A 110,513-nucleotide genomic window follows, 5' to 3' on the forward strand; every position below is an offset into this window, starting at 1 on the left:
GGCGAGCAGGGCGTGGTAGTCGCTCTCGTCCAGCGCCTCGGCCGCCCGGCCCGGTTCCCGTACCGACATCCCCACCAGCCGGGCGCCGGTGGGCACGCCCTCGTCGCGCATCATGGCGCCGGTGAAGGGCTCCGGGCGCAGCAGCAGGGCCGGGTCGGCGGTGACGGTGACCTCGCGTTCCAGACCCACCTCCTCCAGCACCAGCCGGGACTCCTCGTCCCGCACCACCACGTCGTCCATGTCGGCCAGCACGGTCCGTACCGCCTCCCGGTCCTCGGCCTCCCGCAGCGGTCCGGCGCCGACGGCGTAGGCGAAGGTGGGCACGTCCCGGTCCTGGGCGGCGCGCACCAGCCGCAGGTAGCGCCGGGCCTCGCCGTCGAAGAGGAGCCCGCCGCCGCCCAGCACCAGCAGGTCCAGGCGGGGCAGCACGTCCAGGACGTGGTTGCGGCTGACGCCCTCCCAGTCGACGACCTCGTCGGCCTCGCGGTGGTGCGCGCGGGTGTGCTCCGCGTTCCGGCCGAGGACGACGAGGTGGGCGTCCGGCCGGTGGGCGCGCAGACAGCCCAGGACACAGGTGAGGATCGCCTCGTCACCGGTGTTGAAACCGCCGTAGGAGCCGAGCACGCCGATGCGCGGACCGGACCGGGCGGAGAGCGCGAGCGAGGGTGCGGTGGTCATCCGGATGCTCCCGTCGGGTCGGGCCGGGCGGGCCGCCGGCCGGGGTCGTGCTCAGGCGGGCGGGGCCTGCGCAGGGACCCGGGTTGCCTGCGTCGTCCTCCCGGAAACCCCTGTCCCGTCCGCAAACGCCCCTGCGTCCGGCGCCGGTCCGCGGGGCACGGGCCGGTCCGCCGGCGACTGGGCGCCCAGGACGGTGACCAGCGCCGGCCGCTCGGCGTCCGGGGTGTCCGGCTCGGCGGAGTGCACCATGACGCGCAGGTCGCCGCCGGCCACGCCGAGCACGTCGCACTCCAGGTCCAGCGGCCCCACCGCGGGGTGGTCGACCGTCTTGCGGGCCGTCTCGTGCCGGCCCGCGATCCCCGGCTCCCGCAGCCCGGCGAACCGCTCGCCGCGCGCGCACAGGTCCTCCACCAGCCGCCGCAGCCGCGGGTCGGCGGGGTACCGGCCCACCGTGTGGCGCAGATCGGCGACGAGCGCTTCCTTGAAGGCCCGCCGCTGTGCCGGGCTCCGCCGCGCCCGGCCGCGCGGTCCGGCGAAGGCACGCCACACGCTGTTGCGCTCGTTCCCGCGCCGGCCGGACGGATCGCCCATCAGCGCGGCGCACGGCCGGCCGGCCAGCAGCGTCCACGCGGCGTCGAACACGGCGACGGGGGTGCCGGCCGGCCGGTCCAGCAGCCGGTGGACGCTCGGCGGGATGTACGAGGGCACCGTGTCCGGACCGGGTGGCACCAGTCCGGCCCGCCGGTACGGATGGGCCCGCTCCTCCAGCGGCAGGCGCAGCGCCCGGGCGAGCGCCTCGACGACCCGCGGCGAGGGGCCCGCCGCCCGGCCCTGCTCCAGCCGGGTCAGGTAGTCGACCGAGATGCCGGCCGGCAGGGCCGGTTCCTCCCGGCGCGGCCCGGCCGCGCGCCGCGGGCCGGCAGCCCCGCCGACTTCGGGGAGACGCGGTCACGCCACCGGCGTACGGTCCGTCCGAACTCGGTTCTCGTCATGACGTCCGGTGAACACCGCCCGGCCGCCCGCTCCTGGTACCGCCGGTGCCAGGAGCGGGCGCGGCGGGGACGCGGCGGGAGACCCCGGCCCCTTGCCGTGCTGTGCCGCGCGCTCAGGCGGCGGTGATCTCCCCGGCGTGGCCGTGCAGACGCGCGACGACCTCGGTCAGCTGGGCGGCGACCTCGGAGTCGTCCACCGGGTGGGTCTCGGCGAACCGGGTCACCGAACCGGGGATGGACAGCTTCAGCTCCTCGATGACCTTGCCGCCCGCGATGCCCACGGCCTTGCGGGCCTCGTCCTGCGCCCACACCCCGCCGTACTGGCCGAAGGCGGTGCCGATCACGGCGACGGGCTTGCCGCCGAAGGCGCCGGCGCCGAACGGGCGGGACAGCCAGTCGATGGCGTTCTTCAGCACGGCCGGCATGGTGCCGTTGTACTCCGGCGACAGGACCAGGAAGGCGTCGGCGGCCCGGGCGGCCTCGCGCAGCCGGGTCGCGGCGGCCGGAACGCTGCCCTCGACGTCGATGTCCTCGTTGTAGAAGGGGATCTCGGCCAGTCCCTCGAAGAGCTCCACCTCGGCACCGGCCGGGGCGAGCTTGCGGGCCGCCTCGGCGAGCTGGCGGTTGTGCGAACCGGCGCGAAGGCTGCCGACGAGGGCGAGGATGCGAACAGACATGGTGATGACTCCAGGCGCTGGGAACACTGCGGAACCGCGGAACACCGCGGACACGAATCCGGACCGAGGTCCGTTTAGAGTTGTACCATCCTAAGCGGACCGCGGTCCAGTTGTCTTCGGATGCTTTACGCTGACGACATGTCCGCCGCCCTCCCGCCCCGCCCGAAGCCCCCGGAGACCACCGACGCGCTCGAACTGCTGCAGCTCGGCGCCGGGCCGCTGGAGGAGGAGCAGTGCCTGCGGGCGGACGCCGCGCGCAACCGCGCCCGGCTGCTGGAGGCCGCCGCGCGCCTGGTCGCCGAGCACGGCGCGGCCGGCGTCACCATGGAGGCGGTGGCCGCGGCCGCCCAGGTGGGCAAGGGCACGGTGTTCCGCCGCTTCGGCGACCGCACCGGCCTGCTGATGGCCCTGATGGACCACTCGGAGAAGAAGTTCCAGGCCGCGCTGCTCAGCGGTCCGCCGCCCCTGGGTCCCGGGGCGCCGCCCGTGGAACGGCTGCGCGCCTTCGGGTGCACGCTGCTGCGCCGCGCGAGCGAGGAACTGGACCTGCAGCTGGCCGCCGAACCCGGCCCCGAGCGTCGCTACACCGTCCCGGCCCGCCGCTTCCACTGCGCCCACGTGGCCCTGCTGCTGCGCCAGGTGGTCCCGGACGCCGACAGCGAACTGCTCGCGCACACCCTGATGTCCTCGCTCGACCCGGTGCTGGTCCACCACCTGACCGTGCAGTGCGGGATGCCCCTGGCCCGGCTGGAGCGGGCCTGGACGGACCTGGTGGCCCGGACCACCGGGACGCCGCCGCCCCGGTGACCGCGGCGGTGTCCGCCCGCCGCCCACGGGCCGTCGGCCGCCGCGAGCCGCCGGCCGGCCGGATCCGGACCGCCTTCCCCCGGCCGGCACCCCGCCGCGCGGCTCTGCCAGGATGCCGTACGTCATGGTGCAGATACCGAACCCGCCCGTGCCCACGAGCGCCGATGTGGCCCGTCTGGCCGGCGTCTCCCGCGCGACCGTCTCCTACGTCCTGAACGGCACCCGTGCCGTCCGCATCAGCGAACCCACCCGCCGCCGGGTCCGCGAGGCCGCCGAACAGCTCGGCTACGTCCCGCACGCGGCGGCCCGCACCCTGCGCGCCGGCCACAGCCGCACGGTCGTGATGCCCGCGCCCGCCTTCCCCGCGGGCCCGCTCTACACCCGGTTCGTCGGTGAGGTCCAGACAGCCCTCGTCCAGCTCGACTACACCGTCGTGCAGTACGGCGCCGGCGGCCCGTACGGCGACGACAGCGCCCGCGCCTGGGCCGAGCTGCGGCCGACCGCCGTCCTGGTGCCCGGCCCCGGACTCGGCCCGCGCGGGGTAGGGGTGCTGAAGCGCTCGGGCGCCCGCGCGGTGGTGACCCTCGGACCCGAGGCCGTCGACGGCGCCCACGCCCTGATCATGGACCACCGGACCGTCGGCCACGCCGCGGGCCGGCACCTGTACGAGCGCGGGCGCCGCCGCGTCGGTGTGGTGATGCCGGCCGAACCCGGCCTGCGGCTCTTCTCCTTACCCCGCCTGGCGGGCGTCCGCCGCGCCCTGCACGGCACCGGCGCGACCCTGACCGAACTGCCCCTCCCCTACGAGGAGGAAGCCGCCGCCCGCCTCGCCGCCCGCTGGGACGCCCTGCGCCTGGACGCCGTGTTCGCCTACAACGACGAGTACGCCATGCTGCTCGCCCGCGCCCTCCAGGACGCCGGTGTCCCCATCCCCGGGCACACGGCCGTGCTGGGCGCCGACGACCTCGTGCTGGGCCGCCTGCTGAGGCCGCGGCTGAGCACCGTACGCCTCGAACTGCCCGCCGGCCACGAGGTCGCCGCGCTTCTCGACCGCGCCGTGCGCGAACCCGGCGCCGCCCCCGAGCACCGCGCGGTCCTCGGCGCGTCTGTGGTGCACCGCGACTCCAGCTGAGCCGGGCCCTCGCGCGAGGACCGCGCCGGCGGCAGGACTACCGTCCGTTCTGCTCGTCCCGCGCCTGCTGCTCGGCGACCGCCTTGCGGACCTCGTCCATGTCCAGCTTCCGGGCCTGCCCGATGACGTCCGTCAGCGCCGCCTCGGGCAGCGCGCCCGGCTGCGCGAACACGGCCACCTGGTCCCGGACGATCATCAGCGTCGGCACGGACTGGATGCCGAAGGCCGCGGCCAGCTCCGGCTGCTCCTCGGTGTCCACCTTGCCGAAGACCAGGTCGGGGTTGTCCTGCGCCGCCTTCTCGTAGACCGGGGCGAACTGACGGCACGGTCCGCACCAGGACGCCCAGAAATCGATCAGGACGAACTCGTTGTCCGTGACCGTCCGGTCGAAGTTCTCCTTGGTGAGCTCCACGGTGCTGCTCATGGCTGATCCCTCTTCCTGGTCCGGGGGCGGGTGCCGTCGGCGCGAACAGTGAAGGCCGACCGGGTATTCCGCGCGCGTACCCATGTGGCCCCGGCGCACACCACCCGCCAGACTGCCCCCATGACGGAAACGGAATCCAGCGTGTACGACGTCGTGGTGATCGGCGCCGGCCCGGTCGGCGAGAACGTCGCCGACCGCACCCGGGCGGCCGGACTGACCACCGCGGCAGTGGAGAGCGAACTGGTCGGCGGCGAGTGCTCCTACTGGGCGTGCATGCCCAGCAAGGCCCTGCTGCGCCCGGTCATCGCCCGGGCCGACGCCCGCCGCACCCCCGGCCTGGACCAGGCGGTACGAGGTCCCCTCGACACCTCCGCGGTCCTCTCCCACCGCGACTCCTACACGTCGAACTGGAAGGACGACGGCCAGGTCCGGTGGATCGAGGGCATCGGCGCCGACCTGTACCGCGGCCAGGGACGCCTCGCCGGGCCGCGCACCGTGGAGGTGACCGGGCCGGACGGGGAGCGGCGCGTCCTCACCGCCCGGCACGCCGTCGCCGTCTGCACCGGCAGCCGCGCCGCCCTGCCCCCGCTGCCGGGCCTGGCCGACGTCCGCCCCTGGACCAGCCGCGAGGCGACCAGCGCCCAGCGGGTGCCGGGCCGCCTGATCGTGATCGGCGGCGGAGTCGTGGCCGTCGAGATGGCCACCGCCTGGCAGGCCCTCGGCGCGCGCGTCACCGTGCTGGTGCGGGGCGGGGGACTGCTGGAGCGCATGGAACCGTTCGCCGGGGAACTGGTCGCCGAGGCGCTCACCGCGGCCGGCGCCGACCTGCGCACCGGCACGTTTGTGAAGTCCGTCAGCCGGGAGAACGGCACCGTCGTCGCCGTCACCGACGGCGGCGACCGGATCGAGGCGGACGAGATCCTCTTCGCCACCGGGCGCGCGCCGCGCACCGACGACCTGGGACTGGAGACCGTCGGGCTGGAGCCGGGTTCCTGGCTGGAGACCGACGACAGCCTGCGCGTCACCGGCCACGACTGGCTGTACGCCGTCGGGGACGTCAACCACCGGGCCCTCCTCACCCACCAGGGCAAGTACCAGGCGCGGATCGCGGGCGCCGCCATCGCCGCCCGCGCCCGCGGCGGGGACGCCCCGGACACCGGGCCGTGGGGCGCGCACGCCGCGACCGCCGACCACGCCGCCGTCCCCCAGGTGGTCTTCACCGACCCCGAGGCGGCCTCCGTCGGCCTGACCCTGGCCGAGGCCGAGCGGGCGGGCCACCGCGTCCGCGCCGTCGACGTGGACCTCTCCACGGTGGCCGGCGCCGGTCTCTACGCCGACGGCTACCGAGGCCGCGCCCGGATGGTCGTCGACCTGGAGGACGAGATCGTGCGGGGCGTGACCTTCGTCGGCCCCGGGGTCGGCGAGATGATCCACTCGGCGACCGTCGCCGTCGCCGGCCAGGTCCCGGTCAGCCGCCTCTGGCACGCGGTGCCGTCGTACCCGACGATCAGCGAGGTGTGGCTGCGGCTGCTGGAGTCCTACCGCGACAGCTGACCGCCGCACCGCGTCGCCGCCGTCCGTCCGGTCCCGCCCGCCCCACGCTCACTCCGGCGCGGTCCCGCCCGGCGAGGTCCGGCACGGTCCGGCCCGGACCGCGGGCGCCGTCGTCGTACGGGCGCCGCCCCGTCCCGGCGCTCAGTCCAGGTCGAAACCGAGCGCGGCCGCCGCCTCGTGCGGGGTGGGCTGTGACCAGCGTTCCGCCATCGACCGGGCCGACGCCAGCGAGCGCGGGCGCGCGCGGTCCAGATAGAGCGTGCCGTCGAGGTGGTCCGTCTCGTGCTGCACGATCCGGGCGGGCCACCCGGTGACCACCTCGTCCAGCGCCCGGCCGTGCTCGTCCGCCCCGGTCAGCCGTACCGCCGCGGGCCGGGCCACCACCGCCTGCCAGCCCGGCACGCTCAGACAGCCCTCGTAGAACGCGGCCCGGCCGTCACCGACCGGTTCGTACGCCGGATTGACCAGGACCCGGAACGGCTGCGGCACCCGCCCCCGCGCCCGGCGCACCTGAGGAGGCACCGGCGCCGGGTCCTCGATCACCGCGATCCGCAGCGCCACTCCCACCTGCACGGCCGCCAGGCCGACCCCCGGCGCCGCCCGCATGGTCACCCGCAGCGCCTCGACGAACCGGGCCAGCAACGCGGGCTCCAACTGCCCGTCGAACGGCTCAGCCGGGCGCCGCAGCACCGGATCACCGGCCTCGACGATCGGCAACGGGCCACCGCCGGCCAGGAGTTCCTCGACGTGCTCGGCGAATGGTGTACGCCCGGACCGTGTTCCCATCACGCCAGGATGCCACGGCCCACTGACACCACCCCGCGCGCGAGTGACGCACATCACACCGGCCGTCGGGAACCCGGCGCCCCCCGGAGCCGACCCCTGACCCGTCACCCCTGACGACACCGACGCCCCGGAGAGACGCCCATGACCACCGCTTCCTCGACCAGCGCGGACGAGGCCCCGCAGCCGGCCGCCCCGCGGCCGGCCGCCCCGCAGCCGGCGCCCGGCAGATGGTCCCCGCTGCGCCCCCTCGTGCTGCGCCTGCACTTCTACGCCGGGCTGTTCGTCGCCCCCTTCCTCCTGGTCGCGGCCGTCACCGGCCTGCTGTACGCCGCCTCCTTCCAGGCCGAGAAGCTCGTCTACGCCCATGAACTCACCGTGCCGGAGGCGGGCGGGGCCAAGCTGCCGGTCTCCGAGCAGGTCGCCGCCGCCCGCGAGGCCCACCCCGAGGGCACCGTCTCCGCCGTGCGCCCCTCGCCGGAGGACGACGCCACCACCAGGGTGATGCTCTCCGGTGTCGAGGGCGTCGACCCCGCCCACACGCTCGCCGTCTTCGTCGACCCCTACACCGCCGAGGTGCGCGGCGCCCTCGAACAGTACGGCTCCACCGGCGCGCTCCCGCTGCGCACCTGGATCGACGAGTTCCACCGGGACCTGCACCTCGGTCAGACCGGCCGCCTCTACAGCGAGTTCGCGGCGAGCTGGCTGTGGGTGATCGCGGGCGGGGGACTGGTGCTGTGGTTCTCCCGGCGGCGGGCCCGGCGCAAGCTGCGCGGCACCAGCGGACGCCGCCGCACCCTCGGCCTGCACGGCGCGACCGGCGCCTGGATCGCGGCCGGGCTCGTCTTCCTGTCGGCGACCGGCCTGACCTGGTCCACGTACGCCGGGGCCAATGTCGAGCAGCTGCGCGTCTCGCTCGGCCAGACCACCCCCACCGTGTCCTCGGCCGCGGCGGGCGGCGAGCACGCGGGCCACGGCGCGGCGGCGGGCGCCGGCGGGGACGCGGCGCACGGCGTCGGCCTCGACAGGGTGCTGGCCGCCGCCCGCGCCGAGGGCCTCGGCGACCCGGTCGAGATCGTCCCGCCCGCCGACGCGTCCACCGCGTACGTCGTACGGCAGGTGCAGCGCAGCTGGCCGGAGAAGCAGGACGCGGTCGCCGTCGACCCGGCGACCGGCGAGGTCACCGACGTACTGCGGTTCGCGGACCACCCGGTGCTGGCCAAGCTCACCCGCTGGGGCATCGACCTGCACACCGGCGTCCTGTTCGGCCTCGTCAACCAGCTCGCCCTGATGGCGCTGGCGCTCGCGCTCGTCCTGCTCATCGTGTGGGGGTACCGCATGTGGTGGCAGCGCGGACGCGGCTCCTCCTTCGGCCGCCCGGTCCCGCGCGGCGCCTGGCAGCAGGTGCCGCCGTACCTCCTGGTACCGCTGCTGGCCTGCGTCGCGGTCCTCGGCTACTTTCTGCCGCTGCTGGGTGTCCCGCTCGCGGCGTTCCTCGCGGCCGACATCGTCCTCGGCGAGATCGCCTACCGCCGGGGCCGCCGGACGTACGCGAGCGGCCCGGCGGCGAGGCGCTGAGCCCCGCGGCCGGGCCGCCCGGACGGGACGGCGGCCCCGGACCTTCGCGAAGCCGCCCCCGGGGAAGCGGTGATCCGCGGCTGGGAGCCGGCCCCGCCCTGCCGGCCCCGCCGCTCCAGCGTCCGGCCGGGCGTCAGCCGGGCGCAGCGCTCCACCGGGGCACACCCGACGACGACCCGCGGCTCCCCGCCTCCGCGCGGTCCCCGGCGTCGAGGGACTTCCGGGCGCGCTCCCCGCGCCCGGCGGGCGTTCTGTGGCCCTGGTGCGCCGGACGGAGTGGGCGGAGCGGGCGGAGCGGGCGGGCCGTGTCAGGGGCGGCCTCCTTGGGGCCGGCCGGCCACGCGAGGTGGTCGCGCCTCCCACGACCCGGAAGGAGTGACCGCCAGGACCCCGGGAGACCGGCCCCGGTGGACAGCCCGGCAGGGCGTCGGTCAGTGCCCGAGCCACGACCACCGGAACCCGAGTACCGGCGTCGATGTCAGTGCCTTGTCGCAGAATGCGGGTCAGCGAGATCAACTCCGGCCGGACCGGGTAGGCGGTCTCGGGTCCCGCCCCGCAGAAAGGTCCTCGTCGATGCCGTCCATCACCGCCGGCCAGTCCAGCCCGGACGCCGCCCAGGTCCTGCGTGTCATCTCCGACCCGCGCACCCCTGTCTTCGTCACCGAACACCCGGGCGGGCGGCGCAGGTACGGCTACTGGCGGCCCATGGAGCCCGGTACGCCGACGGGCGGCTGTTACGTCGCCCTGCCCACCGCCGTCTGCGAGGAACTGCGCTCCGGCGGCCGGATAGCCCTCGACGACCCCATCGTCGACCCCGCCAAGACGACCTGCCGCGTCCGGCCCGTCCCCGCCCACACCGCGTCCGCCCGCGCACGCCGGGCGTGGGCCCGCGCGGCCTGACGGACGCAAGTCCAACCAAGGCGGACAACGGGGCAGTTGGCACCGCCTGAGGCAAGTGTTCCTAAGCCCCTCACAGCTTCCTGCTACCGCATCCCTAATCGTTGACGAAATCGTTGCGCCCATGGTCAACGGAACGCACGGGCACAAGCCCCGTACGCAGGCGGCGCACCGATCCCGCCGATGGTTCATGAACAAGGCCCTGCTCGCGGGCGGCGTCTCCGCCGTCGCGGTCATGGGCGGGTACGCGGCCACCCAGGCGGGTGCCGAGACGACGGCGACGGCCGACGCCACGGCCAGCGCCAGCCCCTCCGGCCCGCCGGCCGGCGGCGGCTTCGGCCAGACGATCGCCTACGACGACTTCGTCGGCGTCACCACTGACGGCACGGTCGTCGAGGACCTCTACGCGATCCACTCCACCGGCGTCTCCACCACCCCCGTGGTGCGCGCCGCCGCGGCCTTCGTCGACTCGCTCACCGACGACCAGAAGTCGGCCACCCTCTTCGACATCGACGCCGACCAGTGGCTCGACTGGACCAACGTCGACTCCAACGACCGCGAGGGCGTCGCCCTGCGCGACCTGACGGAGAAGCAGTACGCGCTCGGCATGAAGCTGCTGAAGTCGGCGCTGTCGGCCCGCGGCCTCAAGCTGGCCGACAGCATCCGCAAGCTCAACCACTTCCTCGGCGAGTACTCGGGTGACACCTCCAAGGCGCTCAACGAGGACGCCTACTGGTTCACCGTCATGGGCACCCCGTCGGCCACCGACCCCTGGGGCTTCCAGTTCGAGGGCCACCACCTCGTCATCAACTACTTCGTCCTCGGCGACCAGGTCGTGATGACCCCGACCTTCATGGGCTCCGAGCCGACGAAGATCACCTACGACGGCGTGGACTACGACCTCTTCCGTCAGGAGACCGTCGCCGGCCTGAAGCTCTTCCGCTCCCTGAACGCCACCCAGCGCGCCGCCGCCCTCTCCGCCGACGAGAAGTCCGGCACCGACCTGATCGCCGGCGCCGGCCAGGACAACGCCCAGATCCCCTACGCCGGCGTCAAGGGCTCCGCCCTGAACAACCGCCAGCAGCAGCTCCTGCTCGACCTGGCCGAGGTGTACGTCGGCTACCAGGACGAGGGCCACGCGCGGGTGAAGCTGCGGGAGATCGAGAAGCACCTCGACGACACGTACTTCTACTGGATCGGCGAGTACGAGGACGACTCCGCGTTCTACTACCGGATCCACAGCCCCGTCGTGCTGATCGAGTACGACGCCCAGTCCCCGCTCGCCTACCACGAGGACGAGGACGGCAGCTCGGCCTCCCCCTCGGCGTCGGCCTCCGCGTCCGCCTCGGCCTCCGCCTCCACGGGCCCCGGCGCGGGCGGCCCCGGCCAGATGGGCGACCCCACCCAGCAGCACATCCACACCATCATCCGCACGCCCAATGGCAACGACTACGGCGTGGACCTGCTCAAGCTCCACCTGGCGACCGACCACTGACCGCGCCGCCACCCCTCGGGCCCCGGCCTCGGCCGGGGCCTTCGCGCCGTCCGGGGCCCGCCGGATCCGGCCCGCCGCCCTGGGCGCCGGCGGCCCGCCCAGGCGGTCCCGGACGCGGCACACGCCGGGCCGGCGCGTGCCCCCGGGCGCCGCACCAGGAAGAAGGCGTCCAAGCACCATCGGCGAAGACCGGCGCCATCGGCGGAGACCGGCGTCCCCGCCGGCGGACGGACGGCCGCCGGGACCCGGTGCGAGGCCGTCCGCTTTGCCGAACCGGCAAAGCCGTTCGCCACCGGCGCGGTGTCCGGTGCAGGGTCGTCGGTGAGGCGCCGCACCCCCGTGGCGCCCGGCCGAAGCGCACGCCCTGGAGGCACCCCATGACCAGCGTCCCCCCGTCGGACCGGCCCGCCGAGTTCTGGGAGTCCCGCTACCGGGACTCCGGCCGCGTCTGGAGCGGGCGCCCGAACGAACTGCTCGTACGGGAGGCGTCCGGCCTGACCCCGGGCACCGCCCTGGACCTCGGCTGCGGCGAGGGCGGTGACGCCGTGTGGCTGGCCTCGCGGGGATGGCGGGTCACCGGCGTGGACATCGCGGCCACGGCCCTGGAGCGGGCCGCCGCACACGCCGCCGAAGCAGGCGTCGGGGACCGTGTCGCCTGGGAGCGGCACGAGTTGGGCGCGTCCTTCCCCGAGGGTTCCTTCGACCTGGTGAGCGCGCACTACCTGCAGTCCCCGGTCGCCCTCGACCAGCGGGGCGTCCTGCGCCGGGCGGCGGCGGCCGTCGCACCCGGCGGCACCCTCCTGCTCGTCCTGCACGCGGGCTGGCCGTCCTGGCAGACCGAGCCCCCGTTCGACGCGGAGTTCCCCACCCTGGACGGCCTGCTGGCCGACCTCGGCCTGCCCGCCCCCGGGTGGACCGTGCGGACCCGGGAGACGGTCCGCCGCGCGAGCACCTCCCCCGACGGCGTCGACGGGTACCGCGAGGACCACGTGTGGCGGCTGCGGCGCGACCGGTGAGCCGGAGATGCCTGATTTGTTGAAAAAACTACCTCATGGGTTTTTTGTGAGGTAGGCATGTTTTGTGACTAGAGGGACACTTGTGGTGTGAAGGTCATTGGCCGACCAGAGGGAGATGGTGACATGCCTTCCAAGGACAAGGTGATCGAAGAGGTCATCCGCGCCCAGGACATCGACGTCGACGCGGCGCTCGACCCGGCCGAGGCGGAAGGCGTCTTCCGGGACAGCCGCGAGTGCGCGGCGCTGGCCCTGTCGGGCGGCAAGTACGGCCTGCTGCTGTCGCCCCCGACCCCGCGCCCGAAGAAGGGCTGACCCGACCGACAGGAGCAGTGAATGCACCAGCCTGGCACCTCGTCCCTCCTGAAGGGCGCGGTGCGGGAGTTGGCCGCCGGCGTGGCCTCCGCTCTCAGCGGCGGGGGTCACCCTCCGGTGTCCGGGGACCCGCCCGCGGCCGCCGGGGCCGACGGCTTCGCACCGGCCGCCGTCCGGGTCCTGGGAGCCGACTTCCTGCTGCCGCACCTCCTCTTCGGCACCCGTCCGGGCGAGACGGAACTCGCCCTGTTCCGCCAGGCCGTCGAGGCCTACCCGCCGCGCGCCGGCGCCGCGCCCACCGTGGTGTGGAGCCACTGGGCGATGACCCGGACGCTGCACCGGCTGGCGGGCCCCGCCCCGGCCGGCCCCGGTGCCGGACCCGGCGCGGGCTGGCTCGACGTCGCCGACTGGCGGACCCTGACCCACCAGTTGGCGGTCCTGGCCCCGCTCGCGCTGCCCGGCGAGGACTGCGCCGTGGCCCGCACCGCCCGGCGGCGCCCCCTCGACCTCGCCCGCGGCTTCGTGCGCGCGGTCCGCCGCCGGGACTGGCTCCAGGCGGCCGGCGCGGGACGCTGGCTGACCCTGCTGGACGGCGTCCCCGACACCCTTGGCCTGGAGTCCGGGCTGGACTTCGTGGCACTGATGGCCGACGGCGACCCGCAGGTGGAGCTCCAGGTACGGGCGGCCCGGCGGCTGCGGGCCGGAGCGCCCGTGTGAGCGCCGTGACCGTCCGGGAGGCGGCCCGGAGCGTACGGGAGGTGGCGGAGTCGGCGCTGGCCTGGACGGCCGCGCACCGCGACGCCTTCACCCTCGGTGACGACGCCCTCGCCGCGGCCGGCGAGGTCGACCGCACCTGGAAACCGCTCGGCGAACTCGCCCAGGTGTGCGCCACCGTGACCCGGCGCACCGCCCCCGCCGACCCGCTGCACACACGAGCCCGCGACCTGCTGGCCCACGCCTGGCGGCAGACCGGGCAGGGCGACCTCTTCACCGCCCTGCAACTGCGGGAGCCCTTCGCGACGTACCCGCTGGAGGTCTACGCCGCCTTCGCCGCGGCCGGGCTGCGCCACCGGGGCTACGAGACGGCCGCCGCGACGGTGGCCCGCACCCGAAGCTGGCGGCTCACCGAGCAGGACCCGACCCGCCGGCTCGGCGTCCTGGCGGCCGAACGGCACACCGGCATCACCCGGCCCGGCCCGGCCGACGCCGTACGGGACGGCACCTGGCTGGGCGGCCTGCCCGAACCGTGGACCTTCGAGGCCCCCCGCGGATACGCGCTCACCCACGTCGTCTTCCACCTCACCGACTGGGGCCGGGCCGGAGCGGACGGCGTCCCCGCCCGCCTCGCGAAGTACCTGGCGCAGTGGCTGCCGCCCTGGCTGGACACCTGCCTGGACGCCGGCCTGTGGGACCTCGGCTGCGAACTCCTCGCCGTCGCGGCCACCGTGCCCGGCGCGGCGGACCCGGCCGGGCTCCGGGAGGCGTGGCGGCGCCTCGCGGACGCGCGCCACCCCTGCGGCGCGCTGCCCGAGACGGCCACGGCCCCCGACGACGACTTCGCCCACTGCTACCACTCCACGCTGATGGCCGCGTTCGCCGCGGTCCTCACCCACGCGCACCTCGGCGCACAAGGAGCGCTCGGATGACCGACACGCGCCTGACGCACACCGTCGGGGCCCGCGCCCTGGAATGGCTGTGGGCCCACCGGGACGGCTTCCGGCTGGAACCCGACGTCGACCCGGAGGTGGGCTTCCTCCAGCGGTTCCAGCCCATCGGCGAACTGGCCCTGATCTGCAAGGTGCTCTTCCGCGAGGGAGTGGCCGGCTCCCGGCAGGAGCGGCTGGCCCACCGGCTCCTCGACCACGCCTGGCGCGAGACGCTGGACGGGGGCCGGATGCTGGTGCGCGGCCAGCGCACGGAACCGGTCTCCTCCATCCCCTTCGAGGTGTACCTGCCCTTCAAGGAACTCGGCTACCGCCAGCCCGAGCTGGAGCGGGCCGTCGCCCTCAACCACCGTCTGGACGGCTGGCGGTCCTTCGAGCGGACCCCCACCCGCAGGCTGGGCCTGGCCGCGTTCCAGCGCCGCTTCGGCCTGACCCCCCACCCGTCCGAGGCGGAGGCCCTCACCGGCACCTGGCTGGCCCGCACCCCCGAACCCTGGACGGTCGAGGGACACATCGCCTACGACATCACCCACGCGGTGTTCCACCTCACCGACTGGGGCGAGAACCCCGACCGCCTGCCGCCCCGCGTCGCCGGCTACCTCACCGCCTGGCTGCCGGTCTGGATCGACGACTGGCTGGACCTGGAGCGCTGGGACCTGCTGGGCGAACTCCTCGTCGTCGACGCCTGCCTGCCCGAGCCCACCCTCGACCAGCGGGCCTGGGCGGCGTTCGCCGCCGCCCAGCAGCCCGACGGCGCCATGCCCGCGATCCGCGGGATGCCCGAGGGCGACCCGGACGAGGTGTTCGACATCGTCTACCACCCGACGCTGGTCGCCGCCTTCGCCTCCGCCCTGGCGACCTCACGCTCCCTCACCGCGCTCGCGCGCAGCGCCTCATGACCGCCCCCGCCGCGCTCTGGCCGGACGCCCCCCTCGACGACCCCGCCCCGGCCGCCGCCCCGGCCCCTGTCCCGACCGACGACCGCGACCTCGCCGAACGGCTGGACGCCGCCGTCGAGGCGTGCGACGCGCCCGACGCCGTCTTCGCGCTCTCCCGGCACGGCCGCCGCACCGTCCGCACCGGCGGCACCGCGCCGCCCCCCGACGTCCCGCGCGAGGACCTGCGCTACGAGACCGGGTCGGCCACCAAGACGTTCACCGGACTGCTGCTGGCCCATCTGATCCGCTCCGGCCGGCTCACCGGCGGCGAACCGGCCGCCGCCTGCCTGGACCCCGGCCGGCCAGTCGGCCCCGACCCGGTGACCCTCGCCCACCTGATCACGCACACCGCGGGGCTGCCCGTCCTGCCGCCCGGCTTCCGCGCCCGGGCGCTGCCGGCCTGGCGCACCAACCCCTACGGCCGCTACCCCGCCGGCCGGGTCGTCGACGCCTTCCTGCGCCACCGCCCCCGCCACCGGCCCGGAACGCGCTGGCGCTACTCCAACTTCGGCGTCGCCGTACTGGGCCACGCCCTCGCCGCGGCCACCGGACGGAGCTGGGACGACCTGCTCACCGGAGACGTCCTGCGCCCGCTCGGCCTGACCGGCACCGGCCTCGCCCCCGAGGGCCCCGCGACCGACGCCGTCGGGCACACCGGGGACGGCCGCACCCCCCTGCCCCCCTTCGACGCCGGCGGCTTCCGGGCGGCGGGCGCCGTCCGGGCCACCCCGCACGACCTGCTCACCTTCCTGGAGGCCCATCTCGACCCAGACGGTTCCCCGGCCGCCGGGGCGCTGCGGGCGGTCCGGGTGCCCGTCCTGCGCCGCGGCTGGGGACACCGCCATGTGCACACGGTGGCGTGGTTCCGGCACCCCGTCGACGGCGGACCCCTGTACTTCCACAGCGGCGCCACCCTCGGCCAGCAGGCGTTCCTGGGCTTCCGGCCGGACACCGGCACCGCCCTGGCCGCCGTCTGCACCCGCCGCTTCCGCGCCCGCGACCCGTTCGTCGCCACCGCCTACGCCCTGCTCGCGGAGAGCTGACGGCGTCCGGCCGGGGGGCGCCCTCCCCGCGCCGGACGCCGCCGGCGCCGCCGGAGGCCGCCGTCCGTCAGGTCCGCTGCCACAGCGCCGGGGTGCCCTCGGGCGACCAGGCGACCTGAGCCTGGTGGTCCTGCAGGCACGTGTACCGCGCCCGCCCGTAGGCGACCGTGGCCCCGGCCTCGTAGACCCGGCCGGACCGCCATCCGTCGGCCGCCCCCTCGTCCGTCGGCGCCGGCAGGGTGGAGGGCGTGTCCACCGTCTTCAGGGTGAGGCCGAACTCCTTGAGGACCGGGTTGACCGGCTGGAAGAAGGTCGTCCCGCCGTCGGCGCAGTCGCCCGAGCCGCCCGAGGTGATGCCCTGCGCCTGGACGCCCGCGACGAACGGGCCGCCGGAGTCGCCGGGTTCGGCGCACACCGTGGTCCGGGTGAGACCGTCGACGGTGCCCTGCGGGTAGGTGACGCCGGCGTCGTGCTGCTCGATGGTGCCGCAGTGCCAGCCGGTGGTCGAGCCCGACCGGCACACCGCCGCCCCGACGAGCGCCTGGACCGAGCCGGCCACCCCCACCCGCTGCCCGTCGCCGGCCCTCACGTCGGGGGTCGGGGTCCAGTTGTCGTTGACGCCCACCCAGGACATGTCCTTGCCGGGGAACGTGGACGCCTTGAACTCGCCCTGCGCGCTCCCGTCGGCGCCGGTGGTCCTCGCGCCCGGCTCGCCGCAGTGACCGGCCGACGTGAAGCCCCGCTCCTGGCCCTTGGTGACGGAGAAGGCGATGGAGCAGCGAGCCTTGTCCTCGATGAGGTACGCCTCGCCGCCGACCAGGTCCGCCAGCACCCGCGGCCGGCTCGCCGAGATCCGCACGCCCACGTCCGCGGCCCTCACCCCGGCGGCCGCCACGAAGGCGGCGGCGGCCCGCTCGCCGGTGGCCTGGACGACGACCCGGTTGGCCGGCACGTCGACGTACCAGACCGGCGTGTCCGGGGTGCTGACCCGCCGGGCGGCGTCGTCCAGCCGCTCCTTGACGCTCCGCAGGTCGGCCAGCGACCGTTTGACGACCATGGCCTGCGCGCCCTGCGCCCGGATGGCGGCCACCTGGGAGGCGTCGGTGGTGGCGACGGTGAGCAGGGCCGAGGTCGTGCCGCTCACCCAGGCACCGGCGAAGCGGTCGCCCAGGGCGGTGCGGAGCCGGCCGGCGCGGGCGCCCGCCTCCGCCTCGTTGACCAGCCGGGCCGTCGCCTGGCCCGTCGTCAGTCCCAGGTCGCGTTCGAGGGCGCGCAGCACCTGGGCCGACGGCCGGTCGGCGCCGAGCGTCTGGGCGGCGGTGGGCGGCGGGCCCGGCGCGGGCGGCGGACCGGCCGACGCGGCCGAGGGGACGGCGGTCAGGACGAGAGCGCCGAGCGCGGTGAGCGCGGCGCGGCGGCGGCCCGGGACGTGTCTGCCGACCATGCGATGTGCCTCCTGAGGCGTTCCGGAGAGAGGGGGAGGAAGTGAAGGGGTGGGGGAGTGCTAGCCCTAGCCCGACGCGCCCCCGGTGATGCCCCGCGGACACGCGGTTCGCGCTTTGGGGGCGCCGGCGGGTGCCAAGTGCAGTAGCCGGGCCCGGTCGGCGGCTCAGGCCGGTTCCAGCCCCGGCGCCCCCGCCTCGGTCACGAAGGACGCGGCGGTGGTCAGCGCGGCGCCCGGCCGGGTGACGGCGGAGACGGTCCTGAAGTCGACCCGGGCGGCCTGCCGGCCCAGCTCCACCCGGGCGAAGCCCCGCTTGCCGTTGTAGAACCGCAGGTGCGGGTTGGCCCTCATGTACGTGTCCCAGTTGTCGGGCTTCTCCGCGCCGTCCTTGCCGCTGGCGACGGAAGTGCAGGTCAGCTCGGTGCCCAGGGTCCGGGAGTCCGGGTCGTCGAAGTCCTCCTTGATGTCGAAGGCGTAGGCGACGTGCACGTCACCGGTGAGCACCAGCCAGTTGTCGACCCCGGCCGCCTCGGCGCCGGCGACGACCCGGTTGCGGGAGGCGCGGTAGCCGTCCCAGGCGTCCATGGACATCCGGGCCTCGGCGGTCAGGTCGAACTTGCGCTGGCAGAAGGTGACCTGCTGGGGCATCACGTTCCACAGCGCGCCGGAGGACTTCCAGCCGTCCAGCAGCCACCGCTCCTGCGCTGCGCCGGTGAGGGTGCGCGCCGGGTCGTCGGACTCGGCGCCGGGCGCGTGCGGCCGGTCGTCGTAGGCCTGGTCGGAGCGGTACTGGCGGGTGTCGAGGATGTCGAACTGGGCGAGCGTGCCCCAGTGCAGCCGCCGGTACAGCCGGGCGTCGGGGCCCTGGGGGAGCTGGGCGGAGCGCAGCGGCTGGTTCTCCCAGTAGGCGCGGTAGGCGGCGGCCCGGCGCACCAGGAACTCCGACTGCGGGACGTCGTTCTCGGGGACGGCCCCCGCGTAGTTGTTCTCCGTCTCGTGGTCGTCCCAGGTGACGACGAACGGGTGGGCGGCGTGCGCCGCCTGGAGGTCCTCGTCGCTCTTGTACAGCGCGTACCGCATCCGGTAGTCCGCGAGGGTCATCGTCTCCCGGTCGAACACGTCGGGCAGGGTGACGTCGGTGTACCGCCGCTCGCCGCCCGCCGCGTTCACCGCGTACTCGTAGAGGTAGTCGCCGAGGTGGAACACCACGTCGACGTCCTCTGCGGCGAGGTGCCGGTGGACCGTGTAGTAGCCGTCCTGGTAGGCCTGGCAGGCGACGGCGGCCAGGCGGAGGGAGGCCGCGTCGAAGCCCGCGGCGGGCGCGGTGCGGGTGCGGCCGACGGGGCTGACGAACCCGCCGGCCCGGAACCGGTAGTAGTACACGGTGGCGGGGTCCAGGCCCTGGACTTCGACGTGCAGGCTGTGGCCGTACTCCGGGTGGGCCGTCGCCGTGCCCGTCCGTACGCGGACGGCGAAGGACTCCTCCAGGGCCACCTCCCACTCCACCGTCACGCGCTGTTCCCCCAGTCCGCCGTCGGCCGCGAACGGCTCCGGCGCCAGCCGCGTCCACAGCAGCACCGAGCCGGGCAGCGGATCACCGGAGGCGACTCCGAGGGTGAAGGGGTCGCCGGTGAGGCGGGCGGCGTCCAGTTCGGGCGAGGCGGCGGCGCCGCGGGCCGGCAGGTTGGTGGAGAAGGCGAGCGCCGCGGCGGCCGCGGTGACGGTGAGGAAGCGCCGGCGGCCGAGGTACCGGGCGGCGGCGCCGAGCACGGCGTCGTGCGGGGAGAAGGCATGCTCGGTCAGGGCTCGGGGACGGCCCGGGAACGCCATCTGGGGTCCTCTCGTAAGGAGTGGCGGACCCCGCATGCTAAGCGGACAAAAAATAATGAAAGGGACATACAGGCAGGGTGTGGGAGCCGATCACACAGGAGGCGGTACGCGCGTGTGTCCGCGGCCCGCCGGGGGCACCCGGACGGGGACGAGGAAGGTGGTGAGCGCGCCGGTGCCCAGGACGAGGCGGTACGACGTGGCGGCCTCGGGCCGCTGGTGGGACGAGGAGGACAACCGCTGGCTGCCGGCCGGCGAGGTCCACGCATGGGAGCAGGGCCTGAACCAGACCGTGTGCGGCCTGTCCCTGCACCGGTCTCAGCTGTCCCGCTTCCCCTCGGTCACCTGGGCCGACGTGCTGCCGGAGTCCGGTGGCGCGGCCGACGAGGTGCGCCGGGTGTGTCCGCGCTGCGCCGCCGCGGCGGGCCGCCGCGGGGCGGGTGCCCGCCCCGGCTGGCGGCGGACGAACCCCCGGCCCTGACGGCGAAGCGCGCCGGGCGGCCACGGGCAGGCGGGCGAAGGGCTCGCGGCGCGGAGCGGAAGACGGCCGGGCCGCGGCAGCGGCACACGGGTGTCCCGGACCCCCGCCCGCCTCGCGGACCGGCGCGGGCGTCACCCGGTTGGCGCACCCGGCTCGACGGACGGACGATGGAGCAGTGGGGCCGGGCCCCCGCCGGTACCGTCCGCGGGAGCGCGGCCGGGCGGAGGCCGGCCCCGGCCGCGTGCGGACGCGACCGGAGAGCCGGAAAGGAGGAGCGCCATGCTGGAGATCAAGACGCTCGACAAGCCCGACGAACGACGCGATTTCCCCCGGGGACACCTCGAGGCCGTCCACATGACCGGACTCGACTTCGCCGTCGCCACCTTCGAACCGGGCTGGCGCTGGTCGGAGTCGGTGGCCCCGCTCGCGGGCACCGAGAGCTGCATGATCCACCACAACGGCTACGTGCTCCAGGGACGCATGCGCCTGCGCATGGACGACGGCGCCGAGAGCGAGGTCGGCCCCGGGGACGTCTTCGTCTGCCCGCCCGGCCACGACGCCTGGGTCGTGGGGGACGAGCAGGTCATCGTCCACGACTTCGCGGGCGGCATGGCCCAGGAGTACGCCAGGGCCCGCTGACGGGACCGTCCGCCGGCGAGGTGTGCCTCGCCGGCGGACGGGGCGCCGGTTCGCCCCGCTAGCGGCTCTCCCGGCCGCCCGCGGACCTTCCCGAGGCCACCAGCACCACCTCCAGGGTGCGCGGCCCGTGCACCCCCTCCACCCGGTCCAGCTCGATGTCGCTGGTCGCCGACGGGCCGGAGATCCACGTCAACGGGCGGGCCGGGTCGAGCCGTCCGAGGCCCTGGGGCACGGAGGAGACGACCTGGTCCGGAACCCGTACGACGCAGATGTGATGGTCGGGGACCAGGGTGATGCGGCGGCGGCCCTGGTCGGGGGAGCCGTCCAGCACGAGGGTGCCGGTCTCGGCGATGGCGACCGCGCATCCCGTGACCACGCTGTCGACCCGGTCGAGACCGGCCGCGGTCGCGTCGGCCACGTCCGGGACCCGGGTGACGTCCGTCTCCGCGAGCCACCCCTGGTCCAGCCCCGGCGGCACGGCCACCGACGCCGACCCGTGCGCCTCCAGCAGCCCGGCGAGCACCGACGGCAGCTCGTCCTCGGCGCACCGGTGGACGACCGCCCGGTAGTCCGCCAGGTTCTCCGCCAGCAGCTCCACCGTCTGAGCGACGCTCCGCGCCCCGTGCTCGCGCAGGTAGTCCCGCTCCACCGCCCGCTCGTAAGGAGTCTCCTCCCGCGGTACGTCGGCCAGCGCGCGCCGCACCCGGCCCAGGATCCGTTCCCTGCTGTTCACTTGGCCCCGCCCTCCGTGCCGCCGTGCGTGCGCTGCCACCAGTCCCGGAACGGCTCCGCCGGGACCGCCGGCAGATCCCGGCCCCCGGTCCACGCCCGGCCGGGACCGGGCAGGGTGCGCGGATGGAAGCGGCGGGTGCGCGACGCCAGCCGCTGCCCGGCGCGCAGCGCGCCCGGGTGGGTGAACGCCCACTGCGCGGCCCGCATCGCCGCCCGCTCGGCGGCGTGTCCCTTGGCCGGTCTCAGGACGACCTTGTTGCCCTCGCGGACCGCGGGCCCGCCCCGCACCACTCGTTCCCGCAGGTGCACCAGCACCTCGGGGATGTCGATGGCGACCGGGCACACCTCGTAGCAGGCCCCGCACAGCGAGGAGGCGTACGGCAGGGAGGCGTCGATCTCGCTGCCGGTGCCCCGCAGCTGCGGGCTGAGGATGGCGCCGATCGGGCCGGGGTACACCGACCCGTAGGCGTGGCCGCCCGCCCGCTCGTACACCGGGCAGACGTTCAGGCAGGCCGAGCAGCGGATGCAGCGCAGCGCCTGGCGGCCGACCTCGTCGGCGAGGGTGTCGGTGCGGCCGTTGTCCAGGAGCACCAGGTGGAAGGTGCTCGGGCCGTCGCCGTCCGTGGTGCCGGTCCAGGTCGAGGTGTACGGGTTCATCCGCTCGGCGGTCGAGGAGCGGGGGAGGGTCTGGAGGAAGACCTCCAGGTCCCGCCAGGTCGGCAGGACCTTCTCGATGCCGACCACCGAGATCAGCGTCTCGGGCAGGGTCAGGCACATCCGGCCGTTGCCCTCGGACTCCACGACGACCAGGGTGCCGGTCTCGGCGACCATGAAGTTGGCGCCGGAGACGCCGACCTTGGCGCGCAGGAACTTCTCTCGCAGGTGCAGCCGGGCCGCCTCCGCCAGTTCGGCGGGGGTGTCGGTCAGCCCCTCGGGGGCCGGGCGGCCCCACTCGCTCATCTCCCGCTCGAAGATCTCCCGGATCTCACCCCGGTTGCGGTGGATGGCCGGGACCAGGATGTGCGAGGGGCGGTCCTTGCCCAACTGCACGATCAGCTCGGCCAGATCGGTCTCGTAGGCCCGGATGCCCTCGGCTTCGAGGGCCTCGTTGAGGCCGATCTCCTGCGTGGCCATCGACTTGACCTTGACGACCTCCGTCTCGCCGGTCGCCTTGACCAGATCGGTGACGATCCGGTTGGCCTCGGCGGCGTCGGCGGCCCAGTGGACGGTGCCGCCCGCCGCCGTCACCGACGCCTCCAGCTGCTCCAGGTAGCGGTCGAGGTGGCGCAGCGTGTGGTCCTTGATCCGCTTGCCGGCCTCGCGCAGCTCGGCCCAGTCCTCGACCTCGGCGACGGCCTTGGCCCGCTTGGCGCGGATGGTGTGCGTGGCGTGGCGCAGGTTGCCCCGCAGCGTCGTGTTCCGCACCGCCTCGTGCGCGGCCTTCGGGAAGGCCGGGTGGGCGGGCGGGGGAAGCGCAGGCATCCCTACGAATGTGCCGCTCATGCCGCCGGTTCCTCCTCCGTGCTCGCCAGGATCTCGGCGATGTGCACCGGCCGCATGCCGGTCCGCAGCCGGGTCATCGTCCCGCCGATGTGCATCAGACAGGAGTTGTCGGCCGCGCACAGCACCTCGGCGCCGGTCGACTCGGCGTTGCGCACCTTGTCGGTGCCCATCGCCAGGGAGACGTCCGCGTTCTTCACGGCGAACGTGCCGCCGAACCCGCAGCACTCCTCCGCGCCCGGCAGTTCGACCAGGTCGAGGCCCTTCACGGCGCGCAGCAGCGTCAGCGGCCGCTCGCCGAGCCCCAGGGAGCGCAGCCCGTGACAGGTGGGGTGGTACGTCACCGTGTGCGGGTAGTACGCCCCGACGTCCGTCACCCCCAGCACGTCCACCAGGAACTCGGTCAGCTCGTACGTCTTCGGCACCACCGGCGCCACCGCGGCCGCGAGGGTCTCCCCGCGCCCCTCGGACCGCGCCCGCTCACCCATGCGCGGGTACAGCTCCCGCACCATCGCCCCGCAGGACCCCGAGGGCGTCACGATCGCCTCGTACTCCTGGAAGACCTCGGAGAAGTGCCGGGCCAGCGGCTCCGCCTCGTGCCGGTAACCGGTGTTGTAGTGCGCCTGCCCGCAGCAGGTCTGACCGGCCGGGAAGTCGACGTCGACGCCCAGCCTGGTCAGCAGTTTCACCACCGCGCGCCCGGTATCGGGATAGAGCGTGTCGTTGACGCAGGTCAGGAACAGGGCGACACGCATCGCGGCTCCTTGCTGTTGATCATCGGACGGAAAAAGGGTAGTGCGCGGGCCGGGACCCCGGACAGGTCCCGGTCACCGGCCGGCGAGCCGGGCCTCGGCGGCCCGCCAGCGGGCGGCGTCCCCGCGCGGCTCGTAGCGGACCGGCCGCTGGGTGCGCGCCAGCAGGTCGCGCATGCCGGCCAGGTCACCGACCAGACCGCCGGCCCGGGCCTGCACGAGGACGTTGCCGAGCGCGGCGGCCTCCGCCGGACCGGCCACCACCGGCAGCCCGCAGGCGTCGGCGGTCAGCCGGCACAGCAGCGCGTTGCGCGCCCCGCCGCCGACGACGTGCACGACGTCCACCGGGTGCCCGGCGAGCCGCTGCGCGTCCTCGACCGCCTTGCGGTGGGCCAGGGCGAGGGAGTCCAGGATGCACCGGGTGATCTCGGCGGGCGTGACCGGCACCGGCTGCCCGGTCGCCCGGCACGCCTCGGCGATCCGCTCCGGCATCCGGCCCGGCGCCAGGAACGCCGCGTCCCCGGCGTCCACCACCGACCGCAGCCCCGGCACCTCGCCCGCCGCCCGCAGCAGCTCACCCAGGTCCGTCTCGCCCCAGGAGCGCAGGCACTCCTGGAGCAGCCACAGCCCCATGATGTTGCGCAGGTAGCGGACCGTGCCGTCCAGCCCCAGCTCGTTGGTGAAGTTGGCGGCGCGGCTCTCCTCCGTCAGCACCGGCGCGGTCAGCTCCAGACCGGCCAGCGACCAGGTGCCGGTGCAGATGTACGCGAACCGCTCGTCCGTCGCCGGTACGGCCGCCACCGCCGAGGCGGTGTCGTGCGAGCCGACCGCCGTCACCGGCACCGGCCCGCTCAGCCCCGTCTCCTCCAGCACCTCCGGCCGCAGCACGCCCGCCGGGTCGCCGGGCAGCCGCAGCGGCGGGAAGAGCCCGAGGTCGATGCCGAGCCGGTCGGCCACGCCGTACGCCCAGTCGCGGGTGCGCGGGTCGATCAGCTGGGTGGTGGAGGCGTTGGTCAGCTCCGTGCCCTGCTCACCGGTCAGCCAGTACGTCAGCAGATCGGGGATCAGCAGCAGCCGCCGCGCGTGCGCCAGTTGGGCCGTGGAGCGGGCCGCCGTCAGCTGGTACAGGGTGTTGAACGGCGCGTACTGCAGCCCGGTCGCCGCGTACAGCTCGGCGGCCGGCACGCTCGCCCACACCTTCTGGGCGACGCCCTCGGTGCGGGCGTCGCGGTAGTGCACCGGGTTGCCGAGCAGCGCCCCGTCCGCGTCCAGCAGGCCGTAGTCCACGGCCCAGCTGTCCACGCCGACGGACGCCACCTGCCCGGCCGCCCGCAGCCCCTCCAGCACCCCGGCGTACAGCCCCAGCACGTCCCAGCGCAGCCCCTCGGGAAGGCGCACCGGCCGGTTGGGGAAGCGGTGCGCCTCGGTCAGCTCCAGGGTGCCGGGGCCGACGCGGCCGACCATGACGCGCCCGCTGGACGCGCCGAGGTCGACCGCGGCGTACGAGGTCACGGACGTGCTCATCGCAGGAACGCGGCGGCGACGCCGGCGTCGACCGGGACGTGCAGGCCGGTGGTGTGCGTCAGGTCGCCGCCGGTCAGCGCGAACACGGCGTTCGCCACGTGCTCCGGGAGCACCTCGCGCTTGAGCAGCGTGCGCTGGGCGTAGAACTCGCCCAGCTTCTCCTCCGGCACCCCGTAGACGGCGGCCCGCTTGGCGCCCCAGCCGCCCGCGAAGATGCCCGAACCGCGCACCACGCCGTCGGGGTTGACGCCGTTGACCCGGATGCCGTGCTCGCCCAGCTCGGCCGCGAGCAGGCGCACCTGGTGGGCCTGGTCGGCCTTGGTGGCGGAGTAGGCGATGTTGTTGGGACCGGCGAAGACGGCGTTCTTCGACGCGATGTAGACGATGTCGCCGCCCAGCTCCTGGGCGATCATCACCCGGGCCGCCTCCCGCGACACCAGGAACGACCCGCGCGCCATGATGTCGTGCTGGAGGTCCCAGTCCTTGACCGAGGTCTCCAGGAGCGGCTTGGAGATGGAGACGCCGGCGTTGTTGACCACCAGGTCCACCCCGCCGAACGCCAGCACGGCGTCCCGGAACGCGGCGGCGATCTGCTCCTCGTCCGTCACGTCGACCGTGACGGCGACGGCCTTGTCCGCACCGCCCAGCTCCTCGGCGACGGCGGCGGCGTTGTCCCCGTTCAGGTCCGCGACCACGACGCACGCGCCCTCGGCCACCAGCCGGTGCGCGATCGCCTTGCCGATGCCGCTGCCCGCGCCGGTCACCAGCGCGACACGCGTGGCGAGGGGCTTGGGCTTCGGCATCCGCTGGAGCTTGGCCTCCTCAAGGGCCCAGTACTCGATGCGGAACTTCTCCGACTCCTCGATCGGCGCGTACGTCGAGACCGCCTCGGCGCCCCGCATCACGTTGATGGCGTTGACGTAGAACTCGCCGGCCACCCGCGCCGTCTGCTTGTCCTTGCCGAAGGAGAACATGCCCACGCCCGGCACCAGCACGATCGCCGGGTCGGCGCCGCGCATCGCGGGGGAGCCGGGCTCGGCGTGCCGCTGGTAGTAGGCGGCGTACTCCTCGCGGTACGCCGCGTGCAGCTCCTTCAGCCGCGCGACCGCGTCCTCCAGCGGCGCGTCCGGCGCCACGTCCAGGACCAGCGGGCGGACCTTGGTGCGCAGGAAGTGGTCCGGGCAGGAGGTGCCCAGCGCCGCCAGCCGCGGGTGCTCGGCGCGGGAGACGAAGTCCAGCACCACGTCGGAGTCGGTGAAGTGGCCGACCTGCGGCCGGTCCTGGGAGGCGATCGCCCGGACGTACGGCGCCAGCGCCGCGGCCCGCGCCCGCCGCTCGGCCTCGGGCAGCGGCTCGTACCCGTCGAGCACGGGACCGAACGGCTCCGCCTTGCCCCGCTCCGCCAGGAACTCCTCGGCGGTGCGGATGATGTGCAGCGAGTTGCGCTCGCACTCCTCACTGGTGTCGCCCCAGGCGGTGATGCCGTGCCCGCCGAGCACACACCCGATCGCCTGCGGGTTGGCCTCCTTCACCGCCGCGATGTCCAGGCCGAGCTGGAAGCCGGGCCGCCGCCAGGGCACCCACACCACCGTGTCGCCGAAGCACTCGGCGGTCAGCTTCTCGCCGTCCGCGGCGCAGGCCAGCGCGATGCCGGAGTCCGGGTGGAGGTGGTCCACATGGGCGGCCTCGACGAGCCCGTGCATCGCCGTGTCGATGGAGGGGGCGGCGCCGCCCTTGCCGTGCAGGCAGTAGTCGAACGCGGCGACCATCTCGTCCTCGCGCTCGACACCCGGGTAGACGTCCTTGAGCGCCCGCATCCGGTCCAGCCGCAGCACGGCGAGCCCCGCCTCGGTCAGCGTCCCGAGGTCGCCACCGGAGCCCTTGACCCACATCAGCTCCACGTCACCGCCGGTGACGGGGTCGGTCTCGGTGCCTTTCGCGGAGGCGTTGCCCCCGGCGTAGTTGGTGTTGCGGGGGTCGGAACCGAGCCGGTGGGAGCGGGCGAGGAGCGCCTCGGCCTCGGGGTGGGATGCCATGTCTGTCCAGTTCCTTTGCAGAATGAGGGATGGGTCGGTAAGGGGGCGCGGGGCTGTTCCCGGCCGGGGCTGCGCCGCGCGAGGCGGCCGGCCGCACCCGCCCGCAGCCCGCGATGTCACGTCACAGGACCAGGCAGACGCTCACGCCCCCCACCCGGCCTGCTCCCCGCCGACCCGCTCGGCGACGACCTTCTCGGCCCACCCCGACGCCTTGTACGCCTTCATCGGCTCGGGGTCCAGCCCCATCTCCTGGCGCACCTCGCGAAGCAGCGGCCGCACGTCCGTGTTGTACGCGTCCATCAGCACCGCGTTGGCCTCCAGGACGTCCCCCGAGGCCTGCGCCGCGGCCAGCGCGTCCCGGTCCACGAGCAGCGCCTTCGCCGTGGCCTCCTGGACGTTCATCACCGACCGGATGATCGCCGGGATCTTCGCCTCGATGTTGTGGCACTGGTCGAGCATGAACGCCACGTCCGCGGAGAACCCGCCGCCGCGCACCACCTCGTACATGATCCGGAACAGCTGGAACGGATCAGCGGCGCCGACCATCAGGTCGTCGTCCGCGTAGAACCGGGAGTTGAAGTCGAACCCGCCGAGCTTCCCCTCCCGCAGCAGCGTCGCGACGATGAACTCGATGTTGGTGCCCGGCGCGTGGTGCCCGGTGTCCACGACGACCTGCGCCTTCTCGCCGAGCTTCAGGCAGTGCGCGTAGGCGGTGCCCCAGTCCGGGACGTCCGTCGAGTAGAAGGCCGGCTCGAAGAACTTGTACTCCAGCAGCATCCGCTGGCCGTCACCGAGCCGCTCGTACACCTCGGCCAGCGCCTCGGCCAGCCGGTCCTGCCGTCCGCGGATGTCGTCCTGCCCGGGGTAGTTGGTCCCGTCGGCGAACCACAGCTTCAGGTCCTTGGAGCCGGTGGCGTCCATGATGTCGACGCATTCCAGCAGGTGGTCCACCGCCTTGCGGCGCACCGCCGCGTCCGGGTGGCAGACGCTGCCCAGCTTGTAGGCGTCGTCCTGGAAGGTGTTGGAGTTGATCGCTCCGATCCGCACGCCCCGCTGCTCGGCGTGTTTCGCCAGCGCGGCGTAGTCGTCGACCCTGTCCCACGGGATGTGCAGGGCGACGGTCGGGGCCACGCCCGTGAACTCGTGCACCTTCGCGGCGTCGTCGAGCTTCTCGAACGGGGAGCGCGGTACGCCGGCCTGCGCGAACACCTTGAACCGGGTGCCCGAGTTCCCGTACGCCCACGACGGCGTCTCGACTGCCTGGGTCTTCAGCGCGGCCTTCACCGCGGCGAGCTCGGTCACGTCGGCTCCTGATGTCGGGTCGCACCGTCCATGCGTACGACCATGAGTGAAACGATTCAGAATGCGAAGCTATGAGGGTCCCGGAGGGGTGTCAACCCTTCCGGGCGGCCGGGCTTGCCGTGATGCTGTCGTGACCTTCGGATATCGAAAGTTTTTCGATGCGGACCCATTGACGTGACATGCCTCACCTGCCTAACGTCCCGGCAACCCAGTTGAAACCTTTCACGACGCCGTGAGGGCCGTCCCGCCGGCGTCGTCGAGGAGCCCCCATGACCCACCCGTCCAAAACGGGTCCGGCCCCGGTTCTCGCATTGAGGGACGTGTCCAAGTCCTTCGGCGCGGTCCGTGCCCTGCGGGACGTCTCCCTGGAGCTGTTCCCCGGGGAGGTGCACGCCCTCGCCGGTGAGAACGGCGCGGGCAAGTCGACCCTCATCAAGACGCTCGCCGGAGTGCACCGTCCCGACGCCGGCCAGGTGCTGCTCGACGGTGAACCCGTCGTCTTCCACGGTCCCAAAGACGCCCGCGATGCCGGCATCGCCGTCATCTACCAGGAGCCGACCCTCTTCCCCGACCTGTCGATCGCCGAGAACATCTTCATGGGCCGCCAGCCGCGGCGCGCCCTGGGCCGGATCGACCACAAGGCCACCCACGCCACCACCGCCGGCCTGATGCGCCGCCTCGGTGTGGACCTCGACCCCGACCGCCCGGCGCGCGGTCTGTCCATCGCCGACCAGCAGATCGTGGAGATCGCCAAGGCGCTCTCTTTCGACGCCCGCGTCCTGATCATGGACGAGCCGACCGCCGCCCTCACCGGCAGCGAGGTGGCCCGCCTCTTCGGCGTCGTACGCGCCCTGCGCGAGGAAGGCGCCGCGGTGCTGTTCATCTCCCACCGGCTAGAGGAGATCTTCGAGATCTGCGAGCGGGTCACCACCCTGCGCGACGGCGCCTGGATCTCCAGCGAACTCCTCGCCGGCATGACCGAGGACGACCTGGTGCGCCGCATGGTCGGCCGCGACCTCGACGAGCTGTACCCGAAGCAGGAGGTCACCCCCGGCGAGGTCGCCCTCAGCGTGCGCCGGCTGACCCGCGAGGGCGTCTTCACCGACGTCTCCTTCGAGGTGCGGCGCGGTGAGATCGTGGGCCTGGCCGGACTGGTCGGCGCCGGGCGCACCGAGGTCGCCCGCGCGGTGTTCGGCGTGGACCGCTGGGACGCCGGGGAGGTCGAGGTCGACGGCCAGGCGCTGGTCAACGGCGCCCCGTCGGCGGCCATGGCCGCGGGCCTCGCCCTGGTCCCCGAGGACCGCCGCGCCCAGGGCCTGGTGATGGACATGTCCATCGAGCGGAACATCGGGCTCACCGGACTGCGCACCACCGTCAGGGCCGGTCTGATGGACCGCGGCGCCGAGCGCAGCCGCAGCCTCGACTGGGCCGTCAGGCTCCAGGTGAAGTACGCCCGGATCGCGGACGCCGTCGGCACCCTGTCCGGCGGCAACCAGCAGAAGGTCGTCCTCGCCAAATGGCTCGCCACCGGCCCCAAGGTGCTGATCGTCGACGAGCCCACCCGCGGCATCGACGTCGGCACCAAGGCCGAGGTGCACCGGCTGCTGAGCCGGCTGGCGGCCGACGGCGTCGCCGTCCTGATGATCTCCTCCGACCTGCCGGAGGTGCTCGGCATGGCCGACCGGGTCCTCGTGATGCACGAGGGCCGGCTCACCGCCGAGATCCCCCGTGGCGAGGCCACCGAGGAGACCGTGATGGCGGCGGCCACCGGGAGGGCCGCGGCATGATCCCGACCGCAGCGGCCACCCCGGAGGGGCGCCGCACGACCTCGACCGGAAGGGCCGTCCCCGTGTCCCCGAGTTCCCTGGGGAGGGCCGCCGCATGACGGTCACCGCCCCCGACAGCGCCCCCGTCGCCGAGCTGCCCGAGGCCGGCGCCACCCGGCTGGTCGACCGCGTCTTCAAGATGCGCGAACTGGCCATCCTGGTCGTCTTCCTGGTGATGATCGCCGTCACCCAGGCGGGCAACAGCGAGTTCCTGTCCGAACAGGGCGTCAAAGACCTGCTGCTCAACGCGACCATCCTGGTCCTGGTCGCCACCGGCCAGTCCCTGGTCGTCATCACCCGCAACGTCGACCTGTCCGTCGGCTCCACGCTCGGCATCAGCGCCTTCGCCGCCGGCACCTACCTCCAGGGCGGCGGCAGCCCCGTCACCGCCGTCGTGCTCGCCGTCCTCATGGGCGTCGGCTTCGGCCTGCTCAACGGCCTGCTGGTCAGCCTGGGCCAGGTGCCCGCCCTCGTCGTCACCCTCGGCACGCTGTACATCATCCGCGGCATCGACTCCATCTGGGTCGGCTCCCGCCAGATCACCGCGGCCGACCTGCCCGGCGGCTTCGTCGACTTCGGCGCCGGCGGCGTCCTCGCGGTGCCGTACCTCGCGCTGATCGCGCTGGCGGTCCTGGTGGCGACGGCGTACTACCTCAAGCAGTTCCGCAGCGGACGCGAGCTGTACGCCCTCGGCTCCAACCCCGAGGCCGCCCGCCTGGCCGGCATCCCGGTGCGCAAGCGCATCCTGGCCGCCTACACCTTCTGCGGCGCCCTCGCGGGCCTGGCCGGCGCGCTGTACCTGGCCCGGTTCGGCAACGTCGACTCCGGCACCGGCAACGGCTACGAACTCACCGTCGTCAGCGCGGTCGTGGTCGGCGGCGTCGTCTTCACCGGCGGCTCCGGCAGCGTCTACGGCGCCGCCCTCGGCGCGCTGCTGCTGACCAGCATCAACAGCGTGCTGCCCGCCCTCGGCGTCAGCTCGGTCTGGGTGATGGCGATCAACGGCATCCTGCTCATCCTCGCCATCGCGGTCGACCGGATCGTCGCCCTGCGCGTGGCCACCGCCCTGAAGAAGAGGAACGCCCGCCATGGCTGACGCCCCGGCCTCAGGCCTCTCGCGCGCCGTCCGCTGGGACACCGTCGTCGGCGCCCTGCTCATCGTGGTCGTACTGCTGTCCTTCGGTTTCGTCGACGGCTTCGGCAACTCCCTGAACCTGTCGTTCCTGATCGGCAACACCCTGCCGATCGCCCTGATCGCCCTGCCGATGACCCTGCTCGTGGTGGCCGGCGAGATCGACCTCTCCGTCGCCTCCACGGCCGGACTGTCCGGCGCGGTGATGGGCGCCCTGTGGAACCAGGGCATGACCATCGAGACGATCATCCCGCTCTGCCTCGTCCTCGGCGTGGTGTGCGGTCTGGTCAACGGCCTGCTGGTGACCCGGCTCGGCCTGCCGTCCCTCGCCGTCACCATCGGCACCATGGCCGCCTACCGGGGCATCGCGCAGATCGTGCTCGGCTCCGACGCGGTCACCGACTTCCCCGCGCAGTACCTGGACTTCGCCGCCGGACGGATCGGGGACACCTTCGTCCCGTACGCCCTGCTGCCCTTCCTGGTCCTGCTGGCCGTCGCCGTGGTCGCGCTGCACGCCACCCCGTTCGGCCGGGCGCTGTTCGCGATCGGCGCCAGTGAGGAGGCCGCCCGGTTCGCCGGCATCCGGGTCAAGCGGCAGAAACTGCTGCTGTTCGTCCTCACCGGCCTGCTGTCCTCCCTCACCGGCGTCTTCTGGGCCCTGCACTACGCCAGCGCCCGCTACGACAACGCCACCGGCCTCGAACTCTCCGTCGTCGCCGCCGTCCTGCTCGGCGGCATCGACTTCGACGGCGGCAAGGGCACGCTCGGCGGCGCCATCGCCGGTGTCTTCCTGCTCGGCGCGCTGCAGAACGTGATGAGCCTCCAGGACGTCTCCGCCCAGTCGCAGATCGTCGTCACCGGCGTCCTGCTCGTCCTCTCCGTGCTCGGCCCGAGGGTCGCGCGCCAGATCTCCGTCGCGAGGGCGGGGCGCCGGGCGGCGTCGTCGCCACCCCTGTCGAAAACGCCGGCCCCCACGTCGTGAACACCTCTCCTAAGGACTCCGTCATGCGCAAGTCGTCGATCCGCCGTACCTGTGCGGCCCTCGCCGCCGTCACCTCCCTCGCCCTCGCGGTCACCGCCTGCGGCGGCACCACCAAGAAGGACGTCGCCAGCGAGGGCGGCTCCGCCGCCGCGGCCGGCAAGGCCGACCCGGACGCCGCCACCAAGAAGGGCCTGACCGTCGGCTTCCTGCCCAAGCAGGTCAACAACCCGTACTTCACCGTCGCCGACAAGGGCGGCGAGAAGGCCCTGAAGGAGCTGGGCTCCACCTACAAGGAGGTCGGCACCTCCAGCGGCACCGACACCGCCGGGCAGGTCTCCTACGTCAACACGCTGACCCAGCAGCAGGTCGACGCCATGGCCGTCTCCGCGCAGGACCCCGGCGCCCTGTGCACCGCCCTGAAGCAGGCCATGAACAACGACATCAAGGTCGTCACCTACGACTCGGACGCCAACCCCGAGTGCCGCAACGCCTTCATCTCCCAGGCCTCCGCCGACGACCTCGGCCGCACCCAGGTGCAGCTGCTCGCCGAGCAGATCGGGGGCAAGGGCGAGATCGCGATCCTCTCCGCCGCGCAGACCGCGACGAACCAGAACGCCTGGATCGAGATCATGAAGGACGAGCTGAAGGACCCGAAGTACAAGGACATCAAGCTGGTCAAGGTCGCCTACGGTGACGACGACGCCCAGAAGTCGTTCCAGCAGACCCAGGGCCTGCTCCAGGAGCACCCGAACCTGAAGGGGATCATCTCCCCGACCACCGTCGGCATCAAGGCCGCCGCCCAGTACCTGTCGGGCTCCAAGTACAAGGGCAAGGTCAAGCTGACCGGCCTCGGCACCCCCAACGACATGCGCAAGTACGTCAAGAACGGCACCGTCGAGGAGTTCGAGCTGTGGGACCCGGCCAAGCTCGGCGAACTGGCCGCCCGCACCGCCGTCGCCCTGGCGTCGGGCCAGATCACCGGCAAGGAGGGCGAGACCTTCAAGGCCGGCGACATGGGCGAGTACACCATCGGCGCGGACGGCGTGATCAACCTCGGCAAGCCGACCGTGTTCAACGCCGAGAACATCGACCAGTACCAGTTCTGACCGCCGGTTCAGTCCCTCAGGAAGGAGCGGTACCTCATGCAGCGCGTCTGCTTCCTGCTCAAGGTCCGCAAGGACAAGCTCGCCGAGTACCGCGAACGCCACGCCGCCGTGTGGCCGGAGATGCGCCAGGCTCTCTCGGCCACCGGCTGGCACAACTACTCCCTCTTCCTGAGGGACGACGGCCTGCTCGTCGGCTACCTGGAGACGGAGGACTTCGAGGCCGCCCGGGCCGGCATGGCGGCCACCGAGGTCAACGCCCGGTGGCAGGCGGAGATGGCCCCCTTCTTCGAGTCCCTCGACGGCGAACGGCCGGACGAGGCGATGAAGCCGCTCACCGAGGTGTTCCACCTGGCCTGAACACCCGCGGGAGCACCGCACGGGAGGACGCGGCCGGCCGGCGCCGCGTCCGCCCCGCCGCCGTCCGTCGCGGCCTCCCCTCTGCCCGGCGACGCCGGACCTCCCGGGCGGCGGCGGTAGTGTGAAGGTCTCCCGGCCGCCGCCCCGCGTCGCCCAAGCGTTCCCCTAGCTCGACCCTGGAGGTCCCTCCCCGATGGCCCAGTCGGTGGGTATCAAGGACGTCGCCCGTGCCGCCGGAGTCTCCGTGGGCACGGTGTCGAACGTCATCAACCGCCCGGACACGGTCGCCGCCGAGACCCGGGCGCGCGTGCTCTCGGCGATCGACCGGCTCGGCTACGTCCGCAGCGAGTCCGCGCGCCAACTGCGCGCCGGACGCAGCCGGATCATGGGCCTGCTCGTCCTCGACATGGGCAACCCCTTCTTCGTGGACGTCGCCCGCGGCGCCGAGCGGGCCGCCCGCGACGCCGGACTGGGCGTGATGGTCTGCAACAGCGCCCAGAACCCCGGCGAGGAGGCCGAGTACCTCTCCCTCTTCGCCGAACAGCGGGTGCGCGGCGTCCTGCTCACCCCGGCCGACGCCACCGGCCGCAACATCGGCGCGTTCCGGCGGCACAACATCCCCTTCGTGCTGGTCGACCGGGTCGCCGAGGGCGCCACCGAGTGCTCGGTCTCCGTCGACGACATCGCGGGCGGCGCGCTGGCCGCGCGCCACCTCGTCGACGCCGGGCACCGCTCCATCGCCTACGTCAGCGGTCCGCCCGGCCTCAACCAGGTGCGCGACCGCCGCACGGGCGCCCTGCGCGCCCTCAGCGAGGCCGGCCTCGGCCCCGACACGCTGCGCGAACTGCCCACCGAGCGGCTGGACGTCGCCGCGGGCCGGGACGCCGGCGCCCGCCTCCTCGGCCTCGCCGACCGGCCCACCGCCGTCTTCTGCGCCAACGACCTGCTCGCCCTCGGCGTCCTGCAGGCCATGTACGCGGCCGGGGTCAACGTCCCCGACGACCTCGCCATCGTCGGCTACGACGACATCGAGTTCGCCGCCGCGGCGGCCGTCCCCCTCACCTCCGTACGGCAGCCCGCCCAGACCATGGGCGCGCTCGCCGCCGATCTGCTCCTGGAGGAGACCGAGGCGGAGGCGACGGGCGCGCCGCACGAGCACCGCAAGGTCGTGCTCCAGCCCGAACTGGTGGTGCGGCGCTCCAGTCTCGCCGCCCGCTGACCGCCCGCCGCGCAGGATCTCCCGGTCCCGGGGGCGGTGGCCGGACGGTCCTGTGCTGAACTGGGCCACGGCCGGAAAACCGTCCGTCCGCCCCAGCAGACCGGGAGCCCTCGTTGAGCGTCAGCTACCGCCAGCCCGGCGTCGTCCTCACCGACCGCCGCTTCACCGTCCCCCTCGACCACGCCGACCCCGGCGGGGAGACGATCGAGCTGTACGCCCGCGAGGTCGTCGCGAGTGACAAGGCGGACCGGGAGCTGCCGTGGCTGCTGTACCTCCAGGGCGGCCCCGGCTTCGGCGCGCACCGTTTCGTCGGCAGACCGGCCTGGCTCGGCCGCGCGCTCCAGGAGTACCGCGTCCTCCTCCTCGACCAGCGCGGAACGGGCGCCTCCACCCCCGCCAACCGCCAGACCCTCCCGCTGCGCGGCGGCCCCGTCGAGCAGGCCGACTACCTCACCCTCTTCCGCGGCGACTCCATCGTCCTGGACTGCGAGGCGATCCGCCCCCAGGTCACCGGCGGCGCTCCCTGGACCGTCCTCGGCCAGAGCTTCGGCGGCTTCTGTACCGTCGCCTACCTCTCCCTGGCCCCCGAGGGCCTCGCCACCGCCCTGATCACCGGCGGCCTGCCCTCCCTCGACGCCCACGCCGACGACGTCTACCGGGCCGCCTACCCGCGTATCGAACGCAAGGTCGCCGCCCACTACGCCCGCTACCCCCAGGACGCCGCACGCGCCCGCCGCATCGCCGACCACCTCCTCACCCACGACGTGGTCCTGCCCAACGGCTACCGGTTCACCGTCGAGGCGTTCCAGTCGCTGGGCATCATGCTCGGCGCCGGCGAGGGCAGCCACCGCCTGCACTTCCTGCTGGAGGACGCCTTCGTGCGCACCCCCGGCGGCCACGAACTCTCCGACGCCTTCCAGGAACAGGTCCAGGGCCTGCTGTCGTTCGCGGCCAACCCGCTGTACGCGGTGGTCCACGAGGCGATCTACGCCCAGGACGCCCGCCCGACGAACTGGTCGGCCGAGCGGGTCCGCGCCGAGTTCCCGTGCTTCGACGCCGCCAAGGCCCTCGCGGGCGACGAACCGCTGATGTTCACCGGCGAGACCGTCCACCCCTGGATGTTCGACTGCGACCCGGCCCTGCGCCCGCTGCGCGAGACCGCCGAGCTGCTGGCCGCCCGCACCGACTGGACCCCGCTGTACGACCCCGCCCGCCTCGCGGCCAACGAGGTGCCGGTCGCCGCGGCCGTCTACCACGACGACATGTACGTCGACACCGGCCACGCCCTGACCACCGCCCGCGCCGTGCGCGGTCTGCGCACCTGGGTCACCGACGAGTTCGAGCACGACGGCGTCCGCGCCGGCGGCCCCCGTGTCCTGGACCGGCTCCTCGCCCTCGCCCGCGACGAGGCGTGAGGCGCGGGTGCCCTGACGTGAACCGGCGGGTGCCGTGGTGCGGGGGCGCGGCGGTCCGTCGGCGCGGCGGTCCGTCGGCGCGGCGGTGCGGGGGCGCGGCGGTGCGGGGGTGCGGGGGTGCGGCGGCGGTGGGGGTGCGGCGGCGGTGGGCCGGGCTAGTCTGCGGAGCATGACCGAGCCGACGACGTCTCCCTCACCGCTGGAGCCCATGCCCGACGACTGGCGGCGTGCCCTCGCCGTCGTGGCCCACCCGGACGACCTGGAGTACGGCTGCTCGGCGGCGATCGCCGTCTGGACCGACGCGGGCCATGAGGTGGCCTACGTCCTCGCCACCCGAGGCGAGGCGGGCATCGACACCCTCCCGCCCGCCGAGTGCGCCCCGCTGCGCGAGCGCGAGCAGCGGGCGAGCGCCGCCGTGGTCGGCGTGTCGGAGGTGGAGTTCCTCGACCACCCGGACGGCGTCATCGAGTACGGCACCGCGCTGCGCCGGGACATCGCCGCCGCGATCCGCAGGCACCGCCCCGAACTGGTCGTCACCCTCACCCACCAGGAGGTCTGGGGCGGGACGCACTGGAACACCCCGGACCACGTGGCGGTGGGCCGGGCCGCGCTGGACGCGGTGGCCGACGCGGGCAACCGCTGGATCTTCCCCGAGCTGGCCGGCCAGGGCCTCGAGCCGTGGGGCGGCGTCCGCTGGGTCGCCGTCGCCGGTTCCGACACGCCGACCCACGCCGTGGACGTCACGGACGGCCTGGAGCGCGCGGTGCGCTCCCTGCTCGAACACCGCACCTACATCGAGGTGCTGACCGACCAGGACCCCGAGGAGTACGTCCGCGGCGTCCTCCTGCCGTACGCGCGGGCCACGGGGGAGCGGTTCGGCGGCCGGCCGGCGGTCGGGTTCCAGGTGTTCGGCCGGTGACCGGCGTGGACGCCGCGGAGCGGCTGGCCGACCGGTTCGAGGAGCACCGCGGCCGTCTCGGCGCGGTGGCCTACCGGATGCTCGGCTCCCTGACCGAGGCGGAGGACGCCGTCCAGGAGGCGTGGATACGGCTGGCCCGCACCGGAGCCGACGGCATCGACAACCTCGGCGGCTGGCTGACCACCGTCACCGGCCGCGTCTGCCTCGACATGATGCGCTCCCGCGCCACCCGCCGCGAGGAGCCGATGACCGAGGACGCCGGTCCGTTCGTCCCGGACCCGGTGCTCGCCCCCTTCCCCGCCGGCGACCCGGAGCAGGAGGCGCTGCGCGCCGACTCGGTGGGCACGGCCCTGCTGGTGGTGCTGGAGACCCTGGAGCCCGCCGAGCGGCTGGCGTTCGTCCTGCACGACATGTTCGCCGTGCCGTTCGACGACATCGCGCCGGTCGTGGAGCGCTCCCCGGCCGCCACCCGGCAGCTCGCCAGCCGCGCCCGGCGCCGGGCGCGGGACGCGGCCCCGGGCGCCGACCCCGACCCCGGCCGGCAGCGGAAGGCACTGGAGGCGTTCATGGCCGCCAGCCGCGCCGGCGACTTCGAGGCGCTGGTCGCCGTCCTCCATCCGGACGTGGTGCTGCGGGCGGACGCCGGCAGCACCCTGTCCCGGCTGGTGCGCGGTGCCCGCACGGTGGCCGAACAGGCCGGGCTCTTTCGCCAAGACGCCCTTCGGACACGGTTCGTGCTGGTCAACGGCGCGGCCGGGGTGGTGGCCCGGCGGGCCGGACAGCCCCTGTCCGTGCTGACCGCCACCGTCGTCGACGGCCGGATCACCGAGCTGTACATCCTGGCCGACGCCGACCGCCTCGGCCGCCTGGAGCTGCCCGCCGAATAAATCCGACGAGCGTCGAACGAACGTTCCGTATGGTGACGCGCATGTGGAACGACACGGCCGAACGGCCGTCCCTCGGGGAACTGCGAGGTGACTGCGCCCGGTGTTTCGGCCTGTGCTGTGTCGCCCTGCCGTTCGCCGCCTCGGCCGACTTCGCGTTCGACAAGGAGGCCGGCCGGCCCTGCCCGAACCTCGGCGGCGACCACCGCTGCGGTGTCCACGACCGGCTGCGGCAGCGCGGCTTCACCGGCTGCGCGGTCTACGACTGCTTCGGCGCGGGACAGCGGGTCTCGCGGGTCACCTTCGGCGGGGCGGACCGGCGGACCGGCGCCATGAACGAGGTGTTCCCGCTGGTGCGGCAGTTGCACGAACTGCTCTGGTACCTCACCGAGGCGCTGACCCTGCCGGCCGCCCGCCCGGTCCGCGGCGACCTGCGCCGGATGCTGGAGCGCACCGGGGAACTGGCGGGCGGCGGCTCCGAGGACCTGGCCGCGCTCGACCTCGCGGCACACCGCCGACAGGTCGACGTACTGCTGCTGCGCGTCAGTGAGCTGACGCGGGCCCGGACCGGCGGCCGGGGGAGGAGCCGCCGGCGTGCCGACCTGCTGGGCGCCCGGCTGCGCGGGGCCGGTCTGGGGGCGCCGACCTGCGCGGCGCCTGTCTCATCGCGGCCGACCTGACCGGCGCCGATCTACGCGGCGCGGACCTCATCGGAGCGGACCTCAGGGACGCCGACCTGACGGACGCGGACCTGACGGGCGCCTTCTTCCTGACCCGGCCCCAGGTGAACGCGGCCCCGGGGAGTTCCGGCACCCGGCTGCCGGGGCCGGTCACCCGCCCGGCGCACTGGACCGCGGGCCCTTGACACCCCCGGCTCCCGGGCCGGTGCTCGCACCGCCGGCGCCTCGGAGGCGACGGCGCGCCGCCGCCCGGAGCGCAGCCGCGGCTCCTGCGTCAGCCGCTCCGCCGCCCGCGGCCGGTACCGCGGATTTGGCCGCGGGCCGTGGCGGCGCGGCAGCGGCCCAGGGGCCAGCGCGGCCCCGTGCGGCGCGAACCGCCGCCCGGTGCGGGCGTGCGCGTCCGTCCCGAACGGCTTGAGGGCGTGCGCGTCCGTCCCGAACCGCTCGAGGGCGTGCGCGTCCGTTCCGAACCGCCTGAGGGCGTGCGGGGCGCGGGACCGTACGGGCCGCCGCCTCGAGCGGTCGGGGGAGCGAACCGCCCGGCGTCCGGCCGATGGCGCGGGGCCGGCCGGTCTTCGTCACCGCCGTCCGCCCGGAGCGGCCGGGGGCGGGGGAGACGGCCGGGGAAGGGGTCTGTGACCGGTGCGTCCGCGCGCTGTCCGGCGCCCTCCTGCCCTGTCGCGGCAGGCTCCGCCTCCTGAAGGTCTCATAAAGATCAGACGTCCTGGTTGGCGCACACCCCGATCTTAGGTAGGTTAGGCAAGGCTTACCTAAGGAGGTTGGGATGGCAGACAGCCAGACCTGGACGGCCGCGCCCTCGGCGGCCGAGCGTGCCCGGTCCGTGCTCGCCGCCGCGTGGTCCTGCGCGGTGACCGCGGAGAGCGGGCGCGAGGAGTTCGTCGGCGCGCACTCCGTGACGGAGGACGGCCGGGTGCTGCTGCACGTGCCCGAGGACAGCGCCCTGCTCGGGGCGGCGATCTGCGCGCCCCGAGGGGAGCCCTCGGCCGTCCTGGAGCTCGCCGACGTCGCGCCCGTCCCGGTGCGCGGCAGGATCCGGGCCCGGCTCTGGATGGCCGGCCGGCTGGCCGTCGAGGAGGGCCACCTCGCCTTCCGTCCCACCCGTGTGGTGCTGCGGCAGCAGTCCGGTTCCGTGGTGGTCGACCAGGACGGGTTCAGCGCCGCGCGACCCGATCCGCTGGCCACGGCCGAGGCCCGGCTGCTGGCCCACCTCGCCGACTGTCACGGCGACGCGGTGGAGCGGCTGACCCGGCTCGTCGACCCCGACAGCCTGCACGGCGTCGTCCGGGTCCGGCCGCTCGCCGTCGACCGGCACGGGCTGACGCTGCGCATCGAGCGCGCCGGCGCCCATGGTGACGTACGCCTGCCGTTCCACCGGCCCGCCGACGACGTCGCGCAGCTCACCGAGCGCATGCACGTCCTCCTCACCCAAGCGAGCGGTGTGACCTGCCCGCGCGCGCTCCAGCGGCAGCGCACGGAGGGCGACGGGTGAGACGGACGCTCCGCCGCAGGGTGCGGTGGGGCGGGGCCGGGACCGAGAGCCGTGCTCTGTGACCGTGCCGTCGGCGGCAGGCCGATGCGGTCAAGGCCGAGGCGCCGTGGTCCGTGACCGTGCCGTCGGCGCGGCGGCAGGACCGTGTACCGACCCGGTCCTCGCCCCCGCCCCTCGCGCTCCCTGTTCCCTCGGCCCGATCACCCGCCGACGGACCCCCGCTCACGGCGCGGCGAGCGCCTGCCGCGCGACCAGTCCCGCAGCCGGGCCAGCCGGGGCCGGCGTTCGCGCTGCTCCCGGGTGTGGCGGTCCAGTTCCTCCAGCAGCCGGCGCGACCGGTGCTCGGTGTCCATCTCGTCGATGATGCGGTTGACCTCGGTCAGCACCGCGCCCTGGAGCTGCCACAGCCGGGCGTCGCGCCGCACCTCCTCCAGGAGCAGCCGGGCGAGCCTGTCGCGGGTCACCGCCGCCTGCCGCAGTTCGGCGCTGAGCCGCTCCTCCGCGGATTCGGCGTTCTCGCTGACGCTGGTGGTGACCAGCACGGCGAAACTGACCACCGCGTCCCCGATCTCGGACAGCAGCTGCTCCAGGGTGGCGCCCGTCTCCGTCGGGAACAGCGGTTCGGGCTCGCGTTCCTTGGCCAGGTCGGTCAGCGTGCGGGCCAGCACCCGCAGGACGACCGTGCAGATCTCCAGTGTGTCCAGGCCGGTGCGCAGCACCACCCGGTGCAGCAGCCCCTCACGTACCCGCGGGTTGAACCGCAGACTGTCCTCGGCCTGCCGCAGGTCCTCGTCCACCTCGGAGATGTCGTGGTCGAGCGCGCGGGCCTCGTGCAGCCGCGCCGCCGCCTGCAGGAACGGCGTGCTGTCGGCGGCCTCCTCACCCACCCGCAGCATCAGCTGCCTCAGCCGCCGTGCCAGGTCCTCGATCGACGCGCCGGCCTGTTCCACCCACACCGGGGGAGCGAGGACCAGATTGAAGGCCAGTCCGACGATCGCCCCGATCAGCGTCTCCACCACCCGGGCCCACGCCAGCGCCCCGTGCGCGGTCACTCCGAGCACCAGCATGGCGCTGATCGCCACCTCGGCCGTGAACTCGTGCGCCCGCACCAGATGTCCGACACCCAGGGCCGCCACGATGATCAGGGCCAGGCTCCACCAGCTCAGCCCCACCACCGAGCTGAAGACGATGGCCACCAGGACCCCCGCCACCACGGAGTTCACCCGGCGGATGCTCATCTTCAGCGTGGCGTACAGGGTGACCTGCACGACCAGCAGCGCGGTGAGGGGAGCGGTGAGCGGCGCGGGCTCGGGGCTCAGCCGCACCGCGATCACATAGGCGATCGACGCGGCGCCCGCCGAGCGGAACGCCTGCACCACCTCGGGATCGCGGTGCGCGGTCCGCAGCGACCGCGCCAGGGACACTGACCTCTCACGTACATTCAGCATCCTCGGGTCTGTTCCCCTTCCCCAGGTGCAACGAACGCGTATGGACAAAACGGACCGCAATCGGCGGTGAAGGGCTCGCCCCGCTCCCACGCGCCACGCGGGGCCGCACGTGTGGCGCGGCTCCGGGCGCGGGAGGGGCGGGGGAGCGGCGGCGAAACAGCGGAGGCCGGCGGCCGTGACGGCACTCCACCGGGCCGCCCACCCGTCACGCCCGCGGGCACGGCCGGCGCGACACAGGTGAGCTGTGCCCGCCGGGCGAGACGGCCGGTGACGCCCAGGCGGCCGGGACGGGCGAAACCGCGCACCGTTCCCGGGGCCTCGTCCCCGAGGGCCGTGTTCCCCCATGTGATGACGGAGCGGGTCTTCGGCGCCTTCGTCCCGGAGGCGAGCCGGAGCACCGGCCTGCGGCTCGACGGCTACGTGGTGCGCGGCAGGGGCCCTCCCGGCGTACCACGTGGGACGCGCTTCAGTACGACTGCCTGGCACACCGGGACCGGCCGGTCCCGGCGGCGACGAGCACGTCCCAGGCCGGGCCCGGCGCCGCGGCCACCTGGCCGGCCCGCGGACCGTCGGCCCGCCGACACCGGTCCGGCCGCGCGGCCGTCAGGCCGTCAGCCTGCCGAGGAACGCGTCCAGGTTGCCCAGCATCCGGGCGACCTGCTCCTCCAGACTGAGGCTCTCCTCGAAGCGCGCCCCGCTCTCCGGCACTTTCCTGCCCCGCAGGTACAGGGAACAGGCGAGGTCGGTGCACATGTACAGCCCGACCGAGTTCCCCTCGCGCCCGGCCGGGCCCGCCTTGCGGGCGGTCATCAGCGAGACCCCGCCGCGCGGATGGGTGGTCAGGCACAGCGAGCACAGGCTGCGCTGCAGGACACCGCGCCGGCCCGGCTGGAAGCGCAGCGCCACGCCGACGGGGCCCTCCTCGCGCTCGGTGACCAGATAGTTCCGGTCGGGCGCGCCCGGGTCCCGCCACCCCAGGAAATCCAGGTCGTCCCACGGGCGGTCGCCCAGATCGCGGGGCAGGGGCAGCCGCTTGGCCTCGCCCTTCGAGCAGTTGACGAAGGACGAGCGGATGTCCCGTTCGTCGAGCGGTCGCATCGCAGGTCTCCGGAACTAGACGGTCTCGAACCCAGGGGTTTCAGGAACCGCCCTACGGTAGACAGGCACGACGGGCAGAGGCCACCGAGTATTCCGAGCGGACTCGGCGCAGGCGCTCCAGGCGGCGCCCGCGCCGTGCCGGCGTTTCGCGGGGGTGACGGAGAGGTACCCGGCATCGCCCGCACGACAGGGAACGTCCGGAACCCGGACAGGCCGGAGGGAGAACACCGTGACCGATCACCGTGCCGAAGGACCCGGAGAGAACGGCACCCCGGTGCCCCGTGACATGCCGGACCAGCAGGCCGACGCGGGGGAGGACCCCTGGGACGTCGCCCCCGGTCTCGTGGCGCGCGAGAGCGGCACGGACGCGGACGGCGGCGAGAACGGCGACGACGCGGAGGACGGGGCCGCCGGCACGGCCGGGGCCGCCGACGTCCCGGACACCGACGAGGCGGGGACGGGGCGGCGGGGAGCGCCGCACTCGGGAGCGGCCCACCCCGAGCACCCCGTACCGGACGAGTCGTCGGGCTGAGGCCCGCGCCCGTCCCGGCCCGTCCTTCGAGCCGCGCGGGGCCCGTCCGACGGACGGGGACAGCTCGGCGCCCGTCCTTCGGGGCCCGAAGGACGGGCGAGGTCAGCCGGCCTTGCGTCCGCGCAGCGGCACCGTCGGCCCGCCGGCACCCTCCTGGAACCCTTGGAGGAACTCCGCCAGTACCTCGGTGGCCGTGCGCTCCGGGCGCCAGCCCAGTTCCGCGCGGGCCCGGGCACAGTCCAGCAACGGCAGCCGCAGGACCGCGTCGAACAGGTGCGGCGAGGCCGGCAGCAGACGCAGCCCCCAGGCGGCGGCGATCGCCGAGCGCGCCGCGGACCGGGGCAGCCGGACCCGCCGCGGCGTACCGACGAGTTCGCCGAGCAGCTCCGCGTCGACCGGCGGGTCGGCCGCCAGGTTGAACGCGCCCCGGGCGTCGGCGGAGCGCACCGCGAGCCGGTAGGCGTCGGCGGCGTCATCGGTGTGCAGCGCCTGCATGCGCAGGCCGGGGATGTCCGGCAGGAAGGGCAGCAGGTCAGGGCGGGCCAGCGGACCGGGCAGGTACCTGCCGCCGAAGATCCGGCGCTGCTCGCTCGCCGCCTGCCGCTTGAACAGGAAGGCCGGACGCATCCGGACCACCCGGATGCCGGGGTGGTCGCGCTCGAAGATGTCCAGGGTGCGCTCCAGGTACGCCTTCTCCCGGCAGTACGCCGCGTCGGGCCAGCCGTGGGTGGGCCAGGACTCGTCCACCGCCCGGTCCTTCGGGCCCGGGGAGTACGCGCCGACCGACGAGGCGTGCACCAGCGCCGGCACCCCGGCCGCGGCCACCGCCTCGAACACCCGGATGGAGCCGAGCACGTTCGTGCGCCAGGTCGTGGCCGGGTCGTGCGTCGGCTGGAACGCCCAGGCCAGATGGACCACCGCGTCCGCTCCCGAGAACCAGCCGGTCAGGTCGGCCCGCTCGGCGGCGAGGTCGACCGCGGCCCACTCGGTCTTCGCCGGTGACCAGTCGGGGATCCGCCGGGCCAGGCCCAGCACCGAACCGGTGTCCGGATCCTCCGAGAGGAGCCGCACCACACTGGTGCCCACGTTGCCGGTGGCCCCGGTGACCACGATCCTGCTGCCCGTTGCGCCGCTCACCTTGCGCTCCTCTCGGCCGCTCCTCCGGACGAGCGCCCCGAGTACCCGCGCACACCGGATGCACGCGGGCCCGGTCCTGGCCGCGGTCCCGGCCGGGGTGACGTCGCGGCCCGCGTCCGGGCCGCCGCGCCCCGCCGCGGTGCCCGGAAGGCGTCCGCGCCCCGGCGGCGGCCGTTCCCGTCGAACCGGCCGCGGCCCACCACGTCCGCCGTGGGGACGTGCCGCTGGAGCGGGCGAGGACGCCGCCGGGGGCGCGGCGTGAAGGCGCGTGCCCGGCGGTCCCGGGCGAGCCGGCCGCGGCGTACCGCGAACAGGGCGTCGGCGGCCCTCGCCCGGCCGTCTGGGGGCAGGCCGTGGTCCCGGCACCGCCGGTGCCCCCGTCGACCGTCCGCCGGACGCGGGGCACCGCTCGGCGAACGCGCGCACGCCGTCCGGGGCCCCGGGGCCCGTCCCGTCCACCTGGACCCTGGCCGGTGCGGCCGACGGCTCCCGGCGGCGGGACGGCGGACGGTGGCCATGTCCCGCGAGCCGGCTCCGGCGAGGGGCCGACCGCCCGGCCGATCCGTGCCGCGGAGCGCTCACGCCCGCGACGCCGCGACGCGGAGCGCTCTCGAAGCCGGGGACGCCGCCGGTCACGGCAGGGCACAGGAAAGCCCCGACCGGACGGGGGGATCACGGTCGGGGCGGCTCAGGTGTGGGTACGGATGGCGGTCGCCTCTCGGCGAGGGGCTCCACAGGGCTTCAGCCGAACGATCTTCCCTGTGGGCGATAGGTGAGGCCCGGGGACACTGTCCCATCCGTACCCACGCCCTCTTCAACGGCGCGGGTCGCCCGGGTGTTCCACCCTCTGGGCCGCTTCGGGGTGATGTGCGTCACCGCCGCTTCCCGCCCGGCACCGCCCCGGCGGCCCCCGCGTTCCCCCGTCCGGCACCGCCCCGGTGTCCGGCACCGCCCCGGTGTCCGGCACCGTCCCGGTGTCCGGCAGCGTCTCGGCCCAGAGGTTCTCGGCCTGGAGCAGCAGGGTGCCCAGGACCGCCGCCGTCTCCGGTCCCCGCCGCGCGTGTTCCCGCAGTCCCTCCTGGAGCCGCTGGTGCAGTTCCTCCATCGCCTCCCGGCTCGGAAGTCCCGGCCCGGTCCGCCCGTCGCCGCCCCCCAGCCGCTCGGCCTCCACCCGGCAGGCGTCACCGATCAGCTCCAGCAGACGGGCGTACAGCCGCAGCACCGGCCCCTCGGGCGGAGCGGGCGTGCGGTGCTCGTCGGCCGTCACCGCCAGCGTCCGGGTCAGCGCCGTGACGTTGCCGGCGATGTGGTCCCACCGCCGGTCCTCCTCCTCGGGCGGCAGGGCCGACGCCGGCGGCGCCCGGTGCAGGGCCCGCAGCGGCCCGTACGTCAGGCGCAGGCTCTCCCGGCTCCAGGCGCGGGCGGAACGCAGGGCCTCGACGCGGTACCGCAGCCGCGCCGCCTCGCCCGCCCAGTCGGCGGCGCTCTGCTCGTCCCAGTCCTCCCGCAGGCCCTCGGCGACGGTGCGCAGGACGTCGCCCGTCTCCCGGGCGAGCAGCGCGAGGTTCTCCCGGACGTCCCGCAGGTGCACCGGGGGCAGGACCAGCGCGTTGACGACGACGCCGATGACCGCGCCGAGCGCCGCCTGCCCCAGCCGGTGGGTGACGGCGTACTCCGAGACGGTCCCGGAGGCCAGGATGAACACGGCCGTCGTGGCGGTGTAGATGCCCTGCGCCCCGAAGCGCGGCCAGTTGGCGAGCAGCATCAGCGGCGGCAGGGACACCGCGAGCGCGACGGTGGTGTTGTCGGTGAGTTCCTGGGCCCCGGAGGCCAGCAGCGTGCCGACGCAGACGGCCGCGAACTGCTGGCCGGCCTGCCGTACCGAGCTGTAGACGGTGGCCTGCACCAGCACCACGGCCACCCAGGGCGCCATCAGCGCCATCGGGTCGTCCATCCACACGCCCGCCACCAGCCAGGCGAGCAGCCCCGCCCCGGCCGCCTTCAGCGACTGCTTGACCAGGTCACGCTCACGTCCCGGTCCGCGCACCACGGCCACGGCCGCCCGGCCGGCGGCGGACGCCTCCCGCCGCACCGCGTCCACGAGCCGTACGGCCCTCTCGCTCGGTCCTGTCATGATCCGCCGGGTATCCGCGTGCTCGGCGCACTCACCCCAGGGGACTGCCGGCCAGTTCCGCCAGCAGACCGGCGGGACCGTCGTAGACCGCCTCCGCGCCCGCCTCCACCAGGTCGGCGCGCGGGATGCCGCCGCTGAGCACGCCGACGCAGCGGACCCCGGCCCGGCGGCCCGCGGTCATGTCCCAGACGGTGTCGCCGACGAAGACGGCCCGTTCGGCGGGGACCCCGGCCAGCTCCAGGGCATGCCGCACGGGTTCGGGCGCGGGCTTGCCCGCGTCGACGTCGTCGGAGCTGGCGGTCGCGGTGATCGCCTCGTCGGCGTCGATCGCCCGGCGCAGCGCGCTCAGCTCCCCGCCGCCCGCCGAGGTGGCCAGCACCACCCGCCAGCCGTCCCCGGCCAGCCGCCGCAGCAGTTCCCCCGCGCCCGGCAGCGCGGGCAGCCGGTCGAAGTACTGTCCGTACAGCGCCTTGTGCGCGGCGCTCAGCTCCGCGTCCTGGTCCGTGTCCCGGTCCTCGCCCAGCAGGTGGGCGATCAGATCGGTGGAGGGCAGGCCCACGGCGCGGTGGACGGCGTGCATGGGAACCCGGTGGCCCGCCTGCCGGAACGCCTCCCACCAGGTGACGACATGCAGGTGATTGGTGTCGGCGAGAGTGCCGTCCACGTCGAACACGGCCGCGCGTTCCATGCACCGGTCCCTTCCTCGTGTCTCGGTCGGTCGGGCGGTCGGGTACCACGTCAGCCGTCCGCCACTCCGGACGGCGCGCGGCCCGCGCGGGCCCGGGCTGGCGGGCCCCCGGCGGCCAGGGGGTCACCACGCGTTCCGGCGCGACGCCGCACTCCTCGGCCCGCGCGCACCCGTGGGTCCGCCCGTCCAGCTGACCGGGGGCGTGGGTGTGGGCGCCGGTGCCGGTGCCGACCGAGACAGCGTCCCCGCCACCGCCGGCATGGCGTCCGTACGGTCCACGGGGTCCACGGGGGCCGCCGGGCGGTCCGCCTCCCCGCCCGGTCAGGGCTCGTCGACGGCCGGTGCTCCGCACGGCGGGTGCCGACGGTTTGTCCCCACTTCGTCCGGGTACTGCGATGGCCCGTCACACCCTGCCACCGAGGAGGCCGCCATGTCCCCCACCGCCCGCGTCGCCGTGATCACCGGTTCCGACTCCGGCATCGGCCGTGCCACCGCCGTGCGCCTGGCCGAGGCCGGACTGGACATCGGCATCACCTGGCACACCGACGAGAAGGGCGCCGAGCGCACCGCCGAGGAGGTGCGGGCGCTGGGGCGGCGGGCCGAGACCGCCCGGGTCGACCTGACCCGGCTGCCGGAGGCGGCGGACACCGTCGACGGGCTGTGCGAACGCCTCGGCCGGGTGGACGTCCTGGTCAACAACGCCGGTACGGGGACGGCCACGCCCTTCCTCGACCTGGGCCTGGACGACCTGCGCCACGTCCTGGACGTCGACCTGGCCGGGCCGTTCCTGTGCGGGCAGCGGGCGGCCCGGCGCATGATCCGGCAGGGCGACGGCGGCCGGATCGTCAACGTGACGTCCGTGCACGAGCACCAGCCGCGGGTGGGTGCCGCGCCGTACTGCGCGGCCAAGGGCGGCCTCGGCCTGCTCACCCAGGTGATGGCCCTGGAACTGGCCGAGCACGGCATCACCGTCAACGCCGTCGCCCCCGGCGAGATCGCCACGCCGATGACCGGGCAGGAGGACACCGACCCGCACACCGAGCGCCGCCCGGGCGTACCCCTGGGGCGCCCCGGCGACGCCCGCGAGGTCGCCGCCGTGATCGCCTTCCTCGCCGGGCCCGACGCCTCGTACGTCACCGGCGCCTCCTGGAGCGTGGACGGCGGCATGCTCCGGATGGGCCCGATGGCCGGATCGCACCTGCGGAGCGACGACTGGCGGCGGCCCTGACCAGGAACGACCCGGGACGACGGCGGCGGGGGCGACGTCTGGGGACGGCCCCGGCCGCCCGTTCGTTCTAGGCTCGATACATGACCGAAATCGTGAGCCCGCACATCGCCCGGCCGCGCATCCTGGTCCTGGGAGTCCAGCCGGCCGTTCCCCCGTTCCGGATCGTGGAGATCGACGGCCAGGTCGTCGGTGCGGCGAGGACCGTCATCGACGTCCTGGAGACCGCCGCCGCGTACGGCATCACGGTCCACGACCTGGACGACCCGGAGGTGGTCCGCTGGGTCGGCGGGGACAAGTTCACCTGGACGACCCGCTAGACGCCGTCGGCTCACCGCCGCGCGCCGCCTCACACCTGTGCGCGGCGGGCGTGCACGGCGCGGCTCATGCGCCGCCCCAGCAACAGGTAACCCAGCAGCGCGCCACTGGTGTTGAGGATGACGTCGTCGATGTCGAAGGCCCGTCCGGTCACCATCGAGCCCTGCGCCAGCTCCACCAGCAGCATGACGACGGCGGTCAGCAGCAGCACCCGCAGCAGTCCGCGGGTGCGCGGGGCGACGACCGGCACCAGCATCCCGAACGGCACGCCGAGCAGGATGTTGCCGCCGACCTGCTTGACCGCGTCGCGCAGCGCGGGCTGGCCCAGGTACTCGCGCAGGGAGCGGCCGGGATGCAGGTTGGTGTGGGTCAGCGCCTCCGAGGCGGGCGAAGGATGCAGGGTGAGCCGGGCCAGTACGACGGCGAACGCCACCATGAAGACGAAGGCGCACGCCGTGGCCAGCAGGCGCAACGGCCAGGGCACCACGTGCCGTTCGCGCGGGGCGGGGGCCTCGCTCTCGGTGGTGCGGGGGCGGAGCGGGGAACGCGGCCGTGAGGTGGCGGCGCGGGCCATGGGGGATCCTCCGGTTCTCAGCGGGGACAGGGACATGGACGGGGACGGGGACGTGCGGCCGTTCAGTCCGGGTAGACGACCCGGACCTCCTTGAAGCCGAGCGAGCGCAGCAGGTTCTGGAGCATCTGCGTGGTGTTGGTCTCGGCGCGCGAGGTCAGGCCGCTCTCCTTCGCGGCCTCGCCGATGTGCCGCACCGCGAGCTTCTGCACGGCCTGCTCGCTGTTGGGGTTGTCCGAGAACAGGTCGCCGAGGCGGTCGAGCAGGCCGCGCTGCTTGGACACGGCGTAGGAGCGTTCGGGGTCGAGGGCCGGCGTGCCGAGGGCGGCGTGCGGCAGCCGGAGGGTGGCCGAGGTGCGGTCCTCGTCGACCGTCACGTCGTCGCGGCCGACCTTGCCCAGGTCGACGTAGGCGTCCACCGAGCCCGCGCCGACGTACAGGGTGCGCGAGCCGCGGACCGCGTCCGGCAGGAACTTGGTGTCCTTCTCCAGGTCGACGACGACCTGGAAGTTGCCGGAGGCGGCCTCGTACCGGCTGATGTCCTGGATGGACTCCAGCAGCGCGGGGCCCGAGCGGTCACGGGTCTCGGTGCCGAACAGGTCCTTCAGGCCCGGGAGCACGCTCAGCCGGAGCCCGGCGAACAGTACGGCCAGTACCAGCGCGACGGCGCCGACCGCTTTGGCCCAGCCGGGCACGCGCCCGGGGGAGCGCCTGTGGGGAGTCGTCATGGCGGCGGCCCTCCTTCCTACTCACCACATGCCCCCCACTTCCCGAGCCAGACGGGTGAGTTGGGGGACGAGGGGGAAGCGGCGGGGGCACGGGCGGCGCGCGCCGGTCACCGGCCCGGCAAGCCGGTGACCGGGGGGAACCGGGGGAGGGGCTACCGCGGCGACGGAGCAGGGCCCGACGGGGCTTTCGGCCGGCCCACCACCTCGTCCACCGTCCGCCGCGGTGGCAGCAGCCGGGCCAGACCGGTGACCCGCAGGACGCGCAGCGTCAGGGCGTGGGTGCACACCAGGTGCGGTTCGCCGCCGCGCTCGAGCACCCGCTGCCTGGCCCGGACCAGCAGCCGAAGCCCCGAGCAGTCGAAGAACTCGACCCTGCTGAGGTCGAGCACCACCCGGGCGCCCGGGCCGCCGGTGGCCCGGTCCACGAGCGGGGCGATCTCGTCGGCCACGGCGAGGTCGATCTCGCCGTGGAACTCCAGCACCCGGTGTCCCCGGTCATCGTGGACACGCAGATGCCGGGTGAGCGGTGCGGGGTTCCGCACGGCCACATCACCTCCCGCCTGCCGCCCACAGTCTCCCTCGTTCGGAGGAACTTGAGCATGTTCAATTGACATATGTCATCGGTTTCTCATGCTCATCGCCGATGGTGCGGGAGGAGAGGTGACCGCCGGACGGGCGCTCAGTCCACGACCAGCACCAGCTTGCCCGTGGTGCGGCCGGTCTCGCCGAGGGCGTGCGCCTCGGCCGCGTCGGCCAGCGGGAAGCTCCGCTCGACGGCGGCCCGCAGCCCGCCCGACTCGGCCAGCGCGGCGATCTCCCGCATGCCGCCCCGGTCGGCGTCGACGAGCATCCGCGCCGCCCGCACACCGAGCCGCTCCGCCTCCCGGTACAGCTCGTCCGGCCCGACCGGCAGGATCGAGACCACGATCCCGCCCGGGCGCAGCACGCGCAGCGAACGGGTCAGCGTGTCCCCGCCGATCGTGTCCAGGACGACGTCCACGTCCCCCACCGCCTCGGCGAAGTCGGTCTCCCGGTAGTCCAGCGGCTCGTCCACCCCGATCGACCGCAGGAAGCCGTGCTTGGCGGCGCTGGCCGTACCGATCACATGGGCGCCCCGGGCCTTGGCGATCTGCACCGCCACATGGCCCACGCCGCCGGCCGCCGCGTGCACCAGCACCCGCTGCCCCGGCCGGACGTCCGCCCGCTCCACCAGAGCCTGCCATGCGGTCAGCGACACCAGTGGCAGCGCGCCGGCCTGTACGTGGTCGATCCCGGCCGGCTTGTGCCAGAAGCCGCGGGCCGGCGCGCGGACGTACTCGGCGTGGGAGCCGTGGCCGTACGGGTACGACAGCATGCCGAAGACCTCGTCCCCGGGCCCGAACTCGGCGACGCCGACCCCCACCGCCTCGACCGTGCCGGAGACGTCCCAGCCCAGGACGAACGGCGGTTCGCCGAGGAAGCCGCCGTTCGCGCGGTGCTTCCAGTCGGTGGGGTTGACACCGGCGGCGCGCACCCGCACCAGTACCTCGTTGGGACGGGGCGTGGGACGCTCCAGCCGTACTTCCTTCAGGACCTCGGGTCCGCCGAGGGTGTCCTGGCGGATGGCTCGCATGGTGTTCACATCGCTCATGGTCACCCAGCCTGCCGCCCCCCGCCCGTCGGGAGAACGGCAGGGGGGTCGTGTTCCGGCAGGACCGTGCTGCGCCGCGCGCGGAGCGTGTGGAACGGCGCGTGGTGCCCGCCCCCGACGGCGCCCGCCTTCTCGAACCCGGCACCCCGGCCGGACCCCGGCGCGGCCGACGGCCGGCCGGGGTGCCGCCCCGCGCCGTCGGCGGTCGTCCGGCGCGCACCGAGGCGGACTTCACCGTCACCTCCGGGCCCGGCCCCGGGGTACTGGCCACGGCCGACACGGGGGTCGCCGCCGCCACGCCGTCCCGGATCACCGCGGACCTCACCGGCGAGGCCCCCCGCCGCCCGCGCACACCGCCGTGCGACCCGGACCCCCGGCCGCGCCCGCCAGCCGGCCGACTGAATCGGGCGGGCGCGGATATCAACTAGGTACAGGGCACGCGGCACGACCGCCCCGTGCCCCGGACCTTCGGAGGAGAAGAGATGGCACTGGTGAATGCGGGCGTCGTGGTGCTCGACTGTGCCGAGCCCGAGACGCTCGCGGAGTTCTACAAGGAACTGCTCGGCGCGCGGGAGACCGACGTCGCCGCCAACCGCATAGAGATCAGGGGAGCCGACGGCTTCCGCATGGCGTTCCGCCGGGACGTCAACGCCACCCCGCCGAGCTGGCCCCGCCCCGAGAACTCCCTCCAGGTCCATCTGGACTTCATGGTGGACGACCTCGACGAGGCCGAGCGCGGCATCGTGGGGCTCGGCGGGCGCCCGGTGGAGGCGAAAGACGCGCCGGGCCCCTACGAGGAACGCGGCTTCTCCGACCCGGCCGGCCACTCCTTCACCCTGCGCCGCAATCCCTCGGTCGCCCCCAAACAGGGCTGAGCCCCGCGGGCGGACGGCCGCCCGCGGGGCTCGGTGGCGTGCCGGGGGGTGGTCAGTCCCGGCCGCCCGAACCCGCGGCCGGCCACACCCCGGTGGAGCGCTGGATGACCTTGGCACCCGAGCGGTCCACGGCGCTGCGCACCACGGCGAAGATGGCCCCCTGGACCGCGGCGGCCAGCAGGATCTCGCCCCAGCCGCGGTCCGGGTCCAGGGCGTCGGGCGCGTCGTCCTCGTGCCGGATCAGCTTCCACGTCTTCTGGAACGCCATCCCCGCCAGCGCGCCGCCCGCCCAGCCCATCACGAAGCCGACCGGCTTGTAGGCCAGCGGCAGCTTCTGCTTCTTCTTTCCCACGAATTCCTCCTTGGTGTGTCGAACGGAGAGGGGCGGATCAGGGCCTGCCCCGCGCCGGAACCTCCTCGCCGGCGGGGACCGGGCCGGGCGGAGTGCCGTCGCCGAACGGCCGGCCGCCCAGCTCCTCGCGGTGGTGCGGGGTGAGCCAGCCGGACAGATCGGGCCCCAGTGGCACGATCCGGGTCGGATTGACGCCCGTGTGCACCTGGTAGTAGTGGCGTTTGATGTGGTCGAAGTCGACGGTGTCGCCGAAACCCGGTGTCTGGAACAGGTCGCGGGCGTAACCCCACAGGACCGGACTCTCCGTCAGCTTCCAGCGGTTGCACTTGAAGTGGCCGTGGTAGACGGCGTCGAACCGGACCAGCGTGGTGAACAGCCGGATGTCCGCCTCCGTGATGGTGTCGCCGACCAGGTAGCGCTGCCGCTCCAGCCGGGGCGTCAGCAGCTCCAGCCGCCGGAACACGCCCGCGCACGCCGCCTCGTACTCCTCCTGGCCGGTGGCGAAACCCGCCCGGTACACGCCGTTGTTGACGTCCTGGTAGACACCCTCCATCACCTCGTCGATCTCGTCCCGCAGCTCCTCGGGATACAGGTCGGGCGCGCCCGGCCGGTGCAGGGCCGTCCACTCGGTCGCCAGGTCCAGGGTGATCTGCTGGAAGTCGTTGGTGACCAGCGCGCCGCTCGGCACGTCCACGATCGCCGGCACACTCACCCCGCCCGGGTACCCGGTTTCCCGCCGGTCGTACGCCTCGCTGAGGTAGCGGATGCCGAGCACCGGGTCCCGGCCGTCCGGATCGAGGGTGAACCGCCAGCTGCGGTCGTCCTGGACCGGGTCGGCGACCGCCAGGGACAGGGCCTGCTCCAGGCCGAGCAGCCGCCGCGAGATCAGCGCCCGGCTCGCCCACGGGCAGGCCCGGCTGACCACCAGCCGGTACCGTCCGGCCGCCACCGGCCAGCCGTCCCGGCCGTCGGCGGTGACGCGGTCCGCGAAATGGCTGCGGGACCGCTTGAACGCCTTCCTGCCGTACGCGCTGTTGCCGGACTCTCCGTCGCCCTCGTCCATGGCCCTCTCCTCCCTTCCGCACGGACGTCCTCCTGCCGCACGGACGCCCTGGGGGACGCGTTCCCCGTTTTCGCCCCCCCGGCACGGGCGGGCCACCCACAAGAGGGTGTGATCCGCGCGGACCGGGGGCAGTCGGCGAAAGGTGAGCGGAACGACTACGCGGCAGACGACGCCCCGAACGGGCGAGCACGACGAGTCCAAGGCAACTGGGAACAAAGCGACCGACCGGCACACCCGCGTCACCGTGCTGGTGGCGCTGGCGGCCAATCTGGTGATCGCCGTCGCCAAGGCGGCCGGCGGCTTCGTCGCCGGATCACCCGCGCTGCTGTCGGAGGCGGCGCACTCCGTGGCCGACAGCCTCAACGAGGTCTTCCTCCTCGCCGCGCTGCGCCGCAGCCGACGTCCGGCCGACCGCCGGCACCCCTTCGGCTACGGCAAGGAGCGGTACTTCTGGTCGCTGCTCGCGGCCGTCGGCATCTTCGTCATGGGCGGCTGCTTCTCCTTCTACCAGGGCGTCGAAGCCCTCCGCACGGGCGCCGAGGAGGAACTGAGCGGCTACATAGCCGGTCTGGTCGTGCTCGGTGTCGCCTTCCTCGCCGAGGGCGCCTCGCTGCTGCGGGCCCTGCACCAGGTACGCCGGCAGGGCGGCGGCCTGAGCGACCCGGCCCTGCGCACGGTCGTCGCCGAGGACGGCACCGCGGTGCTCGGCGTGACCCTGGCCATGATCGGCATGGCGCTGCACATGGTCACCGGAGAGGTGGTCTGGGAGGCGTCCGCCTCGCTCGCCATCGGCGCGCTGCTCGTCTACGTCGCCTACCGGCTCGGCCGCGACGCCCGCGACCAGCTGATCGGCGAGGCCGCCGACCCGGAGGCCACCGGCCGGATCCGGGCCCTGCTGGAGGCCCAGCCGGAGATCGACAGCGTCGAGGCCCTGTTCACGATGAAGACCGGCCTCGACTCCACCCTGGTGGCCGCTCGCATCGACCTGGTGCCCGGCCTGGACAGCGAACGGGTCGAGGAGGTCGCCGTACGCATCAAGCGGTCCCTCGCCAACACCGTGCCCGAGGCGGGACAGATCTTCCTGGACGTGACGGACCGGCCCGCGCGGGAGGCGGACGAAAGCCCCGCCGCGACGGGGGAACGCGGCGGGGCCTGACCTTCAGGTGCCCGGTGCCGGCCGGTTCATGCGCGGCCGGAGGGAAAACCCCCGGCGCGCTCCCGGCCCGTCCTCAGGACCCGTCGGCCGGCTCCAGCACGAAGACCGGGATCTCCCGGTCCGTCTTCCTCTGGTAACCGGCGTAGTCCGGGAACGCCGCGACGGCCCGCTCCCACCACTGGGCCTTCTCCGCGCCCGTGACCTCACGGGCCGTGAAGTCCCTCCTCACCGGCCCGTCCTGGAGCTCCACGCGCGGGTCGGCCTTGACGTTGAAGTACCACACCGGGTGCTTCGGCGCTCCGCCCAGCGAGGCGACCACCGCGTAGCGGCCGTCGTGCTCGACGCGCATCAGCGGCGTCTTGCGCAGCTTCCCGCTCCTCGCGCCCCTGGTCGTCAGCACGACCACCGGCAGGCCGGTGTCCCGCAGGGTCGTGCCCTCGGTGCCCCCGGAACTCTCGTACAACTCCACCTGCTCCCGCACCCACCGCGTCGGGCTGGGTTCGTACTCACCCTCAAGAGGCATCCGCGTCCGTCCCATCGTCGGTCGTACGGCTCACCGGCACCGGGGCAACGCCGCCCGGTGCGTGATTCTTTTCTACCGCGTCCCGCCCGCGATCCCCGGCCGCTTCCCCGGTGCGCCGCTCCGGCCGGACTCCGCGTCGCCGCCCGGGAGCCCGCGGCACCTGACGGGCCGCCGTGCCGGACACCACCGCCGCCGTGCTCCCCCTCGGCGCCCGCGCCCTGCTCCGACACCCCGAGCGCCTGCCCGAACCACCTCCCGCCCCCGCTCCGCCGCCCGCCGCCGGGGAACCGGCGCGCGCCCCGGCGACCACCGACGGTCCGCCGCGGCCGGCCGTCCCGGCCGAGCGGATCACCCGCGGCCCGGGCGACACGGCCCAGGAAGTGCTGGAACTCCCCGTGGCCCGGTAGGAAGCTGACGGACCATGCGCATCGACATCGACAAAGACCTCTGCATCGGCGCCGGCCAGTGTGTCCTGACCGCCCCCGACGTGTTCACCCAGGACGACGACGGCTACGGCACCGTCCTGCCCGGCCGCGAGGACGGCGGCGGCAGCCCGCTGGTCCGGGAGGCGGCCCGGGCCTGCCCGGTGGGCGCCGTCACCGTCACCGAGCCGGCGGACTGACACCCGGCGCCAGACCCGGCCGCCCGGCCCCGGCCGCTCCCGTCCCGGCCGCCCCCGGACCGGCCCGCGCGGCTTTGCTCCCGACGGCCCCGCCGCTCCGGCCCCCTGACGGCGGCACAGCGGACGGTCCCCCGCGGGCCGCCCGCTGAGTACGCTTCCCAGGTGACCGAACCGGACCGGAAACCCTTCCTCTACGTGGTCGTCTGCGCCGCCGGCGTCGCCGCGGACGTCGGCGAGCTGATCGTCGCGGCGCAGGGGCGCGGCTGGACGGTCGGGGTGATCGCCACCCCGACCGCCGCGACCGACGGCTTCTTCGACGTCGCGGCCGTCGAGGCGCTGACCGGCCGCCCGGTGCGGGCCCGGTCGCGGCGCCCCGGTGAACCCCGCCCGTTCCCCGCGCCGGACGCCGTGATCGTCGCGCCCGCCACCTTCAACACCCTCAACAAATGGGCCGTCGGCATCGCCGACACCCTCGCCCTGGCCACCCTGTGCGAGGCGTACGGCCTCGGCGTGCCCATCGGCGTGCTGCCCTGCGTGGGCGACGCGCTGGCCGCCCACCCGGCCCATCGGGAGAGCCTCGCCCGGCTGCGCGCGATGGGGGTCCGCTTCGGCTCGCCGGAGGCCGCCGCCTTCCCCTGGGCGCGGGCGCTGGACCTCGTCGGACGCCCGGGTCAGGACCGGTCGCAGCCCACGGTCGGTCCCACCAGCATGCCGCCGGTGAACACTTCCTGACCGCGTGGCATCCAGTACCCCAGCTTCGACACCACCGTCGAGCAGGCCGCCTTCAGGGCGACGCGGACCCGCACGGTGGCCGGCCGGCCCGGCTGGAGGTCGGTGAACGCGCAGTCCAGGGAGTGCTCGAGCCGGTCGGTCGACGGGTGACGGCCCACCAGCGGGTTGACGCAGCGGGCGTCGTCCGTGGCCAGCTCCACCCCGGACCCCTCCTCGCCGATGAGCCCGAAGCGGGCGCTGCCGTCCCCCGCGTCGCTGTCCCGGTGGACGGTGTAGGTGAGGGTGGTGACGGTGTCCGGCCGCAGCACGTGGCGGTCGACCTCGACACGGTGGGTGGGGACGGGCCGGGGGGCGCTCAGCCGGAGCGTCGCGCGCACCGTGCCGCGCAGGTCCACGCCACCGGGCTCGGAACGCGCGTGCACGGCCGCGGTGATCTCGTACGTCCCCGGGCCCGGGTAGACGGCGTCGGCGCCGGGCAGCGTCCCGGAGGCGACGGTCGCGCCGTCGCGCCGCGCGGTCCAGCTCCCGGAGGTCGCGCAGGCGTACCGGACGGCCGCGCGGGAGCCGGTGGTACAGGTGGCGGGCGCCGAGACGGACAGGCCGCGGGCGCCGCCGCCCGCGCACAGGCTGGCCGCGGCCCGCTGACCGCCCGCGCCGCGCAGGGTGCCGGCCGGGACGCACAGCGTCGACGCCGCCTGGTCCGCCGGTTCGGGCACGGGGCCCGGCCGGCCCCAGGCGGACGGGGCGAGGGCCAGGCACAGCACGGTGGCACCGGTCAGAACCGGAACACTTCTGGGACGGATCGGCACAGCTTCCTCCGGAAACGGTGAGGGAAACGCTGACGGGAACGGCGGGACGCCGGCCGGTGCCCCGCCGCCTGCGCCGAGGATGCGCGAGCCGCCCGCCCCCGGGCCGCTCCCACGCCGTACGGTCACCTCAAGGCCGTAGGCTCCTCCTGAAGGATCACTCGACCTGAAGATGACTCGTGCTGAAGGCGGGAGCGGCAACGATGCAGTACGTGAAGCTCGGTTCCACGGGCCTGGACGTCTCGCGGATCTGTCTGGGGTGCATGACCTACGGCGTGCCCGGACGGGGTCCGCACGAGTGGACCCTCGACGAGGACGCCTCGCGCCCCCTGATCCGGCAGGCGGTGGAGGCCGGGATCACCTTCTTCGACACGGCCAACGTCTACTCCGACGGGACCAGCGAGGAGATCGTCGGACGGGCGCTGGCCGACTTCGCCCGCCGCGACGAGATCGTGCTCGCCACCAAGGTGCACGGCCGGATGCGGCCCGGCCCCAACGGCGGCGGCCTGTCCCGCAAGGCGATCATGACCGAGATCGACCACAGCCTCCGCCGGCTGGGCACCGACTACGTGGACCTGTACCAGATCCACCGCTGGGACCCGCACACGCCCGTCGAGGAGACGATGGAGGCCCTGCACGATCTGGTCAAGGCGGGCAAGGTGCGCTACATCGGGGCCAGTTCGATGTACGCCTGGCAGTTCTCCAAGGCCCAGTACACCGCCGAGCGCAACGGCTGGACCAAGTTCGTCAGCATGCAGAACCACTACAACCTGATCTACCGCGAGGAGGAGCGGGAGATGCTGCCGCTCTGCGCGGACCAGGGCGTCGGGGTGCTGCCGTGGAGCCCGCTGGCCCGCGGGCGCCTCACCCGTGACTGGGGGACCGCCACCCGGCGCAGCGAGACCGACCGCTTCGGCACCACCCTCTACCAGGAGGGCGACCGCGCCGTCGTCGAGGCCGTCACCCGCATCGCCGGCGAGCGCGGCGTCCCGCGCGCCCAGGTGGCGCTGGCCTGGCTGCTGCGCCAGCCCACGGTGACCGCGCCGGTCGTCGGAGCGGCCAGGTCCGGACACCTGGAGGACGCGGTGGCGGCGGTCGGACTGGAGCTGAGCGACAAGGAGGCCGAGGAACTGGAGCGGCCCTACGCGCCGCACCCGGTCGCCGGGCACTGAGCCGGGCAGCTCAGGGGCCCGTGCCGGGGGCCAGGGCGGTGAGCGAGACCTCGGACTCGTTGCCGCCCACCGGGACCTCGCCGGCCTTCCACGCCACCTCCAGGGCGTCCCGCTCGTCCGGCGGGGTGACGAGCAGGGTCGCCGGGGCGGCGGCGCGCGCCCCGCTGATCTCCGGGCTGGCGAACGACAGCGCCGCCCAGGCGCTCTTGCCCGGGGTGAGGGTGACGGTCCGGGGCGAGGCGGGGTCGCGCACCGGGTCCGGGCCCAGCTGCGTGCCGGAAGCGTCGGCGAACGCGACGCCCGGATAGCCGTACAGGGTGCAGGTACGGGACGAGGTGTTGGTCAGGACCACGGGGAAGTTGCGCTGGCCGGCCCCCGGGTCGACGCGGCCGACAAAGGCCCGCAGCTCGTTGGTGCGGCACCGGCCGTCGGTGCGGGCGGAGGCCGACGCGGACCCGGCCGTGCCGGTCGGGACGGTGCCCGGTACGGCGCTGGACGCCGGGGTGCCGGGGGAGTCCGCGCCGGGTCCCGCCGTGGCCCCGTCCGCGGCCGTCCCCGCGGTCGTCGGGGAACGGTCCGGCGCCGTCACCGTACCGCCGCTGTCGCCGCCGCAGGCGGTCAGGGCGCCGAGCAGCGCGACCGCGCCCGCGAGCAGCGCCGTCCGGCGCCCCGGCCGGTATGTGTTCACCATCGCTGCCTCACACTCCTGGGGATTCGTCACGGCCGGACCGGGGTTCGTTCCCTCCGTCCTGTCTGTCCGGATGTCCCGCCGCCGGGCCCGGGAAACCGGCGTTCACCCCTGGTCCAGCAGCGCCAGCTCCGCCCAGATCGTCTTGCCCTCGGCGGTGTGCCGGCTGCCCCAGCGCTGGGTGAGCTGGGCGACCAGCAGCAGACCGCGCCCGCCCTCGTCCCACGTCTTGGCACGGCGCAGGTGCGGGGCGGTGTGGCTGGTGTCGGACACCTCGCAGATCAGCGTGGTCGCGTCGTGGATCAGCCGCAGCCGGATCGGCGGGGCGCCGTAGCGGATGGCGTTGGTGACCAGTTCGCTCACCACCAGTTCGGTGGTGAAGGAGGCCTCCGTCAGCGACCAGGTGGCCAGCTGGTCCAGGACCTGCTTGCGGACGGGGGCGACCAGCGCCGGGTCGGCGGGGATGTCCCAGGTCGCCACCCGGGACGGGGGCAGGCCCCGGGCGCGGGCCAGCAGCAGGGCCACGTCGTCGGCGGCGCCGCCCGGCGGCAGCAGGGTGCGCAGCACCCGGTCGCAGGTCTCGTCCAGGGCCGCGGACGAGGTGCCGGGCGGGGCTGCCGCCAGGGTCTCGCACAGCAGGGCGATACCGGCGTCGCCGTCCCGCTCCCGGCTCTCGATCAGCCCGTCGGTGTAGAACGCCAGCACCGAGCCCTCGCCTAGGTCCAGTTCGGCCGACTCGAACGGCAGCCCGCCCACGCCCAGCGGCGGCCCGGAGGGCAGTTCGACATGGTGGGGGCGACCGTCCGGCGGGACCAGGACGGGCGGCGGATGACCGGCCCGGGCCAGCGTGCAGCGCCGGGAGACCGGGTCGTAGACCGCGTACAGACAGGTGGCGCCGACCTCGCCGGTGCCGTCGCCGCCGGACTCGTCGGACAGCCGGACGACCAGGTCGTCGAGGTGGGTGAGGAGTTCGTCGGGGGCCAGGTCGATGTCGGCGAGGGTGCGCACGGCGGTACGCAGCCGGCCCATGGTGGCCGACGCCTGGATGCCGTGCCCGACCACGTCCCCCACGACCATCGCGACCCGCATCCCGGACAGCGGGATGACGTCGAACCAGTCGCCGCCCACTCCGGCGCGGGCCGCCGGGAGGTAGCGGGAGGCGGCCTGCACCGCCGCCGTGGGCGGCAGCTGGCGGGGGAGCAGGCTGCGCTGGAGGGTCAGCGTGGTCTCCCGCTCCCGGGAGTAGCGGCGGGCGTTGTCGATGCAGACGGCGGCCCGCGCGGTGACCTCCTCGGCCAGCAGCACGTCGTCGTGGGTGAACGGCTCCGGACGCCGGAAGCGGGCGAAGACCGCGACCCCGAGGGTGGTGCCCCGGGCCTGGAGCGGTACGGCCAGCGTGGAGTGGACGCCGTGCTCCCGCGCCGCCTCGCGGCGGACCTCGTCCGGGTCCCGCCCTCCCGCGCCGTTCCCGTAGGGCACCGCGGTCACGATCGCGTCCCCGGTGAGCAGGCACTCGGCCTGCGGCGAGCCGGCCGGGTAGGCGTCGAGCCGGCCCGGTTCGGCCACCGCCTGCGGGTACCCCGGCGCGACCGACGCGTTGGCGGCCCGGCGCAGGGTCACCGGCGGGACCGTCCTGCCCGGGTGCTCGCCGCCGTGCTCCCCCGGCTCGGTCAGGTCGACGCTGACGAAGTCGGCGAGGACCGGGACGCAGACCTGGGCGAGTTCCCGGGCGGTGCGGGTGACGTCGAGCGTGGTGCCGATGCGCACACTGGCCTCGTTGACCAGCTGGAGCCGTTCCCGGGCCAGGTGCTGCTCGGTGAAGTCGTTGACGCTCACGCAGATGCCGCGGATCCGGCCGTCGGGGCCGGTGAGCCGCGCGACGCGGGCCAGCCACGCCTGGGGGTGGTTCTTGCCCGCGACCTGCTGGAACGTCTCCATCTCGTGTTCCCGCCCGGTGGCGAGCACCCACCGGAGGTTCTCCTCGTACTTGGCGTACTCCGGCTGGCTGTCGATGTCGGTGAGCCGCAGGCCGAGCAGCTGTTCGGGCGGCACCATCATCAGGCGGGCCATGGCGTCGTTGACGCCGCACAGGCGCAGCTGTTCGTCGAAAATCAGCATGGCGCAGGGCGACTGGGTCAGCGCCAGGTCGCGCAGGGGGCCGTCCGCCGGGTCGGGGACGCCGTCCCGCGGTGTGACCGCCAGCCAGCCGGCCGAGCGGCCGTCGTCCGACCAGCGGCGGTGGACGAGCACCCGGGCGGACACCACGTGCCCGTCGCGGTGCCGCAGCTTCAGCATGCCGTACCAGCGGTCGTCGCCGGGGCCCGGGGGCTCGCCCTGGCCGGCTCCGGCCAGCAGGTCGGCGGCGGGCCGTCCCACGACCTCTTCCGGCGGGTGACCGAGCAGGCTGCTCGCCCCCTCGTTCCAGTGCAGTACCACGCCGGTGTCGTCGATGACAGCCCGGGCCGTGGCGGCATCGTCGTACGGGTTGACCGGGCTCATCGTTGCCACTCCATCGCGCACACTCACAGTGAACGGTGTGTCACTTGGGTCACAGACTAGTGCGTCACAGGGCTCGCGCGGACCCGAACTCGGGCTGTACGGCACTTGGTGGGCGCACGGGGTCTTCAACGGGCGCGACGGGTGCGGCGCGTGCGGTGGAAGTGCGCCTCCGCCCCTTACGTACGCCGGATCCGCCGAGGCGGCTCCGGCCGGGGGCGGCGGTCCGGGCGGAACGCGTTCCGCCCGGACCGTTGACGGGGTGTCACGTCTGCAACAAACATGGTCGGCGTCCGTCTCTGGGAGCGCTCCCACGCCATCGCGCGGGGAGCGCCGCCCGCACCTCCCCCGAGGAGCCCAGACGTGAGAAGACGCAGCACCGTCCTCGTGCCCCTGACCGCCCTGCTGGCGGCGGCCCTCACCGCGCTGCCCGCGGGACCGGCGGGCGCCGAGGAGACCGAGCAGGTCAGGAACGGCACGTTCGACGACGGCACCGACCCCTGGTGGACGACCGGCGACCTCACCGCCGCCGTGGACGACGGCCGGCTCTGCGCCGACGTCCCCGGCGGCACGGCGAACCGCTGGGACGCGATCGTCGGCCAGAACGACATCCCGCTCGCGGCGGGGGAGACGTATCGTTTCTCCTTCCGTGCGAGCGGCACGCCCGGCGGGCACGCGGTCCGGGCCCTGGTCGGGCTCGCGGTGGAGCCGTACGACGCCTACCACGAGGCCGTTGCGCAGCCGAGCGGCTCCGGCGACAGCTACTCCTACACCTTCACCGCGCCCGTCGGCACCGACCGGGGGCAGGTCGCCTTCCAGGTCGGCGGGAGCGCCGAGCCGTGGCGGTTCTGCCTGGACGACGTCTCCCTGCTCGGCGGGGTGCCCCCGGAGCCGTACGAGCCCGACACCGGGCCGCGGGTCCGGGTCAACCAGGTCGCCTACCTGCCGGACGGGCCGAAGAACGCCACCCTCGTCACCGACGCGGCCGGCGCGCTGCCCTGGCGGCTCCAGGACGCCGGCGGCGCGGTGGTCGCCCGCGGCCGGACCGTGCCGCGCGGCACCGACGCCTCCTCCGGGCAGAACGTCCACTCCATCGACTTCGGCCGCTACGGCAGGCGCGGCACCGGGCTCACCCTGGTCGCCGACGGCGAGACCAGCCGCCCCTTCGACATCGGCGCGGACGCCTACGAGCGGCTGCGCACCGACGCCGTGAAGTTCTACTACACGCAGCGCAGCGGCCTCGCGATCCGCGACGACCTGCGCCCCGGCTACGCCCGCCCCGCCGGGCACGTGGGCGTCGCGCCCAACCAGGGCGACACCGACGTGCCCTGCCGGCCGGGCGTCTGCGACTACCGGCTCGACGTCTCCGGCGGCTGGTACGACGCCGGCGACCACGGCAAGTACGTCGTCAACGGCGGCATCTCCGTGTGGGAGCTGCTGAGCACGTACGAGCGCGCGCTGCACACCCGGGGGGCCGAGCCCTTCCGCGACGGCGCCCTCGCCCTTCCCGAGAGCGGCAACAAGGTGCCCGACCTCCTCGACGAGGTCCGCTGGGAGCTGGACTTCCTGCTGAGGATGCAGGTCCCCCAGGGGCAGCCGCTGGCGGGCATGGCCCACCACAAGGTCCACGACGAGCAGTGGACGGGCCTGCCCCTGCTGCCGAGCGACGACCCGCAGCAGCGCGAACTGCACCCGCCGACCACCGCGGCCACCCTCAACCTCGCCGCCACCGCGGCCCAGGCGGCCCGCCTCTACGAGCCGTACGACCGCGAGTTCGCCGCGCGGGCGCTGGAGGCCGCCCGCACGGCCTGGGGGGCGGCGCTCGCCCACCCCGACGCGTACGCCGACGAGAACGACGGCGTCGGCGGCGGCGCCTACCCAGACCGGGACGTGCGGGACGAGTTCTACTGGGCGGCGGCCGAGCTGTACCTCACCACCGGGGAGAAGGACTTCCGGGACCACGTGCTCGCCTCACCGGTCCACACCGCCGACATCTTCGGCCCGCTCGGCTTCGACTGGGCCCGCACCGCCGCCGCGGCCCGCCTGGACCTGGCGACCGTGCCCAGCCGGCTGCCCGGCCGGGACGCCGTCCGCCGCTCCGTCGTCCGGGGCGCCGACCGCTACCTGGCCACCCTGGACACCCACCCCTACGGGATGCCGTACGCCCCCGAGGGCAACGTCTACGACTGGGGCTCCAGCCACCAGGTCCTCAACAACGCGGTCGTGCTCGCCACCGCCCACGACCTCACCGGCGCCGCCAAGTACCGGGACGGCGCCCTGCAGAGCATGGACTACATCCTGGGCCGCAACGCGCTGAACGTCTCCTACGTCACCGGCTACGGAGAGGTCAGCGCGCACCACCAGCACAGCCGCTGGTACGCCCGCCAGCTCGACCCGGCGCTCCCCGGCCCGCCGGCCGGCACCCTCGCCGGCGGTCCGAACTCCAGCATCCAGGACCCGCTGGCCCAGGCGAAACTCCAGGGCTGCGTCGGCCAGTTCTGCTACATCGACGACATCCGGTCCTGGTCGACCAACGAGACCACCGTCAACTGGAACGCCGCGCTGGCCCGCATGGCGGCCTTCGTGGCCGACCAGGGCTGAACGGGCTTTCCGCGGTACCGCCCGGATCCTCTGCTGACCTGCAAGTATTTACGAGTCAGTACCCGAGCGGTACCGTAGGAGCATGCCAGCCTTGAACGTGGAGTTCAGTGACCGCGAACTCGAGGACCTGCGTCAGATCGCCAAGGAGCGCGGTACGTCGATGAAGGCCCTGGTCCGGGAGGCCGCCGCCGCCGACATCGCGCGGCACCGGGCGCTCCAGGAAGGCGCGGAGGCCTTCCGCCGGTTCTTCAAGGGGCACGCGGACGAGTTCGCCGCCGCCTTCCCCGACGACGAACCGCCCTCCGCCCGGGGCGCGGGACGGGCCGCCTGACGCATGGCATCCGTCCTTCACATCGACGTGCCCTGGCTGCTCCAGCGCCACGAGGAAGTGCTGCCGGACCAGCCCGTCGTCAACGACTTCTCCGCCCTGGTCGCCGCCGTCGCCCGGCACCGGGTTGACCCGCCCCGCCTCGGCGTGGACTCCGACCCGGCCTGGCGGGCCGCCGCCCTGCTGCACACCCTCGCCGTGCTCAAGCCGCTGCCGGCGGCCAACGCCCGGTTCGCCTGCGCGACCGCCGTGGCCTACATGTTCGTCAGCGGCGCCGGCATCGACCCGCCCTACGGCGCGCTGGTCGACCTGGCCCGCGATCTGATGTCGGGCGAGGCGGACGTCTACCGGGCGGCCGACCGGCTGCGCTCCTGGCAGATATGACGCCGGGGCCGGCACCGGGCCGGCGCCCGGGCTCCTGCCGCGGCTCGCACCGGGGCTGGCTTCCCTTCACGTGTGCAGGTTTCCCAAGTGCCTTGTTGGGATTGTGTGTTCGTGCCAGAGTGATGCCCCCGTGCGGGGGGTGACGGCCGGGTGACGCACGCGCCCTGATGGACCGGGTCCGCTGCACCGTCGGCGCGCTCCCCGCCTTGGCCGCCGCCCTGCGCGTGGGAAGGAAAACCTCTCAGTGCCCACCCCTCGTCCCCCTCGTCCGCTCCGGCCCCCGACCGGCGGAGACCCGGGGGAGTCCGACGCCGTCCTCGCCGCCCGGCTGCGGGAGCGTCCGGAGAGCCTGGCCGCCTCCGCCGCCGCGCTGCTCACCGCGCGGCACTGGCGGCCGGCGCACGACTACGCCGCCATCTGCCTCGCCACCCCGGCGGACACCGCCGCCATGGTCACCGCCGCCGCCTTCCGCAAGGTCCTGGACCGGCTGGCGCAGGGCGATCCGGCCGGGGCCCTGCGCCCCCGGCTCCTGGTGGCCGTGCGCGACACGGTCCGGCAGTGGTCCGCCGACGAGCGGATCTCCACGGCCCTGCCGGAACTGCTCAAACCGGCGGGCGGACGCGGCATGCGCACCGCCAAGTCGCTGACCCCGGAGAACCGGACGCTGGCCGCGCGGGCCTTCGAGTCGCTCCCGGCGACCGCCCGCTGCCTGCTGTGGCACACCGAGGTCGAGGCCGAACCCGTGAGCGTCCCGGCCGGGCTCCTGGGCCTGGACCCCGACACGGCGTCGGTGGCGCTGGCACAGGCGCGGGAGCACTTCCGCGAGGCGTGCGCACGCGCCCACCGGCAGTTCGCGCCCACCCAGGACTGCCGGTTCCACAACCGCCTCCTCGACGTCCCGATCCGCCGGGGCACCGAACTGCTCCCGGACGTCCGCGAACACCTGGAGCACTGCCGTCACTGCCGGCACGCGGCCGAGCAACTGGCCCTGGCCGAAACCGCGCCGGCCACCCTCGTGGCCGAGGCCGTCCTCGGCTGGGGCGCCCGCCGCTACCTCGACTCCCGGCCCGGCCGCGCCGCCCCGGGCTCCGGCGCCAAGGGCACCGCCCGGCACCGCGGCGCCCGCACCGGCCTGCTGGCCCGGATGCCCGTGTGCCGCCCGCCGCGCCGCCCGCGCTCGGCCGGGTCCGTGCTCCGGGGCGTCGGCGCCGCCTCGGCCGGCGTCCTGATGACCGCGCTGGTGATCAACTCCTGGAGCTACGACGGGGGCGGCGCGGGACCGGCCGCCTCCACCGGCGCCGCCGGCCACGAACCCTCCGCCTCGGCGCCCGCCGCGCCCGCGCCCACCGGGGCCGCCGGATTACCCGCCGCACCGGTCGGCACCCGGCTGCGCAACGAGGCCGCCGGGCTGTGCCTGGACGTCCCCGGCGTGCCGAGGGCCGGGGCGGGGGCCCGGCTGACGGCCTGCTCGTCGCGGTGGACCCAGCGGTGGACGTACGAGGACGACGGGCTGCTGCGGTCGGTGGCCGACCCGGGACTGTGCCTGGACTCGCGGGCGGACGCCGGCGTCGTCGTCCTGGGCACCTGTGCCGACGAGGGCACCGCACGGGGCTATGACGTGCGCTACGCCCTGACCACGGACGACGAACTGGTGCTCCGCAGGGACCCGCAGCTCGCCCTCGCCGTCACCGCCGCCGAGCCCGGCGCCGACATCGTGGTCAAGCTGCGCGACAGCTCCACCGCACAGCGCTGGCGCACCGACTTGGCCCCGGCCTCCCCGACGCTCTCCGGGCCGGCGCCGGCCGCCGGGCGAAAGGACCCGGCGGCGCGTTCCGTCGGACTGGCCGGCCGCTGACCACGGGTCCCGTCGGGGCCGGTGGTCAGCGGCCGGCGGGGGAGGGCGGTCGCGCGCCCGGTTCAGTCCCGCCGCGCCGCGTCGTCGGCCCCGCCGTCGCCGGGCCGGCGCCGGGCGCGGTGGCTGGTGTCGCACCACGGGAAGCGGCGGCTGCGGCGGCAGGTGCACAGGGCGACCCGGAAGCGGTCGCAGGACACCGTCGTGCCGTCCTCCAGTTCGATTTCCACGGGGCCCTCCACCAGCAGGGGGCCCCGGCGCCGGAGCGTGATCCGGCGAGGGGTGTCAGACGGGGAGTTCGGCACGGACGACCACCAGCTCTTCCTCGTTGTCGGTACCGGACAGCAGACCCCGTCGGCGCAGCCAGGCCTCCCGGTCGCGCAGCACCGGGCCGAAGGCGATCCGCTGCCGCCGGATCACCGCGGCCTTGAGACCGGCGGCCCGCAGCTGTCCGACGGTGCCGTCGGGGTCGCTGAACGCCGACTGCACCAGCAGCAGCACCCCGCCGGGCCGCAGCCGCGCCGGCGCCTGGCGGCAGATCCGGTCCAGGTGCAGCCGGCCGTCGTGGCCCGCGTCCCAGGCGCGGGCCGCGCCCCGCGGCCGGCGCGGCCCGGCGGGCGAGGGCACGTACGGCGGGTTGGCCAGGATCAGGTCGAAGGTCTCGCCCAGCACGGGGGTGAACAGGTTCCCGTGCCGCACCCGGATCGGCAGCCCGGCCCGCGCGGCGTTCAGCCGGGCGGTGCACACCGCCCGCCAGGACACGTCCACCGCGGTGACCCGGGCGCCCCGGCGGGCGGCGGCCAGGGCCAGCGCCCCGGTTCCGGTGCACACGTCGAGGACGTCCGCGCCGGTGGTGAGCGGCTCGTCGTTCAGGGCGTCGGACAACAGCGCCGTGTCTTCTTGCGGGGCGTACACGCCCGGCAGCACCAGTGGACTCACGCGTCCCTGGTACCCCTGTGGTCAGGAAGTATGGGGCCCGGCTTCCGCCAGCGGGACGCGCAGGGACGAGCGGCCCGCCCGCCACTCGGTGAGCAGCCGGGCGGCGAGCAGGTCCTCGACGTGTCCGGTGGCGTCCATGCCGAAGATGACGTCGGGGGCGAGGTGCGGCTCCTCCTCCAGCAGACCGCCGATCACCTCGTGCCGGACGACCTGCTCGTGGACCGCGTCGGCCTCGACGTGCTCGTCGTAGAAGTGCTCGGCGGCCGGTCCGGCGCCGGTGCGGCGCATCGCCTCGGCCAGCCGCTGGGAACCGGGCGAGGAGGTGATCTCGACCGCCGCGAAGTGGCCCACGAGGGCGCCGCGCAGGGACCGGTGCAGTCCGAACAGGGACATCATGTTGACGGTGGCGAGCGTCTCCGCGGACGCGGCGTCCAGGTAGCGTCCGTACGAGGTGTCCAGGCCCAGGTCGGTCATCAGGTCGGCGAACAGACGGGCGTGCACCCGGTCGGCGCGTCCGCCGCCGTACTCGTCGTACTCCACCGCCGCCATCCCGGCCTTCGCCCGGCCCCACAGCCGGGGCAGCACCCAGGCGTGCGGGTCGGCCTCCTTCAGGTGGTACAGGGAGCGCTGCGCGGCGTACTCGCGCAGGTGCCACAGTTCGCCCTTGTCGCGCAGGAAGTGGGTGACGCCGGTGCCGTCCACCGGTTCCACCAGCAGGTCGTCGATGGCGGCCTCGACGGTGTCGTGGACGCGGGTGCCGGCCCGCAGGGCGGCCAGGAAGCGGGCCTCCAGCGCCCCGCGCAGACGCAGCAGGGCGGGGTCCCACTCCATGTCGGCGTCGACTCCGGCGAATCCGCGGTAGTGCAGTTCGTAGCACTGGTACAGGGCGAGCTGGAGGTCGTCGCCCCAGGCCGGGGCGGACTCCACGGTCTCGGGACGGGGGAGGGGGCCGGTGCCCCGCAGATGGTCCCGGACGGCCGCGGAGAGGGGGCCCCGGGGGGACGGCAGTGGTGGTTCTTCGCGGTCGGTGTACATGGGGTGCCTGGTACCCGGGAGGGCGGTCGGCATCCCCGCCGGGGCGGGGGGCCTTCGCGGGGCGGCCGCGGGCGCGGTGGGGGCCGGTCGCGCGGTTCCCCGCGCCCCCGGACGCCCCCGTCCGTCGTCCGTGACCGGGCAGGCGTGCCCATGGCCGCCCCGCGAAGGCCGGGTGGGCGTGCCCGCGGCCGTCCTGCGACGGCCGGGCGTCAGTCGTGCCCCGACTGCTCCTGCGCCCCTGTGTTGGGGGAGATCGCGTCCCCCGCCTCGCCGTGGTGCCGCCGCTGCCGCTCCGTCCCGGGGACGCGCCTCTCCGCCTCCTCGATCTCGCGCATGACCTCTTCCAGGGCCGTCTCGGGCTTCTTCCCGCCGTTCTCGCCGTTCTCGCCGTTCTGGGTCACGAAAGCTCCTTGCCTCGGATGATCTCGGATGATGCGGGATGGTCAGCGCGCGGCCGCGGCGATCCGCAGCGGCACCGGGCCGCCCGGGCCGGCGGACTCCTCGTTCCGCTCGTTCCGCCGGACGATCTCCGCCCACCAGGAGGGGCCGTCCTCGATATGGCGCAGCAGCACCCCCTCGCGGATCGCCCAGGGACAGACGGTCACCGTGTCCAGGCCGGTCAGCTTCATCGCGGTGTGCGCGATCACCGCGCCGGCCAGGCTCTGCGCGGCGCGCGGCGCGGAGATGCCGGGCAGCCGGGCCCGTTCGGCGGCGGGCAGCGCGGCCAGCCGGTCGATCGCCGTCCTCAGGTCGGCGCAGCGCAGCTCCCGCTCCACGAACGGCCCCCGGCGGCCGGGCGCGGCGCCGCACAGCCGCCCCAGTTGCTGGAAGGTCCGTGAGGTGGCCACGGCGGTGCGCGGCCCCTCCCAGCGGATCCGGGCCGCCGCGTCCCGCAACTGGTGGCGCACCCGGCGGCGCAGCGCCCGTACGGCCTCCGGCGCCGGCGGGTCCTGGTCCCCGAGGAACTCGTGGGTCAGCCGGTTCGCCCCCAGCGGCAGCGAGGCCACGAAGTCGGGCAGCCGGCCGCGGCCGAAGGCGACCTCCAGGGAGCCGCCGCCGATGTCGAGCAGCGCCAGCGGACCGGACCGCCAGCCCATCCAGCGCCGCGCGCCGAGGAAGGTCAGCTCGCCCTCCACCTCGCCCGGCAGGGTGCACAGGGCGACGCCGGTGCGGGACCGCACGGCGTCCAGCACCTCCTGCCGGTTGGGCGCGGCCCGTACCACCGCGGTCGCGAACGCCAGCGGCCCGGCCGCGCCCCAGCGGGACGCGGTGCGGCTCGCCTCGGCGACCGCCTCGACCAGCCGCTCGACCGCTTCCCCGGGAATCGGCCCCCCTGGGCTGACCTGGTCGGACAACCGCAGCCGCCACTTGGCGGTGTGCACCGGCAGCGGTATCCCGCCCTCGGCGTCCGCCACCACCAGACGGACCGTCTTCGACCCGACGTCCACCACGCTGATTCGCATGCTGCCGCAGGTACCCATTTACTGGGCGGATCAACGCCGTTCACCGAGAGTTGGCCTGTCGAGGCCCCTTTGCGGCCGATCAGGCCAACTGGCGCCGCACCAGTTCGCGCAGCCGGCCGGAGGCGTCCGCGAGCAGGACGCCGGGCGGCCCCTGCTGGACGACCTTGCCGTCCTCCATGACGATCACCCGGTCGGCGTCCAGCACGGTGGACAGGCGGTGCGCGATGACGATCCGGGTGGCGTCGAGCGCCTTGGTGGCCTCGATCACGGTGCGCTGCGTCGCGTTGTCCAGGGCGCTGGTCGCCTCGTCGAAGAAGAGCACGCGCGGCCGGCGGATCAGCGCCTGCGCGATCATCAGCCGCTGCCGCTGGCCGCCGGAGATCGACCCGGCGCCCGAGACGATGGTGTGCAGGCCCATCGGCATCCGCCGGATGTCGTCGGCGAGCCCGGCCATCTCGGCCGCCGCCATCGCCTCCTCGGGCGTGTACGGCTGGGTGCCGCGGATGACGTCCAGGATCGACCCGGTGAACGGCTGGGCGTGCTGGAGCACCACCCCGCACTGCCGCCGCACCGCCGACCGGTCGAGGGCGGCCAGGTCCTGACCGTCGTAGAGGACGCTGCCGGAGAGCGGGCGGTCGAAGCCGATGAGCAGTCTGAGCAGCGTGGACTTGCCGCAGCCGCTGGGGCCGACGATCGCCGTGAACTCGCCCGGCCGCACCTCGAAGGACACGTCGTCCAGCACCAGCGGACCGTCGTCGGTGTACCGGAACGACAGCCGCCGCGCCTCGATCGCCCCCGTCAGCGGCCCCGGCCGGATGCTTCCCCCGGGCACCTCCGGGGCCGCCTCCAGCACCGGCTTGATCTCCTCGAACAAGGGCAGCGCGGCCACCACCGACACGAACGCTCCGGTCAGCTGGGTGACCGAGGTCAGCAGCATGGTCACCGAGGTGTTGAAGGCCAGGAACTGGGCCGCCGACATCGACCCGCGCGCCGGGCCCGCCAGCAGCATGAACATCAGCAGCGTGCACAGCGGCAGGTAGACCGCGCCGAGCACCGCGTTGAGGTTCTTGACGCGCCCGGCCCCGCGCTGCAGTTCCCGGCTGCGCGCGAACTGCCCGGCCCACGCCGCGTAGGCGTAGTTCTCGGCCGCCGCCACCCGCAGCTTGGGCAGCCCGCGCAGGGTCTGGAACGCCTGGTTGTTCAGCTTGTTGCCGAGCACCACGAGCCGCCGCTGCCAGCGCACCTGCCACAGCCCCAGCCCCAGGAACACCGCCGCCACGACGACCAGCATGCCGACCGCCGCCAGCGCCATCGGCACGCTGTACCAGAGCAGCAGCCCCAGGTTCATCACCCCGACGGTCACCGACTGGGCCACCGTCGGGCCGACCCCGGCCAGCAGCCGGCGGATCTGGCTGACGCCCATGGCGGCACTGGCCAGCTCCCCGGTGGAGCGCTCGGTGAAGAACTTCGTCGGCAGCCGCAGCAGCCGGTCCCACACGGCGGGCTGGAGGGTGGCCTCGATCCGGCCCTCCAGGCGCAGGATGGTCAGGTTCTGCAGCAGCGTGAAGGCCGCCGCCACGACACCGCTCAGCATCACCGCCAGGCAGACCTGCGTGATCAGGTCGGTCCGCGCCTTCGGCACGTACTCGCCGAGCACCTTGCCGGTGGCGACCGGCACCAGCGCCCCGATCGCCACCGTGACCAGGCCGGCGAGCAGGAGACGTGCCAGATCGCCGCGGGTGCCCCGAAGGCAGAACCGTAGCAGCCGCAGCGGGCCGGGCCGGCGCTGTGGCAGCGGACGGTAGAACATCACCGCGCGCGGCTCGAACTCCTTGGCGTTCGCCTTCTCCACCGGCGTCCGCCGGCCGGTCACCGGATGCACGGCCACGTACCCGCCGCGCCGCCACAGCAGCGCCACCGGCGCCCCGGACAGTGCCCGGTGCCCCACCAGCGGCCCGACGTCCTCCCGCCACCAGCGCCCCTCGAGGCGCACCGCCCGGGTCCGTACCCGCGAGGCCAGCGCGATCCGCTCCACCTCGTCGAGGCGGTCGCTCCCGGCGGCGCCGCGCGCGGGCTCGGCGAGCGCGATCCCGGCGGCCCGGGCGACCAGCTCGCAGGCCGCGTACGTGGCGTCGGCGTCGGCGGCCGTGGCACGCGGGTGGTCCCGCTCGCCGAGGGAGGCCAGCAGGGTGCGGTCGGCCCGGTCGCGCACCGCCTCGCCGGCCTTGATGCCGGCGGCGGTACGGGTCTCGTGGGCGCGCTCCAGCTGTTCGATCCAGCGGTCCAGCGCGGTCAGCAGCCGGTACTGCTGGTCGACCAGGGACTGCCACAGCGCCGGGTCCATCAGCAGGTCGGCCGCCGCCTGGTCGCCGTGGACCGCGCCGTACTGGACGCTGCCCGGCGGGACCCGCATCCAGAACACGTCGTCGTCGCCGACCGCCCCCGCCCGGTCGCCGGCCACCGGCGCCTGGAAGAGGACGGACAGGCCCCGGCCGACGCCGAGGGCGAGGGCGTACTCCAGCGGGCTCGTCGTCGGCGGTACGTACTGGGGGCTGCCGTACTCGTCGTAGGACCAGGTCCGGGTGGTCGCCGGCTGGTACAGCTCGCGCAGCCCGACGCGGCGCAGCACACAGTCCCGCAGCGGGCGGGCCACCAGGGTGTGCCCGGGGCCCGCGACCGGGCCGAGCAGCAGCGCGCCCGCCTCCAGGCGGCCCAGGTGGTGCCAGGCGCCCTGCTGCCGCGCGTCCACGGCGAACAGGTCGACGGCGCCCGCCGCGACCAGCCACAGCACCTGCGGCCCTTCCAGGTCCAGGCGGCTGAGCCCGGCGCAGTCGACCGGTGTGCCCAGCGCGCCCAGCGCGCCCAGGACGACGTCGCCCTCGGGGAGTCCGGGGTGTACGGCAGTCATCTCATCGCTCCCTGACCAGCGCCGCGTAGGCGCCGCCGCGCGCCACCAGTTCCTCGTGCCGTCCGCGTTCGACGACCGTGCCCCGCGTCAGGACGACGATCTCGTCGCTGTCGCGCACCGTGCTCAGCCGGTGCGCGATCACCACGCAGGCGCAGCCCCGCCGGCGCAGGTTGTCCATCACGACCTGCTCGGTCTCCGCGTCCAGCGCGCTGGTCACCTCGTCCAGGACCAGGACGCTGGGGCGGCGCACCAGGGCCCGCGCGATCTCCAGGCGCTGGCGCTGCCCGCCGGAGAAGTTCCGGCCGTCCTGCTCGACCCGGCTGCGGATGCCGCCCGGCCGGCGCATCACGACGTCGTACAGCGCCGCGTCCTTCAGCGCCTGGACCACCGCGTCGTCGGGCACGGACGGGTCCCACAGCGCCACGTTGTCCCGGACGGTGCCCTCGAAGAGGAACACCTCCTGGTCGACGAAGGAGACGGAGGCCGCCAGCGCCCCGCGCGGGATGTCCTCCAGGCGCTGCCCGTCGATGCGGATCACCCCGTCCCACGGGGTGTACAGGCCCGAGATCAGCCGGGACACCGTGGACTTGCCGCTGCCCGAGCCGCCGACCAGCGCCACCTGCCGCCCCGGGCCGACGGTCAGGTCGAAGCCGGTGAGCAGCGGCTTGTCGAGGGGGTTGTAGCCGAAGGAGACGTTCTCCAGCTCGAGGTGACCGCGCAGGCGGCGGGTGGACCCGCCGGTGCCGGGCCGGCCGTGGAGCGGGTCGGCGCCGAAGTCCTCCACGTCCTTCAGCCGGGCCACGTCGGCCGCGAAGTCCTGGATGCGGCCGGCGACGCCGTTGAGCCGGGTCAGCGGCGCGGTGAAGCGGGTGACCAGCGCCTGGAAGGCGACCAGCAGACCGACCGAGATGTGGCCCTCCACCGCGCGCAGACCGCCGATCCACAAGATCAGCGCGCTGTTGAGGGTGGCCAGGGCCGGCGCGACCACGCCCAGGCAGGCACTGGGCACCCCCAGGCGCTGCTGCTCCTCCAGCGTGGTGGCGTGCTGCCCGGCCCACTTGCGGAAGTAGCCGTCCTCGCCGCCGGTCGCCTTCATCGTCTCGATCAGCTGGAGGCCGGTGTACGCGGTGTTGGTCAGCCGGGCCGAGTCCGCGCGCAGCTTCGCCGTGCGGGTCGCCCGCAGCTTGACCACGACCCGCATCGCCACGATGTTCAGCAGCGCCACCCCGATGCCGACGAAGGTGAGCTGGGGGTCGTAGGTGTACAGCAGCAGCGCGTACAGGACGACGACCACCGCGTCCACGCCGGCCGCCGCGAGGTCCCGGGAGAGGGTCTCGGCCACCGCGTCGTTGGACTGCAGCCGCTGCACCAGGTCGGCCGGGCTGCGCTGCGCGAAGAACGTCACCGGCAGCCGCAGCAGGTGCCGCAGGAAGCGGGCGCTGGAGAGGGTGGAGGAGATCAGCCGGCCGCGCAGCAGGTTGCCCTGCTGCAGCCAGGTCAGCACCAGGGTGAGCAGCACGCACGCCGCCATGCAGGCGAACACCACGCCCAGCAGCGAGGTCTGCCCGCCGATCAGGAACATGTCGATGTAGGTACGGCTGAGCGCGGGCACCGCCGCGCCGACCAGCACCAGCAGCAGGCTCGCCAGCACCGCCGCCGGCAGGGTGCCGGCGGTGCCGCGCAGCCGGGCCGGCATCGCGCCGAGCACGCCGGGCCTGCGTCCGCCCGTGCTGAAGCCGGGGCCGGGCTCCATGGTCAGGACCACGCCGGTGAAGGAGCCGTCGAACTCCTCCAGGGTGACGAACCGGCGTCCCTTGCCGGGGTCGTTGACGAAGACGCCCCGGCGGCCGAAGCGGCGGCCCACGCCGTCGTAGACGACGTAGTGGTTGAACTCCCAGAACAGCACCGCCGGGGCCGCGACCCCGGCGAGGGCGGCCAGGTCCATCTGCATGCCCTTGGCGGTCAGGCCGTAGCTCCGCGCCGCCTTCAGGAGGTTGCTGGCGCGCGAGCCGTCGCGGGAGACGCCGCAGGCGATGCGCAGCTCCTCCAGCGGGACGTACCGGCCGTAGTGGCCGAGGACCATCGCGAGCGAGGCGGCGCCGCACTCCACGGCCTCCATCTGGAGCACCGTGGGCGTACGGACCGTCCTCGTCCGGCCCCTGGGCGCCCTGCGTTCGGGCGGGGCGGCGCGGCGGCGGCCCCGGCGTCCGGTCGCGCCGCTCATGGCAGCAGCCAGTCGACGGGGTGCTGGTCGGCCAGCCGCACCGAACCGGTGGCCAGGGTCATCGAGGACAGGCCGAACGGCGGACCCTCGGCGGACGACCAGGCGTAACCGCTCCTGGTCGTCGCGGACCTGTCGAGGCTGACGGTGACGGCGACCGGCCTGCCGTCCTCGGTGAACTGCTCGCCGAGCTGGCTGTCGCCGAGGAAGGCGGCGATCTGCGACGCGGACTGGGCGGTCCGGTCCACGGACGTCACCCGGCCGCGCAGCACGCCGTACTCCTGGGCCGGCACCGACTGCACGGTCAGGTCGACGGCGGCGTGCGCGGGGATGGCGGCGGCGCTCTCGGCGGGCACGTACACCGTGGCGTAGAGGGGGTCGTCGGCGTGCGCGACCTTCTCCACGGCGGCCACGTCGGCGCCGGTCCGGATGATCTGGCCGACGGTGGCGGCGAGCGCGCTGACCCGGCCCGCGTCGACGGCGCGCACGACGGTCTCGCCCTGGGCGGTACGGACCTTCAGGACGGGCGCGCCGGCGCCCAGCCGCTGCCCCTGCTCCGCCACGACGGCGGTGACCTGCCCGGCGACCGGGCTCTGGAGCAGATAACTGCCCTGGTTGTGCGTGAGGACGGCCGGCGCGTCGACCGTGGAGGCCACCGAGCCGGTCACGGCCCATACGGAGGCGGCCGCCATCGCGAGCACGGTGACGGACAGCACCAGCCAGCCCTGGGGACGGGCGAAGCGCACGGGGAGGTCGAGCTCCTCCGGTGACTGGTGCTTGGTGAGGGCCTGTTGGCGGAACTGCACGGGAGGGGTCCAGGTTTCCGGGTTCAGGGTTTTCCGGGGGAGGGGACGCCGAGAAGTCCCGGAGCCGGGGATGCGGCTCCGGGACTCAGCGGCGCGTGGGCGCGGTCAGAGACCGGCGACCAGGCCGGTGACCGGGGCGGTGTCCAGACCGGTGACACCCTCGACCGTGCCGACGACCGTGCCGACCACGCCGGTGACCGGGGCGACGCCGTCCACGGCAGCGGTGACGGCGCCCAGGGCGTTCACGCTCAGGCCGCCGGAGACGTTGTCCAGCTCGGCGTCCGAGATCTCGACGGTCTCGACCTGGGGGGTGGAGTTCATGACGGAACTTCCCTTCGTATAGCCATTTCACAAGGGGGGAGCGGCCCCCTCTGGGGACAGACGACGGCCGCGGCCACGGGCGCCGGGCGCTTGGGTCCGGAGCCCCGCACGGCCCCCGCGGTGCGATGGATCAAAGCACGCCGCCTCTTCGGGCTTCCACTCAATCACCCCTCCCACCAGGCAACTCACCGCACAGACGGGGGCAACCGTGCAGGTGTCCGCACGCCTTCGCGGCCACTTCTTCACACCCGGCGCAGCATCGCCCCACAGGCCCCCCTTGCCCCGCCGCCGGCGAACCGGGCACTCCTCTCCAATGGCGTGCGCGAGGGCGCGCGCTTGTGCAGATCCTCCAACGGCCGTGACCGGGGTGGGCATTCGATGTGCAGATTCCCCGGGGCGGTGTCTCCGCTCCACGGCGGCGACGCAACGTGACCGGCCGATCGCCTCCCGTGGTGACCGGCGGATTTGAACGTCTCGCACGGTCCTCCCGTACCTCCTGCCGGCCAGGTGCCCCGAACCCCGTCCCCCAGGAGGTCGAGAAGGTTGAGTCACAAGCGAATGCCGAAGCGCAAGGCCGCGATGGCCGCGGGCGGCGTCGTCGCGCTGGGAGCCGCCGCGATCCTGCTGCCGCAGGCGGGCGCCTCACCGGGCGACGGGCCGGGCACCACGGCGGCGCCCCGCACCCTGAAGGCGGCGGACGCCTCCGACCTCGCCTCCCGGCTCGCCGGAACGCTCGGCGACGCCTTCGCCGGCGCGTACTACGACACCGACGAGCGCCGGCTCGTCGTCAACGTCGTCACGGGCGACGACAACGACGTGGCCGTGCGGGCCGCGGACGCCGGAGCGCAGGTCCGCGAGGTCGACAACACCCTCGCCGAACTGGCGGCCGGGGCACGGACCCTGAAGTCCGAGGCGACCGTCCCCGGCACCGCGTGGGCCCTCGACCCGCGGACCAACAAGATCCTGGTCACCGCCGACAGCACGGTCACCGGCGACGCGTGGGACCGGGTGGAGTCCACCGTCCGGGAGCTGGGCTCCGGCATGGCCACCCTCCAAAAGTCCGCCGGCACGTTCAGGACGTTCGCCTCGGGCGGCGACGCGATCTTCGGCGGCGGCGCGCGCTGCTCGCTCGGCTTCAACGTCACCGCCGCCGACGGGGCGCCCGCCTTCCTGACCGCCGGGCACTGCGGGGTCGCCGCCGAACAGTGGTCCGACGCGCAGGACGGGGCGCCGGTCGCCACCGTCGAGGAGGCGGTCTTCCCCGGCGACGGAGACTTCGCGCTCGTCCGCTACGACGATCCGGCCACCGAGGCGCCGAGCGAGGTGAACGCCGACGAGCAGACGGTCGCCATCACCGAGGCCGCCGAGGCCACCGTCGGCGCGCAGGTCTTCCGGATGGGCAGCACGACCGGACTGGCCGACGGACAGGTGCTCGGACTCGACGCCACGGTGAACTACCCGGAGGGCACCGTCACCGGGCTCATCCAGACCGACGTGTGCGCCGAACCGGGGGACAGCGGCGGCCCGCTGTTCACCCAGGACGGCCTGGCGGTCGGCCTCACCTCCGGCGGCAGCGGCGACTGCACGGCGGGCGGTGAGACGTTCTTCCAGCCGGTGACGACCGCGCTGGAGGCGGTGGGGGCGACGCTGGGGGACGGCGCGGGAGCCGGAGCCGGAGCAGGAGACGGCGACGGCGTCGGTACGGGGGAGGAGCAGGGCGCGGGTGAGGAGACAGGGGGCGCCGACGCCGGCGACGGGAGCGGTACCGGTGGAGGCGCCGGCGACGGTACGGGCTCTGACGACGGGACCGGTACCGGCGGGGACGCCGGCGACGGTACGGGCGCCGGCGACGGGGACAGCTCCGCGCTGACCCCGACGCACTGACGTGACGGGCGTGCGCGTGCCGTTGCCGTGCTGACGCACCCGCGCACCCGCGCACCCGCGCACCCGCGTGCCCGCGCACCCGCGCGCCTGTGCGTGCCGGAGGCCGGCACCCGGCCGCGGTGCCGTCCGCCGGAGCGAGCCCGTCGGCACCGCGCCCTCCCCGCCCGGCCGGCGGTACACCCGGGGCGGTACACCCGCGGACGTCCCGGGTGTGCCGGCCGGTTCGGCGGGGCGACCCGTGTTCCGGCCGCGGGCCCTGCCGGTGCCCTCCGCGGCCGTTTCCGGGGTGTCGTGCGTGCGGCCGCGCGGATGCCGCCCCGGCCACCGGCCGCGCGGATGCGGCCTCCCTGGTCGTCTCCGAACCGGTCACCGACGCCCTGCTGCACACCGACGGTCCGGTCCGCCTCGACCTGACCCTGGTCGACGGCCGGCTGCGCGTCGCGGTCACCGACTCCTCGCCCCGCACCCCGGCCAGGCCCACCGGCGTCGGCTGGGAGGCCACCGGAGGGCGCGGCATCCTCCTGGTCGAGGCGGTGTCCGCGGCCTGGGGGACGCTGCCGGTCAGCGGGGGCAAGCAGGTCTGGAGCGAACTCCCGGTCGGCCGGTGACGGAGCCCGCCACCGGGTTACCCGGCACCCGACCGCACGTACGAGCAATGAGGAAGAGGCGACAGCCATGACCCAGTACGTCCGCGACATCATGACCGCCGACCCGGTGACCGTCGAACCGCAGACCTCGGTGACCGCGGTGGCCCGCATCATGCGCGACCAGGACCTCGGCGCCGTCCTGGTCACCGACGGCGACGACCTGCGCGGCCTGGTCACCGACCGGGACCTGGTGATCCGCGCCCTCGCCGAGGGCGGCGACCCGGAACGCGCCACCGTGGCCGGCGCGTGCAGTGACGACCTGGTGACCGTCCGCCCCGACGAGGAACTCGACCGCGCGGTGGAGGTGATGCGCGAGCACGCCGTGCGCCGCGTCCCGGTGGTCGACGGGGGCCACCCCGTCGGCATCGTCTCGCTGGGCGACCTGGCCATGGAGCGCGACCCCGAGTCGGCGCTGGGCGACATCAGCGTGGCCCGGCCCAACACCTGAGCGGGTTTGACCGTCCCGGGCCCGGGAACCCGGCCGTGGTCGTGGAGAGCAGAAGGAAGTTGATTCCCGTGGTCACGGAGACCAGTGAGAAACCCGCGCTCCGGCACCCGGCCACCGGCTGGTCCGAGGCCCGCCGCCGGCGGGTCACGGGCCCGGTGCGCACCTGGGTCCCCGCCGTCGAGGACCCCGGAGCCCCGCCCGCGGCGCTGCCCGCACGGGAGCCGGAACCGAACATCGTCCGGGGCGAGGACTGACCCCGGACTGATCCCCGGCCCGCCCGCCGGCCGTCCCCCGGCGAGGACGGCGGCGGAACGGCACGGTGGACACGACCGACACGGCGAAGGCGCGGCGACCCGGTCGCCGCGCCTTCGCCGTGTCGCCTCCGCCCTCATCAGGTCGCCCAACTGACGTTCCGTCCACCCGGATCGACAGTAAGGTGAACCAGATGAAGGCACTGGTGCTGTCCGGCGGCGCGGGCACCCGGCTGAGGCCCATCACACACACCTCGGCCAAGCAACTCGTCCCGGTCGCCAACAAAGCTGTCCTGTTCTACGGACTGGAGTCCCTGGCCGAGGCCGGGATCACCGACGTCGGCATGATCGTCGGTGATACCGCCGCGGAGATCGAGGAAGCCGTCGGCGACGGTTCGAGGTTCGGTCTGAAGGTCACCTACATCCCGCAGGAACGCCCGCTGGGGCTGGCCCACGCGGTGCTGATCGCCCGGGAGTACCTGGGCGACGACGACTTCGTCATGTACCTCGGGGACAACTTCATCGTGGGTGGGATCACCGGCCTCGTCGAGGAGTTCCGCACCCACCGGCCCGACGCCCAGATCCTGCTCACCCGGGTCGCCGACCCGCGCTCCTTCGGGGTCGCCGAACTCGGCCCGGACGGCAGGGTGATCGGCCTGGAGGAGAAGCCGGAGCGGCCCAAGAGCGACCTCGCCCTGGTCGGCGTGTACCTTTTCACCCCGGCCGTCCACGAGGCGGTGCGCGCCGTCAGACCGTCCTGGCGCGGGGAGCTGGAGATCACCCACGCCATCCAGCATCTCATCGACACCCGTGCCGACGTACGCTGCACGCTCATCGAGGGCTACTGGAAGGACACCGGCAATGTCGGCGACATGCTGGAGGTCAACCGGATGGTTCTGGAAGGCATGGAGCGCCGCATCGACGGCGAGGTGGACGACGTGTCCGAGACCATCGGCCGGGTCGTGGTGGAGGAGGGGGCGCGGATAGTGAACTCACGCATCGTCGGCCCCGCCGTCATCGGCGCGGGCACCGTGGTCAGCGACTCCTACGTCGGCCCGTTCACCTCCGTCGCGGAGAACTGCCGGATCACCGACAGCGAGGTGGAGTTCTCCATCGTGCTGCGCGACTCCTCGATCCACGGGGTGGGCCGGATCGAGGCCTCGCTGATCGGCCGGCACGTGGAAGTGACCCCGGCACCCAGTGTGCCCAGCGCCCACCGACTCGTCCTCGGAGACCACAGCAAGGTGCAGATCCACTCATGAACCTCCTCGTCACCGGCGCCGCCGGGTTCATCGGCTCCCGCTACGTCCGCGGCCTGCTCGCCGACGACGCGCCGGGCGCGCCGCGCGTCACGGTGCTGGACAAGCTCACCTACGCCGGCACCCTCGACAACCTCGAACTCGGCCACCCGCGGCTGGAGTTCGTCCAGGGCGACATCCGCGACGCCGAGCTGGTCGGCAAACTGGTCGCCGAGGCCGACCAGGTGGTGCACTTCGCCGCCGAGTCGCACGTCGACCGGTCCATCCTCGGCGCCGACGACTTCGTCCTCACCAACGTCGTCGGCACCCAGACCCTCCTCGACGCCGCCCTCAGGCACGGCCTGGAGACCTTCGTGCACGTCTCCACCGACGAGGTGTACGGCTCGGTCGCCGAGGGGTCGGCGGCGGAGGAGTGGCCGCTGCGGCCCAGCTCCCCGTACTCCGCCTCCAAGGCCTCCTCCGACCTGATCGCCCTGGCCTACCACCACACCCACGGCCTGGACGTGCGGGTCACCCGCTGCTCCAACAACTACGGCCCGCACCAGTTCCCCGAGAAGGTCATCCCGCTGTTCGTCACCAACCTCCTCGACGGGAAGAAGGTGCCGCTCTACGGCGAGGGCCTCAACGTCCGCGACTGGCTGTACGTCGACGACCACTGCCGCGGCGTCGAACTGGTCCGCACCCGGGGCCGGGCCGGGGAGGTCTACAACATCGGCGGCGGCACCGAGCTGACCAACAAGGAGCTGACCGGCCTGCTCCTGACCGCCTGCGGCGCCGGCTGGGACCGGGTCGAGTACGTCGAGGACCGCAAGGGCCACGACCTGCGCTACTCGGTCGACTGGAGCAAGGCCCGCGACGAACTCGGCTACCGTCCCGAGCACGACTTCACCACCGGCCTCGCCGAGACCGTCGCCTGGTACCGCGACAACCGCGCCTGGTGGGAGCCGCTGAAGCGGCGCGCGGCCCAGGGGCCGGCGTGAGGTGGCTGGTCACCGGCGCGGGCGGCATGCTCGGCCGGGACGTCGTCGCCGAACTGACCCGGCGCGGCGCCGACGTGACCGGACTGGACCGCACGGCCCTGGACATCACCGAACCGGCCGCGCTGGAGCAGGCGTTCACCGGCCACCGCCCCGACCTGGTGGTCAACTGCGCCGCCTACACCGCCGTCGACGACGCCGAGACCGACGAGGCCCGCGCCCTGGAGATCAACGGCGAGGGCCCCCGTCTGCTCGCCCGGACCTGCGCCGCGTACGGCGCCCGCCTGGTCCACGTCTCCACCGACTACGTCTTCGACGGCGCCGACCGCGACGCCCCCTACCCGGAGGACCATCCCCCCGCCCCGCGCACCGCCTACGGCCGCACCAAGCTGGCCGGCGAGCGGGCGGTGCTGGAGGAACTCCCCGAGGCGAGCGCCGTGGTGCGCACCGCCTGGCTCTACGGCGTCCACGGCCGCAGCTTCGTCCGCACCATGATCGAGCTGGAGGGCCGCCGGGACACCGTCGACGTCGTCGACGACCAGCGCGGACAGCCCACCTGGAGCGCGGACGTCGCCGCCCGTACCGTCGACCTCGGCCCGCTGGTCGGCCGCGGCGCGAGCGGCGTCTACCACGCCACGAGCTCCGGCGAGGCGACCTGGTACGACCTGGCCCGGGAGGTCTTCTCCCTGCTCGGCGCCGACCCGGACCGGGTCCGCCCCACCGACAGCGCGGCCTTCACCCGGCCCGCGCCCCGCCCCGCGTACAGCGCCCTCGCGCACGGCCGCTGGCAGGAGACCGGCCTGCCCGCGCCCCGCGACTGGCGTGCCGCCCTGCACGAGGCTCTTCCCCGAATCCGCAAGGAGTCCAGTTGAAACGCCACGAGTTCCTGCGGGAACTGCACAAGGTCAGCGCCAACCGCAACTACCTGGAGATCGGCGTCAACGACGGCCGCAGCCTGCGCCTGTCCCGGGTCCCCAGCATCGCGATCGACCCCGCCTTCAAGGTCGTCTCGGAGCTGAAGTGCGACGTCCACCTGGTGAAGGCCACCAGTGACGACTTCTTCGCCCGGAAGAACCCCCTCGCGCACCTCAAAAGCGGCCGCCACCCGCTGCGCAACATGCGCCGCGGCCGGCCCCTGACCGGTTACTGGCGGCGGACCACGCTCGACCTGTCGTTCATCGACGGGATGCACCTGTTCGAGTACGCGCTGCGCGACTTCATCAACGTGGAGAAGCACTCGGACTGGTCCAGCGTGATCGTCTTCGACGACATGCTGCCGCGCAGCGTGGACGAGGCGGCCCGGGACCGGCACACCGACGCCTGGACCGGAGACGTCTACAAGATCACCGAGGTGCTGGCCCGGTACCGGCCCGACCTGGTGACCGTCCTGGTGGACACCCGGCCCACCGGCCAGCTCGTGGTGTTCGGCGCCGACCCGGACAACACCGTGCTCCAGGACAAGTACGACGAGATCATGGCCGAGTACCTCGTCGAGGACCCGCAGAAGGTGCCGGAGGCGCTGCTGGAGCGGTCCGGGGCGGTGCCGGCCGAGGCCCTGCTCCAGGCGGGCTTCTGGGGCCGCCTGGTCAAGGCCCGCAACCTGGGCCTGGGCCGTTCCCGCGGCTGGGAGCCGCTGCGCCGCGCGGTGGAACAGGTCGGCGTCAGTCGTTAGGCGAAACGGTCACGGGAGCCACCGGGCCCCGTGACCGGCGGCCGTTCCCCCGCCCGTGCCGCACGCGAGCGGGACGGGCGGGGGAACGGCCGCGACATCGCGGGCGCCTTGGACCGGGCCCCGCCCGGCCGCGAACGGCGGACCGGCACGCACGCCTTCAGCGCACGCTCACCGGTTCCCCTCACCGGCCCCGTTCCCAGGCATCGCCGACCGCCCCGCCGGCGCGCGTCCCGGCGGCCGGCGTCCCGGCTACCGGCCGCGCAGCCGCTCGTAGTACGCGGAGCAGTCCGCGAAAGCCGGCAGCAGCCCCGCCCGCTCCGCCTCCGCCAGCGTCGGCGCCGCGGCGTCCTTCTCGGACAGCACCGGCGTGATGCCCTCCGGCCAGGCGATGCCCAGCTCGGGATCGAGCGGGTGCACCCCGTGCTCCCGGCCGGGCGCGTACCCGGTCGAGCACAGGTACACCACCGTGGCGTCGTCGGTGAGCGCCATGAAGGCGTGCCCGAGCCCCTCGGCGAGGAACACCGCGTGCCGGGTGCCGTCGTCGAGCCGTACCGCCTCCCACTGCCCGAAGGTGGGGGAGCCGGTGCGGATGTCCACCACCACGTCCAGGACCGCGCCCCGTACGCAGGTGACGTACTTCGCCTGGCCGGGCGGCACCTCGGAGAAGTGCACGCCGCGCAGCACGCCCCGGCGGGAGACCGAGCAGTTGGCCTGCGCCAGCGACAGGTCGTACCCGGTGGCCTCGCGGAACTCCGCGCCGCGGTACCACTCGTGGAAAGTTCCCCGGTCGTCCGGGAACACCTTGGGTTCCAGCACCCAGGCGCCCGCTATCCCCAGTGCCCGCACGTCTCACGTCCTCGCTTTCCGGGCTTCCGCGATCCGGGAAGCCGTCCTCCGCACGGCGGCGCCCAGCAGCCGCCGGGCCCTGCGCCACAGCCGCTCCCCGAGCCCGGGGCGGGGCGGCGGCCCCACCCGCACCTCGCCGCCCTCGACCCGCAGCGGCTGCGGCAGGGCGTGGAACCGCCGGTCGCCGGCCCGCGGGGTGAGGCAGACGGCGGCCTTCCAGGTCCCGCCGGCCAGGACGGCGGCGGGCAGCACGGCCGCGAGCCGCGAGCGCGCGGGGTCCGGCGTCGGCGACAGGGTGCCGGGCACGTCGACAGACCGGCCCGGCGCGGCCAGCCGCACCATCACCTCCGTCTCGCCCGGCACGTACAGCGGCAGCCCCGCGCCGAGCCGGTCCCCGGACACCGAGAGGTCCGCGCGCGGCACACCGAGCCGCTTGGCGGAGGCGCCGAGGTCCAGGGAGAGGTTGCGGTGCGGATCGGTCCAGTACGGCAGTACGGCGCGGGCGGCGACGACCCCGGCGGGCGGGGCGAGCCGCCCCCCGGGCCGGGGGACGGGCCCCAGCCGGCACTCCTTGGTCCAGCCGCCCAGCCTGACCCGGACCAGGGCGTCCCAGATCCCGGTGCCGGGCAGCGTGTCCGGATCCACGGTGGCCGTCGCCCGCAGGGTGAGCCGGACCCGGCCGCCGTCCCCGGCGGGGTGCGGCTCGCGGGTGAACCGCACCGGCTGGAAGTGCTGGGCGGCGCTGGAGCGTTCGCGCAGCAGCAGATCGGCGGTGGCGGCCTCGAAGCGGGCCGCGGTCTGCTCCTCGACCCACGCGATCGCGGCGGCGACGTCCTTCGGCGCACCCTCCAGGGGCGTGCTCGCGGCGTCGGCGGGGAAGGTCATCGGCTGCCCGGCGCAGGTGTACTCGGTCCGGAAGCCGATCTCCAGCGCGCCGTTTCGCCAGGTCACCGTCTCGGGCACGGAACTCAGTGCGACGGACGCCTCCCACTTGGCGAACGCCACCAGGTCGTCGAACCGGTCGGCGGCGGTCAGCGCGGCGACCACCCGCTGGGTCGGCTGGAGCCCGGCCGCCACCCCGGGGCCGAAGCGCTCGACGACGACCTTGTGGATCTCGGTGAACAGCTCCCGGCGGTAGTCCTCGGGCGCGGCCAGCAGCCGCTTGCCGCGCAGCCGTTCGACCATCTCGTTGCGCAGCCAGCGCCGGAACAGCCGGTCCCGCAGCGCCCCGGGCTCGGTGTACTTCTCGACGACGTCGAGGGCCTCGCGGAGGTTGTCGAAGTAGCCGACCGGGTCGAAGCGCTGGAAGCCCGCGTTGGCGGCGTCGTCCCGCTTGACGTGGTAGTAGCAGACGTAGTCGCTGAGGACGGAGACGTTCTCGGCGCGCAGGTACGCCTCCGTCACGAAGACGTGGTCCTCCAGGCGCCGCCGGCCCTCCGGGAACCTCAGTCCGGTCCGCTCCAGGAACTCCCGGCGCACCATCTTGTGCGGGGTCAGGCTGTCGATCAGCGGCGTGTCGGCCAGGGTGGCCCGCGGGTGGTTGCGGCGGAACAGCTCCACCGGCACCGGGCGGCCCTTGCCGGCCATCTTGCCGACGACGACGTCGGCGCCGTTGGCGACGCCGTAGTCGTACATCCGCTCCAGGGCCTCGTCGCCCAGGTAGTCGTCGTTGTCGACGAACATGACGTACTCGCCCCGGGCGGCGTCGATGCCGACGTTGCGGGGCTTGCCCGACCAGCCGGAGTTCTCCTGGTGGAGCACGCGCATCCGGGGGTCCTCGGCGGCGAGCGCGTCGAGCCGGGCCGGGGTGGCGTCGGTGGAGCCGTCGTCGACGAAGATCACTTCGTACGCTTCCGGAGGCAGCGACTGCCGCTGCAACGAGGCGATGCAGTCCTCGATGTACGTCCCGGGGTTGTAGACGGGAACGATGACGCTGACCTTGACCGGCATCAGGTTGGGGCCCCCTGGGTCTCTTGCCGTTCACATGCTGGTGTGGCGAAGGTGGCCCGATGCTAACGCGGTTCGCTGTACTCGCCGCCTCCGGCCCGTCGACGGGACCGGGACGTGGGGCGGCCGCGGAACCGACGGGCCGGGCCGCCTGGGCGGGAGGACCGTGCCGCTCCACCCGTTCATGTCCGTACGGCCCGCCCGGCCGCCGGGGATCTACGCTGGGCCGGTGCGCCTGCTGATCATGTCCGACACCCATCTGCCCAAGCGCGCCCGGGAGCTGCCCGCCCCGCTGCTGGCCGAACTGCCGCGCGCCGACGTCGTGATCCACGCGGGGGACTGGGTCGACACAGCCACCCTCGACCTCCTGACGGCCCGCTCCCGCCGGCTCGTCGCCGTGTACGGCAACAACGACGGGCCCGAGCTGCGCGCCCGGCTGCCGGAAGTGGCCCGCGCCGACCTCGGCGGCCTGCGCTTCGGCGTCGTCCACGAGACCGGCCCCGCGGGCGGCCGGGAGGCACGCTGCGCGGCCCGCTTCCCCGACCTGGACGTCCTGGTGTTCGGCCACAGCCACATCCCGTGGGACACCACCGCCGGCACCGGCCTGCGGCTGCTCAACCCGGGCTCCCCGACCGACCGCCGCCGCCAGCCGTACCGCACGTACCTGACCGCGACGGTCACCGACGGCCGGCTCGACGCCGTCGAACTCCACCGGCTGCCGCCGCGGACGCCGTCGCGGCGGCGCTGAGACCCTCGCCGTACCGCACCTCGTCGACGGTGCTCGCGCAGGTGGCCGGCCGGGTGCGGGTCTCCCGGTCAGCCGCCGGAGGTCAGGAACTGGGTCGCCGCCAGCTCCGCGTACAGCGGGTCGGTGCCCACCAGCTCCCGGTGGGTGCCGACCGCGCGGACCCGGCCCGCGTCCATCACCACGATCCGGTCGGCCGTCGTCACCGTGGACAGCCGGTGGGCGACGACCAGCACCGTCGTCGTGCGGGCCGCCTCGGCGACGGTGTCGCGCAGCGCCGCCTCGTTCACCGCGTCCAGCTGCGAGGTGGCCTCGTCGAGCAGCAGCAGCCGGGGGCGGCGCAGCAGGGCCCGGGCGATCGCGACGCGCTGGCGCTCACCGCCGGACAGTTTGGTGCCGCGGTGCCCGACCAGCGTGTCCAGGCCGTCGGGCAGCCGGGCGACCAGTGCGTCCAGGCGGGTCGTCCGCACCACCCGGGCGACCTCGTCGTCGTCCGCCCCGGGGTTGCCCAGCAGCAGGTTGTCCCGCAGGGAACCCGACAGCACGGGCGCGTCCTGCTCGACGTACCCGATGGCGGCGCGCAGCGCGGGCAGCTCCCAGTCGGCCAGGTCCCGGCCGTCCACGGTGATCGTGCCGGACTCGGGGTCGTAGAACCGCTCGATCAGGGAGAAGACGGTGGTCTTGCCCGCGCCGGACGGGCCGACGAACGCCGTCATGCCCCGCGCGGGCACGGAGAACGTCACACCGTGGTGGACGCGGGGCAGGCCGTCGGCGTAACGGAAGCGGACGTCGTGGAAGGCGACGGCGGCCGGGCGCGTGCCGGGCGGGGGCAGCGGGGCGGCGGGCCCTGGCGGCTCGGCGGGCAGGCGCAGTGCCTCCTGGACGCGGAGCACGGCCGCCGCGCCCGTCTGGTACTGGGTGACCGCGCCGATGACCTGCTGGAGCGGGGAGATCAGGAAGAAGACGTACAGCAGGAACGCGACCAGGGTGCCGATGCCGACCGCGCCGGTGGCCACCCGCGCCCCGCCCACCGCGAGCACCGTGATGAAGGCGATCTGGAGGGCGAGCCCGGCCGTGTTGCCCGCCGCCGCCGACCACTTGGCGGCGCGCACGCTCTGCCGCCAGGACTCCTCGGCCGCCTCGTGCAGGGCGCGTTCCTCGCGGTGCTCGGCGCCCGACGCCTTGACCGTGCGCAGGGCGCCGAGGACCCGCTCCAGCGCGGCGCCCATCAGCCCCACCGCCCGCTGGGCCTGCTTGCTCGCCCGGTTGATGCGCGGCGCGATCAGCCCGATCACCACGCCCGCGCCCGCGATCACCGCCAGCGTCACGCCGAGCAGCACGGCGTCGACCAGCCCCATCATCACGATCGTCGCGAGGAGGGTGAGCCCGCCGGTGGCGAAGCCCACCAGGGACTCGGAGGTGACCGTGCGCAGCAGGGTGGTGTCCGAGGTGATCCGGGCCATCAGGTCACCCGGTTCGGTGCGGTCCACGGCCGCGATCCGCAGCCGCAGCAGGTACGAGGACAGGGTGCGCCGCGCGCCGAGCACCACCGACTCGGCGGTGCGCCGCAGCACGTACGAACCCAGCGCGCCCACCACCGCGTTGACGAGCACCAGGGCCGACATCGCGAGCAGCGCGCCGGCGATGGGCCGTCCGTGCGACAGGTCGTCGATCAGGGCGCGGGCGACCAGCGGGAGCAGCAGCCCCGTGGCCCCGGTGAGCAGCGACAGCGCGGCGCCGCCCAGCAGCGCCCACCGGTGCGGCCGTATGTACTCCAGGAACAGCCGCCAGGCGGGCGGGCCGGTCTCCTTCGCGATGGCGCTCACAGTGCTCCTTCGGCGGGTCGGCGCGACGGCCCAGGTTACGTCGGCGGTGCGCACCGGCCGCCTGCGGTTAGGGTCGGCAGGGACACAACCGTGGCCGAAACAAGGAGTCAGCACCATGGCGCAGGAAGTACGCGGCGTGATCGCACCGGGCAGGGACGAGCCCGTGCGGATCGAGACGATCGTCGTGCCCGATCCCGGCCCCGGCGAGGCCGTGGTCCGGGTCCAGGCCTGCGGCGTGTGCCACACCGACCTGCACTACAAGCAGGGCGCCATCGGCGACGACTACCCCTTCCTGCTCGGCCACGAGGCCGCGGGCGTCGTCGAGTCGGTGGGCGCGGGCGTCACCGACGTCGCCCCCGGTGACTTCGTGGTCCTCAACTGGCGTGCCGTGTGCGGTACCTGCCGGGCCTGTCTGCGCGGCCGGCCCTGGTACTGCTTCGACACCCACAACGCCGAGCAGAAGATGACCCTCGCCTCCACCGGCCAGGAGCTCTCCCCGGCGCTCGGCATCGGCGCCTTCGCCGAGAAGACGCTGGTCGCCGCCGGACAGTGCACCAAGGTCGACCCGGCCGTCGCCCCGGAGGCCGCCGGGCTGCTCGGCTGCGGCGTCATGGCCGGCATCGGCGCCGCGATCAACACCGGGAACGTGGGCCGCGGCGACACCGTCGCCGTCATCGGCTGCGGCGGCGTCGGGGACGCGGCGATCGCCGGTTCGTACCTGGCGGGCGCCGCCAAGGTGATCGCCGTGGACATCGACGACCGCAAGCTGGAGACCGCCCGCACCATGGGCGCCACCCACACCGTCAACTCCCGCGCCACCGACCCCGTCGAGGCGATCCGCGAGCTGACCGGCGGCTTCGGCGCCGACGTCGTCATCGAGGCGGTCGGCCGCCCGGAGACGTACCAGCAGGCGTTCTACGCCCGCGACCTGGCCGGCACGGTCGTCCTGGTCGGCGTCCCGACCCCCGAGATGAAGCTGGAGCTGCCGCTCCTGGACGTCTTCGGCCGCGGCGGCGCGCTCAAGTCGTCCTGGTACGGCGACTGCCTGCCCTCCCGGGACTTCCCCATGCTGATCGACCTGCACCTCCAGGGCCGCCTGGACCTGGCCAAGTTCGTCACCGAGACCATCCGGCTCGACGAGGTGGAGCAGGCGTTCGAGCGGATGCACGCCGGTGACGTGCTGCGTTCGGTGGTGGTCCTCTGATGGCCGCCCGCATCGAACGCGTCGTCACCTCCGGGCAGTTCAGCCTGGACGGCGGCACCTGGGACGTCGACAACAACGTGTGGCTCGTCGGTGACGACCACGAGGTCGTCGTCATCGACGCCGCGCACGACGCCGACGCGATCCTGGAGGCCGTCGGGGACCGCCGGCTGACCGCCGTCGTGTGCACCCACGCCCACAACGACCACGTGGGCGCCGCCCCCGCCCTCGCCGAGCGCACCGGCGCGGTGATCTGGCTGCACCGCGACGACCTGCCGCTGTGGCGGCAGACCCACCCCGACCGGGACCCCGACGCGTGGCTGGCCGACGGCCAGGTGATCGAGGCGGCCGGCGCCGACCTGACCGTGCTGCACACGCCGGGGCACGCGCCCGGCGCCGTGTGCCTGTACGACCCCGGGCTCGGCACCGTCTTCACCGGGGACACCCTCTTCCAGGGCGGTCCCGGCGCCACCGGCCGCTCCTTCTCGCACTTCCCGACGATCATCGACTCGATCCGCGACCGGCTGCTGACGCTGCCGCCGGAGACGAAGGTCCTCACCGGGCACGGCGACCCCACCACCATCGGCGCGGAGGCCCCCCACCTGGACGACTGGATCAAGCGCGGCCACTGAGCGGCCCCGCCGCAAAGGTGACAGAAGGTGTCCGGCTTTCCGGGGATCCTCGGTCGGGAACGCACGTCCACCAGGAACGGAAGGCCGGACATGTCACAGCCGCTCACCGGCAAGGTCGCGCTCGTCGCCGGGGCGACCCGGGGCGCCGGACGGGGCATCGCCGTCGAACTCGGCGCGGCCGGCGCCACCGTCTACGTCACCGGGCGCAGCACCCGCGCCCGGCGCTCCGAGTACGACCGGCCCGAGACCATCGAGGACACCGCCGACCTGGTCACCGAGGCCGGCGGCCGGGGCGTCGCCGTCCCCGTCGACCACCTGGAACCGGACCAGGTCGAGGCGCTCGTCGACCGGATCGACCGCGAACAGGGCCGCCTGGACGTCCTGGTCAACGACATCTGGGGCGCCGAGAGGCTGTTCCAGTGGGAGGTGCCGGTCTGGGAGCACGACCTGGAGCGCGGACTGCGGCTGCTCCGGCTCGCGGTCGAGACCCACGCCGTCACCAGCCACCACGCCCTGCCCCTGCTGCTGCGCCGCCCCGGCGGCCTGGCCGTCGAGGTCACCGACGGCACCGCCGACTACAACCGCGACCACTACCGGGTCTCCTTCTTCTACGACCTCGCCAAGGCGTCCGTGCTGCGCATGGCCTTCGCCCTGGGCCATGAACTCGGCCCCCGCGGCGCCACCGCCGTGGCCCTCACCCCCGGCTGGCTCCGCTCGGAGATCATGCTCGACCACTTCGGCGTACGGGAGGAGAACTGGCGCGACGCGCTGACGGCCGCGCCCCACTTCGCCATCTCGGAGACCCCCCGCTACGTCGGCCGCGCCGTCGCCGCGCTCGCCGCCGACCCGGACGTGGCACGCCACAACGGCCGCTCCCTGTCCAGCGGCGGCCTGGCCCGGGAGTACGGCTTCACCGACCTCGACGGCAGCCGTCCCGACGCCTGGCGCTATCTCGTCGAGGTCCAGGACCCGGGCAGGCCGGCGGAGGTCACCGGGTACCGCTGAGCACACGGTGAACACCCTTCCGGCACCGCCGTGACCGAGTTCACCCACCCGCCGGGCGCGTGAACTCCCGCGCCCGCCGCGGCATATGACGTGACCAGAGACACGGTCCGCTATGTCCGTTTAGGTCGCGATTACTGACGGTGCCTTCACGTCGCGAGCCGTATGCTTCACACCATGTCCACCACTGTTGATCCTTCCTCCGAGCGATCGGCTGCCGAGGTCAACGAGGAGATCCGGGCCCTGTGGCACCGGTCGGGCGGAACCCTGAGCGGCGAGCAGCGCGAGGAGTACCAGCGCCTCGTCCTGGAGTGGGCCGCCGCGGTCCCGCACCCGGTGAAGGCGGCCTGACCGCCGATCTCCCGGCCACCCCTCGGCAGCGCATCGCGGCTTCCGTCCGGGGCACCCCCACGGATGGGAGCCCTCCTCGCCCTGATCCTGTACCTGTTCGCCGCCCAGCGGCGGCTCCTGGCCGCCGCCGTCGTCCTCGCCTCGCTCCACCCCGCCCTCCCGGTCCTCCTCGGCCTCGCCCTGCCGCACGAGCGGCTCACCCCGCGCCGGACGGCCGGCCCGCTCAGGGCCGCGGTGGCCACCGTGCTGCCGCTCACCCCGGGCTGACCGGACTCACCCCCAGGTCGCCGAGTAGCGCCGCCGGTACGCCTTGCGCTCCTGCTCCGTGCGGATCCAGCGGGCCGCGACCCACATGAGCAGGCTGCCGGCGACGACCAGCAGACCGGGGCCGACGTTCTGCCGGTCGGTGAGACGGGCCAGCAGGGTCGAGGCGCCGGCACCCGGCACCGGCGCCGCCCCTCCCGGCGAGGCGGCGCCCGACGCCGGCGCCGACGGCACTGCGGAGGCGCCCCGCTCCGACCCGGCCGGCCCGGCGGTGATCAGCCGTACGCCGAGCGACCGGAGCGCCTCCGTCACCGGCTGGAAGAACGTCGTACCGCCCTTCGCGCAGTCACCGTTGCCGCCCGAGGTGATGCCGAGCGCGACCCCTTCCGAGAACAGCGGGCCGCCGCTGTCCCCGGACTCCGCGCACACGTCGGTCTCGATCAGGCCGGTGACCGTGCCCTCCGGATAGTTCACCGTCGCGTCCACCGCCGTCACCCGGCCCTCCCGCAGCCCGCTCGTACTGCCGCTGCGGAACACCCGCTGCCCCACCGCCGGCTCCCCGGTGCCGGTGATCCGCACCCCTTTGCCGTCGCCCACCGCCACCACGCCGGCGCCGTCGCCCGCGTCCCCGTCCGCGTACTCCACCAGCGAGAAGTCGTCACCGGGGAAACTCCCGGCGACCGTCTCCCCGACCTCGCGGCCGTCGGTGAACCAGACCGACCCCGTCGGGCCGCAGTGCCCGGCGGTCAGGACGAAGTCGTCACCGCCGTCCGTCACGTTGAACCCGGCCGAGCAGCGCCCCGCCGTGGACAGGATGGGCTGCGCCCCGCTCACCCGCGTGGTGAAGGCGCCCTCGGTCCGCTCCGTGCGGACGGCCCCGCCGATCTCCTCGGCGGCGTCCGTCACCGTCGACCAGTCCTCCGCCGAGACGGTGCTGTCACCGCGTACCACCACCTCGTTGGAGCGGTAGTCCACGCTCCACGCGGTCCCGGCCACCCGGGGCAGGGAACGCAGCGTCGCCGTCGCCGACCTCAGCTCGCGCAGGCTGTGCGTCACCAGCTCGGCCGTGGCGCCCGCGCGGCGGACCTCGGCCGCCGTCCCCGCGTCGGTGACCGCGACGACCGGCCGTCCGTCGGCCCCGATCCAGTGTCCCGCCGTACGGGAGGCGCCGAGCCGTGAGACGAGTTCGGCGCCGGTCACCCCCTCGGCCCTCGGGGCCGCCGGTTCGTCCGCGACGGCCGTGGTCACCATCGTGCCCCCGAGGAGCAGTCCGCCGACGGCCGCCAGCCGTACCGCCCGCCGGACGATGCGTCGTCGTACATGGCTCATGCGTGCTCTCCCGTGGCCGGACCGGCGCCGTCGTGCCTCCATACGTCCGTGCGGCCGCTCGCGTTCAGTCACCGGCTCGTGGGCCATGACCGGCGGGCCCGGTCCCCGCGCGCGCTCACCCCCGACCGCCTGGGGCGGCGTACGGGCACGGGACGGCGTGCCCGCCCCGAGGGCGTCCGTCCGCCACGGGCGGCAGGGACGGACGTGCCGCTCGCCGCGCCGGTGGTGCGCGTCGCCACCGAGGCGACGGAGGCCGGCGGTACCGGCCGTCCCGTGGGCAGCGCCCACGCCGAGGCGCCGGCCCGCCCCGGTTCGCGAGCGAGCGGTGAAAGTGGGACGGGCCCGCCGCCGGCCGGACCACCGTCGGCCGACTCGCCGTCAGCCGGACCGCCGTCGTGTCCGACGTCATGCCGGGCGCCGTCGAACCGCTCCGGCCGGTCACCGCTTCGGCGACCCGGCGCCTGGCCGGACGCGCTGCTCACCGGACTCGACGACGGCCGGCGGCTGCTGACGGCCCTGCCGGCCGAGCGGCTGCCCGGCGTCGCGCACCGCGCGGCCGGGGCCGCCTTTCTCGCCGGGCCGGACCGCCGCGCTCCCGGCCCCGGCGACGGTCCGGCCGAGGTGTTCCCGCGGCGCGGCCGGGTGGCCGTCGACTCCGGCCCGCCGTCCATCACCGGCGGCGCCGGGCACGTACGGCTCGGCCCGGCGGCGCCGCAGGAGGTGGTCGCCGAGGCCGTGCGGCGGACGGCGTCCGCCCCGTCCCGCCCGGGACGGCACCCTCGTGGGCGACGGCGAAGGCGCCTAGACTGCCCGGCCATGGACGAGGCGTCACTGGCCCGGCTCGGCGCGGGCCGCTACCTGTTGTTCACCAGTTACCGGAAGAACGGCACCCCGGTCGCCACCCCGGTGTGGGTGGTGCGCGACGGGGACGCGCTCGGTGTCTGGACGGTCGCGGACTCGGGGAAGGTGAAGCGGATCCGCGGCCGGGCCGAGGTCCTGGTCGGCCCCTGTGACGTGCGCGGCAACCCGACCGGCGACCTGATCCCCGCGACCGCGCGGATCTGCGACGCCAGGACCACCGCCCGCTACCGGAAGCTGATCGCCCGCAAGTACGGGCCGGCCGGCCGGCTCGTCCTTCTCGGCAGCCGGCTGCGCCGGGGCCCGCACGGCACCGTGGGCATCCGGGTCACCCTCACCCCCGGGACCGGAACCGGTACCTGACCTGTCGTCAGGTCCAGGCCCGGCAGGGCTCGTCCACGAGCTGGAAGACCGGCTCGCCGCGCACCGGGTCCTTGGCCGTGGACAGCCGTACCCGGTCCCCGCTGTGGATGCCGAGGGGCGGCCCCATGACCCGGCCGCGCAGCACGAAGCCCTCCGCCATCTCGATCAGCGACACGTTGCGCGTCGCGGGGGTGTTGCGGTGCACCACCGTGGAGTGGCGGACCGTCCCGGTGCCCTCGCTGCGCTCCGTGCGCAGATCGCTGCCCCGGCACACCGGACACAGCACCCGGTGGTACATGGCGGTCCCGCACCAGGTGCAGCGCTGGAAGACAAGGGCGTCCGTGACCGGGGCGAAGGCTTCGAGCACCCCTGCCGTGGCGCCGGCGGTCTGCTGGGCGACGCTTCCCGAGTGGTGGTACACGCTGGTCAACTCCCTGCGCTCGGCCGGAAAGCCGTGTGCGCGGTTCCCCGGGCACACGGGTGCGCGGTCCGCTGGTGCCACCGTGCACGACAGCAGGGTATGGCACTCAGTGCCAGCCGTAAAGGCACTCCGTATCGTCAGAGGGGCCGCTTCCCCGGCCGCGCACAGCGCGCGTGGACTCCAGCTCACAGAGCACGTCCGTCGCGGCGCGGTGCCGCACCGCCGGGGTGGTTCATGGAGGCCGGACGGAGCGCCTGACCCGCCGGGTGGCACTCGGTGCAGCACGGGACGGAACCGGGTGCCTGATTGCGCGGGCCCGGTGCGGGAAGCGGTGTGAGCATGGTGGACATGGACGTGTTCCTCGGCCGGCTCGACCCCGACATGTGCGTGGTGACGGCGGCGGCGGGCGGGGAGCGGGCCGGCTGCCTGGTCGGCTTCGCCTCGCAGTGCTCGCTGCGTCCCGCGCGGTTCGCGGTGTGGCTGTCCGAGGTGAACCGGACCTACGAGGTCGCCCGCTCGGCCCAGTTCCTCGCGGTCCATCTGCTCGCCCGCGACCAGCGTCCTGTGGCGGAGCTGTTCGGCGGCCGGACCGGTCACCGGACGGACAAGTTCCGCGCTGTGCGCTGGCGTGCCGGGCACGGCGGCGCCGTGGTCCTGGAGGACGTCGAGGCGTGGTTCGTCGGACGGGTGGTGCGCCGTGCCGACGGGGGCGATCACGTCGGGTTCGTCCTGGAACCGGTCGAGTGCGGCGGGCGCGCGGACGGGGACCGGCCGTTGCTGCGGCAGCGGGACGCGGGAGCGATCCGTCCCGGCCATCCGGTCGACTGACCGCCTGCCGCTTCCGGCGTTCCCGGGCCGGTCATGCCGCCTCGCCTGCCGCTTCCCGCGTCCCCGGGCCGGTCATGCCGCCTCGTCCGGCACCCGGACGTCCAGGACGCAGACGTCGTCCCGGCGTTCCTCCCCTTCCAACAGCGCGGCCAGCAGGGGTTCCAGGGAGTCCGGTGTGTCCTCGACGGAGGCCGCGGCGGCCTGGGCGAGCCGCTCCAGACCCCGGTCGATGTTCTCCGGGGGCCGCTCGATCAGGCCGTCCGTGTACAGGATGAGCCGGTCGCCCGGCCGGAGCACGCACTCCGCCTCCCCGAAGACCGGGGACTGCGTCGCGCCGAGCAGTATGCCGCGCGGGCGGTCGAGGTAGCGTGCCGTGCCGTCGCGCACCAGCAGGGGCGGCAGGTGCCCGGCCTGTGCCCACAGCAGCCGGTGCCGGGCGCGCTCGTAGCGGGCCAGGACCATGCTCGCGGTGCCGTGGGTGTCCCGGGAGTGCAGCAGCAGTGTGTTGAGCCGGCTGAGCGCACCGGTCAGCGACGACCCGGTGATGACCATGCCCTTGGCGGTGAACCGGAGCTGGGCCATCGTGGCGACCGCGTCCACGCCGTGCCCGGCGACGTCACCGACCACCAGCAGGGCGTCGCCGTCGGGCAGTTCGATGGCGCTGAACCAGTCGCCGCCGACGTGCACCCCCGACTGGGCGGGCAGGTAGGAGACCTCGACGCGCAGTCCGCCCATCCGGAGCCGGCCCCCCGGCAGCGGGAGCAGCGCGTGCTGGAGCTGCGCGACCAGCGAACGCTCGGCCCGCAGTACGTCGTGCTGGGTCAGCATGGCCCGCTCGCTCTCGACCAGGGCCAGTTCCGCCCGGCGCCGGGCGGTCAGGTCCTGCACGAAGCCGTGCACCTCGATCGGGGTGCCGTCGGCGTCCGGCGCCGCCTCGGCGACGATGCGCAGATGCCGGACGCCGGCCGGGGTCCCGGTGCGGAACGGGACGTCGCACGGCTGCCCCTCGTCCACCAGGGCCCGCACGGCCCGGGCCAGCGTCGGCCGGTCCTCCGGCAGGGACAGCCCGGGCAGCTCGGTCAGGCGGACCGGGCCGAGCCCGTGGTCGCGTCCGAAGATGGCGAAGACCTGGGCGGACCAGCCGGCCTCGTGGGTGACCAGGTTCCAGCTGACCCAGCCCAGGTCGCCCAGCCGTTGCAGGTCCGCCAGCCGCTGTTCCTGCCGGTCGGAGGAGCCGTGCCGCAGCCAGGTGAGCACCAGCCCGCCGCCCAGCGGCGCCACCCGTACGGAGTACGTGGCCAGCTCGGCGGTGCCCGCCACCACGTTCTGGTGCGCGAACGGCTCGCCCTCGTACGGCGTGCCGGTGGCCAGCACGGCCAGGCAGGCCGGCCACAGCGGCTCGCCCGCCAGGGCCGGGAAGCACTCCAGGAACCGCCGGCCGACCAGGTCCGGGCCGGTGCGGCCGGCGGCCCGGCCGGCCGGTTCGGTCGCGGCGTCGATGCGGTAGTCCCGGACCTCTCCGGCGGCCGAGCGCACCGGGGTGAGCAGCATCGCCCCGACCGGCAGCGCGTCGAACACCCGCTGTACGGCGTCGGCGTCCGCGGCCGGCTCCCGGCGGTCGCCGAAGGCGCGCAGCCGGCCGGCGCACAGCGCGGCGACGGCGAGCAGGTGCTCCCGGTCGGCGGGCGGGAAGGCGCCGCCGCGGCGCCGCAGCACACCGAGGCAGACGTCGGACGCCTCACCGCCCGGTACCGGCAGCCAGGCCCGCGACCGCCAGCGCTCGGGCGGATCGCCGATCAGCAGGTACCGCTCCCGGTCGTGGTCGAAGTCCTCCAGCCAGCGCGGCTCACCGGTGCGCAGGGCGTCCGGGGCGGCGAGCCCGCCGAGCGGGGGCACCTGCCGCCACTGGGCTGCCAGCGCGTCGTCGATTCCCGCGTGCCCCACCAGTTCCAGCGCGCCGGACGGCAGCCGGGCGTAGAGCAGGACGGCGTCGGCGGCGGCCTGGGAGCCGAGGTGTTCCAGCAGGCACCGGGCCAGCTCCCGCGGGGACCCGACGCGGACCAGGGACCGGGCGAGACGGGCGAGGTCCGCCGGGGCGCCGTCCGGGGCGGGGAGCGTCGGCATGTCGTCCGGGGCGGGGGAGGCGGACGGGACGCCGGGGGCGGCGGAGCCGGCTGCCGGGCCGCCCGTCCCGGCCACGGCCAGTTCCGGTGTCCGGTCCGGTCCGGCGACCGGCGGCCCCAGGGCCCCGAGGGTGATCCAGCACTCCTCCAGCAGCGTGCGGCGCCGCTCCTTCGCCCGCTGGAGCAGCACCTCGCGCGCCTCGTCGGCCGAGCAGCCGCGCAGGGCCATCTCCGCGCCCTTGGCACGCTCCAGGACGGCCGATGTCGCGGCCAGGTCGCGCAGCCGGTCCATCTCGGCGCGCTGTCGGGCGACGACGGTGGCCAGGGTGGCCAGGTCGGGCGCGGCGTGCTCGCTCGTCACGCCACGAGCATCGCACATCGGGCTGTCTTCGTTGACCTGCTCGTCACGCTGCCGGGACGGCGGTCCGCCTCAGCGGCCGCCGCCGTCGGTGAGGGCCGTCGTGACCGCGCGGACGCTGCGGGCGATGTGCTGCAACTGGCCGATCTCCGCCGCGTACAGCTTGATCGTGTGCTCGATGACGGACTCGGGCAGGCCCAGCCGGGGCAGGTCGGCCCGGGCGCTCTGCAGCGCGGTGCGGGCGACCCGGATCTCCTGCTGCACCTGGAGGTGCGCGTGCCGGGCGAGCAGCACCGGATGGCGGATCAGGGCCGGGTAGCCGGCGTAGCGGGCCGGCACCAGCTCACGCAGCCACCTGACCGCAGAGCGCTCCCAGTCGTAGCTGCCGGGGGGCTTGACCTGGCACGGCCAGTCCGGGCCGGTGCGCGTGGACGTCAGGGGCATGATCTTCGCTTCCGGGTGTGCGGTCTCGCGGACGCGGTCCGGTACGGCCGGATCGCGTTCCGTGAGCAGTATTTATATATACGGTCCGGTTTTCAAGCGGCATGAAAACATTCATACCCGCCTCGGTGTGGCCGGCGTTCAGTCCCCGAGGAAGAAGCGGTGCTCCTCGGCGATCTGCTCGTACGCCTCCAGCCGCGCCTGCGTGCGCTCCGGGTCGGCGTCGGTCATGGCCTGGAGCAGTGCCGCGCACAGCACGCCGGTGGCGGCGTAGGAGTCGAAGACCAGCCGGGACCCGGTGCCGGTGGCGAAGACGACGTCCGCCGCGTCCGCGACCGGTCCGAGCGCCAGGTCGGTGACGAGCGCGACCCGCAGGCCCGCCCGGCGTGCGACCCGTACGGCCTGCAGCGTCTCCCGGGCGTGCCGGGGCATGGAGAACGCCAGCACCCAGGTGCCGCCGGCCTCCCGCGACTGGAGCAGGGCGTCGTAGGCGACGCTGCCGCCCCGCGTCACCAGGCGCACGTCGGGGTGGATGCGACGGGCGGCGTAGGCGAAGTACTCGGCGTGCGAGACGGAGATGCGCAGCCCGAGCACGGTCAGCGGCACCGACTCCGACAGCGCGTGGCCCGTGTCGATCACCGCGTGCGGGTCGGCGAAGTCGCGCCGCAGGTTCTCCAGGTTCTCGATCTCGGCGTCGACCGCCGCCTGGAGTTCGTTGCCGCGGTACTCCTCGGCGGGGCCGCCGCGCACGGCGAGCGTCATCGACTGGAGCCGCTCCCGCAGGGCGGGGTACCCGGTGAAACCGACGGCCGAGGCGAACCGCGTCACCGAGGGCTGGCTGACCCCCACCCGGTCGGCGAGGTCGGTGATCGACAGGAACGCCGCCTCGGTGAGGTTCTCGATCAGGTACTGGGCGATGCGCCGTTGCCCGGGGGAGAGGCGGGGGCGGTCGAACAACGTCCTGAGCTGGGACGCCGGGGAGGGCTCGGGCTCCGGGGCGGCCGGTGTCGAGGTGATCGCTGACGCCTGTGCGCGTGCCTGCTGCGGCGATGGCACCGTGCGCCTCCTTCGTCTGCCGAGGACGTCTCCCGCGGGAGGATCAACATAGCCCAGGGATAGTCGCGCCCGGTCCGGGAACCCGCCAGCTTGGAACACCCGTACGACCGACGAGGAGACGCGCCATGACCGTCCCGGAAGAGAACCGGCCGAAGACCGACACGACCGACGAGGTCCTCGAACGGGATAATCGCGAGGGCGACGCCCGGAGCGAGGCCGGGGCGACCGGCCGCACGATGCGCGAGGCGCTGGAGGAGGCCCACGTCCGTCCTGACGACTACGACGAGTAGCCGTCCCGCCGGTGGCGCGGGCCCGCGGTGATCCGGCCGCCGCGGGCCCACCGGTGCTCTCCGGCGCGCGAACGGCGCCGCGTTCGCCCCGTGGCCTCACTCGGCTCGATGCGCCCTGGAAGCGCCCGGCCGCCCGCACCGCGCGACCCCCGCGCCGCCGCCCCGCACGAGATGGGGGAACTGTTCCGGGCAGCCGCCGGACCCGTCCGCGACCGCTGTCTCGAGCAGGCCCGTCGCGCCTGGCCCGCCGGCGTCCAGTGACGGATCGGCAACCGGGGCACCGGCCGCGTGCCCGGCCTCGGGCACGGCATCCGCGGCACCGTCGAGCGGGCACTGCGCGTACCGCGCTGCCCCGCCCCGGACGGCGTCGCACCCGCCGGTCCGCCGCGCGTCCCGCCCCGGGCGTCCGCCGGCCACTGGACCGGCGTACCCCGCCCGGCGGCCACGGCCCCCGGCGGCTGCCGTCCATCGCGTGGTGATGGAACGACCTCGTCCTGTGGGACGGCCGGGCAGGCGGCCGGCCGCGGGAAGCGGGTCACGGTCCGCGCCGGTCCGTGACCCGCCGGAGCTTGCCCAGGGAGCGCTCCAGGCTCTCCGGTTCCACGACGAGCACCTCCACGCTGATGCCGACGCCGTCCTTGACGCCCCGGGCGATGGCGCGGACCGCGTCGGCGCACTGCCGCGGGCCGGCCTCCGGCCGCGCCTCGACCCGGACGGTCATGTGGTCCGTGCGGCCGCGTCTGGTCAGCTGGATCTGGAAGTGCGGGGTCACGCCGGGTGTGCGCAGGACGACCTCCTCGATCTGGGTGGGGAAGACGTTGACCCCGCGCAGGATGATCATGTCGTCGCAGCGGCCGGTGATCTTCCCGATACGGCGGAAGGCCGGCCGGGCGGTGCCGGGCAGCAGCCTCGTCAGATCGCGGGTGCGGTAGCGGACGACCGGCAGGGCCTCCTTGGTGAGGGAGGTGAGGACGAGTTCACCGCTCTCGCCGTCGGGCAGGACCTCGGGGGAGAGCGGGTCGACGATCTCCGGGAGGAAGTGGTCCTCCCACACGTGCGGGCCGTCCTTGGTGTCCACGCACTCCTGGGCCACACCGGGGCCCATGACCTCGGAGAGGCCGTATATGTCCACGGCGTGGAGGTCCATGCGCTCCTCGATCTCGCGGCGCATCTCCTCCGTCCACGGCTCGGCACCGAAGATGCCCACCTCCAGCGAGGTCGAGCGCGGGTCGACGCCCTGTCTCTCGAACTCGTCGAGGAGGGTGAGCATGTACGACGGGGTGATCATGATGATCTCGGGCCGGAAGTCCCGGATGATCTGGACCTGACGGGCGGTCATGCCGCCGGAGGCGGGGATCACGGTGCAGCCGGCGCGTTCGGCGCCGTAGTGGGCGCCGAGGCCGCCGGTGAACAGGCCGTATCCGTAGGAGATGTGCACCTTGTGCCCGGGGCGGCCGCCGGCGGCACGGATCGAGCGGGCCACGACCTCCGCCCAGGTGGCGAGGTCCCGCTCGGTGTACCCGACCACCGTGGGGCGCCCGGTGGTGCCGCTGGAGGCGTGCACGCGGCGCACCTCGGACATGGGGACGGCGAACATGCCGAAGGGGTAGGTGTCCCGCAGGTCGGCCTTGGTGGTGAAGGGGAACCGGGCCAGGTCCGCCGGCGTCCGGCAGTCGTCCGGGGTGACCCCGGCCTGGTCGAACTTCCTGCGGTACAGCTCGACGTGGTCGTAGGCGTGCCGCAGCGTCCGGCGCAGCCGGCGCAGCTGGAGGGCTTCCAGCTCCTCGCGCGGCAAGCGCTCGGCCCCGTCCAGCAGGTCCGCCGGAAGGGGCTCGCCGCGGCGGGGCCGGGGGCCCACCGGTCCGGTCGGTTCGCTGGTCATCGCGGCTCCTCCCATCACGTGTGCCGGACACCGCGGCCGCGGAACACCGCGGGCGCGGTCCCGCCGCATACGGCGCGCACGCCGGGGCCGCCGCCGCGCCCGGAGCGGGTGATCCCACGCATCGACCGAACATTCGGTCAGCACGGCACGGACCAGTAAGTCAAGTCGCGCCGGGGCCTGTCAAGAGGTGCGACCTCCTGCGGCGGCCGGCGCCGGCGGCTGATCCGCCCCTGCCACTTGCCGGACGGGGGGAGGGGTGCCTTATCATATACCGAACGAACGGTCGGTTGGGGTGGGGTGGTACGGATGTCGGAACAGCGGGCCGCCGCGTCGGCCGCGGGCACCGCGCTCGGCGAACCCGAGGAGCACTTCGAGGCGACGATCGCGCGGGACCAGCGGATCGAGCCGCGCGACTGGATGCCGGAGGGCTACCGCAGGACACTGATCCGGCAGGTGGCGCAGCACGCGCACTCCGAGATCATCGGTATGCAGCCGGAGGGCGAGTGGATCACCCGCGCCCCGTCGCTGCGCCGCAAGGCCATCCTGTTCGCCAAGGTCCAGGACGAGGCCGGCCACGGCCTGTACCTGTACGCGGCGGCCGAGACCCTCGGAGTCGACCGCGCGGACCTGACCGAGCGGCTGATCGAGGGCCGGCAGAAGTACTCGTCGATCTTCAACTACCCGACGCCGACCTTCGCGGACGTCGGCGTGATCGGCTGGTTCGTGGACGGCGCGGCGATCTGCAACCAGGTCCCGCTGTGCCGCTCCTCCTACGGGCCGTACGCCCGCGCGATGGTGCGGATCTGCAAGGAGGAGTCCTTCCACCAGCGGCAGGGCTACGAGCTGCTGATGACGATGATGCGGGGCACCGACGCCCAGCGGGAGATGGTGCAGGACGCGGTGGACCGCTGGTGGTGGCCGTCGCTGATGATGTTCGGCCCGCCCGACGACGCCTCGCCCAACTCGGCGCGGTCCATGGCCTGGAAGATCAAGCGCCACAGCAACGACGAGCTGCGCCAGCGCTTCGTCGACATGACCGTCCCCCAGGCCCGGAAGCTCGGCGTCACCCTGCCCGACCCCGAGCTGCGCTGGAACGAGGAGCGGGGGCACCACGACTTCGGCACCCCCGACTGGGACGAACTGGCCCGGGTCATCAAGGGCGACGGCCCGTGCAACGCCGGACGGATCGAACGGCGCCGCACGGCGCACGAGGAGGGCGCCTGGGTGCGCGAGGCGGCGCTGGCCCACGCCGCCAAGCAGGCGGCCCGCGCGCGGCGGGGGGCGGCGGCATGACCGGCCAGAGGCGGGAGTGGCCGCTGTACGAGGTCTTCGTCCGGGGCAAGCGCGGCCTCAACCACGTCCACGTCGGCTCGCTGCACGCCGCCGACGACCGGATGGCCCTCACCCACGCCCGGGACCTGTACACCCGGCGCAACGAGGGCGTCAGCATCTGGGTGGTGCGCAGCGAGCACATCACCGCCTCCACGCGCGACGAGAAGGACTCCTTCTTCGACCCGAGCGGGGACAAGGTCTACCGGCACCCCACCTTCTACGACATCCCCGACGACGTTCCCCACATCTAGGAGCGAGGGCATGAGCGACGACCACGTCTACATGTCCCTGGCCGAGGGACACGAGGACGACACCCGGTGGGCGTACGGCACCGGCTTCCAGGACCCGCTGCACGGCGTGGACACCACCGTCCCGGCCGGTGTCGACCGGGACGGACTCGCCGCGTGCTGCCTGGCCCTGGGGGACGACGCCCTGGTGAGTGCCCAGCGCCTGGCGCAGTGGACCACCCGCGCCCCCGAGCTGGAGGAGGAGGTGGCCCTCGCCAACATCGGCCTCGACCTGCTCGGCCAGGCCCGCCTGCTGTACGCCCGCTGCGGCCAGGCCGACGGCACCGGCCGCGGCGAGGACGCCTACGCCTACTTCCGTGACCCGGGCGACTTCCGCAACGTGACGCTGGCCGAACTGCCCAACGGCGACTTCGCGTTCTCGACGGCCCGGCTGCTGGTGCTCTCCAGCTGGCGGCTCGCGCACTTCGAGCGGCTGTCCGCGTCACCCGATCCGGTGCTGGCCGCCGTCGCAGCCAAGGGGGTGAAGGAGCTGACGTACCACCGGCAGTACGCGGCCGAGTGGGTGATCCGGCTCGGCGACGGCACCGAGGAGTCGCACCGCCGCATGCGGACCGGACTCCAGCAGGTGGTCCCGTACCTGGGTGAACTCCTCGACGCCCACGACGCCCACGACGCCCGGGACCAGGTCCTCGCCGTCCTCGGGCAGGTCACCGACGCGGCGGGCCTCGACCTGCCGGACGTGCCGCAGGGCGTGCCGCCGGACGCCGAGGGGCCCGGTCGCCGGGGCCGGCACACCGCGCACCTGGCCCCGCTGCTGGCCGAGTTGCAGTCCGTGGCCCGCGCCGACCCGGAGGCGACGTGGTGACCGCCCCCGCCCCGGCGCGGCGCGCCCGGCACATCGCCGGGCAGGTGCCGGACCCCGAGCTGCCCATGCTCACCCTCGCCGACCTCGGAGTACTGCGCGCGGTGCAGGTCGCCGACGACGGCACGGTCGTCGCGAGCCTCACCCCGACCTACTCCGGCTGCCCGGCCGTGGCCGAGATGCGCGCGGGCGTGGCCGCCCGGCTGCGGGAGGCCGGCTTCGACCGCGTGGAGGTCCGCACGGTCCTCGACCCGCCGTGGACCACCGACTGGATCACCCCCGAGGGACGGCGCAAGCTCGCCGAGAACGGCATCGCACCGCCGGGCCCGGCACCGCGCCACCCGCCTGGACCCGTGCCGCTCACACTGGCGCCGACGCGGCACCGGGTGACGTGCCCGCGCTGCGGTCGTGCGGACACCGAGGAGAGTTCACGGTTCGGTGCCACCCCGTGCAAGGCGCTGTGGCGCTGCCGTGCCTGCCGCGAGCCGTTCGAGTACGTCAAGGAGATCTGATGGCGGACCTGCCGGCCCCGGTCGGCGCGAGCCCCGCGCCCGGACACCGCACGCGTCGCCGCCCGGCCTTCCACGCCCTGCGGGTGGCGGCCGTACGGCGGCTGTGCGAGGACGCGGCCGAGGTGAGCTTCGACGTCCCCGGTGAACTGGCGGAGGAGTTCGCCTTCGCGCCCGGTCAGTCGCTCACCCTGCGCCGCGGGATCGACGGACGGGACGAGCGGCGCTCGTACTCGATCTGCTCCGCGGTGGGCGACCGGCCCCGCATCGGGGTCCGGACGGTGCCCGGTGGGCTGTTCTCCTCCTGGCTGGTGCGGGAGGTCCGGCCGGGCGACGTCGTGGAGGTGATGACCCCGACCGGAACCTTCACGCCGGACCTGTCCGTCCCCGGCCACCACGTCCTGATCGCGGCCGGCTCGGGCATCACGCCGATGCTCTCCATCGCCGAGTCCGTCCTCGCCGCCGACGGCCGCTCCCGCGTCACCCTCTTCTACGGCAACCGCCGCACCGACTCGGTGATGTTCGCCGACGAACTGGCCGACCTGAAGGACCTCCACCCGGACCGCTTCCAGCTCGCGCACGTGCTGTCGCGTGAGCCCCGCGAGGCGGAACTGCTCTCCGGACGGCTGGACGCCGGCCGGCTGGCCGCGCTCGTCGACGGGCTGGTCGACGTGGCCGGGGCCGACCACTGGTGGCTGTGCGGTCCGCCCGGCATGGTCCGCGACGCGCGGACGGTGCTGGCCGGGCTCGGAGTCCGCGACGACCGGGTGCACCAGGAACTGTTCTTCTCCGGTGAGGAGCCCGTCGCACCCGTGCGCCGGGAGGAGCGGCGGCCCGACGGACCGGTCAGCCAGGTCACCGTCGTCTTGGACGGCCGCTCCACCACGTCCCCGCTCTCCCGCGAGGAGCCGCTGCTCGACTCGGCGTCGCGGGTCCGGTCCGATCTGCCGTTCGCCTGCAAGGGCGGCGTCTGCGGCACCTGCCGGGCCCTCGTCACCGACGGCGAGGCCGACATGCGCCGCAACTACGCCCTCGAACCGGCGGAGGTGGCCGAGGGGTACGTGCTGACCTGCCAGACGTTCCCGGTCTCCGACACCGTGACCGTCGACTTCGACAGCTGAGGGGGGGCGGCGGAGCGCGGTGGGGACTCGCCGGCTTGGAGCGGGGGCGCGGGGCCGGGTGGGGTGGCCGGTATGGGGTGGGCGTGCGGGGCCGGCTGGATTGGCCGGTATGGGGGGAGGGCGTGCGAGGTCGGTGAGGCCGGGCGGTCCCGGGGCGCGCGGGGACCGGCCGGGGCCGGACGCGCGGGGACCGGCCGGGCCGCTCCGTCCCGGACCGGGCGCGTGAACCAGGTGGGCCGCTCCGCTCCGGGGCACCGCGCCGGGCCCGGCCGGTCACTGGGTCCCGGGGCACCCTGCCGGGCCCGGCCGGACTCGTCCGCCCGGTTCAGCGGCGCCGGGACCGGCCGGTGCCGGGCCGGCCCGCACCGGGGCCCGCCCCCGCCGGACGCGCTTCGGCCGCCTCGGCCGGAGCCGGTCAGCCGGAGGCCGTACCGGCTCCCGCCGGAGCACCCGGTGCCGGCACCGCCCCCGGTATCACCAGGTCGGCCCGGCTCCGGGTGGTGGCGACCAGCGCGGCGTTGGGTTCGTCGGTGCGCCGTACCCAGGCCGCCGCCTCCTCGGGCGACTTGCCGAACCGCTCGTGCCGGGCGGTCAGCCGGCGTACCCGTTCCCCGTCGTCGATCTCGCAGAACCAGACCTCGTCCAGGGCCTGCCGGACCCGGCCCCAGGCGCCGCTGTCCAGCAGCAGGTAGTTCCCCTCCGTCACCACGAGGCGGGCCGTCGGCTCCACCGGCACGGCCCCGGCGATCGGCTGCTCCAGCACCCGTTCGAAGCCCGGCGCGTAGACGACCTCGCCGCCGCCGTCGGGGCCGTCCTCGCGCAGGCGCCGCAGCAGCGCCGCGTACCCGGCCGCGTCGAAGGTGTCCGGCGCTCCCTTGCGGTCCCGGCGGCCCAGCCGGTCCAGTTCGGCGTCGGCGAGGTGGAAGCCGTCCATCGGCACGTGCGCGGCCCACGCCGCCCCCGCGTCCCGGTTCAGCTCCCGCACCAGGCGTTCGGCGAGCGTCGTCTTGCCCGCCCCGGGGCCGCCGGCGATGCCGAGCACCGCGCGCCGCCCGTCCGCCGGGAGGGCACGGGCACGGGCCAGGAGGTCGTCGAAAGTCAGCGCCACACCCGAAAGTGTGCCACCGCCGAAAAAGCGCCACCGCCGGGACCGTGCCACCGCCGGACAGGGTCCCGGGCCCGCCGCCGTCCGGGGCTGTGTCGCGGACCACTCGATGGGGGACGCCCGGGCGGGGAACTGTCACGGGTATGACCACGCAGCTCGGCCTTCCCGAAACCGTCCAGGCATGCCTCTTCGACCTCGACGGGGTCGTGACCAAGACGGCGGTGGTGCACGCCGCAGCCTGGAAGGAGACGTTCGACTCGTTCCTGCGCGAACGCGACGGCGCGGACTTCCGGCCCTTCACCGACTCCGACTACGGCGAGTACGTCGACGGCCGCCCCCGCGCCGACGGCGTGCGCACCTTCCTCGCCTCCCGCTCCATCGAGCTGCCCGAGGGCGACCCCGACGACCCACCGGACCGGCAGACGGTCAACGGCCTCGGCAACCGCAAGAACGAGCTGCTCCTGAAGAAGATCCGCATCGACGGCGTGCAGGCCTACGACGGCACCCTGCGCTACATCGAGGCGGTGCGCGCCGCCGGCCTGCGCACCGCCATCGTGTCGTCCAGCGCCAACACCGTGGACGTGCTGCGCTCCATCGGCGCCGAGCACCTCTTCGACGTCCGGATCGACGGCGTCGTGGCCCGGGCACGCCGGCTGCCGGGCAAACCGCGTCCCGACACCTTCCTCGCCGCCGCCCGCGACCTCGGCGTCGACCCCTCCCGCGCCGCGGTCTTCGAGGACGCCCTGGCCGGCATGGACGCCGGCCGCTCCGGACACTTCGGCTACGTCGTCGGCGTCGACCGCGTCGGCCAGAGGGACGCCCTCTACGCGCACGGCGCCGACCGTGTGGTCGAGGACCTCGCCGCCCTCGGGAGCGGCGAGTGATCACCGACCGCGCCTACGCCGTCGACCCCTGGTCGGTGCGCGAGACCGAGCTGAACCTCGACCTCCTCGCCCAGAGCGAGTCCGTCTTCGCGCTGTCCAACGGCCACGTCGGCTGGCGCGGCAACCTCGACGAGGGCGAACCGCACGGCCTGCCCGGCACCTACCTCAACGGCGTCCACGAACTCCACCCGCTGCCCTACGCCGAGGCCGGCTACGGCTACCCCGAGTCCGGCCAGACCGTCATCGACGTCACCAACGGCAAGCTGCTGCGCCTGCTCGTCGACGACGAGCCCTTCGACCTGCGCTACGGACGCCTGGTCACCCACGAACGCACCCTCGACCTGCGCCGGGGCCTTCTGGAGCGGGTCTGCGAGTGGACCTCCCCGGCCGGCTCCACCGTACGGGTGCGCTCCACCCGGCTGGTCTCCCTGACCCAGCGGGCCATCGCCGCCGTCGACTACGAGGTCGAGGCCGTCGACGGCCGCATCCGGGTGGTCATCCAGTCGGAGCTGGTCGCCAACGAGAGCCTGCCCGGCTTCAACGGCGACCCGCGCGCCAGCAAGGCCCTCACGTCCCCGCTGGAACCGGAGGAGCACCACGCCCTCGGCCCCCGGCTGCGCCTGGTCCACCGCACCCGGCGCAGCGGCCTGCGGGTCGCGGTGGCCGCCGACCACCAGGTGGACGGCCCCGGATCCACCACGACCGGCAGCGAGTCCAGCGACGACGTGGCCCGGCTGACCGTCACCTCCGTACTGGAGCCGGGGGAGCGGCTGCGGGTGCGCAAGACCGTCGCCCACGGCTGGTCGGGCGCCCGCTCCCGGCCCGCGATGAGCGACCAGGTCGAGGCCGCGCTGGCCGCCGCCGCGCGCGGCGGCTGGGACGGCCTGGTGGCGGAGCAGAAGTCCTACCTCGACGACTTCTGGGCCCGCGCCGACGTCGAGGTGCACGGTGACGAGGAGATCCAGCAGGCCGTGCGCTTCGGCCTCTTCCACGTCCTGCAGGCGGGCGCCCGCGCCGAGCGGCGCGCCATCCCCGCCAAAGGCCTGACCGGCTCCGGCTACGACGGCCACGCCTTCTGGGACACCGAGATGTTCGTGCTCCCGGTCCTCACCTACACCGAGCCCAGGGCCGTCGCCGAGGCGCTGCGCTGGCGCCAGGACACCCTGCCCGCCGCCCGCGACCGCGCCGCCCAGCTCGGCCTGCGCGGCGCCGCCTTCCCCTGGCGGACCATCGACGGCTCCGAGGGCTCCGCGTACTGGCCGGCCGGCACCGCCGCCTTCCACGTGGGCGCCGACATCGCGCACGCCGCCGTCCGGTACGTGGCGGCCACCGGCGACACGGACTTCGAACGCGACACCGGCCTGGAACTGCTGGTGGAGACGGCCCGCCTGTGGCGCTCGCTGGGCCACCACGACCACCACGGCGTCTTCCACATCGACGGC

The 110,513-nt window shown here is 74.5% G+C and carries 107 protein-coding genes and 3 pseudogenes (2 of these 110 only partly in view); 62 read left to right on the forward strand and 48 right to left on the reverse strand.

Annotation, left to right across the window (positions count from 1 at the left end; genetic code table 11):
* The 3 genes and pseudogenes from ACY1JF_RS11780 to ACY1JF_RS11790 all read right to left on the reverse strand — a co-directional run.
* Positions 1-678: the 5' portion of a polysaccharide pyruvyl transferase family protein gene (locus ACY1JF_RS11780; protein ID WP_462704985.1), read on the reverse strand. The gene continues 531 nt to the left of window position 1, outside the view; only the first 678 of its 1,209 coding nucleotides appear in the window; the start codon lies at positions 676-678; its stop codon lies beyond the left edge, outside the window.
* Between the two features lie 165 nt (positions 679-843).
* Positions 844-1,670, reverse strand: a pseudogene (locus tag ACY1JF_RS11785) (helix-turn-helix transcriptional regulator); the annotation flags it as partial.
* 113 nt (positions 1,671-1,783) lie between these two features.
* Positions 1,784-2,347, reverse strand: coding sequence for an NADPH-dependent FMN reductase (locus ACY1JF_RS11790; protein WP_462704986.1), 564 nt, complete (start codon positions 2,345-2,347; stop codon positions 1,784-1,786).
* A gap of 138 nt (positions 2,348-2,485) precedes the next feature.
* Here ACY1JF_RS11790 and ACY1JF_RS11795 point away from each other — a divergent pair, with 138 nt between their 5' ends.
* Positions 2,486-3,154, forward strand: coding sequence for a TetR/AcrR family transcriptional regulator (locus ACY1JF_RS11795; protein ID WP_462704987.1), 669 nt, complete (start codon positions 2,486-2,488; stop codon positions 3,152-3,154).
* Positions 3,155-3,278: 124 nt separating this feature from the next.
* The gene (locus tag ACY1JF_RS11800; protein ID WP_462704988.1) at positions 3,279-4,286 is read left to right on the forward strand and encodes a LacI family DNA-binding transcriptional regulator; all 1,008 of its coding nucleotides are present in this window, start codon (positions 3,279-3,281) and stop codon (positions 4,284-4,286) included.
* 37 nt (positions 4,287-4,323) lie between these two features.
* Here ACY1JF_RS11800 and trxA read toward each other — a convergent pair whose 3' ends face one another.
* Positions 4,324-4,710, reverse strand: a complete 387-nt coding sequence (gene trxA / locus ACY1JF_RS11805) for a thioredoxin (RefSeq protein ID WP_462704989.1) — start codon at positions 4,708-4,710, stop codon at positions 4,324-4,326.
* Positions 4,711-4,830: 120 nt separating this feature from the next.
* On the opposite strand from trxA, the gene ACY1JF_RS11810 reads away from it, so the two are divergent.
* The gene (locus tag ACY1JF_RS11810) at positions 4,831-6,264 is read left to right on the forward strand and encodes a dihydrolipoyl dehydrogenase family protein (RefSeq protein ID WP_462704990.1); all 1,434 of its coding nucleotides are present in this window, start codon (positions 4,831-4,833) and stop codon (positions 6,262-6,264) included.
* A gap of 141 nt (positions 6,265-6,405) precedes the next feature.
* Here the strand turns inward: ACY1JF_RS11810 and ACY1JF_RS11815 are convergent, their stop codons facing one another.
* Complete coding sequence (locus ACY1JF_RS11815) at positions 6,406-7,050, reverse strand: peptide deformylase (protein ID WP_462704991.1); 645 nt, start codon at positions 7,048-7,050, stop codon at positions 6,406-6,408.
* Positions 7,051-7,191: 141 nt separating this feature from the next.
* Here ACY1JF_RS11815 and ACY1JF_RS11820 point away from each other — a divergent pair, with 141 nt between their 5' ends.
* The 9 genes from ACY1JF_RS11820 (at position 7,192) to ACY1JF_RS11860 (ending at position 15,990) form a co-directional block, all read left to right on the forward strand.
* The gene (locus ACY1JF_RS11820) at positions 7,192-8,625 is read left to right on the forward strand and encodes a PepSY-associated TM helix domain-containing protein (RefSeq protein ID WP_462704992.1); all 1,434 of its coding nucleotides are present in this window, start codon (positions 7,192-7,194) and stop codon (positions 8,623-8,625) included.
* Positions 8,626-9,198: 573 nt separating this feature from the next.
* A complete protein-coding gene (locus tag ACY1JF_RS11825; protein WP_462704993.1) occupies positions 9,199-9,525 on the forward strand; it encodes a hypothetical protein in 327 nt (108 codons plus the stop codon).
* A gap of 121 nt (positions 9,526-9,646) precedes the next feature.
* On the forward strand, positions 9,647-11,017 hold the full coding sequence (locus tag ACY1JF_RS11830) for a DUF3500 domain-containing protein (RefSeq protein ID WP_462704994.1): 1,371 nt from the start codon (positions 9,647-9,649) through the stop codon (positions 11,015-11,017).
* Between the two features lie 377 nt (positions 11,018-11,394).
* On the forward strand, positions 11,395-12,033 hold the full coding sequence (locus tag ACY1JF_RS11835; protein ID WP_462704995.1) for a class I SAM-dependent methyltransferase: 639 nt from the start codon (positions 11,395-11,397) through the stop codon (positions 12,031-12,033).
* Between the two features lie 123 nt (positions 12,034-12,156).
* The gene (locus tag ACY1JF_RS11840; RefSeq protein ID WP_462704996.1) at positions 12,157-12,345 is read left to right on the forward strand and encodes a hypothetical protein; all 189 of its coding nucleotides are present in this window, start codon (positions 12,157-12,159) and stop codon (positions 12,343-12,345) included.
* Between the two features lie 21 nt (positions 12,346-12,366).
* Positions 12,367-13,062 (forward strand): hypothetical protein, encoded by a 696-nt coding sequence (locus tag ACY1JF_RS11845; protein WP_462704997.1) that lies wholly within the window; start codon positions 12,367-12,369, stop codon positions 13,060-13,062.
* Entirely contained in the window at positions 13,059-13,991 is a 933-nt protein-coding gene (locus ACY1JF_RS11850; protein ID WP_462704998.1) for a DUF6895 family protein, read from the forward strand. Before ACY1JF_RS11845 ends, ACY1JF_RS11850 begins: the two co-directional genes overlap by 4 nt.
* A complete protein-coding gene (locus ACY1JF_RS11855) occupies positions 13,988-14,908 on the forward strand; it encodes a DUF6895 family protein (protein WP_462704999.1) in 921 nt (306 codons plus the stop codon). Before ACY1JF_RS11850 ends, ACY1JF_RS11855 begins: the two co-directional genes overlap by 4 nt.
* Complete coding sequence (locus ACY1JF_RS11860) at positions 14,905-15,990, forward strand: serine hydrolase domain-containing protein (protein ID WP_462705000.1); 1,086 nt, start codon at positions 14,905-14,907, stop codon at positions 15,988-15,990. The genes ACY1JF_RS11855 and ACY1JF_RS11860 overlap by 4 nt, the downstream gene beginning before the upstream one ends.
* 67 nt (positions 15,991-16,057) lie before the next feature.
* Here ACY1JF_RS11860 and ACY1JF_RS11865 read toward each other — a convergent pair whose 3' ends face one another.
* Together ACY1JF_RS11865 and ACY1JF_RS11870 are read right to left on the reverse strand one after the other, a co-directional pair.
* Positions 16,058-17,434, reverse strand: a complete 1,377-nt coding sequence (locus ACY1JF_RS11865) for an alpha-lytic protease prodomain-containing protein (RefSeq protein WP_462705001.1) — start codon at positions 17,432-17,434, stop codon at positions 16,058-16,060.
* A 165-nt stretch (positions 17,435-17,599) separates the two neighbouring features.
* Complete coding sequence (locus ACY1JF_RS11870; protein ID WP_462705002.1) at positions 17,600-19,264, reverse strand: alkaline phosphatase D family protein; 1,665 nt, start codon at positions 19,262-19,264, stop codon at positions 17,600-17,602.
* A 172-nt stretch (positions 19,265-19,436) separates the two neighbouring features.
* On the opposite strand from ACY1JF_RS11870, the gene ACY1JF_RS11875 reads away from it, so the two are divergent.
* Together ACY1JF_RS11875 and ACY1JF_RS11880 are read left to right on the forward strand one after the other, a co-directional pair.
* Positions 19,437-19,742 (forward strand): hypothetical protein, encoded by a 306-nt coding sequence (locus ACY1JF_RS11875; RefSeq protein ID WP_462705003.1) that lies wholly within the window; start codon positions 19,437-19,439, stop codon positions 19,740-19,742.
* A 279-nt stretch (positions 19,743-20,021) separates the two neighbouring features.
* Positions 20,022-20,381: a cupin domain-containing protein gene (locus ACY1JF_RS11880; RefSeq protein ID WP_462705004.1), complete on the forward strand. Its 360-nt coding sequence runs from the start codon at positions 20,022-20,024 to the stop codon at positions 20,379-20,381.
* A gap of 58 nt (positions 20,382-20,439) precedes the next feature.
* Here the strand turns inward: ACY1JF_RS11880 and ACY1JF_RS11885 are convergent, their stop codons facing one another.
* From ACY1JF_RS11885 to rhaI, 6 genes are all read right to left on the reverse strand, one after another.
* Positions 20,440-21,114 (reverse strand): LutC/YkgG family protein, encoded by a 675-nt coding sequence (locus ACY1JF_RS11885; protein WP_462705005.1) that lies wholly within the window; start codon positions 21,112-21,114, stop codon positions 20,440-20,442.
* Positions 21,111-22,616 carry a lactate utilization protein B gene (locus ACY1JF_RS11890; RefSeq protein WP_462705006.1) on the reverse strand — a complete coding sequence of 502 codons (1,506 nt, stop codon included), beginning with the start codon at positions 22,614-22,616 and terminating at the stop codon, positions 21,111-21,113. Before ACY1JF_RS11890 ends, ACY1JF_RS11885 begins: the two co-directional genes overlap by 4 nt.
* Positions 22,613-23,368 (reverse strand): (Fe-S)-binding protein, encoded by a 756-nt coding sequence (locus ACY1JF_RS11895; protein ID WP_462705007.1) that lies wholly within the window; start codon positions 23,366-23,368, stop codon positions 22,613-22,615. Before ACY1JF_RS11895 ends, ACY1JF_RS11890 begins: the two co-directional genes overlap by 4 nt.
* Positions 23,369-23,440: 72 nt before the next feature.
* Positions 23,441-24,889 (reverse strand): rhamnulokinase, encoded by a 1,449-nt coding sequence (locus ACY1JF_RS11900; RefSeq protein ID WP_462705008.1) that lies wholly within the window; start codon positions 24,887-24,889, stop codon positions 23,441-23,443.
* Positions 24,886-26,925: a bifunctional aldolase/short-chain dehydrogenase gene (locus tag ACY1JF_RS11905; RefSeq protein ID WP_462705009.1), complete on the reverse strand. Its 2,040-nt coding sequence runs from the start codon at positions 26,923-26,925 to the stop codon at positions 24,886-24,888. The genes ACY1JF_RS11900 and ACY1JF_RS11905 overlap by 4 nt, the downstream gene beginning before the upstream one ends.
* A 141-nt stretch (positions 26,926-27,066) precedes the next feature.
* Complete coding sequence (rhaI, locus tag ACY1JF_RS11910) at positions 27,067-28,227, reverse strand: L-rhamnose isomerase (protein WP_462705010.1); 1,161 nt, start codon at positions 28,225-28,227, stop codon at positions 27,067-27,069.
* 269 nt (positions 28,228-28,496) lie between these two features.
* Here rhaI and ACY1JF_RS11915 point away from each other — a divergent pair, with 269 nt between their 5' ends.
* From ACY1JF_RS11915 to ACY1JF_RS11965, 11 genes and pseudogenes are all read left to right on the forward strand, one after another.
* Positions 28,497-30,014, forward strand: a complete 1,518-nt coding sequence (locus ACY1JF_RS11915; protein WP_462705011.1) for a sugar ABC transporter ATP-binding protein — start codon at positions 28,497-28,499, stop codon at positions 30,012-30,014.
* 94 nt (positions 30,015-30,108) lie between these two features.
* Positions 30,109-31,149 (forward strand): ABC transporter permease, encoded by a 1,041-nt coding sequence (locus ACY1JF_RS11920; protein WP_462705012.1) that lies wholly within the window; start codon positions 30,109-30,111, stop codon positions 31,147-31,149.
* A complete protein-coding gene (locus ACY1JF_RS11925; RefSeq protein WP_462705013.1) occupies positions 31,142-32,167 on the forward strand; it encodes an ABC transporter permease in 1,026 nt (341 codons plus the stop codon). The genes ACY1JF_RS11920 and ACY1JF_RS11925 overlap by 8 nt, the downstream gene beginning before the upstream one ends.
* Positions 32,168-32,190: 23 nt before the next feature.
* A complete protein-coding gene (gene rhaS / locus ACY1JF_RS11930) occupies positions 32,191-33,273 on the forward strand; it encodes a rhamnose ABC transporter substrate-binding protein (protein WP_462705014.1) in 1,083 nt (360 codons plus the stop codon).
* 36 nt (positions 33,274-33,309) lie between these two features.
* On the forward strand, positions 33,310-33,630 hold the full coding sequence (locus ACY1JF_RS11935; RefSeq protein WP_462705015.1) for an L-rhamnose mutarotase: 321 nt from the start codon (positions 33,310-33,312) through the stop codon (positions 33,628-33,630).
* Positions 33,631-33,823: 193 nt separating this feature from the next.
* Entirely contained in the window at positions 33,824-34,849 is a 1,026-nt protein-coding gene (locus ACY1JF_RS11940) for a LacI family DNA-binding transcriptional regulator (protein WP_462705016.1), read from the forward strand.
* Positions 34,850-34,962: 113 nt separating this feature from the next.
* A complete protein-coding gene (locus tag ACY1JF_RS11945; protein ID WP_462705017.1) occupies positions 34,963-36,264 on the forward strand; it encodes an alpha/beta fold hydrolase in 1,302 nt (433 codons plus the stop codon).
* Positions 36,265-36,433: 169 nt separating this feature from the next.
* Positions 36,434-37,183 (forward strand): PIG-L deacetylase family protein, encoded by a 750-nt coding sequence (locus ACY1JF_RS11950; protein WP_462705018.1) that lies wholly within the window; start codon positions 36,434-36,436, stop codon positions 37,181-37,183.
* A 5-nt stretch (positions 37,184-37,188) separates the two neighbouring features.
* Positions 37,189-38,070 (forward strand): sigma-70 family RNA polymerase sigma factor, encoded by an 882-nt coding sequence (locus tag ACY1JF_RS11955; RefSeq protein WP_462705097.1) that lies wholly within the window; start codon positions 37,189-37,191, stop codon positions 38,068-38,070.
* Positions 38,071-38,111: 41 nt separating this feature from the next.
* Positions 38,112-38,932 (forward strand): annotated as a pseudogene (locus tag ACY1JF_RS11960) (pentapeptide repeat-containing protein).
* Between the two features lie 599 nt (positions 38,933-39,531).
* Positions 39,532-40,257 carry a DUF2470 domain-containing protein gene (locus ACY1JF_RS11965; protein WP_462705019.1) on the forward strand — a complete coding sequence of 242 codons (726 nt, stop codon included), beginning with the start codon at positions 39,532-39,534 and terminating at the stop codon, positions 40,255-40,257.
* 200 nt (positions 40,258-40,457) lie between these two features.
* On the opposite strand, the gene ACY1JF_RS11970 is transcribed toward ACY1JF_RS11965, so the two are convergent.
* A complete protein-coding gene (locus ACY1JF_RS11970) occupies positions 40,458-41,705 on the reverse strand; it encodes an FUSC family protein (protein ID WP_462705020.1) in 1,248 nt (415 codons plus the stop codon).
* 603 nt (positions 41,706-42,308) lie between these two features.
* Positions 42,309-42,803, reverse strand: coding sequence for an FBP domain-containing protein (locus ACY1JF_RS11975; RefSeq protein ID WP_462705021.1), 495 nt, complete (start codon positions 42,801-42,803; stop codon positions 42,309-42,311).
* 229 nt (positions 42,804-43,032) lie between these two features.
* Between ACY1JF_RS11975 and ACY1JF_RS11980 the strand changes: the two genes are divergently transcribed.
* Positions 43,033-43,335, forward strand: a complete 303-nt coding sequence (locus ACY1JF_RS11980) for a hypothetical protein (RefSeq protein ID WP_462705022.1) — start codon at positions 43,033-43,035, stop codon at positions 43,333-43,335.
* A gap of 102 nt (positions 43,336-43,437) precedes the next feature.
* Here the strand turns inward: ACY1JF_RS11980 and ACY1JF_RS11985 are convergent, their stop codons facing one another.
* The 3 genes from ACY1JF_RS11985 to ACY1JF_RS11995 all read right to left on the reverse strand — a co-directional run bounded on the left by ACY1JF_RS11985 (position 43,438) and on the right by ACY1JF_RS11995 (position 47,294).
* Positions 43,438-44,472 (reverse strand): SDR family oxidoreductase, encoded by a 1,035-nt coding sequence (locus tag ACY1JF_RS11985; RefSeq protein WP_462705023.1) that lies wholly within the window; start codon positions 44,470-44,472, stop codon positions 43,438-43,440.
* A gap of 814 nt (positions 44,473-45,286) precedes the next feature.
* Positions 45,287-46,606 (reverse strand): FUSC family protein, encoded by a 1,320-nt coding sequence (locus ACY1JF_RS11990; protein WP_462705024.1) that lies wholly within the window; start codon positions 46,604-46,606, stop codon positions 45,287-45,289.
* A 31-nt stretch (positions 46,607-46,637) separates the two neighbouring features.
* Positions 46,638-47,294 (reverse strand): HAD family hydrolase, encoded by a 657-nt coding sequence (locus ACY1JF_RS11995; protein ID WP_462705025.1) that lies wholly within the window; start codon positions 47,292-47,294, stop codon positions 46,638-46,640.
* 430 nt (positions 47,295-47,724) lie between these two features.
* Between ACY1JF_RS11995 and ACY1JF_RS12000 the strand changes: the two genes are divergently transcribed.
* Together ACY1JF_RS12000 and ACY1JF_RS12005 are read left to right on the forward strand one after the other, a co-directional pair.
* Positions 47,725-48,522 carry an SDR family oxidoreductase gene (locus tag ACY1JF_RS12000; RefSeq protein WP_462705026.1) on the forward strand — a complete coding sequence of 266 codons (798 nt, stop codon included), beginning with the start codon at positions 47,725-47,727 and terminating at the stop codon, positions 48,520-48,522.
* An 80-nt stretch (positions 48,523-48,602) separates the two neighbouring features.
* Positions 48,603-48,839, forward strand: a complete 237-nt coding sequence (locus tag ACY1JF_RS12005; protein WP_462705027.1) for a hypothetical protein — start codon at positions 48,603-48,605, stop codon at positions 48,837-48,839.
* A 29-nt stretch (positions 48,840-48,868) separates the two neighbouring features.
* Here ACY1JF_RS12005 and ACY1JF_RS12010 read toward each other — a convergent pair whose 3' ends face one another.
* The 4 genes from ACY1JF_RS12010 to ACY1JF_RS12025 form a co-directional block, all read right to left on the reverse strand.
* Positions 48,869-49,411, reverse strand: a complete 543-nt coding sequence (locus ACY1JF_RS12010) for a VanZ family protein (protein WP_462705028.1) — start codon at positions 49,409-49,411, stop codon at positions 48,869-48,871.
* A gap of 62 nt (positions 49,412-49,473) precedes the next feature.
* On the reverse strand, positions 49,474-50,136 hold the full coding sequence (locus ACY1JF_RS12015) for a DUF4230 domain-containing protein (protein WP_462705029.1): 663 nt from the start codon (positions 50,134-50,136) through the stop codon (positions 49,474-49,476).
* A 152-nt stretch (positions 50,137-50,288) separates the two neighbouring features.
* A complete protein-coding gene (locus ACY1JF_RS12020) occupies positions 50,289-50,750 on the reverse strand; it encodes an anti-sigma factor antagonist (RefSeq protein ID WP_462705030.1) in 462 nt (153 codons plus the stop codon).
* A gap of 65 nt (positions 50,751-50,815) precedes the next feature.
* On the reverse strand, positions 50,816-51,766 hold the full coding sequence (locus ACY1JF_RS12025) for an NADP-dependent oxidoreductase (protein WP_462705031.1): 951 nt from the start codon (positions 51,764-51,766) through the stop codon (positions 50,816-50,818).
* 482 nt (positions 51,767-52,248) lie between these two features.
* Here ACY1JF_RS12025 and ACY1JF_RS12030 point away from each other — a divergent pair, with 482 nt between their 5' ends.
* Positions 52,249-52,641: a VOC family protein gene (locus ACY1JF_RS12030; RefSeq protein WP_462705032.1), complete on the forward strand. Its 393-nt coding sequence runs from the start codon at positions 52,249-52,251 to the stop codon at positions 52,639-52,641.
* A 52-nt stretch (positions 52,642-52,693) separates the two neighbouring features.
* Here the strand turns inward: ACY1JF_RS12030 and ACY1JF_RS12035 are convergent, their stop codons facing one another.
* On the reverse strand, positions 52,694-52,993 hold the full coding sequence (locus ACY1JF_RS12035) for a DUF4235 domain-containing protein (protein ID WP_462705033.1): 300 nt from the start codon (positions 52,991-52,993) through the stop codon (positions 52,694-52,696).
* Positions 52,994-53,030: 37 nt separating this feature from the next.
* Complete coding sequence (locus ACY1JF_RS12040) at positions 53,031-54,056, reverse strand: glutathione S-transferase family protein (protein ID WP_462705034.1); 1,026 nt, start codon at positions 54,054-54,056, stop codon at positions 53,031-53,033.
* 142 nt (positions 54,057-54,198) lie between these two features.
* Here ACY1JF_RS12040 and ACY1JF_RS12045 point away from each other — a divergent pair, with 142 nt between their 5' ends.
* A complete protein-coding gene (locus tag ACY1JF_RS12045) occupies positions 54,199-55,212 on the forward strand; it encodes a cation diffusion facilitator family transporter (RefSeq protein ID WP_462705035.1) in 1,014 nt (337 codons plus the stop codon).
* Between the two features lie 73 nt (positions 55,213-55,285).
* Here ACY1JF_RS12045 and ACY1JF_RS12050 read toward each other — a convergent pair whose 3' ends face one another.
* Complete coding sequence (locus tag ACY1JF_RS12050; protein WP_462705036.1) at positions 55,286-55,735, reverse strand: nitroreductase family deazaflavin-dependent oxidoreductase; 450 nt, start codon at positions 55,733-55,735, stop codon at positions 55,286-55,288.
* A gap of 173 nt (positions 55,736-55,908) precedes the next feature.
* Between ACY1JF_RS12050 and ACY1JF_RS12055 the strand changes: the two genes are divergently transcribed.
* The 3 genes from ACY1JF_RS12055 to ACY1JF_RS12065 all read left to right on the forward strand — a co-directional run bounded on the left by ACY1JF_RS12055 (position 55,909) and on the right by ACY1JF_RS12065 (position 57,089).
* Positions 55,909-56,142: a hypothetical protein gene (locus ACY1JF_RS12055; RefSeq protein ID WP_462705037.1), complete on the forward strand. Its 234-nt coding sequence runs from the start codon at positions 55,909-55,911 to the stop codon at positions 56,140-56,142.
* A gap of 14 nt (positions 56,143-56,156) precedes the next feature.
* Positions 56,157-56,357 carry a ferredoxin gene (locus tag ACY1JF_RS12060; protein WP_462705038.1) on the forward strand — a complete coding sequence of 67 codons (201 nt, stop codon included), beginning with the start codon at positions 56,157-56,159 and terminating at the stop codon, positions 56,355-56,357.
* Positions 56,358-56,519: 162 nt separating this feature from the next.
* A complete protein-coding gene (locus ACY1JF_RS12065) occupies positions 56,520-57,089 on the forward strand; it encodes a flavoprotein (RefSeq protein WP_462705039.1) in 570 nt (189 codons plus the stop codon).
* On the opposite strand, the gene ACY1JF_RS12070 is transcribed toward ACY1JF_RS12065, so the two are convergent.
* Positions 57,029-57,898: a hypothetical protein gene (locus ACY1JF_RS12070; RefSeq protein WP_462705040.1), complete on the reverse strand. Its 870-nt coding sequence runs from the start codon at positions 57,896-57,898 to the stop codon at positions 57,029-57,031. The two genes, ACY1JF_RS12065 and ACY1JF_RS12070, sit on opposite strands and share 61 nt — an antisense overlap.
* 200 nt (positions 57,899-58,098) lie before the next feature.
* Here ACY1JF_RS12070 and ACY1JF_RS12075 point away from each other — a divergent pair, with 200 nt between their 5' ends.
* A complete protein-coding gene (locus ACY1JF_RS12075; protein WP_462705041.1) occupies positions 58,099-59,067 on the forward strand; it encodes an aldo/keto reductase in 969 nt (322 codons plus the stop codon).
* Positions 59,068-59,077: 10 nt separating this feature from the next.
* Here the strand turns inward: ACY1JF_RS12075 and ACY1JF_RS12080 are convergent, their stop codons facing one another.
* Positions 59,078-59,758, reverse strand: a complete 681-nt coding sequence (locus ACY1JF_RS12080) for a DUF4232 domain-containing protein (RefSeq protein WP_462705042.1) — start codon at positions 59,756-59,758, stop codon at positions 59,078-59,080.
* A 102-nt stretch (positions 59,759-59,860) separates the two neighbouring features.
* Positions 59,861-62,254 carry a SpoIIE family protein phosphatase gene (locus tag ACY1JF_RS12085; RefSeq protein ID WP_462705043.1) on the reverse strand — a complete coding sequence of 798 codons (2,394 nt, stop codon included), beginning with the start codon at positions 62,252-62,254 and terminating at the stop codon, positions 59,861-59,863.
* A 360-nt stretch (positions 62,255-62,614) separates the two neighbouring features.
* Between ACY1JF_RS12085 and ACY1JF_RS12090 the strand changes: the two genes are divergently transcribed.
* The 4 genes from ACY1JF_RS12090 (at position 62,615) to ACY1JF_RS12105 (ending at position 67,419) form a co-directional block, all read left to right on the forward strand.
* Positions 62,615-64,852, forward strand: a complete 2,238-nt coding sequence (locus ACY1JF_RS12090; RefSeq protein WP_462705044.1) for a glycoside hydrolase family 9 protein — start codon at positions 62,615-62,617, stop codon at positions 64,850-64,852.
* 82 nt (positions 64,853-64,934) lie between these two features.
* Entirely contained in the window at positions 64,935-65,183 is a 249-nt protein-coding gene (locus tag ACY1JF_RS12095; RefSeq protein ID WP_462705045.1) for a hypothetical protein, read from the forward strand.
* A gap of 3 nt (positions 65,184-65,186) precedes the next feature.
* A complete protein-coding gene (locus tag ACY1JF_RS12100) occupies positions 65,187-65,564 on the forward strand; it encodes a toxin Doc (RefSeq protein WP_462705046.1) in 378 nt (125 codons plus the stop codon).
* Positions 65,565-65,808: 244 nt separating this feature from the next.
* A complete protein-coding gene (locus ACY1JF_RS12105; protein ID WP_462705047.1) occupies positions 65,809-67,419 on the forward strand; it encodes a ricin-type beta-trefoil lectin domain protein in 1,611 nt (536 codons plus the stop codon).
* 62 nt (positions 67,420-67,481) lie between these two features.
* Here the strand turns inward: ACY1JF_RS12105 and ACY1JF_RS12110 are convergent, their stop codons facing one another.
* The 9 genes from ACY1JF_RS12110 to ACY1JF_RS12150 form a co-directional block, all read right to left on the reverse strand.
* Positions 67,482-67,721 (reverse strand): CDGSH iron-sulfur domain-containing protein, encoded by a 240-nt coding sequence (locus ACY1JF_RS12110; protein WP_462705048.1) that lies wholly within the window; start codon positions 67,719-67,721, stop codon positions 67,482-67,484.
* Positions 67,702-68,355 (reverse strand): HemK2/MTQ2 family protein methyltransferase, encoded by a 654-nt coding sequence (locus ACY1JF_RS12115; RefSeq protein ID WP_462705049.1) that lies wholly within the window; start codon positions 68,353-68,355, stop codon positions 67,702-67,704. Before ACY1JF_RS12115 ends, ACY1JF_RS12110 begins: the two co-directional genes overlap by 20 nt.
* 21 nt (positions 68,356-68,376) lie before the next feature.
* Positions 68,377-69,390: an iron-containing redox enzyme family protein gene (locus tag ACY1JF_RS12120; RefSeq protein WP_462705050.1), complete on the reverse strand. Its 1,014-nt coding sequence runs from the start codon at positions 69,388-69,390 to the stop codon at positions 68,377-68,379.
* Positions 69,391-69,599: 209 nt separating this feature from the next.
* Entirely contained in the window at positions 69,600-69,791 is a 192-nt protein-coding gene (locus ACY1JF_RS12125; RefSeq protein WP_462705051.1) for a hypothetical protein, read from the reverse strand.
* Positions 69,792-69,833: 42 nt separating this feature from the next.
* Entirely contained in the window at positions 69,834-70,853 is a 1,020-nt protein-coding gene (locus ACY1JF_RS12130; protein WP_462705052.1) for a Ppx/GppA family phosphatase, read from the reverse strand.
* A gap of 79 nt (positions 70,854-70,932) precedes the next feature.
* A complete protein-coding gene (locus ACY1JF_RS12135; protein ID WP_462705053.1) occupies positions 70,933-73,761 on the reverse strand; it encodes an NHLP bacteriocin export ABC transporter permease/ATPase subunit in 2,829 nt (942 codons plus the stop codon).
* Position 73,762: 1 nt separating this feature from the next.
* On the reverse strand, positions 73,763-75,985 hold the full coding sequence (locus ACY1JF_RS12140; protein WP_462705054.1) for an NHLP family bacteriocin export ABC transporter peptidase/permease/ATPase subunit: 2,223 nt from the start codon (positions 75,983-75,985) through the stop codon (positions 73,763-73,765).
* The gene (locus tag ACY1JF_RS12145) at positions 75,982-76,788 is read right to left on the reverse strand and encodes an HlyD family efflux transporter periplasmic adaptor subunit (protein WP_462705055.1); all 807 of its coding nucleotides are present in this window, start codon (positions 76,786-76,788) and stop codon (positions 75,982-75,984) included. Before ACY1JF_RS12145 ends, ACY1JF_RS12140 begins: the two co-directional genes overlap by 4 nt.
* Positions 76,789-76,893: 105 nt before the next feature.
* Positions 76,894-77,109, reverse strand: coding sequence for a type A2 lantipeptide (locus tag ACY1JF_RS12150; protein ID WP_462705056.1), 216 nt, complete (start codon positions 77,107-77,109; stop codon positions 76,894-76,896).
* Between the two features lie 543 nt (positions 77,110-77,652).
* Between ACY1JF_RS12150 and ACY1JF_RS12155 the strand changes: the two genes are divergently transcribed.
* From ACY1JF_RS12155 to ACY1JF_RS12190, 8 genes and pseudogenes are all read left to right on the forward strand, one after another.
* Positions 77,653-78,993: a S1 family peptidase gene (locus tag ACY1JF_RS12155; protein WP_462705057.1), complete on the forward strand. Its 1,341-nt coding sequence runs from the start codon at positions 77,653-77,655 to the stop codon at positions 78,991-78,993.
* Positions 78,994-79,328: 335 nt separating this feature from the next.
* Positions 79,329-79,601, forward strand: a pseudogene (locus ACY1JF_RS12160) (ATP-binding protein); the annotation flags it as partial.
* A gap of 67 nt (positions 79,602-79,668) precedes the next feature.
* Positions 79,669-80,088 (forward strand): CBS domain-containing protein, encoded by a 420-nt coding sequence (locus ACY1JF_RS12165; RefSeq protein WP_462705058.1) that lies wholly within the window; start codon positions 79,669-79,671, stop codon positions 80,086-80,088.
* A gap of 68 nt (positions 80,089-80,156) precedes the next feature.
* The gene (locus tag ACY1JF_RS12170; protein ID WP_462705059.1) at positions 80,157-80,342 is read left to right on the forward strand and encodes a hypothetical protein; all 186 of its coding nucleotides are present in this window, start codon (positions 80,157-80,159) and stop codon (positions 80,340-80,342) included.
* Between the two features lie 191 nt (positions 80,343-80,533).
* Positions 80,534-81,601: a glucose-1-phosphate thymidylyltransferase gene (locus tag ACY1JF_RS12175; protein ID WP_462705060.1), complete on the forward strand. Its 1,068-nt coding sequence runs from the start codon at positions 80,534-80,536 to the stop codon at positions 81,599-81,601.
* On the forward strand, positions 81,598-82,578 hold the full coding sequence (rfbB, locus tag ACY1JF_RS12180; RefSeq protein WP_462705061.1) for a dTDP-glucose 4,6-dehydratase: 981 nt from the start codon (positions 81,598-81,600) through the stop codon (positions 82,576-82,578). Before ACY1JF_RS12175 ends, rfbB begins: the two co-directional genes overlap by 4 nt.
* Complete coding sequence (rfbD, locus tag ACY1JF_RS12185; RefSeq protein WP_462705062.1) at positions 82,575-83,447, forward strand: dTDP-4-dehydrorhamnose reductase; 873 nt, start codon at positions 82,575-82,577, stop codon at positions 83,445-83,447. Before rfbB ends, rfbD begins: the two co-directional genes overlap by 4 nt.
* The gene (locus tag ACY1JF_RS12190; RefSeq protein ID WP_462705063.1) at positions 83,444-84,247 is read left to right on the forward strand and encodes a class I SAM-dependent methyltransferase; all 804 of its coding nucleotides are present in this window, start codon (positions 83,444-83,446) and stop codon (positions 84,245-84,247) included. The genes rfbD and ACY1JF_RS12190 overlap by 4 nt, the downstream gene beginning before the upstream one ends.
* Positions 84,248-84,496: 249 nt before the next feature.
* Here the strand turns inward: ACY1JF_RS12190 and rfbC are convergent, their stop codons facing one another.
* Together rfbC and ACY1JF_RS12200 are read right to left on the reverse strand one after the other, a co-directional pair.
* Positions 84,497-85,093, reverse strand: a complete 597-nt coding sequence (gene rfbC / locus ACY1JF_RS12195) for a dTDP-4-dehydrorhamnose 3,5-epimerase (RefSeq protein WP_462705064.1) — start codon at positions 85,091-85,093, stop codon at positions 84,497-84,499.
* Positions 85,094-85,096: 3 nt separating this feature from the next.
* Positions 85,097-87,043 (reverse strand): glycosyltransferase family 2 protein, encoded by a 1,947-nt coding sequence (locus ACY1JF_RS12200; RefSeq protein ID WP_462705065.1) that lies wholly within the window; start codon positions 87,041-87,043, stop codon positions 85,097-85,099.
* A 226-nt stretch (positions 87,044-87,269) separates the two neighbouring features.
* Here ACY1JF_RS12200 and ACY1JF_RS12205 point away from each other — a divergent pair, with 226 nt between their 5' ends.
* Positions 87,270-87,788: a metallophosphoesterase family protein gene (locus ACY1JF_RS12205; RefSeq protein WP_462705066.1), complete on the forward strand. Its 519-nt coding sequence runs from the start codon at positions 87,270-87,272 to the stop codon at positions 87,786-87,788.
* 68 nt (positions 87,789-87,856) lie between these two features.
* Here ACY1JF_RS12205 and ACY1JF_RS12210 read toward each other — a convergent pair whose 3' ends face one another.
* Positions 87,857-89,728, reverse strand: coding sequence for an ABC transporter ATP-binding protein (locus ACY1JF_RS12210; protein WP_462705067.1), 1,872 nt, complete (start codon positions 89,726-89,728; stop codon positions 87,857-87,859).
* On the opposite strand from ACY1JF_RS12210, the gene ACY1JF_RS12215 reads away from it, so the two are divergent.
* The 5 genes from ACY1JF_RS12215 to ACY1JF_RS12235 all read left to right on the forward strand — a co-directional run bounded on the left by ACY1JF_RS12215 (position 89,727) and on the right by ACY1JF_RS12235 (position 93,064).
* Positions 89,727-90,815: an S-(hydroxymethyl)mycothiol dehydrogenase gene (locus ACY1JF_RS12215; RefSeq protein ID WP_462705068.1), complete on the forward strand. Its 1,089-nt coding sequence runs from the start codon at positions 89,727-89,729 to the stop codon at positions 90,813-90,815. The two genes, ACY1JF_RS12210 and ACY1JF_RS12215, sit on opposite strands and share 2 nt — an antisense overlap.
* Positions 90,815-91,444, forward strand: a complete 630-nt coding sequence (locus ACY1JF_RS12220; RefSeq protein WP_462705069.1) for an MBL fold metallo-hydrolase — start codon at positions 90,815-90,817, stop codon at positions 91,442-91,444. Before ACY1JF_RS12215 ends, ACY1JF_RS12220 begins: the two co-directional genes overlap by 1 nt.
* A 90-nt stretch (positions 91,445-91,534) precedes the next feature.
* Positions 91,535-92,449, forward strand: coding sequence for an SDR family oxidoreductase (locus ACY1JF_RS12225; protein WP_462705070.1), 915 nt, complete (start codon positions 91,535-91,537; stop codon positions 92,447-92,449).
* Between the two features lie 162 nt (positions 92,450-92,611).
* On the forward strand, positions 92,612-92,797 hold the full coding sequence (locus ACY1JF_RS12230; protein WP_215166945.1) for a hypothetical protein: 186 nt from the start codon (positions 92,612-92,614) through the stop codon (positions 92,795-92,797).
* 63 nt (positions 92,798-92,860) lie between these two features.
* Complete coding sequence (locus ACY1JF_RS12235; RefSeq protein WP_462705071.1) at positions 92,861-93,064, forward strand: hypothetical protein; 204 nt, start codon at positions 92,861-92,863, stop codon at positions 93,062-93,064.
* Between the two features lie 6 nt (positions 93,065-93,070).
* Here the strand turns inward: ACY1JF_RS12235 and ACY1JF_RS12240 are convergent, their stop codons facing one another.
* Together ACY1JF_RS12240 and ACY1JF_RS12245 are read right to left on the reverse strand one after the other, a co-directional pair.
* Complete coding sequence (locus ACY1JF_RS12240; RefSeq protein WP_462705072.1) at positions 93,071-94,390, reverse strand: S1 family peptidase; 1,320 nt, start codon at positions 94,388-94,390, stop codon at positions 93,071-93,073.
* Between the two features lie 438 nt (positions 94,391-94,828).
* On the reverse strand, positions 94,829-95,167 hold the full coding sequence (locus ACY1JF_RS12245) for a hypothetical protein (RefSeq protein WP_462705073.1): 339 nt from the start codon (positions 95,165-95,167) through the stop codon (positions 94,829-94,831).
* A gap of 39 nt (positions 95,168-95,206) precedes the next feature.
* On the opposite strand from ACY1JF_RS12245, the gene ACY1JF_RS12250 reads away from it, so the two are divergent.
* Positions 95,207-95,611 carry a PPOX class F420-dependent oxidoreductase gene (locus ACY1JF_RS12250; RefSeq protein WP_462705074.1) on the forward strand — a complete coding sequence of 135 codons (405 nt, stop codon included), beginning with the start codon at positions 95,207-95,209 and terminating at the stop codon, positions 95,609-95,611.
* Positions 95,612-95,618: 7 nt separating this feature from the next.
* Here ACY1JF_RS12250 and ACY1JF_RS12255 read toward each other — a convergent pair whose 3' ends face one another.
* The gene (locus ACY1JF_RS12255; protein WP_462705075.1) at positions 95,619-96,032 is read right to left on the reverse strand and encodes a Zn-ribbon domain-containing OB-fold protein; all 414 of its coding nucleotides are present in this window, start codon (positions 96,030-96,032) and stop codon (positions 95,619-95,621) included.
* Positions 96,033-96,371: 339 nt separating this feature from the next.
* Here ACY1JF_RS12255 and ACY1JF_RS12260 point away from each other — a divergent pair, with 339 nt between their 5' ends.
* Positions 96,372-96,860 carry a flavin reductase family protein gene (locus ACY1JF_RS12260; protein WP_462705098.1) on the forward strand — a complete coding sequence of 163 codons (489 nt, stop codon included), beginning with the start codon at positions 96,372-96,374 and terminating at the stop codon, positions 96,858-96,860.
* A gap of 72 nt (positions 96,861-96,932) precedes the next feature.
* Here the strand turns inward: ACY1JF_RS12260 and ACY1JF_RS12265 are convergent, their stop codons facing one another.
* The 3 genes from ACY1JF_RS12265 to ACY1JF_RS12275 form a co-directional block, all read right to left on the reverse strand.
* Positions 96,933-99,362: a SpoIIE family protein phosphatase gene (locus ACY1JF_RS12265; protein ID WP_462705076.1), complete on the reverse strand. Its 2,430-nt coding sequence runs from the start codon at positions 99,360-99,362 to the stop codon at positions 96,933-96,935.
* A gap of 51 nt (positions 99,363-99,413) precedes the next feature.
* The gene (locus ACY1JF_RS12270; protein ID WP_462705077.1) at positions 99,414-99,785 is read right to left on the reverse strand and encodes a hypothetical protein; all 372 of its coding nucleotides are present in this window, start codon (positions 99,783-99,785) and stop codon (positions 99,414-99,416) included.
* 138 nt (positions 99,786-99,923) lie between these two features.
* Positions 99,924-100,838 carry a MurR/RpiR family transcriptional regulator gene (locus ACY1JF_RS12275; protein WP_462705078.1) on the reverse strand — a complete coding sequence of 305 codons (915 nt, stop codon included), beginning with the start codon at positions 100,836-100,838 and terminating at the stop codon, positions 99,924-99,926.
* A gap of 125 nt (positions 100,839-100,963) precedes the next feature.
* Here ACY1JF_RS12275 and ACY1JF_RS12280 point away from each other — a divergent pair, with 125 nt between their 5' ends.
* On the forward strand, positions 100,964-101,128 hold the full coding sequence (locus ACY1JF_RS12280) for a hypothetical protein (protein ID WP_462705079.1): 165 nt from the start codon (positions 100,964-100,966) through the stop codon (positions 101,126-101,128).
* Positions 101,129-101,663: 535 nt separating this feature from the next.
* Here the strand turns inward: ACY1JF_RS12280 and paaK are convergent.
* On the reverse strand, positions 101,664-103,010 hold the full coding sequence (paaK, locus tag ACY1JF_RS12285) for a phenylacetate--CoA ligase PaaK (protein ID WP_462705080.1): 1,347 nt from the start codon (positions 103,008-103,010) through the stop codon (positions 101,664-101,666).
* 306 nt (positions 103,011-103,316) lie between these two features.
* Between paaK and paaA the strand changes: the two genes are divergently transcribed.
* The 5 genes from paaA to paaE are packed head-to-tail and all read left to right on the forward strand — an operon-like array spanning position 103,317 to position 107,082.
* On the forward strand, positions 103,317-104,303 hold the full coding sequence (gene paaA, locus ACY1JF_RS12290; RefSeq protein WP_462705081.1) for a 1,2-phenylacetyl-CoA epoxidase subunit PaaA: 987 nt from the start codon (positions 103,317-103,319) through the stop codon (positions 104,301-104,303).
* Positions 104,300-104,593 (forward strand): 1,2-phenylacetyl-CoA epoxidase subunit PaaB, encoded by a 294-nt coding sequence (paaB, locus tag ACY1JF_RS12295; protein WP_462705082.1) that lies wholly within the window; start codon positions 104,300-104,302, stop codon positions 104,591-104,593. Before paaA ends, paaB begins: the two co-directional genes overlap by 4 nt.
* A 10-nt stretch (positions 104,594-104,603) precedes the next feature.
* Entirely contained in the window at positions 104,604-105,455 is an 852-nt protein-coding gene (gene paaC, locus ACY1JF_RS12300) for a 1,2-phenylacetyl-CoA epoxidase subunit PaaC (RefSeq protein ID WP_462705083.1), read from the forward strand.
* Positions 105,449-105,964 carry a 1,2-phenylacetyl-CoA epoxidase subunit PaaD gene (paaD, locus tag ACY1JF_RS12305; RefSeq protein ID WP_462705084.1) on the forward strand — a complete coding sequence of 172 codons (516 nt, stop codon included), beginning with the start codon at positions 105,449-105,451 and terminating at the stop codon, positions 105,962-105,964. Before paaC ends, paaD begins: the two co-directional genes overlap by 7 nt.
* Complete coding sequence (gene paaE, locus ACY1JF_RS12310) at positions 105,964-107,082, forward strand: 1,2-phenylacetyl-CoA epoxidase subunit PaaE (RefSeq protein ID WP_462705085.1); 1,119 nt, start codon at positions 105,964-105,966, stop codon at positions 107,080-107,082. The genes paaD and paaE overlap by 1 nt, the downstream gene beginning before the upstream one ends.
* Before the next feature lie 415 nt (positions 107,083-107,497).
* On the opposite strand, the gene ACY1JF_RS12315 is transcribed toward paaE, so the two are convergent.
* Positions 107,498-108,190 (reverse strand): nucleoside/nucleotide kinase family protein, encoded by a 693-nt coding sequence (locus ACY1JF_RS12315; RefSeq protein WP_462705086.1) that lies wholly within the window; start codon positions 108,188-108,190, stop codon positions 107,498-107,500.
* 140 nt (positions 108,191-108,330) lie between these two features.
* Here ACY1JF_RS12315 and ACY1JF_RS12320 point away from each other — a divergent pair, with 140 nt between their 5' ends.
* On the forward strand, positions 108,331-109,071 hold the full coding sequence (locus ACY1JF_RS12320; RefSeq protein WP_462705087.1) for a beta-phosphoglucomutase family hydrolase: 741 nt from the start codon (positions 108,331-108,333) through the stop codon (positions 109,069-109,071).
* On the forward strand, positions 109,068-110,513 hold the 5' portion of the coding sequence (locus tag ACY1JF_RS12325) for a glycoside hydrolase family 65 protein (protein ID WP_462705088.1). 909 nt of this gene lie beyond the right edge of the window; only the first 1,446 of its 2,355 coding nucleotides appear in the window; the start codon lies at positions 109,068-109,070; its stop codon lies off the right edge, out of view. The genes ACY1JF_RS12320 and ACY1JF_RS12325 overlap by 4 nt, the downstream gene beginning before the upstream one ends.

It is taken from the genome of Streptomyces sp. SYSU D01066-1 (assembly GCF_054956795.1).

What these genes read in the sequence shown, in the direction of transcription:
- ACY1JF_RS11895 (WP_462705007.1), bottom strand. Translation starts at nt 23,368, where the DNA reads ATGCGTGTCGCCCTGTTCCTGACCTGCGTCAACGACACGCTCTATCCC.
- ACY1JF_RS12010 (WP_462705028.1), bottom strand. Translation starts at nt 49,411, where the DNA reads ATGGCCCGCGCCGCCACCTCACGGCCGCGTTCCCCGCTCCGCCCCCGC.
- ACY1JF_RS11845 (WP_462704997.1), top strand. Translation starts at nt 12,367, where the DNA reads ATGCACCAGCCTGGCACCTCGTCCCTCCTGAAGGGCGCGGTGCGGGAG.
- ACY1JF_RS12135 (WP_462705053.1), bottom strand. Translation starts at nt 73,761, where the DNA reads ATGACTGCCGTACACCCCGGACTCCCCGAGGGCGACGTCGTCCTGGGC.
- ACY1JF_RS12225 (WP_462705070.1), top strand. Translation starts at nt 91,535, where the DNA reads ATGTCACAGCCGCTCACCGGCAAGGTCGCGCTCGTCGCCGGGGCGACC.
- ACY1JF_RS11835 (WP_462704995.1), top strand. Translation starts at nt 11,395, where the DNA reads ATGACCAGCGTCCCCCCGTCGGACCGGCCCGCCGAGTTCTGGGAGTCC.
- ACY1JF_RS11905 (WP_462705009.1), bottom strand. Translation starts at nt 26,925, where the DNA reads ATGGCATCCCACCCCGAGGCCGAGGCGCTCCTCGCCCGCTCCCACCGG.
- ACY1JF_RS11950 (WP_462705018.1), top strand. Translation starts at nt 36,434, where the DNA reads ATGACCGAGCCGACGACGTCTCCCTCACCGCTGGAGCCCATGCCCGAC.
- ACY1JF_RS12075 (WP_462705041.1), top strand. Translation starts at nt 58,099, where the DNA reads ATGCAGTACGTGAAGCTCGGTTCCACGGGCCTGGACGTCTCGCGGATC.
- ACY1JF_RS12175 (WP_462705060.1), top strand. Translation starts at nt 80,534, where the DNA reads ATGAAGGCACTGGTGCTGTCCGGCGGCGCGGGCACCCGGCTGAGGCCC.
- paaE (WP_462705085.1), top strand. Translation starts at nt 105,964, where the DNA reads ATGGCGGACCTGCCGGCCCCGGTCGGCGCGAGCCCCGCGCCCGGACAC.
- ACY1JF_RS11890 (WP_462705006.1), bottom strand. Translation starts at nt 22,616, where the DNA reads ATGAGCGGCACATTCGTAGGGATGCCTGCGCTTCCCCCGCCCGCCCAC.
- ACY1JF_RS11840 (WP_462704996.1), top strand. Translation starts at nt 12,157, where the DNA reads ATGCCTTCCAAGGACAAGGTGATCGAAGAGGTCATCCGCGCCCAGGAC.
- ACY1JF_RS12250 (WP_462705074.1), top strand. Translation starts at nt 95,207, where the DNA reads ATGGACGAGGCGTCACTGGCCCGGCTCGGCGCGGGCCGCTACCTGTTG.
- rfbB (WP_462705061.1), top strand. Translation starts at nt 81,598, where the DNA reads ATGAACCTCCTCGTCACCGGCGCCGCCGGGTTCATCGGCTCCCGCTAC.
- ACY1JF_RS11855 (WP_462704999.1), top strand. Translation starts at nt 13,988, where the DNA reads ATGACCGACACGCGCCTGACGCACACCGTCGGGGCCCGCGCCCTGGAA.
- ACY1JF_RS11790 (WP_462704986.1), bottom strand. Translation starts at nt 2,347, where the DNA reads ATGTCTGTTCGCATCCTCGCCCTCGTCGGCAGCCTTCGCGCCGGTTCG.
- ACY1JF_RS12130 (WP_462705052.1), bottom strand. Translation starts at nt 70,853, where the DNA reads ATGCGAATCAGCGTGGTGGACGTCGGGTCGAAGACGGTCCGTCTGGTG.
- ACY1JF_RS11940 (WP_462705016.1), top strand. Translation starts at nt 33,824, where the DNA reads ATGGCCCAGTCGGTGGGTATCAAGGACGTCGCCCGTGCCGCCGGAGTC.
- ACY1JF_RS12280 (WP_462705079.1), top strand. Translation starts at nt 100,964, where the DNA reads ATGACCGTCCCGGAAGAGAACCGGCCGAAGACCGACACGACCGACGAG.
- ACY1JF_RS11830 (WP_462704994.1), top strand. Translation starts at nt 9,647, where the DNA reads ATGGTCAACGGAACGCACGGGCACAAGCCCCGTACGCAGGCGGCGCAC.
- ACY1JF_RS11935 (WP_462705015.1), top strand. Translation starts at nt 33,310, where the DNA reads ATGCAGCGCGTCTGCTTCCTGCTCAAGGTCCGCAAGGACAAGCTCGCC.
- ACY1JF_RS12015 (WP_462705029.1), bottom strand. Translation starts at nt 50,136, where the DNA reads ATGACGACTCCCCACAGGCGCTCCCCCGGGCGCGTGCCCGGCTGGGCC.
- ACY1JF_RS12005 (WP_462705027.1), top strand. Translation starts at nt 48,603, where the DNA reads ATGACCGAAATCGTGAGCCCGCACATCGCCCGGCCGCGCATCCTGGTC.
- ACY1JF_RS11965 (WP_462705019.1), top strand. Translation starts at nt 39,532, where the DNA reads ATGGCAGACAGCCAGACCTGGACGGCCGCGCCCTCGGCGGCCGAGCGT.
- ACY1JF_RS12095 (WP_462705045.1), top strand. Translation starts at nt 64,935, where the DNA reads ATGCCAGCCTTGAACGTGGAGTTCAGTGACCGCGAACTCGAGGACCTG.
- ACY1JF_RS12140 (WP_462705054.1), bottom strand. Translation starts at nt 75,985, where the DNA reads ATGAGCGGCGCGACCGGACGCCGGGGCCGCCGCCGCGCCGCCCCGCCC.
- ACY1JF_RS11880 (WP_462705004.1), top strand. Translation starts at nt 20,022, where the DNA reads ATGCTGGAGATCAAGACGCTCGACAAGCCCGACGAACGACGCGATTTC.
- ACY1JF_RS12215 (WP_462705068.1), top strand. Translation starts at nt 89,727, where the DNA reads ATGGCGCAGGAAGTACGCGGCGTGATCGCACCGGGCAGGGACGAGCCC.
- ACY1JF_RS12020 (WP_462705030.1), bottom strand. Translation starts at nt 50,750, where the DNA reads ATGTCAATTGAACATGCTCAAGTTCCTCCGAACGAGGGAGACTGTGGG.
- ACY1JF_RS12240 (WP_462705072.1), bottom strand. Translation starts at nt 94,390, where the DNA reads ATGAGCCATGTACGACGACGCATCGTCCGGCGGGCGGTACGGCTGGCG.
- ACY1JF_RS12025 (WP_462705031.1), bottom strand. Translation starts at nt 51,766, where the DNA reads ATGAGCGATGTGAACACCATGCGAGCCATCCGCCAGGACACCCTCGGC.
- paaK (WP_462705080.1), bottom strand. Translation starts at nt 103,010, where the DNA reads ATGACCAGCGAACCGACCGGACCGGTGGGCCCCCGGCCCCGCCGCGGC.
- ACY1JF_RS12150 (WP_462705056.1), bottom strand. Translation starts at nt 77,109, where the DNA reads ATGAACTCCACCCCCCAGGTCGAGACCGTCGAGATCTCGGACGCCGAG.
- ACY1JF_RS12080 (WP_462705042.1), bottom strand. Translation starts at nt 59,758, where the DNA reads ATGGTGAACACATACCGGCCGGGGCGCCGGACGGCGCTGCTCGCGGGC.
- ACY1JF_RS12265 (WP_462705076.1), bottom strand. Translation starts at nt 99,362, where the DNA reads ATGTGCGATGCTCGTGGCGTGACGAGCGAGCACGCCGCGCCCGACCTG.
- ACY1JF_RS12210 (WP_462705067.1), bottom strand. Translation starts at nt 89,728, where the DNA reads ATGGTGCTGACTCCTTGTTTCGGCCACGGTTGTGTCCCTGCCGACCCT.
- ACY1JF_RS12085 (WP_462705043.1), bottom strand. Translation starts at nt 62,254, where the DNA reads ATGAGCCCGGTCAACCCGTACGACGATGCCGCCACGGCCCGGGCTGTC.
- ACY1JF_RS12200 (WP_462705065.1), bottom strand. Translation starts at nt 87,043, where the DNA reads ATGCCGGTCAAGGTCAGCGTCATCGTTCCCGTCTACAACCCCGGGACG.
- ACY1JF_RS11975 (WP_462705021.1), bottom strand. Translation starts at nt 42,803, where the DNA reads ATGCGACCGCTCGACGAACGGGACATCCGCTCGTCCTTCGTCAACTGC.
- ACY1JF_RS11860 (WP_462705000.1), top strand. Translation starts at nt 14,905, where the DNA reads ATGACCGCCCCCGCCGCGCTCTGGCCGGACGCCCCCCTCGACGACCCC.
- ACY1JF_RS12320 (WP_462705087.1), top strand. Translation starts at nt 108,331, where the DNA reads ATGACCACGCAGCTCGGCCTTCCCGAAACCGTCCAGGCATGCCTCTTC.
- ACY1JF_RS12050 (WP_462705036.1), bottom strand. Translation starts at nt 55,735, where the DNA reads ATGCCTCTTGAGGGTGAGTACGAACCCAGCCCGACGCGGTGGGTGCGG.
- ACY1JF_RS11870 (WP_462705002.1), bottom strand. Translation starts at nt 19,264, where the DNA reads ATGGCGTTCCCGGGCCGTCCCCGAGCCCTGACCGAGCATGCCTTCTCC.
- ACY1JF_RS11925 (WP_462705013.1), top strand. Translation starts at nt 31,142, where the DNA reads ATGGCTGACGCCCCGGCCTCAGGCCTCTCGCGCGCCGTCCGCTGGGAC.
- ACY1JF_RS11820 (WP_462704992.1), top strand. Translation starts at nt 7,192, where the DNA reads ATGACCACCGCTTCCTCGACCAGCGCGGACGAGGCCCCGCAGCCGGCC.
- ACY1JF_RS12270 (WP_462705077.1), bottom strand. Translation starts at nt 99,785, where the DNA reads ATGCCCCTGACGTCCACGCGCACCGGCCCGGACTGGCCGTGCCAGGTC.
- ACY1JF_RS11920 (WP_462705012.1), top strand. Translation starts at nt 30,109, where the DNA reads ATGACGGTCACCGCCCCCGACAGCGCCCCCGTCGCCGAGCTGCCCGAG.
- ACY1JF_RS11810 (WP_462704990.1), top strand. Translation starts at nt 4,831, where the DNA reads ATGACGGAAACGGAATCCAGCGTGTACGACGTCGTGGTGATCGGCGCC.
- ACY1JF_RS12060 (WP_462705038.1), top strand. Translation starts at nt 56,157, where the DNA reads ATGCGCATCGACATCGACAAAGACCTCTGCATCGGCGCCGGCCAGTGT.
- paaB (WP_462705082.1), top strand. Translation starts at nt 104,300, where the DNA reads ATGACCGGCCAGAGGCGGGAGTGGCCGCTGTACGAGGTCTTCGTCCGG.
- ACY1JF_RS11865 (WP_462705001.1), bottom strand. Translation starts at nt 17,434, where the DNA reads ATGGTCGGCAGACACGTCCCGGGCCGCCGCCGCGCCGCGCTCACCGCG.
- ACY1JF_RS12120 (WP_462705050.1), bottom strand. Translation starts at nt 69,390, where the DNA reads ATGTACACCGACCGCGAAGAACCACCACTGCCGTCCCCCCGGGGCCCC.
- ACY1JF_RS12230 (WP_215166945.1), top strand. Translation starts at nt 92,612, where the DNA reads ATGCTTCACACCATGTCCACCACTGTTGATCCTTCCTCCGAGCGATCG.
- ACY1JF_RS11800 (WP_462704988.1), top strand. Translation starts at nt 3,279, where the DNA reads ATGGTGCAGATACCGAACCCGCCCGTGCCCACGAGCGCCGATGTGGCC.
- trxA (WP_462704989.1), bottom strand. Translation starts at nt 4,710, where the DNA reads ATGAGCAGCACCGTGGAGCTCACCAAGGAGAACTTCGACCGGACGGTC.
- ACY1JF_RS12030 (WP_462705032.1), top strand. Translation starts at nt 52,249, where the DNA reads ATGGCACTGGTGAATGCGGGCGTCGTGGTGCTCGACTGTGCCGAGCCC.
- ACY1JF_RS11970 (WP_462705020.1), bottom strand. Translation starts at nt 41,705, where the DNA reads ATGCTGAATGTACGTGAGAGGTCAGTGTCCCTGGCGCGGTCGCTGCGG.
- ACY1JF_RS12000 (WP_462705026.1), top strand. Translation starts at nt 47,725, where the DNA reads ATGTCCCCCACCGCCCGCGTCGCCGTGATCACCGGTTCCGACTCCGGC.
- ACY1JF_RS11990 (WP_462705024.1), bottom strand. Translation starts at nt 46,606, where the DNA reads ATGACAGGACCGAGCGAGAGGGCCGTACGGCTCGTGGACGCGGTGCGG.
- ACY1JF_RS12100 (WP_462705046.1), top strand. Translation starts at nt 65,187, where the DNA reads ATGGCATCCGTCCTTCACATCGACGTGCCCTGGCTGCTCCAGCGCCAC.
- rhaS (WP_462705014.1), top strand. Translation starts at nt 32,191, where the DNA reads ATGCGCAAGTCGTCGATCCGCCGTACCTGTGCGGCCCTCGCCGCCGTC.
- ACY1JF_RS12040 (WP_462705034.1), bottom strand. Translation starts at nt 54,056, where the DNA reads ATGGACGAGGGCGACGGAGAGTCCGGCAACAGCGCGTACGGCAGGAAG.
- paaA (WP_462705081.1), top strand. Translation starts at nt 103,317, where the DNA reads ATGTCGGAACAGCGGGCCGCCGCGTCGGCCGCGGGCACCGCGCTCGGC.
- ACY1JF_RS11995 (WP_462705025.1), bottom strand. Translation starts at nt 47,294, where the DNA reads ATGGAACGCGCGGCCGTGTTCGACGTGGACGGCACTCTCGCCGACACC.
- paaC (WP_462705083.1), top strand. Translation starts at nt 104,604, where the DNA reads ATGAGCGACGACCACGTCTACATGTCCCTGGCCGAGGGACACGAGGAC.
- ACY1JF_RS11900 (WP_462705008.1), bottom strand. Translation starts at nt 24,889, where the DNA reads ATGAGCACGTCCGTGACCTCGTACGCCGCGGTCGACCTCGGCGCGTCC.
- ACY1JF_RS11795 (WP_462704987.1), top strand. Translation starts at nt 2,486, where the DNA reads ATGTCCGCCGCCCTCCCGCCCCGCCCGAAGCCCCCGGAGACCACCGAC.
- ACY1JF_RS12260 (WP_462705098.1), top strand. Translation starts at nt 96,372, where the DNA reads ATGGTGGACATGGACGTGTTCCTCGGCCGGCTCGACCCCGACATGTGC.
- ACY1JF_RS11815 (WP_462704991.1), bottom strand. Translation starts at nt 7,050, where the DNA reads ATGGGAACACGGTCCGGGCGTACACCATTCGCCGAGCACGTCGAGGAA.
- ACY1JF_RS12165 (WP_462705058.1), top strand. Translation starts at nt 79,669, where the DNA reads ATGACCCAGTACGTCCGCGACATCATGACCGCCGACCCGGTGACCGTC.
- ACY1JF_RS12220 (WP_462705069.1), top strand. Translation starts at nt 90,815, where the DNA reads ATGGCCGCCCGCATCGAACGCGTCGTCACCTCCGGGCAGTTCAGCCTG.
- ACY1JF_RS12235 (WP_462705071.1), top strand. Translation starts at nt 92,861, where the DNA reads ATGGGAGCCCTCCTCGCCCTGATCCTGTACCTGTTCGCCGCCCAGCGG.
- ACY1JF_RS11825 (WP_462704993.1), top strand. Translation starts at nt 9,199, where the DNA reads ATGCCGTCCATCACCGCCGGCCAGTCCAGCCCGGACGCCGCCCAGGTC.
- ACY1JF_RS11915 (WP_462705011.1), top strand. Translation starts at nt 28,497, where the DNA reads ATGACCCACCCGTCCAAAACGGGTCCGGCCCCGGTTCTCGCATTGAGG.